Source organism: Endozoicomonas sp. PH6C (assembly GCF_059322965.1).
This window is the reverse complement of sequence record NZ_CP185342.1, coordinates 1,910,344-2,025,686: the sequence shown is the minus strand read 5'-3', so window position 1 is coordinate 2,025,686 and position 115,343 is coordinate 1,910,344. Positions and strand designations below refer to the sequence as shown.

The 115,343-nt window shown below is 47.6% G+C and carries 95 protein-coding genes and 1 pseudogene (2 of these 96 only partly in view); 42 read left to right on the top strand and 54 right to left on the bottom strand.

What is annotated here, in order from left to right:
* The 4 genes from pheT to ACOMG9_RS08230 form a co-directional block, all read right to left on the bottom strand.
* Positions 1-474, bottom strand: the start of a protein-coding gene (gene pheT / locus ACOMG9_RS08245) for a phenylalanine--tRNA ligase subunit beta (RefSeq protein ID WP_448216570.1). The gene continues 1,905 nt to the left of window position 1, outside the view; only the first 474 of its 2,379 coding nucleotides appear in the window; the start codon lies at positions 472-474; the stop codon falls past the left edge of the window.
* A gap of 44 nt (positions 475-518) precedes the next feature.
* Positions 519-1,547, bottom strand: a complete 1,029-nt coding sequence (pheS, locus tag ACOMG9_RS08240; RefSeq protein WP_448216569.1) for a phenylalanine--tRNA ligase subunit alpha — start codon at positions 1,545-1,547, stop codon at positions 519-521.
* A gap of 227 nt (positions 1,548-1,774) precedes the next feature.
* Positions 1,775-4,279, bottom strand: a complete 2,505-nt coding sequence (locus tag ACOMG9_RS08235; RefSeq protein WP_448216568.1) for a DnaA ATPase domain-containing protein — start codon at positions 4,277-4,279, stop codon at positions 1,775-1,777.
* Positions 4,280-4,654: 375 nt separating this feature from the next.
* A complete protein-coding gene (locus tag ACOMG9_RS08230; RefSeq protein ID WP_448216567.1) occupies positions 4,655-5,233 on the bottom strand; it encodes a hypothetical protein in 579 nt (192 codons plus the stop codon).
* A gap of 240 nt (positions 5,234-5,473) precedes the next feature.
* Between ACOMG9_RS08230 and thiS the strand changes: the two genes are divergently transcribed.
* From thiS to smrA, 6 genes are all read left to right on the top strand, one after another.
* On the top strand, positions 5,474-5,674 hold the full coding sequence (gene thiS / locus ACOMG9_RS08225; RefSeq protein WP_448216566.1) for a sulfur carrier protein ThiS: 201 nt from the start codon (positions 5,474-5,476) through the stop codon (positions 5,672-5,674).
* A 57-nt stretch (positions 5,675-5,731) separates the two neighbouring features.
* Positions 5,732-6,499, top strand: a complete 768-nt coding sequence (locus ACOMG9_RS08220; RefSeq protein ID WP_448218628.1) for a thiazole synthase — start codon at positions 5,732-5,734, stop codon at positions 6,497-6,499.
* Positions 6,499-7,614: a 2-iminoacetate synthase ThiH gene (gene thiH, locus ACOMG9_RS08215; protein ID WP_448216565.1), complete on the top strand. Its 1,116-nt coding sequence runs from the start codon at positions 6,499-6,501 to the stop codon at positions 7,612-7,614. The genes ACOMG9_RS08220 and thiH overlap by 1 nt, the downstream gene beginning before the upstream one ends.
* Before the next feature lie 148 nt (positions 7,615-7,762).
* A complete protein-coding gene (locus ACOMG9_RS08210; protein WP_494530067.1) occupies positions 7,763-8,221 on the top strand; it encodes a type III secretion system chaperone in 459 nt (152 codons plus the stop codon).
* Between the two features lie 92 nt (positions 8,222-8,313).
* Positions 8,314-9,186 carry a hypothetical protein gene (locus ACOMG9_RS08205; protein ID WP_494530066.1) on the top strand — a complete coding sequence of 291 codons (873 nt, stop codon included), beginning with the start codon at positions 8,314-8,316 and terminating at the stop codon, positions 9,184-9,186.
* A gap of 149 nt (positions 9,187-9,335) precedes the next feature.
* A complete protein-coding gene (gene smrA / locus ACOMG9_RS08200; protein WP_448216562.1) occupies positions 9,336-9,914 on the top strand; it encodes a DNA endonuclease SmrA in 579 nt (192 codons plus the stop codon).
* A 69-nt stretch (positions 9,915-9,983) separates the two neighbouring features.
* Here smrA and rplT read toward each other — a convergent pair whose 3' ends face one another.
* The 4 genes from rplT to thrS form a co-directional block, all read right to left on the bottom strand.
* On the bottom strand, positions 9,984-10,340 hold the full coding sequence (gene rplT, locus ACOMG9_RS08195; protein ID WP_257254376.1) for a 50S ribosomal protein L20: 357 nt from the start codon (positions 10,338-10,340) through the stop codon (positions 9,984-9,986).
* A gap of 36 nt (positions 10,341-10,376) precedes the next feature.
* Positions 10,377-10,568, bottom strand: coding sequence for a 50S ribosomal protein L35 (gene rpmI / locus ACOMG9_RS08190; protein WP_034837404.1), 192 nt, complete (start codon positions 10,566-10,568; stop codon positions 10,377-10,379).
* Between the two features lie 200 nt (positions 10,569-10,768).
* On the bottom strand, positions 10,769-11,359 hold the full coding sequence (gene infC, locus ACOMG9_RS08185) for a translation initiation factor IF-3 (protein WP_448216561.1): 591 nt from the start codon (positions 11,357-11,359) through the stop codon (positions 10,769-10,771).
* Between the two features lie 35 nt (positions 11,360-11,394).
* Positions 11,395-13,317, bottom strand: coding sequence for a threonine--tRNA ligase (gene thrS, locus ACOMG9_RS08180; protein WP_422133191.1), 1,923 nt, complete (start codon positions 13,315-13,317; stop codon positions 11,395-11,397).
* A 570-nt stretch (positions 13,318-13,887) separates the two neighbouring features.
* Between thrS and ACOMG9_RS08175 the strand changes: the two genes are divergently transcribed.
* The 3 genes from ACOMG9_RS08175 to mnmH all read left to right on the top strand — a co-directional run bounded on the left by ACOMG9_RS08175 (position 13,888) and on the right by mnmH (position 17,915).
* Entirely contained in the window at positions 13,888-15,123 is a 1,236-nt protein-coding gene (locus ACOMG9_RS08175) for a hypothetical protein (RefSeq protein ID WP_448216560.1), read from the top strand.
* 470 nt (positions 15,124-15,593) lie between these two features.
* Entirely contained in the window at positions 15,594-16,514 is a 921-nt protein-coding gene (locus ACOMG9_RS08170) for a hypothetical protein (protein WP_448216559.1), read from the top strand.
* Between the two features lie 291 nt (positions 16,515-16,805).
* Entirely contained in the window at positions 16,806-17,915 is a 1,110-nt protein-coding gene (mnmH, locus tag ACOMG9_RS08165) for a tRNA 2-selenouridine(34) synthase MnmH (protein ID WP_494530065.1), read from the top strand.
* On the opposite strand, the gene ACOMG9_RS08160 is transcribed toward mnmH, so the two are convergent.
* Positions 17,891-18,874, bottom strand: a complete 984-nt coding sequence (locus ACOMG9_RS08160) for a DMT family transporter (RefSeq protein WP_422409123.1) — start codon at positions 18,872-18,874, stop codon at positions 17,891-17,893. The two genes, mnmH and ACOMG9_RS08160, sit on opposite strands and share 25 nt — an antisense overlap.
* Positions 18,875-19,051: 177 nt before the next feature.
* On the opposite strand from ACOMG9_RS08160, the gene ACOMG9_RS08155 reads away from it, so the two are divergent.
* From ACOMG9_RS08155 to ACOMG9_RS08140, 4 genes are all read left to right on the top strand, one after another.
* The gene (locus ACOMG9_RS08155) at positions 19,052-20,206 is read left to right on the top strand and encodes a MalY/PatB family protein (RefSeq protein WP_448216556.1); all 1,155 of its coding nucleotides are present in this window, start codon (positions 19,052-19,054) and stop codon (positions 20,204-20,206) included.
* A gap of 258 nt (positions 20,207-20,464) precedes the next feature.
* Positions 20,465-22,606 (top strand): 5-histidylcysteine sulfoxide synthase, encoded by a 2,142-nt coding sequence (ovoA, locus tag ACOMG9_RS08150; RefSeq protein WP_494530064.1) that lies wholly within the window; start codon positions 20,465-20,467, stop codon positions 22,604-22,606.
* A gap of 170 nt (positions 22,607-22,776) precedes the next feature.
* Positions 22,777-23,490 (top strand): tRNA (N6-threonylcarbamoyladenosine(37)-N6)-methyltransferase TrmO, encoded by a 714-nt coding sequence (tsaA, locus tag ACOMG9_RS08145; RefSeq protein WP_448216554.1) that lies wholly within the window; start codon positions 22,777-22,779, stop codon positions 23,488-23,490.
* 22 nt (positions 23,491-23,512) lie between these two features.
* A complete protein-coding gene (locus ACOMG9_RS08140) occupies positions 23,513-23,752 on the top strand; it encodes a YheU family protein (protein ID WP_448216553.1) in 240 nt (79 codons plus the stop codon).
* A gap of 59 nt (positions 23,753-23,811) precedes the next feature.
* Here ACOMG9_RS08140 and ACOMG9_RS08135 read toward each other — a convergent pair whose 3' ends face one another.
* The 7 genes from ACOMG9_RS08135 to ACOMG9_RS08105 form a co-directional block, all read right to left on the bottom strand.
* Positions 23,812-25,296, bottom strand: coding sequence for a hypothetical protein (locus ACOMG9_RS08135; protein WP_494530063.1), 1,485 nt, complete (start codon positions 25,294-25,296; stop codon positions 23,812-23,814).
* Between the two features lie 476 nt (positions 25,297-25,772).
* On the bottom strand, positions 25,773-27,164 hold the full coding sequence (locus ACOMG9_RS08130) for a hypothetical protein (protein ID WP_494530062.1): 1,392 nt from the start codon (positions 27,162-27,164) through the stop codon (positions 25,773-25,775).
* A 781-nt stretch (positions 27,165-27,945) separates the two neighbouring features.
* Positions 27,946-29,031 carry an IS630 family transposase gene (locus tag ACOMG9_RS08125; protein WP_448218589.1) on the bottom strand — a complete coding sequence of 362 codons (1,086 nt, stop codon included), beginning with the start codon at positions 29,029-29,031 and terminating at the stop codon, positions 27,946-27,948.
* An 82-nt stretch (positions 29,032-29,113) separates the two neighbouring features.
* Positions 29,114-30,769, bottom strand: coding sequence for a hypothetical protein (locus tag ACOMG9_RS08120; RefSeq protein ID WP_448216550.1), 1,656 nt, complete (start codon positions 30,767-30,769; stop codon positions 29,114-29,116).
* Positions 30,770-31,097: 328 nt separating this feature from the next.
* Positions 31,098-32,882: a hypothetical protein gene (locus tag ACOMG9_RS08115; protein WP_494530061.1), complete on the bottom strand. Its 1,785-nt coding sequence runs from the start codon at positions 32,880-32,882 to the stop codon at positions 31,098-31,100.
* A gap of 543 nt (positions 32,883-33,425) precedes the next feature.
* Entirely contained in the window at positions 33,426-35,138 is a 1,713-nt protein-coding gene (locus ACOMG9_RS08110; RefSeq protein WP_494530060.1) for a hypothetical protein, read from the bottom strand.
* A gap of 164 nt (positions 35,139-35,302) precedes the next feature.
* Positions 35,303-35,548, bottom strand: coding sequence for a hypothetical protein (locus ACOMG9_RS08105; protein ID WP_448216547.1), 246 nt, complete (start codon positions 35,546-35,548; stop codon positions 35,303-35,305).
* Between the two features lie 374 nt (positions 35,549-35,922).
* Between ACOMG9_RS08105 and ACOMG9_RS08100 the strand changes: the two genes are divergently transcribed.
* Both ACOMG9_RS08100 and ACOMG9_RS08095 read left to right on the top strand, forming a co-directional pair.
* Positions 35,923-37,389, top strand: a complete 1,467-nt coding sequence (locus tag ACOMG9_RS08100) for a hypothetical protein (RefSeq protein ID WP_448216546.1) — start codon at positions 35,923-35,925, stop codon at positions 37,387-37,389.
* 458 nt (positions 37,390-37,847) lie between these two features.
* Positions 37,848-38,435: a flavin reductase family protein gene (locus tag ACOMG9_RS08095; protein WP_448216545.1), complete on the top strand. Its 588-nt coding sequence runs from the start codon at positions 37,848-37,850 to the stop codon at positions 38,433-38,435.
* Between the two features lie 120 nt (positions 38,436-38,555).
* On the opposite strand, the gene ACOMG9_RS08090 is transcribed toward ACOMG9_RS08095, so the two are convergent.
* The 5 genes from ACOMG9_RS08090 to smc all read right to left on the bottom strand — a co-directional run bounded on the left by ACOMG9_RS08090 (position 38,556) and on the right by smc (position 46,466).
* Entirely contained in the window at positions 38,556-39,140 is a 585-nt protein-coding gene (locus ACOMG9_RS08090) for a transglycosylase SLT domain-containing protein (RefSeq protein WP_422137584.1), read from the bottom strand.
* 3 nt (positions 39,141-39,143) lie between these two features.
* Positions 39,144-41,186: an NAD-dependent DNA ligase LigA gene (gene ligA / locus ACOMG9_RS08085; protein ID WP_448216544.1), complete on the bottom strand. Its 2,043-nt coding sequence runs from the start codon at positions 41,184-41,186 to the stop codon at positions 39,144-39,146.
* A 195-nt stretch (positions 41,187-41,381) separates the two neighbouring features.
* Positions 41,382-42,464 (bottom strand): cell division protein ZipA, encoded by a 1,083-nt coding sequence (gene zipA, locus ACOMG9_RS08080; RefSeq protein WP_448216543.1) that lies wholly within the window; start codon positions 42,462-42,464, stop codon positions 41,382-41,384.
* Between the two features lie 217 nt (positions 42,465-42,681).
* Complete coding sequence (locus ACOMG9_RS08075) at positions 42,682-42,864, bottom strand: hypothetical protein (RefSeq protein ID WP_448216542.1); 183 nt, start codon at positions 42,862-42,864, stop codon at positions 42,682-42,684.
* Between the two features lie 92 nt (positions 42,865-42,956).
* Positions 42,957-46,466: a chromosome segregation protein SMC gene (gene smc / locus ACOMG9_RS08070; protein WP_448216541.1), complete on the bottom strand. Its 3,510-nt coding sequence runs from the start codon at positions 46,464-46,466 to the stop codon at positions 42,957-42,959.
* Between the two features lie 260 nt (positions 46,467-46,726).
* On the opposite strand from smc, the gene ACOMG9_RS08065 reads away from it, so the two are divergent.
* The gene (locus tag ACOMG9_RS08065; protein ID WP_448216540.1) at positions 46,727-47,710 is read left to right on the top strand and encodes a transposase; all 984 of its coding nucleotides are present in this window, start codon (positions 46,727-46,729) and stop codon (positions 47,708-47,710) included.
* A gap of 287 nt (positions 47,711-47,997) precedes the next feature.
* Here the strand turns inward: ACOMG9_RS08065 and ACOMG9_RS08060 are convergent, their stop codons facing one another.
* From ACOMG9_RS08060 to ACOMG9_RS08045, 4 genes are all read right to left on the bottom strand, one after another.
* Positions 47,998-49,317 (bottom strand): hypothetical protein, encoded by a 1,320-nt coding sequence (locus ACOMG9_RS08060; protein ID WP_494530059.1) that lies wholly within the window; start codon positions 49,315-49,317, stop codon positions 47,998-48,000.
* A gap of 533 nt (positions 49,318-49,850) precedes the next feature.
* The gene (locus ACOMG9_RS08055; RefSeq protein ID WP_494530058.1) at positions 49,851-51,443 is read right to left on the bottom strand and encodes a hypothetical protein; all 1,593 of its coding nucleotides are present in this window, start codon (positions 51,441-51,443) and stop codon (positions 49,851-49,853) included.
* A gap of 320 nt (positions 51,444-51,763) precedes the next feature.
* Positions 51,764-53,953, bottom strand: a complete 2,190-nt coding sequence (locus tag ACOMG9_RS08050) for an RING finger protein (RefSeq protein ID WP_494530057.1) — start codon at positions 53,951-53,953, stop codon at positions 51,764-51,766.
* A 378-nt stretch (positions 53,954-54,331) separates the two neighbouring features.
* The gene (locus ACOMG9_RS08045; protein WP_494530056.1) at positions 54,332-55,669 is read right to left on the bottom strand and encodes a hypothetical protein; all 1,338 of its coding nucleotides are present in this window, start codon (positions 55,667-55,669) and stop codon (positions 54,332-54,334) included.
* Positions 55,670-56,235: 566 nt separating this feature from the next.
* Here ACOMG9_RS08045 and ACOMG9_RS08040 point away from each other — a divergent pair.
* Both ACOMG9_RS08040 and ACOMG9_RS08035 read left to right on the top strand, forming a co-directional pair.
* Positions 56,236-57,219 (top strand): transposase, encoded by a 984-nt coding sequence (locus ACOMG9_RS08040; protein WP_494530055.1) that lies wholly within the window; start codon positions 56,236-56,238, stop codon positions 57,217-57,219.
* A gap of 322 nt (positions 57,220-57,541) precedes the next feature.
* On the top strand, positions 57,542-57,829 hold the full coding sequence (locus tag ACOMG9_RS08035; protein WP_448216534.1) for a hypothetical protein: 288 nt from the start codon (positions 57,542-57,544) through the stop codon (positions 57,827-57,829).
* A gap of 117 nt (positions 57,830-57,946) precedes the next feature.
* Here the strand turns inward: ACOMG9_RS08035 and ccmI are convergent, their stop codons facing one another.
* The 12 genes from ccmI to ACOMG9_RS07975 form a co-directional block, all read right to left on the bottom strand.
* Positions 57,947-59,116, bottom strand: coding sequence for a c-type cytochrome biogenesis protein CcmI (gene ccmI / locus ACOMG9_RS08030; protein ID WP_494530054.1), 1,170 nt, complete (start codon positions 59,114-59,116; stop codon positions 57,947-57,949).
* On the bottom strand, positions 59,113-59,643 hold the full coding sequence (locus ACOMG9_RS08025) for a cytochrome c-type biogenesis protein (protein ID WP_494530053.1): 531 nt from the start codon (positions 59,641-59,643) through the stop codon (positions 59,113-59,115). Before ACOMG9_RS08025 ends, ccmI begins: the two co-directional genes overlap by 4 nt.
* The gene (locus ACOMG9_RS08020) at positions 59,640-60,182 is read right to left on the bottom strand and encodes a DsbE family thiol:disulfide interchange protein (RefSeq protein WP_494530052.1); all 543 of its coding nucleotides are present in this window, start codon (positions 60,180-60,182) and stop codon (positions 59,640-59,642) included. Before ACOMG9_RS08020 ends, ACOMG9_RS08025 begins: the two co-directional genes overlap by 4 nt.
* Positions 60,179-62,197, bottom strand: a complete 2,019-nt coding sequence (locus ACOMG9_RS08015) for a heme lyase CcmF/NrfE family subunit (protein WP_494530051.1) — start codon at positions 62,195-62,197, stop codon at positions 60,179-60,181. The genes ACOMG9_RS08020 and ACOMG9_RS08015 overlap by 4 nt, the downstream gene beginning before the upstream one ends.
* Positions 62,197-62,730 carry a cytochrome c maturation protein CcmE gene (gene ccmE, locus ACOMG9_RS08010; protein ID WP_494530050.1) on the bottom strand — a complete coding sequence of 178 codons (534 nt, stop codon included), beginning with the start codon at positions 62,728-62,730 and terminating at the stop codon, positions 62,197-62,199. Before ccmE ends, ACOMG9_RS08015 begins: the two co-directional genes overlap by 1 nt.
* On the bottom strand, positions 62,727-63,032 hold the full coding sequence (gene ccmD, locus ACOMG9_RS08005) for a heme exporter protein CcmD (RefSeq protein ID WP_448216530.1): 306 nt from the start codon (positions 63,030-63,032) through the stop codon (positions 62,727-62,729). The genes ccmE and ccmD overlap by 4 nt, the downstream gene beginning before the upstream one ends.
* A gap of 5 nt (positions 63,033-63,037) precedes the next feature.
* Positions 63,038-63,787, bottom strand: coding sequence for a heme ABC transporter permease (locus ACOMG9_RS08000; protein WP_448216529.1), 750 nt, complete (start codon positions 63,785-63,787; stop codon positions 63,038-63,040).
* Positions 63,788-63,818: 31 nt separating this feature from the next.
* Positions 63,819-64,526, bottom strand: coding sequence for a heme exporter protein CcmB (gene ccmB, locus ACOMG9_RS07995; protein WP_448216528.1), 708 nt, complete (start codon positions 64,524-64,526; stop codon positions 63,819-63,821).
* A complete protein-coding gene (gene ccmA, locus ACOMG9_RS07990; RefSeq protein ID WP_494530049.1) occupies positions 64,523-65,191 on the bottom strand; it encodes a cytochrome c biogenesis heme-transporting ATPase CcmA in 669 nt (222 codons plus the stop codon). Before ccmA ends, ccmB begins: the two co-directional genes overlap by 4 nt.
* 582 nt (positions 65,192-65,773) lie before the next feature.
* Positions 65,774-66,175, bottom strand: a complete 402-nt coding sequence (locus ACOMG9_RS07985; RefSeq protein WP_448216526.1) for a hypothetical protein — start codon at positions 66,173-66,175, stop codon at positions 65,774-65,776.
* Positions 66,176-66,256: 81 nt separating this feature from the next.
* Entirely contained in the window at positions 66,257-67,306 is a 1,050-nt protein-coding gene (locus tag ACOMG9_RS07980) for a type IV pili methyl-accepting chemotaxis transducer N-terminal domain-containing protein (RefSeq protein ID WP_448216525.1), read from the bottom strand.
* A gap of 181 nt (positions 67,307-67,487) precedes the next feature.
* The gene (locus ACOMG9_RS07975) at positions 67,488-67,892 is read right to left on the bottom strand and encodes a hypothetical protein (protein ID WP_448216524.1); all 405 of its coding nucleotides are present in this window, start codon (positions 67,890-67,892) and stop codon (positions 67,488-67,490) included.
* A gap of 828 nt (positions 67,893-68,720) precedes the next feature.
* Between ACOMG9_RS07975 and ACOMG9_RS07970 the strand changes: the two genes are divergently transcribed.
* A complete protein-coding gene (locus tag ACOMG9_RS07970; protein ID WP_494530048.1) occupies positions 68,721-70,718 on the top strand; it encodes a hypothetical protein in 1,998 nt (665 codons plus the stop codon).
* Positions 70,719-70,803: 85 nt separating this feature from the next.
* On the opposite strand, the gene ACOMG9_RS07965 is transcribed toward ACOMG9_RS07970, so the two are convergent.
* The 3 genes from ACOMG9_RS07965 to ACOMG9_RS07955 form a co-directional block, all read right to left on the bottom strand.
* Positions 70,804-71,316 carry a rhodanese-like domain-containing protein gene (locus ACOMG9_RS07965; RefSeq protein ID WP_448216522.1) on the bottom strand — a complete coding sequence of 171 codons (513 nt, stop codon included), beginning with the start codon at positions 71,314-71,316 and terminating at the stop codon, positions 70,804-70,806.
* A 273-nt stretch (positions 71,317-71,589) separates the two neighbouring features.
* Positions 71,590-72,336 (bottom strand): RNA polymerase sigma factor FliA, encoded by a 747-nt coding sequence (locus ACOMG9_RS07960; RefSeq protein WP_448216521.1) that lies wholly within the window; start codon positions 72,334-72,336, stop codon positions 71,590-71,592.
* 2 nt (positions 72,337-72,338) lie between these two features.
* Positions 72,339-73,148 carry a MinD/ParA family ATP-binding protein gene (locus ACOMG9_RS07955; protein ID WP_422137563.1) on the bottom strand — a complete coding sequence of 270 codons (810 nt, stop codon included), beginning with the start codon at positions 73,146-73,148 and terminating at the stop codon, positions 72,339-72,341.
* Between the two features lie 448 nt (positions 73,149-73,596).
* Here ACOMG9_RS07955 and ACOMG9_RS07950 point away from each other — a divergent pair, with 448 nt between their 5' ends.
* A complete protein-coding gene (locus tag ACOMG9_RS07950; protein ID WP_494530047.1) occupies positions 73,597-73,863 on the top strand; it encodes a hypothetical protein in 267 nt (88 codons plus the stop codon).
* Here ACOMG9_RS07950 and ACOMG9_RS07945 read toward each other — a convergent pair whose 3' ends face one another.
* Positions 73,864-75,321, bottom strand: coding sequence for a sigma-54 dependent transcriptional regulator (locus ACOMG9_RS07945; protein ID WP_494530046.1), 1,458 nt, complete (start codon positions 75,319-75,321; stop codon positions 73,864-73,866). It abuts the gene before it with no gap.
* A 365-nt stretch (positions 75,322-75,686) separates the two neighbouring features.
* On the opposite strand from ACOMG9_RS07945, the gene ACOMG9_RS07940 reads away from it, so the two are divergent.
* Together ACOMG9_RS07940 and ACOMG9_RS07935 are read left to right on the top strand one after the other, a co-directional pair.
* On the top strand, positions 75,687-76,436 hold the full coding sequence (locus ACOMG9_RS07940; RefSeq protein ID WP_494530045.1) for an AlbA family DNA-binding domain-containing protein: 750 nt from the start codon (positions 75,687-75,689) through the stop codon (positions 76,434-76,436).
* Positions 76,437-76,605: 169 nt separating this feature from the next.
* A complete protein-coding gene (locus ACOMG9_RS07935; protein WP_494530044.1) occupies positions 76,606-77,025 on the top strand; it encodes a hypothetical protein in 420 nt (139 codons plus the stop codon).
* Between the two features lie 115 nt (positions 77,026-77,140).
* Here ACOMG9_RS07935 and ACOMG9_RS07930 read toward each other — a convergent pair whose 3' ends face one another.
* Positions 77,141-78,346: an OprO/OprP family phosphate-selective porin gene (locus ACOMG9_RS07930; protein ID WP_494530043.1), complete on the bottom strand. Its 1,206-nt coding sequence runs from the start codon at positions 78,344-78,346 to the stop codon at positions 77,141-77,143.
* A gap of 480 nt (positions 78,347-78,826) precedes the next feature.
* Here ACOMG9_RS07930 and ACOMG9_RS07925 point away from each other — a divergent pair, with 480 nt between their 5' ends.
* Positions 78,827-79,936: a cupredoxin domain-containing protein gene (locus tag ACOMG9_RS07925; RefSeq protein ID WP_448216516.1), complete on the top strand. Its 1,110-nt coding sequence runs from the start codon at positions 78,827-78,829 to the stop codon at positions 79,934-79,936.
* A 37-nt stretch (positions 79,937-79,973) separates the two neighbouring features.
* Here ACOMG9_RS07925 and ACOMG9_RS07920 read toward each other — a convergent pair whose 3' ends face one another.
* Both ACOMG9_RS07920 and hrpA read right to left on the bottom strand, forming a co-directional pair.
* A complete protein-coding gene (locus tag ACOMG9_RS07920; RefSeq protein ID WP_448216515.1) occupies positions 79,974-80,282 on the bottom strand; it encodes a hypothetical protein in 309 nt (102 codons plus the stop codon).
* A 60-nt stretch (positions 80,283-80,342) separates the two neighbouring features.
* The gene (gene hrpA, locus ACOMG9_RS07915; RefSeq protein WP_494530042.1) at positions 80,343-84,362 is read right to left on the bottom strand and encodes an ATP-dependent RNA helicase HrpA; all 4,020 of its coding nucleotides are present in this window, start codon (positions 84,360-84,362) and stop codon (positions 80,343-80,345) included.
* A gap of 344 nt (positions 84,363-84,706) precedes the next feature.
* Here hrpA and ACOMG9_RS07910 point away from each other — a divergent pair, with 344 nt between their 5' ends.
* Positions 84,707-85,678, top strand: a complete 972-nt coding sequence (locus ACOMG9_RS07910) for an alpha/beta hydrolase (RefSeq protein WP_448216513.1) — start codon at positions 84,707-84,709, stop codon at positions 85,676-85,678.
* Positions 85,679-85,772: 94 nt separating this feature from the next.
* Positions 85,773-86,255: a MaoC family dehydratase gene (locus ACOMG9_RS07905; protein WP_422137555.1), complete on the top strand. Its 483-nt coding sequence runs from the start codon at positions 85,773-85,775 to the stop codon at positions 86,253-86,255.
* A gap of 36 nt (positions 86,256-86,291) precedes the next feature.
* On the opposite strand, the gene ACOMG9_RS07900 is transcribed toward ACOMG9_RS07905, so the two are convergent.
* Complete coding sequence (locus tag ACOMG9_RS07900) at positions 86,292-86,543, bottom strand: YkgJ family cysteine cluster protein (protein WP_422133131.1); 252 nt, start codon at positions 86,541-86,543, stop codon at positions 86,292-86,294.
* Positions 86,544-86,846: 303 nt separating this feature from the next.
* On the opposite strand from ACOMG9_RS07900, the gene ACOMG9_RS07895 reads away from it, so the two are divergent.
* Entirely contained in the window at positions 86,847-88,616 is a 1,770-nt protein-coding gene (locus tag ACOMG9_RS07895) for a YncE family protein (protein WP_494530041.1), read from the top strand.
* Positions 88,617-88,687: 71 nt separating this feature from the next.
* Here the strand turns inward: ACOMG9_RS07895 and ACOMG9_RS07890 are convergent, their stop codons facing one another.
* The 3 genes from ACOMG9_RS07890 to ACOMG9_RS07880 are packed head-to-tail and all read right to left on the bottom strand — an operon-like array spanning position 88,688 to position 91,214.
* Complete coding sequence (locus ACOMG9_RS07890) at positions 88,688-89,431, bottom strand: amino acid ABC transporter ATP-binding protein (RefSeq protein ID WP_448216510.1); 744 nt, start codon at positions 89,429-89,431, stop codon at positions 88,688-88,690.
* Complete coding sequence (locus ACOMG9_RS07885) at positions 89,415-90,365, bottom strand: amino acid ABC transporter permease (protein ID WP_494530040.1); 951 nt, start codon at positions 90,363-90,365, stop codon at positions 89,415-89,417. The genes ACOMG9_RS07890 and ACOMG9_RS07885 overlap by 17 nt, the downstream gene beginning before the upstream one ends.
* Positions 90,366-90,404: 39 nt before the next feature.
* Positions 90,405-91,214: a transporter substrate-binding domain-containing protein gene (locus ACOMG9_RS07880; RefSeq protein ID WP_422133128.1), complete on the bottom strand. Its 810-nt coding sequence runs from the start codon at positions 91,212-91,214 to the stop codon at positions 90,405-90,407.
* Positions 91,215-91,575: 361 nt separating this feature from the next.
* Between ACOMG9_RS07880 and ACOMG9_RS07875 the strand changes: the two genes are divergently transcribed.
* Together ACOMG9_RS07875 and ACOMG9_RS07870 are read left to right on the top strand one after the other, a co-directional pair.
* A complete protein-coding gene (locus ACOMG9_RS07875) occupies positions 91,576-91,929 on the top strand; it encodes a phage holin family protein (protein ID WP_422133126.1) in 354 nt (117 codons plus the stop codon).
* Between the two features lie 92 nt (positions 91,930-92,021).
* Positions 92,022-92,420 (top strand): hypothetical protein, encoded by a 399-nt coding sequence (locus tag ACOMG9_RS07870; RefSeq protein WP_422133125.1) that lies wholly within the window; start codon positions 92,022-92,024, stop codon positions 92,418-92,420.
* Between the two features lie 17 nt (positions 92,421-92,437).
* On the opposite strand, the gene ACOMG9_RS07865 is transcribed toward ACOMG9_RS07870, so the two are convergent.
* On the bottom strand, positions 92,438-92,830 hold the full coding sequence (locus tag ACOMG9_RS07865; protein WP_448216509.1) for a hypothetical protein: 393 nt from the start codon (positions 92,828-92,830) through the stop codon (positions 92,438-92,440).
* A gap of 1,247 nt (positions 92,831-94,077) precedes the next feature.
* Between ACOMG9_RS07865 and ACOMG9_RS07860 the strand changes: the two genes are divergently transcribed.
* The 5 genes from ACOMG9_RS07860 (at position 94,078) to ACOMG9_RS07840 (ending at position 102,395) form a co-directional block, all read left to right on the top strand.
* Positions 94,078-95,730: a hypothetical protein gene (locus ACOMG9_RS07860; protein ID WP_494530039.1), complete on the top strand. Its 1,653-nt coding sequence runs from the start codon at positions 94,078-94,080 to the stop codon at positions 95,728-95,730.
* A gap of 298 nt (positions 95,731-96,028) precedes the next feature.
* A complete protein-coding gene (locus ACOMG9_RS07855) occupies positions 96,029-98,296 on the top strand; it encodes a hypothetical protein (protein ID WP_448216507.1) in 2,268 nt (755 codons plus the stop codon).
* Positions 98,297-98,626: 330 nt separating this feature from the next.
* A complete protein-coding gene (locus tag ACOMG9_RS07850) occupies positions 98,627-99,880 on the top strand; it encodes a valine--pyruvate transaminase (RefSeq protein ID WP_494530038.1) in 1,254 nt (417 codons plus the stop codon).
* 364 nt (positions 99,881-100,244) lie between these two features.
* Positions 100,245-100,970 carry a hypothetical protein gene (locus ACOMG9_RS07845; protein WP_448216506.1) on the top strand — a complete coding sequence of 242 codons (726 nt, stop codon included), beginning with the start codon at positions 100,245-100,247 and terminating at the stop codon, positions 100,968-100,970.
* A gap of 438 nt (positions 100,971-101,408) precedes the next feature.
* Positions 101,409-102,395, top strand: coding sequence for a transposase (locus ACOMG9_RS07840; RefSeq protein ID WP_448216505.1), 987 nt, complete (start codon positions 101,409-101,411; stop codon positions 102,393-102,395).
* 353 nt (positions 102,396-102,748) lie between these two features.
* Here the strand turns inward: ACOMG9_RS07840 and ACOMG9_RS07835 are convergent, their stop codons facing one another.
* Both ACOMG9_RS07835 and ACOMG9_RS07830 read right to left on the bottom strand, forming a co-directional pair.
* A complete protein-coding gene (locus ACOMG9_RS07835) occupies positions 102,749-103,255 on the bottom strand; it encodes a hypothetical protein (RefSeq protein WP_494530037.1) in 507 nt (168 codons plus the stop codon).
* The gene (locus ACOMG9_RS07830; protein ID WP_494530036.1) at positions 103,248-106,229 is read right to left on the bottom strand and encodes an RING finger domain-containing protein; all 2,982 of its coding nucleotides are present in this window, start codon (positions 106,227-106,229) and stop codon (positions 103,248-103,250) included. The genes ACOMG9_RS07835 and ACOMG9_RS07830 overlap by 8 nt, the downstream gene beginning before the upstream one ends.
* Before the next feature lie 189 nt (positions 106,230-106,418).
* On the opposite strand from ACOMG9_RS07830, the gene ACOMG9_RS07825 reads away from it, so the two are divergent.
* The 7 genes and pseudogenes from ACOMG9_RS07825 (at position 106,419) to istB (ending at position 112,203) form a co-directional block, all read left to right on the top strand.
* The gene (locus ACOMG9_RS07825; protein ID WP_448216502.1) at positions 106,419-106,640 is read left to right on the top strand and encodes a hypothetical protein; all 222 of its coding nucleotides are present in this window, start codon (positions 106,419-106,421) and stop codon (positions 106,638-106,640) included.
* Between the two features lie 21 nt (positions 106,641-106,661).
* On the top strand, positions 106,662-107,027 hold the full coding sequence (locus tag ACOMG9_RS07820) for a hypothetical protein (protein ID WP_448216501.1): 366 nt from the start codon (positions 106,662-106,664) through the stop codon (positions 107,025-107,027).
* A 249-nt stretch (positions 107,028-107,276) separates the two neighbouring features.
* Complete coding sequence (locus ACOMG9_RS07815) at positions 107,277-108,494, top strand: site-specific integrase (protein WP_494530035.1); 1,218 nt, start codon at positions 107,277-107,279, stop codon at positions 108,492-108,494.
* Between the two features lie 292 nt (positions 108,495-108,786).
* Positions 108,787-109,041 (top strand): type II toxin-antitoxin system HicA family toxin, encoded by a 255-nt coding sequence (locus tag ACOMG9_RS07810; protein WP_448216499.1) that lies wholly within the window; start codon positions 108,787-108,789, stop codon positions 109,039-109,041.
* Complete coding sequence (locus ACOMG9_RS07805) at positions 109,038-109,370, top strand: type II toxin-antitoxin system HicB family antitoxin (protein WP_448216498.1); 333 nt, start codon at positions 109,038-109,040, stop codon at positions 109,368-109,370. The genes ACOMG9_RS07810 and ACOMG9_RS07805 overlap by 4 nt, the downstream gene beginning before the upstream one ends.
* 510 nt (positions 109,371-109,880) lie before the next feature.
* Positions 109,881-111,434, top strand: a pseudogene (gene istA / locus ACOMG9_RS07800) (IS21 family transposase).
* A 10-nt stretch (positions 111,435-111,444) separates the two neighbouring features.
* Positions 111,445-112,203 carry an IS21-like element helper ATPase IstB gene (istB, locus tag ACOMG9_RS07795; protein ID WP_494530387.1) on the top strand — a complete coding sequence of 253 codons (759 nt, stop codon included), beginning with the start codon at positions 111,445-111,447 and terminating at the stop codon, positions 112,201-112,203.
* Positions 112,204-112,206: 3 nt separating this feature from the next.
* On the opposite strand, the gene ltrA is transcribed toward istB, so the two are convergent.
* From ltrA to ACOMG9_RS07780, 3 genes are all read right to left on the bottom strand, one after another.
* Positions 112,207-113,082: a group II intron reverse transcriptase/maturase gene (gene ltrA / locus ACOMG9_RS07790; protein WP_494530034.1), complete on the bottom strand. Its 876-nt coding sequence runs from the start codon at positions 113,080-113,082 to the stop codon at positions 112,207-112,209.
* 675 nt (positions 113,083-113,757) lie between these two features.
* Positions 113,758-114,036, bottom strand: a complete 279-nt coding sequence (locus ACOMG9_RS07785; protein ID WP_448216496.1) for a type II toxin-antitoxin system RelE/ParE family toxin — start codon at positions 114,034-114,036, stop codon at positions 113,758-113,760.
* Complete coding sequence (locus tag ACOMG9_RS07780) at positions 114,036-114,320, bottom strand: type II toxin-antitoxin system RelB/DinJ family antitoxin (RefSeq protein ID WP_448216495.1); 285 nt, start codon at positions 114,318-114,320, stop codon at positions 114,036-114,038. Before ACOMG9_RS07780 ends, ACOMG9_RS07785 begins: the two co-directional genes overlap by 1 nt.
* 205 nt (positions 114,321-114,525) lie before the next feature.
* On the opposite strand from ACOMG9_RS07780, the gene ACOMG9_RS07775 reads away from it, so the two are divergent.
* Positions 114,526-114,828, top strand: a complete 303-nt coding sequence (locus ACOMG9_RS07775; protein ID WP_494530033.1) for a hypothetical protein — start codon at positions 114,526-114,528, stop codon at positions 114,826-114,828.
* A 120-nt stretch (positions 114,829-114,948) separates the two neighbouring features.
* A protein-coding gene (locus ACOMG9_RS07770; RefSeq protein ID WP_494530032.1) for a hypothetical protein crosses the window boundary here: on the top strand, positions 114,949-115,343 show its 5' portion. The gene runs 160 nt beyond the window's last position; the window shows 395 of its 555 coding nt (coding positions 1-395); the start codon lies at positions 114,949-114,951; its stop codon lies beyond the right edge, outside the window.

Sequence of the window (115,343 nt, the reverse complement as noted above, 5' to 3'; positions counted from 1 at the left end):
ATCAATAATCCTGTCATCAAGGTTCAGGTACTCTCGGATATCCTGACCCACAGTAGCATCCGCTGGCAGCTCCATCAGGCCGTCTGAAGATTCAGCCATACCCAACTCTTCTTCCGCACAAAGCATGCCAAAAGATTCAACACCACGCAGTTTGGCTTTCTTGATTTTGAAATTGCCCGGCAGAACGGAACCGACTGTTGCAAAAGGTACACGAATACCCACACGGGCATTAGGCGCACCACAAACCACCTGGAACTCTTCTGAACCAGTACTGACACGGGTGACACGCAATTTGTCAGCATCCGGGTGTTGTTCACAGGCAACAATTTCACCCACAACCACACCGGAAAACTCGCCTGCTACCGGGTCAACGTCGTCCACTTCCAGGCCAGCCATGGTGATCTTATCTACCAGCTCCTGAGTGTCCGCTTCCAGGGCAACCCACTGACGTAACCATTGTTCACTGAATTTCATAGACTTTTCTCAACTCCGTTATTCGATCTGATCGCCGCAAACCGTTAATTGAACTGGCTCAGGAAGCGCAGGTCATTATCGAAAAACTGACGTAAATCGTTTACGCCGTAACGGAGCATGGCAAAACGCTCAACCCCCAGACCGAAGGCAAAGCCTGTGTACTTGCTGGTATCAATACCGGAGTATTCAAACACTTTCGGGTGGACCATACCGCAGCCCAGAACCTCCAGCCACTTGATGGAACCGTCTTCATTGCGTCCCCACTCGATGTCCACTTCTGCAGAAGGCTCAGTGAACGGAAAGTAGGACGGACGGAAGCGGACTTTCAAGTCGTCACGCTCAAAGAACACCCTCAGAAAGTCACTGAGAACACTCCTCAGGTCAGCAAAACTGACTTTCTCTGCCACATAAAGACCTTCGACCTGATGAAACATCGGGCTGTGAGTCTGGTCGGAATCGCAACGGTAAACCTTGCCCGGGCAAACAATGGCAATAGGAGGTTTCTCACCGGCCTTGCTCAGGGCCTCCATGACACGAACCTGAACCGGAGAGGTGTGGGTTCTCAGAACGGTGTTGTCATTGAAGTAAAAAGTATCGTGCATGGCACGGGCCGGGTGATGACCGGGAATATTCAACGCTTCGAAGTTGTGGTAATCGTCTTCGATTTCCGGCCCCTGGGCCACTTCAAAGCCGATGTTGCCGAAGTAATCGGTGATACGCTCCATGGTGCGGGTAACAGGGTGCACCGTCCCCAGGTTCTGGCTACGGCCGGACAGGGTGACATCAATGGTTTCACTGGCCAGGCGAGCTTCCAGAGCCACTTTTTCCAGACCTTCACGTTTCACATCCAGGGCGGCCTGAACCTGCTGCTTGGCTTCGTTAATAAAGCCGCCCGCTTTCGGACGTTCTTCCGGAGACAGTTTGCCCAGTCCTTTCAACAGCTGGGTCAGCTCGCCTTTTTTGCCAAGAAACCGTACCCGAACCTGGTCCAGATCAGCGGCATTGGCAGCTGACTCAACTTCAGCCAGGGCAGAGACGACTATAGGTGAAACAAGTGTTTCCAGATTCTCCATGGGATTCCTGATAACCGATGCGTAGAGAAAATAAACCGCCAATTCTAGCGGTTGAGGAAGGGTTTGAATAGATTTACTTGCAGGACAGATTTCACCAGTACAGGAAAGCCCTGACATTCATAACAGTACTGCGATAAATCGGCCTGAAAATTCCTGCTCCCTCGTCAAATAGCTCGCTATTCTCCTCGGAATCAGAAATTTTTATCCTCAATTTATCGCGATCCTAGCTAAGGACGCTTAAGTCTGTCAGGCTGCTCCTGCGGTCCGGATTCCGAAAAGTCCGGGAACATATACTTTAGCCGCTCTCCGATACGAACCTCCCCATTTAGAAGTTGAAGAAATTTTAAATAATCCATTACAGCTTCCAAGAATAATGTGCGGTTATTGGTTTTCACTACCAGCTTCAAGCCTTCGTCGTGTACTTTCTGAACAACATTTAAGAACTGCTTTATCCAAGTACTACTAACAGTAAAATTACACTCCATAAAAACAGCCTGATGCTCCGTTTTGGATAAATGGCTGAAATGGAAATCCTGGCTTAGAAATTCTGTTCCAGGTAATACGGGAGGGCCCACCTGGCGGATCCGATCAGCTGGAATACTGAGTACTCTGGCCATTTCCTCTATTGGTACGGCGTGCTCAGTGATCACTCCTGCCGCATTGCGGCCATGATACTGACCCAGTTGCGCTATTGCATCAGCAGCCTGTACATCAGGGCTGTGCCACCATTGGGAACGGCAACTGTCTCCCTGCAAATCACTAAGGTAAAGAAAATTATGGGCATACCTGGTTAAGGGCTCGATATCGCCAAGGAATTCAGCTTTGACAGGAATATGATGATTTGAACTGACCATGATAGCTTTCTGAGCAGTCATCACATGTTTCATTGTTTTTGCCAGAAGTTGTTTGCTAAAGTGACCGCCGTTAGCATCATCGATTACCACCAAATCTTTACCGGCAAGCATTTCCTCGATCTTGCTATCCCATTCATTACCCTGGAAGCACTGATACAGTTCGCCTGCCTTATCTGCGTCCAGATACAGGGTGTTGACACCATAGTCGGCTGCTTTTTTGGTGACAGCTACACAAAGATGTGTTTTTCCTAGTCCCGGTGATCCGGTCAGGAACAGTCCCATGGGCTTTTTATACGAGGCTCCACCCTGATTATTAATCACAGCGCGCGTGAACTTCAGGGCCGTCTCATGCATCAGTTCCTGCTGTGTTGAGCGGGGTTCGAATTGATCTATATCAGCATCAAGATTTTCAGTATGGAAACGTGACACCTGGTGCACCGGCTTTGGTTCCATAGCCCGAGTGACAGACAAAAGCGGTTGACGGTGCCAGACTTGATCACACTCGGACAAAAAATTTTCCCAGGTCACAGTATTAAATCGAGCCACGATAGTGATACCACCAATAGGGTGATCGAAGGGCAGGATATCGTCGGTCCACTCTTTATAGCTTGGTTTCCCTTCTTTAATGGCGAGGATTGTCTCAGGACCCTGTGGTCTATTGTAGCCATCAATCAGTATTTTTTTGACCTGCTCGTAGGTTTTCGGTTCATCAAATTCACCCGGACCAAACCCCAGATAGAGATTCTGTCCGCTGTTGTTTTGCCCGGTGCATACCAGATTAAAACCGACAGCATCACCAGTTGCGTGCTTCAAATCGTAGCCTTCTACGCCCTGAATATAGAGGATATCACCCTTTTTTATTTTCAGCTCTGACTGCTCATTACTCCCTGAACCTTTGTAAAACTCGAGATACTCAAACAGACTATAGAGAGGGTTGCTGTACTTGATCCGATTGACATATTCACCCTTTGAGAAGCATCCAATAACTTGGGACATGTGACCGAAAAGGGTGACTGGAATCCTGAACTTTGAGATCGGTGCGCCAAAGATGCGGTCGAATTCGTCGGTGCCAATGATGGTTTCAATGGCCCGATACTGACAGGCCGAAAGGGTCGTTGCACAGTCTGCAATGGTAGGGCCATGAAAAAAAGCATTCAGACGCTCACTTGGTTTATAGCCATTATCCATTGCTACAAAGTTATACTTGTTCGTTATGTCAAAATATTCCGGCAGTGAGTGCTTCCCGAGGTATGAACTTTTTGACAGACCGGGAAGTTCGTGAGTCCGATAATCCTCAGGATAAAAAATACCCAGACGTTTTTTTTCTACTTGGGTCCGATATTTCTTGATACAAAAATCATCCTGAAATGGTTCTTCTCCTGCTTCAGAACCTTCCACTCGACGCTGAAAGCTTGTCTCAACTGAGTCCCGATCAGCGTAGGATGTGTTACTGAGCTGGAGCCAGTCAATTGTATTCTCGGCGAACTGCTCAGCCACGGACTTAGTGCTGCGACTTTTCGGAAAGGGTTTGTAAGTGGGGATTATCTGACGTATAGAGTTGAGATGATCGTTCAAAGTAGCAGTATCGTCGTCCGAGACATTATTTGAAACTGATTTCTTCTCATCACCTGATAGCAAAGATGATACGCGCCTGGACAAAACAGGTTTATGTATCGGTTTCTCTTCTCGCTCGATATCGATTGCGGTTAAAGCTTGCGAATCTGAAGAATCAAATCGCACAGGTGATACACACCTTGAAGGGTTAACCGAAAATTTTCTCGTGGAACTTTCGTCAGAATCCAATTTAGTATATTTAACATCCTCTGCTCTGGGCTGAAAATATGTGCCGGGTTGAAAGCCTTCAGGTTTAATATCCATATTTCTTATCCTCCATTCACTTATGTTTGCTGTTAATACCTTCTTGAAGTCAGCTCATTTAGTCAGCCTGTTCAGTCCTGCCTGACAGTATTTCAGGTCATCTCAAGAGAACGTGCGAATTATATGGTACTGAAACTATCGTCTTAATAGTTTTGACAACCAGGAAATGATTTAGTTCATTGCCAAATGGAGGTGCCCGTTTCAGGAACTTGCAACATAATCTACTAAATATCGCATCAGGTCAGACCTAACCTTTTGATCAAGCTCGCCTTTTTTGCCAAGGAGCCTTGCCCGACCTGGTCCAGATCAGCGGCATTGGCAGCTGACTCAACTTCAGCCAGGGCAGTGACGTTGCTGTGATTTAAAACCTTCCATCTACCTGTGTTTTGAATAAAGGACATCGCAATGAAATATATTCTTTTTTCCCGGGAACTGCGAGCTTGGCTGAACCAATATAAAAAACAAGCCACTTCCTAGCTCATAGCCATTCAATTCTCTGTTTAATGCACTAACAAAGCGAGAAAGCTTACGCTGGCTTATAGATAAATAGTCTTTTTCCTCGACTCCCAAGCCTGCTCCACAGTCTATCTGCTCATGATAAGTGCTAAAAACTTTTATTGTTGATGACCAGGCGTCCGAAGTAATCAGTTGATTCCCAGAAAGTTTTTTATCGAAGATATACTGCACCGAAAAAACAACATCCTCCGGTGTTGCAACATAACCATTTGAAAACAATTCATTTCGAATTAACGCAGAAACACGTTCTGGAGTAGAACATCTTTTATTCAAAGCCTGTGGCAGGTTATGCTCAATGTAAGCCTTAAATGAATCCGATAACGGCAAGCTGTTTGTCTTAACAGTTATTAGTGAATCAGGGTAACATACCGATGAATCCGCATAACATACCGATGCAGCCAGAAAAGCTAAAGCGGTTACTATTTTTCTGAAAACCATATACAACCTCAAGTCATTGCATATATGTAAACTGTTTAACCTGTTTTTCAGTTTTAAGTTCAATATTCTCGTCTCTGACCCTATCCACTAGCCCATAAGCCCTGCCATGGCAAGTCTCGCTACGCCGCTCAAAAAGGCTGACCGAGATCACAAGAACGGCTCCTGACTGCCCACCATTTATCCGGAGAAGAATTTGCTTTAAACTTCCCCCCCTGTTTTCAAAACCTCCCAGAATGATCTATGCAATTTTTTGTTAATGACCAGCCCCTGAGCTTTGAAGCCCCTCTGACGCTCGAGCAGCTGCTGGAACAGATCAATCAGGCTGAAAAGGGCGTGGCACTTGCGGTCAATCAAGAGGTCGTCAGTCGCTCCCAATGGCCCCGCAGAAAAGTAGAAGAAGGTGACCGTATCACCCTGATCAAGGCTACCGCAGGTGGCTGATAGCGCGCAGAAATCGCACTTCGAATGACCGACAATTTATCGAACTACAGGGCTGGTATGCTGACCATTGCTGATAAAACCTTCCATTCTCGCCTGTTTACCGGTACCGGGAAATTCAATAACAGCCAGACCATGGCTGAAGCCATCAGGGCTTCACAGAGCGAACTGGTGACCATGGCACTTAAGCGAGTGGACCTGAGTAATGATCAGGATGATATTCTCTCACCCCTGATTGAAGCAGGTGTTAACCTGCTGCCCAATACTTCCGGTGCCCGCAACGCCAAAGAAGCCGTCTATGCAGCCCAGCTGGCCAGAGAAGCCCTGCAGACCAACTGGCTAAAACTGGAAATTCACCCGGACCCTAAATATTTACTGCCTGACCCCATCGAAACACTAAAAGCCTGCGAAGAACTTGTCGAACTGGGATTTGTTGTTCTACCTTATGTTCACGCTGACCCGGTCTTGTGCAAGAGACTGGAAGAAGCGGGTGCCGCTGCGGTTATGCCTCTCGGGGCACCCATTGGCAGCAACCTGGGCCTGAAAACCGAGGCGTTTCTGAACATCATTATCGAGCAGAGCCAGGTCCCTGTGGTTGTAGATGCCGGTATTGGCAGCCCTTCCGACGCCGCTAAAGCGATGGAAATCGGAGCTGACGCCGTGCTGGTGAATACAGCCATTGCTGTTTCAAATGACCCGGTAGCCATGGGTATTGCTTTCAGGGAAGCCGTGACAGCTGGCAGACGAGCTTACGAGGCTGGCCTCGGAATACGTTCGCACCAGGCTCAGGCAAGCAGCCCACTGACTGCATTTCTGGAAGACTTTTAATGTCATTTGTAGACACGTTTAACCAGTTAAACTGGGATGAAATCAGGATGAGCATCCTCAGCAAAACCGCTGCGGATGTCGAACATGCCCTGTCCACCGGCAGACTGGCCCATGATCAGTTTCTGTCGCTCATCTCCCCAGCGGCTGAACCTTACCTGGAACAGATGGCACAGAAAAGCATGGCACTCACCCGCCAGCGTTTTGGCAATACAGTTCAGATGTACATTCCCTTGTACCTGTCCAACAAGTGCACCAACATCTGTACCTACTGTGGTTTCAGCCTTGACAACAAAATTCGACGCAAAACCCTGAGCACGGAAGAGCTGGACCGGGAACTGAAAGCCATCAAAGCCATGGGGTTTGATCATATCCTGCTGGTGACTGGCGAAGCCCAGGGCACGGTGGGCACCGAATATTTCAAAACCGTACTGGACAAAGTCAGATTGCACTTTTCCCACATTACGCTGGAAGTACAACCTCTGGAACAGAGCGAATACGAAGAGTTGATGGCGCTGGGACTGGACGCCGTGCTGGTTTACCAGGAGACTTACAATCGCCCGGCCTACGGCAAATACCACCTGCGAGGCAGCAAGATGGATTTCGACTATCGTCTGGAAACCGCTGACAGACTCGGCAGAGCAGGCATCGACAAAATTGGTGTGGGCGCCCTGATTGGTCTGGAAGACTGGCGTACAGACTCTGCCATGGTCGCCGCACACCTCGACTACCTGGAAAAGACCTACTGGAAAACCCGATACTCCATCTCTTTTCCCAGACTGCGCCCCTGCGAAGGTGAATTCCAGCCCGTTTCCGTCATTTCAGACAGACAACTGGTACAGCTGATCTGTGCTTACCGCCTGTTTAAACCGGAAGCGGAACTGTCACTGTCCACTCGAGAGTCGGAATCGTTCAGAGACAATGTATTGCCTCTGGGTATTACCGCCATGAGCGCTTTCTCAAGCACTCAACCTGGCGGTTATGCCAATGGTGCCGAAGAATCTCTGGAACAGTTCGCCATCGACGACAACCGTCGTCCTGAAGTGGTTGCAGCTGCGATTAAATCAAAAGGTCTGGAACCGGTCTGGAAGGATTGGGACCGCAGTTATAGCCACTAACCCAAGTCATCTCATGATCTGATTGTCGGGCCTGGTCATTAAGACAGGCTCTGACAGCCTGATGATACATAGCTCTTCCGCCAAACCCTTCAATTTCATTTATCCAAGCCGAACCAAACACTAATGATTTGCTATGGAGAGCCCGGCTATGATTGAGCCTTACGAACAATTTAAAGAGTTTTTAAAGGACTTTGGTGAACATATTGGTCATGACCTGACCACAGAAGACAACACCTGCGCCCTGGTAGACGAGCACAATGAGATCGCAGTGATCATAGAGTTACCTGAAAACAGTGATCTGTTACTGCTGCACCGCATGCTGGCACCCATGCCAACAGATCCTGAGCTACAGGCCGCCAGAGCAATGCAGCTGTTGTCTCTCAACGGAGCCCCAGACAAGCACAAAGGTGCCTGGTTTTATACGGACCAGGATGGAATAGGTTTGCACCTTATGACCAGTCACCCTGTCGGCAGTCTGACCCATGAGACTTTCAATAACCTGGTGCTTGGCTTCATAGAGCTCGCCAGCACATTAACCCGGGAACTGACAGAAGAAGAGCAGGAGCTTGCCTACAACTCATCACCTGCTGGAGGGATAGCACAATGAGAGGAGTCTTCTTTGGAGCAGGTTTATCTGCAAGTAGATACGCAGAAGCAAACAGTAGAAGTGAAGATACTCAAAAGCCCAAGCTCAAACCAATGACAAACTCACCTCCGGGTTATATTGGAAATTTTGCATCATTGACCAACCCCTGGCAGCATCACGTAGGAACTCTGACTCCGGATAAAGGTACTCCCAGAAATAACTGGCGAATGGGTGAAGCTATGGCCGTTGAGGCAAGGATTGCCGCTTACCCTTACGAAAAGTCAATAGACGACTGGGAATTAAAAGACAAAAAGATCCTGAATGAACTTAAGTCCTGGGATACTGATCGCCCTCTCGCCCTGAATGCTGGCAAAGCAGCCGGATTATCCACCAAAGGATCCGAAGGCTGTGTGTTCGACAAGAAAACCGGGCTCACTGCCTATATTCTTCGTAACCCCAAAACCAGTCCACCCGAAGTTCGCATTGTTTTTGGCAGCTGGGATGCCCTGAAAAAACCGGATGAGCTTTCTCATACTGGAAGGTTCAAAAAAGCGTTTACTCTCGTGCGCTGGGTACGAAATCTGAGAAACGCAAGGCGAAAAAGTGTGCCTGAAAGTTTCAGGCAAGCCAGTGAACTCACCAGGCAGGTTCAGAGCCTGATGAAGAAAAACAGTGCCTTTAAAGGCTGGACTCTGAAATTATCGGGCTACGAAAAAGGCGGAGCACAGGCGGCTTATGCAGCGGTCTCACAGGATAAGGTTTTACAAGCCAGATGCTTTTCCAGTGAGCTCCTGAGCAAGCATATCATTAACTCTCTGGACGAGGAAAAACAGCAAGACGCCAGTGAAGCCATCATCCATTACCAGCCTGTGGAAGATGAGTTTGCATTGAATCTGGAAAAGCATGACCGTTTTTTTCAGGATAAAGTCATCGGAAAACCCGTTGCTATGTACGCCAGAGACTATGAAAAGACGGGCTTTTCGTGAATTCAGGTTTCCCACATAAGACGTTCGAAACGGTTATGGTTCTCCAGATACACAAAAACGAGTAATATCAAAAGCCATTAAGGTGTGCCCCAATGTCAAATTTCCTGACCGGGGAGCACCTCTGACCGTTCCAGCAAAAGTACAAAGCTATGAGTTACGATGACCAGGATCTGTTCCTTCAGGAAATGGAGGGAGTGGCTCCCCTGAAAAGCCGCACCAAAGCGAACCTCAAGAAACATCAGACAGCGACTCCCGGTCAGGCCCTGAGAAGGAAGGCAGCCCAGGCTGAGCTGAATGACCCTAATTTTTTATCTCTGGATAACCCGAAAAGAGTCCAGCCTTACGATCACCTGGAATATAAACGCTCCGGTGTTCAGGAAGGTGTTTTCAAGAAAATGAGACTGGGCAAATACGACATTGAAGCCAGACTCGACCTGCATAATCACACAGCGGCTGAGGCTCGAAAAGCGGTTTTTGACTTCATCAACGACTGTCAGCAACACGAGCTTCGCTCACTCATTATCAATCATGGCCGGGGCCTGAACACTAATCCCCCGGCCATCATTAAAAGCTACGTCAACACCTGGCTGCGGGAAATGGATCAGGTACTCTGCTTTCATACCGCATTAAAGTTTCATGGCGGTTCTGCGGCGCTGTATGTGGTGCTAAGAAAGAGTGAAAGAAAAAAACTGGAAAACCGGGAGCGTCACTCCAAACGCACCGCCTGATTCTGACCCAACAAATAAAACGGGGTTATGGAAAACCATAACCCCGTTAAAGGCTGATATGAATCAGGCTCAAGCCAGAGAAGCTTTAGCCTTTTCAACCAGCTGACCGAAAACAGCCTTGTCGTGCACAGCCAGATCAGCCAGAACCTTACGGTCGATTTCGATCGCAGACTTTTTCAGACCCGCGATGAAACGACTGTAAGACAGACCGTTGGTGCGCGCACCGGCATTGATACGGGCAATCCACAAAGCACGGAACTGACGTTTACGCTGACGACGATCGCGGTAAGCATACTGACCAGCTTTGGTTACAGCCTGTTTGGCTACGCGAAATACACGTGAACGTGCTCCGTAGTAACCTTTGGCGGCCTTGAGAACTTTCTTGTGACGCTTGCGCGCGATTACACCACGTTTTACACGTGCCATGAGCTATATCTCCGAAAAAAATGATCTATAAAGCGATTAGTCGCGCAGCATACGCTTAACGAGGCCCTGGTCAGCAGGTGTTACCATGGAGGTACCACGCAGCTGACGCTTACGCTTGGTGGTCATTTTGGTCAGGATGTGACTCTTGAAGGCACCCTTACGCTTGTAACCGCTGGCCGTTTTTTTGAAACGCTTGGCGGCACCACTGTTGGTTTTCATTTTTGGCATGAAAAAGCACTCCGCATTCGCGACCACCTACCCCTTCTCATCTTGGAAAGCGGCGCCCGTTTCAGGGCCAGGAGGTGTCGGGATATTAAAAATAAAAGCGACTGTCGTTTAATCCGGGAGAAAATTTTCTGTGTAGAAAAGCCTCATCCAGGACATGAAAAACCGGCCACTGAGGCAGTGACCGGTTTTTCATACTCAAATCACTTCTTCTTTTTCGGGGCAATAACCATGATCAGTTGACGACCTTCCATCTTTGGACGCTGTTCAACGGTACCAATCTCTTCCAGATCTTTTTCAACCCGGTTCATCAGTTCCATGCCCAGCTGCTGGTGAGCCATCTCACGACCACGATAACGAAGAGAAACCTTCGCCTTGTTGCCCTCTGTCAGGAAACGTACCAGGTTGCGCAGTTTTACCTGGTAATCCCCTTCCTCTGTGCCCGGGCGAAACTTGACTTCTTTCACCTGGGTCTGAACCTGTTTCTTCTTGGCTGCGGCTTTCTGCTTCTTTTGCTCGTACTGATGCTTGCCGTAGTCAAGGATCTTACAGACTGGCGGTTCGCTGGTTGCATTAATTTCAACCAGATCCAGCCCTGCTTCCTGGGCCATGGACAAAGCGTCACGGGTATCGACCACCCCTACCTGAGAGCCATCGGCTCCTATTAGACGGACTTCTTTGGCACGGATATTCTCATTAATCGGCGCCTTCTGCGGGCGACGATCGCGGAAGCTGTTACGTCTGATGGGTGTATCTCCTGTAAAGGCAGCCTGTGCGAAAGGGCTCGTCGACATTTAACATCAAGATCGACAAGCCCGTTACAGATTAATTACGCAGTACGGCCACGCTTGCTGATATCCGCTGCAAGGCGCTCCTTGAATGCCTCTACAGGCATGGTACCCAGGTCTTCACCTGTGCGGGTACGCACAGCAACGGTTCTGTTTTCCATTTCCTTATCGCCAATAACCAGCAAATAAGGCACCTTATTTAAGGTATGCTCGCGGATTTTAAAGCCGATCTTCTCGTTTCTCAAGTCCGCTTTTACCCTAACTCCCTTTTCCATCAACATTTTTTCCAGTTCTACCGCATAAGAAGCCTGTCTGTCAGTAATGTTGAGGATGGCAACCTGCTTGGGAGCCAGCCATGGCGGCATGGCCCCTTCATAGTGTTCAATGAGTATGCCGATGAACCGCTCAAACGACCCCAGAATCGCCCTGTGGAGCATGACCGGTGTTTTGCGTTCACCGCTTTCATCGACATATTCAGCACCCAGACGGCCCGGCATCGAGAAATCCACCTGAATCGTACCACACTGCCACACCCGGCCAATGCAGTCTTTCAGGGAAAATTCGATTTTTGGTCCGTAGAAAGCACCTTCACCCGGTAGTTCTTCCCATGGCAGCGCCTGTGCATCCAGAGCATCGGCCAGGGCTTTTTCGGCTTTATCCCAGATTTCATCAGAACCTACGCGCTTTTCAGGACGCGTAGACAGTTTGTAAAGCATGTTTTCACGACTGAAGCCAAAATCCTCATACACCTCATGGAGGAAATCAATAAAAGCAGCCACTTCCGACTGAATCTGATCTTCTGTTGCGAAAATATGGGCATCGTCCTGAACAAAGCCACGGACACGCATGATTCCATGAAGCGCACCAGATGGCTCGTTACGATGACAGGAACCAAATTCCGCCAGTCGCAGCGGCAGATCACGGTAGCTTTTCAGCCCCTGATTGAAGACCTGGACGTGACACGGGCAGTTCATGGGCTTAACAGCAATATCACGCTCTTCCGAATTGGTGGTGAACATGTCGTCCTGAAACTTGTCCCAGTGACCGGATTTTTCCCAGAGGGAGCGATCCACCAGCTGAGGCGTTCTGATCTCTTTGTAGCCATGCATAATCTGCTTTTTACGCATGTACTGTTCCAGTTCCTGATAGATGGCCCAGCCATTGGGGTGCCAAAACACCATGCCCGGTGCTTCTTCCTGCATATGGAACAGGTCCAGCTTCTTACCCAATTTACGGTGATCACGCTTCTCCGCTTCTTCCAGACGCTGCAGGTAAGCTTTCAGGGCTTTCTTGTCTTCCCAGGCCGTTCCATAGATACGGGTCAGCATTTCGTTGCTGGAATCACCACGCCAGTAAGCACCGGCCACACGCATCAGTTTGAAGGCTTTCAGCTTACCTGTTGAGGGAACATGTGGGCCACGGCAAAGATCCATCCACTCACCCTGACGGTAAACAGAAATCACTTCATTTTTCGGCAGGTCATTAATGATCTCGACCTTGTACTCTTCACCCATGGCTTTGAAAGCACTAATGGCTTCGTCACGAGTCATCACCACTCGCTCAATCCCCAGATCCTGCTTTGCCAGCTCAGCCATGCGCTTTTCAATCTTCTCCAGGTCTTCGAGGTTAAATGCCCGCTCATAGGAGAAGTCATAATAGAAGCCATTATCAATCACGGGACCAATAGTGACCTGGGCACCGGGGTACAGATCCTGAGTGGCCATTGCAAGCAGGTGAGCCGTTGAGTGACGGATCACCTCAACACCTTCTTCGTCACGGGAAGTGATAATAGCCAGCTCAGAGTCATCGGTGATTTTGGCACTGGCATCTACCAGCTCACCATTAATACGACCCGCCAGAGTCGCCTTGGCCAGGCCCGGACCAATATCCTGGGCCACTTCCATGACAGAAACGGCGTCAGCAAATTCGCGCTTGCTGCCGTCGGGAAGCGTAATTACAGGCATGAGGAGATATTCCTTAATTTTTTGCCGCCAGGGCTTTTGCCGCTATTGGCATTGTGTTCATCTTCAGTGGCAACCTGTACCGAAGGCTGCTTGCTCAACGTTCTTGCCAGCCCATACCAGAGGCTGAGAACTTTTGTACCAGTGGCAACCCATACCAGGGGATGCTTGGATTTTCTCACCGATCGAAAGGAGAAAATCTTCGGACAGTCATTAGTATTTAGCAAAGAAAAGCCGAAAGATTATTATTTTGAGTTTTTCACAGCCTGTGTCAAGTCAGGAAAAAGATAACCTCAACAGGGCTCTTGAGTTTTTAAAGGCAAGAATGGAGAAGTATCCTCCCAACGTGGGAGCTCTTTAACCGGAAAGAGTGAGAAGCTCAGTACTTTTGCGACAGCCTTCCGGGAGGGATAGCTCAGCATGCTCAGCCAGAAAGTAAAAATTCCGGAAGCTTCAAGTAAATCCGAACAAGTTGCATTTCATCTTACATTGTCTATACCTACCCGAGCCACGACAAGCCGGTCGAGCCGAATTCAGTTTATATCAATCAGCCTGTTGATGGAGAACCATCCAATGCAGTTATTAAAACCTGATCGTCTGCTTTTAATATCGACGCTGATTGTTTATATCCTGAGTCATTCGGCTTTGGCTAAAACTGACATAAATACGACGGCGTCAGTCAATCTTGAAAGTTCCACCTTTTCTTCAAATTTCAGTGAGCCTGCAATCGTTTCAGAATTTAATGTCAGCTCATCGAGTACGGTTTCCCTGGGTATCAGGCTGCCCCTGACATCATCAGACGATATCCTTTTCAGGAAAAACCAAGGTGGACTGACGGGCTTTATCTGCTCACTAATCAACCTGCCAAGTAACTCAACTTTCGTTTATGGCAACAGCTCTCACTTGAACAATATTAAAAATCATCTGGGATGTGACGTCCCCCTTCCAGAAGAGACCATAAAAAATAAACCCGATTACGACCGCTGGGTGAGCAGTATTTCCATCTGGGTTCGCGAGGGCGTGGAGATGTTTATACTGCTTAGTGCCTCTATAAAAGTTAGCCCCGGAGCCAGAAAGCAGATTTTGTACACAGCGTATCTGACCAGCTTCATCACTACGGGTAGCCTTTACGGCATCGGCGCTGCAAACGCGGAATCCGGTAAGGAAATTCCCGAGAAATGGATTCAACTTATTAACGGGTTAACAAAATTAAAAGCCAGTCTCTGCATTGGTGGCTGGGCTATTGGGATGGTTGGAGGCATTGCAGGTAAAAAAGAACTCGTCTTATCGGCGTTACTGATAAATGTTATCTCGAACACGTTTCGCGAAACCGGTAATGCCGCTCTCACTACTGTACCGCTGATCCTTAATAAAAATTACGAGGCCGGCCTATTGGGTTTAATCCCTATGGGGATCATTGCTTCAAAACTCATAGAATTCAACCCGAAAACCAACAGTGTCTTTTTGCAGAAGCTCTCATGGTTTGTAATAGCCAGTCTCGGGGCCGGACTGTTCTCGGGAGCCTGGCATGATTTTGAAAAAATTGCCGGTGAATCCGCTACTGTCTGGGATTTGGGCAAACAAACAACGGTGGGCGATGGCTATGAGATACTCAGCGATAAAAAACTGCCAATGTCGATTATTGCTCCCTTTGGATACAGACCCGATCCTACGGTTATCACCTTAACGTCCGGCCTGGGCTATTTTACAGTGGTAACTCTTGCAAGCCTCTATCTTATTATCCACAGAGTGCAACCCACAGGTATTGGTCTGTTAACGCCTGATAGCGCAGAGGCATCGGGGTTGTAATCCCATACAAGCTCTCTCTTGGGCTGCTGGGTCATCCTGTAAATGCAAACGAGTTGCGTTTCATCCCAAATTTACTATACCTACTCGAGCCAATACGAATGTGTTCAAACCAGCTTATCTGAATTCAATTTATATCAGTCAGCCCGCTCATGGAGACACATCCAATGCAACGGTCAAAAACCTGTCTTGTGCTCTTAATATCGACGATGATTGCTTATGTTTCTGTTCATTCAGCTCTGGCTAGTCCTGCTCTGAATACTTCAGAATTAGTTAAATCTGACTACTCCACAGTGGCTTCAGCAGTTAACGGAAGCACACCTGCTTCAAAATTCAATATCATAGTACCGGATAGGGTTTCCATGAGCACCAGACTGCCGCAGACAGCATCAGACGATATCAGCTGCGGGGAGAACAGAGGAAAGCTGAAAGCCTTTGTCTGCTCAGAAATCAACAACCCGAATAACTCAACTGTGTTTTATAGCAACAGCTCTGACTTTAACGCCATTAAAGATAAACTGGGATGTGAAAGCTCTACTGCAACTGTCGCCAAAAAAAGCAAACAAGGTACCGAGCCGCTTCTTACCAGCGTTGCTATCTGGATTATGGAAGGCGTGGAGATGTTCGTACTCCTTGAGGGCTCTATCAGAGTTAAACCAGAAGCCAAATATAAGATTTTGGGGACAGCGCTTGGCACCAGTCTCATTACCATGGGCGGTGTATTCACTTCGGGTGTCTTACTCTCGCAGTCAGGGATGGAAATCCCCGAGAAATGGGTTGAACTTATTACTGGCTTAACATCATTAAAAGCCAGCATCTGCGCTGGTGGCTGGGCTCTCGGGCTCGCTGGAGGTGTCACAGGTAAAAAAGAACTTCTCTTGTCAGGGTTGCTGATCAATGTTGTCTCATATACTTTTCGCGAAGCCGGAGAAGGCGCTCTGGCCACCTTACCGCTGATCCTTGATAAAAAATACGAAGCCATTTCCTTGTCTTTTATTCCTATGGGAGTCATTGCTACAAAACTAATACCATTCAACCCGGAAACCGATAGCGCCTGTTTGAGAGCATTTTCATGGATTGTAATCGCCAGTCTGGGAGCTGGACTGTTCTCGAATGCCTGGCATGAATTTGAAAAAATTGCGGGTCAATCGAGCACTCTCTGGGACTTGGGAAAAAATTTAATCGTTGGCAATGGTTATGAAATACTCAGTCGTGAAAAACTGCCTATGTCAGTTGTTGCTGCCTTTGGATACAGACCTGACCCTACGATTATTACAGTAACCACCGGTCTGGGCTTTTTTACGTTCGTATCTTTAGCAAGCCTCTACCACCTTCTCCACAAAGCCAAACCCAGAGGCAACAGACAGCTTGAAATAGAAATCATGCAGTTTTAATGCTCATCAAATGTTAAAAACCTGTTATCAGAAAGCCATTTGGGCAATCGCTATGGCGATGTAAACCTTGTGCAGAATGTTGCACTCAGATATACACAGCAGCCAAACTCTGATTCCTATACACAGCCTGTATTGTGCTGCCTGGTTTTGTTCCGGTAAGTTTGGCTGTACTCTGCCCTTCTATATCCGATAGAAACAATCCACACTTGCTTAAACAGACAGGTTCCAGCGAAACTATAGGGCTTTTGGACAAGAACCCAGCCCGCTCCCGTTGAGCTGTTACGGAACCTTATGACCCAGCAACGCCCGGATACTCACGACTACCTCGCCCTGTTCCTGAATGATGTGCCACTGATGGATGTTCGGGCACCTGTTGAATTCAACAAAGGTTCATTCCCACTGGCGACCAGCCTGCCAATCCTGGATGATTACCAGCGTGAAGTGATTGGTACTGAGTACAGGCAGCGGGGGCAAGATGCTGCCGTCGCCCTGGGTTATCAGCTAGCCACTGACGATGTGCGTGATGAAAGAGTGACCCACTGGCAGCAATTTGTACAAAAGCATCCAGAAGGCTACCTATTCTGTTTTCGTGGCGGTCAGCGCTCTCATATTACCCAATCCTGGCTGGCCGAGTCCGGATCCCCTTACCCTCTGATCAAAGGGGGCTACAAGGCACTGAGAAGGTTCCTGATCGATGAACTGGAAAAGTCTGTTGAAGACATTCCCTTTATGATTCTCAGTGGCAAAACCGGTACCGGCAAAACTCGTCTGATTTATGACATTGAAGACAGCATTGATCTGGAGGATTTGGCCAACCATCGGGGGTCGAGCTTCGGTCGTCGTTATGGTGGCCAGCCCACTCAGATTGACTTTGAAAATCGTCTTTCTATCGCCATGCTCAAGCACCGCCACTTTAAACCAGGGCGCGCTCTGCTTCTGGAAGACGAAAGCAAGCTGATCGGGCGCTGTAGCCTGTCCCGGGTGTTCAGCAACAAGATGCAAAAGTCCTCCATTATTCTGCTGGAAGCTTCTATAGAAGAGCGTGTAGAGATAGGTCTTCAGGAGTATGTCAGCAATAACCTGGCCGAATACCAGACCGTTTACGGTAAAGAAGAGGGCTTTGCCCGCTTCAGCGAGGGGCTGACTGACAGCCTTTGCCGGATTCGCAGAAGATTGGGTGGAGCCCGTTATCAGGAGCTGGGAGAGCTTCTCTCTTCAGCCCTTCAGCAACATGAAGTTCATGGTGTCATTGATGGTTATCGGCCACTGATTGAGCAATTATTGGTTGGCTACTATGACCCCATGTACGAGTATCAGCTGGAGCAGAAACAGGAAAGAATTCTCTTCAGAGGTAACCGGGACGAGATCAGAAACAACTATCCTGAGCTGGTATTAAATTGAGAAACAGTTCGGTTCCGGTAAAAAAGAGCCATACTCGAAACCAGGATGGCAATGACTGCCCACTCCTGATTGTTGGGTATGCGCCCTTCCAGCATGAAGACAAAAAGCACTCCAAATAAAACCTCAAGGGTTGTGCAGGGATAAAATCCTGAATCACTGTTGTGCGACACTGCTTTGCGTCTGCATATCCGGGCCAAACCGGTGGCTAATATCCCTGCTACCAACCCCCCTCCTCCGAAGTAAGCCCAGTCAATATTGACAACACCTCCCGAAAACAGGGTGAATTCAGGGTGGTCCAGCCAGGTCAGTGGATAAATCATGGGCAATGCCAATACAGAGCCCAGTCCGGTTAACAGATAACGATCGGAAGGATCAATATCGGGGCGCTCAGTAGCCATTAATAACTGTATGCGGGTACCTGTGAGCCAGCAGATACTCGCCAGCAGTAAACAGAACAATCCGTAGACCATACTCTGCTCATGTGAGTCCGGATTAACCTGATCAAACTTCTGGGAAATCAACAGAAAAAAGGCTCCAATCAACAGCAGTAGAGGCATAGTGAGCTGGCTGGCAGCCTTTCTTTCCAAAAAGCATTTCTGAAAAATCATGGGTAAGGCGGCTATCAGAATACAGGCAAAAACGCCGCCGAGGCTCCGGATACTGATGACAAGAAACAGGTAATAAAGAAGATTCGTCAGCAGGGCCACCCAAATCCATGGCACGATACCATCTTGCCGGACTCTTTTAATAATCTCGCGACGAAAAAGGACAATGATAGATACCCATAGACCAAATACTGCAAAGCGTCCTGCTACCAGCTCAATAGCAGAATATTCCGACATCAATCCAGGAAGAATGATCAGACTCCCCAACAAGGCTCCTGACAACAGCGAATAGACAACGCCTCTGGCAATCAACTCGGGACTTCTCCACAGAGAAACTTCAGGTTCTCTGAGCATTGTCTACAAAACCGTGATTTTCCAGCCTCCTGGCAGGATTTACCACCCTGAGCTGACCAGCGAGACAGCAAAACGGATAAAATCGGCAAAGCCATCCTGATAAATCAGATTTCAAAAAAGACTGACTGCAGGTAGTATCAGTGAAACACATTCAATCCAACCCCGGGGGAAGTATCCGTGTCCACAGATTTCGATACTTTTATCGACCGAAGTCATACCTCAAGCCTTAAGTGGGATCGCTACAAAGATAGAGATATCTTGCCTTTCTGGGTGGCGGATATGGACTTCAAATCCGCCCCTGAAATCATTGAAGCTGTGCAACAACGTGTTGACCACGGTGTTTTTGGCTATACCCTGGCCGATGAGGGTCTGGAAGATCGAATTGTCGAGCGAATGCAAAACCTCTACGGCTGGCAGATTGAAAAAGACTGGATTGTCTGGCTGCCGGGACTGGTGACCGCACTCAATATTGCGGTGAGAAGCGTCGCTGGTCCCGGAGAGACCGTTGCAGTGCCTCTGCCGGTTTACTACCCCTTTCTGATGGCACCCAGGTTGGGAGGACGCCAGATGATCGGACTGGACTGGGTGATCAGGGACAATCAGTGGCAGCTGGATTTGGAAGCCTTTGAACACAGGATCACCGACGACACCCGGCTGTTGATGCTATGTAATCCTCAGAACCCCAATGGCCGGGTACTTACCCGGGAAGAACTGGAGACTATCGAGGCGCTCTGCAAAAAGTACAGCATTGTCGTCTGTTCTGACGAAGTGCATTGCGACCTGATTCTTGATCGTAATGCCGAACACATCCCCTATGCCAGTCTGAGTGAATTCACCCGGGACACATCTATCACCCTGATGTCGCCTTCCAAGACATTTAATCTGGCCGGCTTTGGCTGTGCCTTTGCCGTAATACCAGATGGCACATTGCGCATGGAATTTCAAAGAGTGCGCAAGGGTATCGTCCCTGATCCGGATAACATGCTGATAGGCTTGACGGCTGCCAGAGCCGCCTACGAACATGGCGAACCCTGGCGCCAGAGTCTGCTCGACTATCTTCGGGGTAACCACGATTTACTGATGTCCGAAATCAATGACATTAAGGGCTTAAGTATGCTGCCACTGCAGTCTACCTACCTGGCCTGGATTAATGTCAGCGAACTGGGCCTGGATGATCCACACCGCTTCTTTGAAGATGCCGGTGTGGGATTCTCCCCCGGTGCCCAGTTTGGAGACCGTGACTACCTGAGACTGAACTTTGGCTGCAGTCGATCTACTCTGGAGGAAGGCATTCGCAGGATCAGGGCCGCAATAGCTGAGTTCAAACCCTGAATGGATTATATAGGTCTGTCATTGAATAACTGACAGACCTTTCAACTCTTTCCAGAGCAATCCATTGATAACCTGTCATCCAACAACACTTTGAAAACGTATGATCTGTGGCAGCGCGAAAGGCATTAGTTAACTGGCTGAAATTGACATATCGATCAACCTTGATACTACTGCCTTTAAGCTCTAGACCATATAGGATATTTTAATAGTCTCTGGTCAAACCGTAACGCATTGTTAAATTGCTTTGGAGGTTAGCTCGTGCCAAATGTGACGTCTACTGAAAACACCTCGCCACTCCAGATCCCCACAAGAACGCTGATACTCGATTCAGGCACTCCGGAAGCAAAGCGCCAGGAACTGATTCAGTATTTCTGCGAAACCTACGATATCTACGATCGTCTTTTTGAAACACTCACCGGTGATGAGGCCTATTATCGTAAGGCTATTTCCCAGAGACACCCCCTGATTTTCTACTACGGCCATACCGCAGCATTTTTTATCAACAAACTGATTGCTGCCCGCCTGATTAATCAACGAGTAGATACCGATATTGAGGCAATGGTAGCCATCGGCGTTGATGAAATGTCCTGGGATGATCTGGACGAAAACAACTACGACTGGCCAACGGTTCCAGCCATGAAGGAATACCGTCAAAAAGTCAGGGCACTCATCGTTGAATTTATAGAAACCATGCCTTTGGAAATACCCATCACCTGGGAAAGTCCAGCCTGGCTGATCATGATGGGCATTGAGCATGAGCGCATCCACCTGGAGACCTCATCGGTTCTCATTCGTCAGTTACCCCTGGCTTACGTCACGCCTCACCCGGACTGGCAACCCTGCAAAACTTCCGGGGCAGCGCCGGAAAATCAGTTGATTGAACATGCCGGTGGCCACCAGATTCTCGGCAAGCCATATGATCATGCTCTTTATGGCTGGGACAACGAATACGGTCACTATGAAGAAACTATCCCTGCCTTCAAGGCCAGCCAGTACCTGGTCAGCAACCAGGAGTTTCTTGAGTTTGTCCGGGATGGGGGCTACAACGCCGAAAAATATTGGACCGACGAGGGCTGGGCGTGGGCTACCTTTGCCGAAGCCATTCACCCTGAGTTTTGGGTTCCCGGTGATGAAAATTACCGATACCGGACCATGCTGGAAGAGATAGACATGCCCTGGAACTGGCCCGTGGATGTCAACTGCCATGAGGCTCAGGCTTTCTGCCGATGGAAGTCAGAAATGACAGGGCTGCAGATACAACTGCCGTCCGAAGCTGAATGGTATTGTTTGCGAGACAGCATTGATACAGACCAACCTTATTGGAAACAGGCTCCTGGCAACATCAACCTCGAATACTGGGCCTCTTCCTGTCCGGTTAACCAGTTCAGGACGGGGGACTTTTATGATGTCATTGGCAATGTCTGGCAATGGACAACGACTCCCATTGATGCCTTTGAAGGCTTCAAGGTTCATCCCTACTACGATGACTTTTCAACCCCCACATTTGACGGCCGGCATAACCTGATCAAAGGTGGCTGCTGGATCTCGACAGGTAACTATGCGATCCGGGATTCCCGATATGCTTTCAGGCGACATTTTTTCCAGCATGCCGGTTTTCGCTATGTTGAATCCACTGCTGAGCTTAATGCCAACCTGAACCCCTACGAAACCGATGCGCTGGTGGCTCAGTATCTGGAATTTCATTATGGTGAAAGCTACTTTGGTGTTGAAAATTTCCCCCGGGCCTGTGCCGAAGTCTGCCATGAGCTGTTGACAGACCTCAACTGCACCCGGGCACTGGATCTGGGCTGCTCGGTAGGGAGAAGCAGTTTTGAGCTGGCCCGCTGGTTCAAACATGTTGATGGAATCGACTTCTCAGCTCGTTTTATCTCTGCGGCCTCCAGGCTTCAGCAGAATGGAAAAATTCGATACTTTGTGCCCTTTGAGGGAGAACTGGGTGAATACCGTGAAGCCAAACTGACTGACTTTGCCGATAACATTGATGTCAGTCGTGTTCTGTTTACCCAGGGAGACGCCTGTAATCTCAAAACCAAATACAATAACTATGACCTTGTCTTTGCCGGGAATCTGATTGATCGACTCAACGATCCCCATAAATTCCTTTCTTCTGTTCATGAGCGAATCCGTCCGGAGGGACTGCTGGTGCTGACTTCGCCCTATACCTGGCTGGAAGAATACACGTCAAAGGATAAATGGCTGGGAGGAATACGTGAGAATGGTGAGGCCCTGACAACCTATGACGGGCTGAAAAGAGTTCTGGGCCAACATTTTGAGGAGATTAAACCACCCAGAGATATTCCTTTTGTCATCCGGGAAACCGCCAGAAAACACCAGCATACCCTTGCCCAGGCAACCTTCTGGAGAAAAAAGACTTCCTGAAAACAACAGGAGTCTGATAGTCTCTGTCAGGCTCCTGATCTTTCTAGAGAAATCCTGATCAGGCCCAGCACAGTTGCTTTGAAACAATGACCCGTCATGAGGCTAAGACCTGTTAAGAGCCTCATTTTTCCATTATATTGCCCGGTCAAAACAGCGATTACGGGTTAAATGTGAGCAAAAGCAGTTTCCAGTTTCAACAAATTGGAGTGATTCACTCCTGCTACCGGCAAAAATTTGGAATCCCCCGCCAACCGGGCATTGTCACAGCGGCAGAGTCAGAGCTGGAACTGTTACCACCCTTCAACCAGGAGAACCTGGTACGTGGTCTGGAAGGTTTCTCTCACCTCTGGGTTCATTTTGTTTTTCACGAAACCATGAATCAAGGCTGGCGCCCTACCATTCGCCCTCCCCGACTTGGTGGTAAACAGCGCATGGGCGTTTTTGCCACTCGTTCGACCCATCGTCCTAACCCCATTGGCCTGTCTGTGGTAAAACTGAAAAGCATCCAATCGGGGAACGGCAAGTTGATACTGAGACTGGCAGAAGCTGATCTGCTGGATGGCACACCGGTTATTGATATCAAACCCTACCTGCCCTACGCCGATGCTCTGCCAGAAGCTAAAGGTGGCTTTGCACCTTTACCCGCCATCATGGCAGCAGTGGAATTCAGCGAAGAGGCCATGATTAAATGCCTGGCTTATGAACGCCGGACCGGACGCTCTCTGGTGGAACTGATTCAACAGGTATTGGGGCAGGATCCACGCCCGGCCTACCTCAGAGATACCACCGGGCGAAGGCATGGCTTCGCACTCTGGGACATTAATGTGGTCTGGGAGTCCAGGGGAGACCACTTTCTGGTCACCGATCTGGAATTATATCCATAAGGCCATATTCAGGAGCTGAAGAATGATTATTCCTTATCAGGAACTAAACACAGAAACACTGCACAACCTGATTGCTGAATTTGTCAGCCGGGAAGGGACCGACAACGGTTTTGAGCAGGATCAGGAAAGTCGTATTCAGCAGGTACTTGGGTTATTGAAATCAGGCGAAGTCTCTATTGTTTTTGATTCCCAAACCGAGAGCGTCAATATCATACCTGTCAAAGAAGCTCAAAACTATGAGTCTATTATCGACCAGACTTAAACGAACTGGTCTTATAAATTGGCTGTCCTACTGCAAAGCAATGAGTATGAAACGAAAAACTACTTTGGCTCAATGACCAGTACTACAGTGAGGTCTTTCATTCTCAATGCACGGATAAAACTCTTTATCTCCACGGCTACGATTCCCGGAATACCCAGTCCCAAGATAGCCGCTAAGGCCTGGCTGCTATACCTGATCCAGTTTTGCTTGATTCGGTATGAAAAATAGAACCAGGTATTTGTAATGACCTGGTCCACAGCAAGCAGGGAAGACACTACGACTACTTTCAATCTCTGATTTTCGTCTGATCCTGCATTGTCATTTTCATTAACTATGAAGCCTGCTTCACCCGAATCGGAACCGGCTATAAATGAAGCGTTGGCTAACTGAGCTGTACAGGGCAATGCTATTAATGAACTGGATGAAGCTGGCGCTGACATAGTGCAATTACAAGCAACATCTAAACCTGCCTCAGACCATGCACTTACAGGAGCAAAGCCGACTTGATAACGCTCCTCCAATGCGGACATACCCTTGTGTTTATCGGCATCATCAACCTCTATCAGACCCCACGCCTGTTCTCTGTCTTTTAATCCAAATGCTCCCTGAATTATTTCAATATCAGAACAGTTACTACTGCACCGGATACCCCCCATATAATGATCAGGATCCGATGACTGAACCAAGTCGATCGATAGATCATTGCCAAACTGATCAACGACGCTGTTACAGGTAGAATCGACAAAGCTCAGAACGTTTTCTCCGGGCCATACGTTTATAGCAAACAAGACAGCACTGCCTTGTGACGAATCAGGTGTTGGCGTATCAGTGGGTACGGATAGAACGGTTTTAGTGTTTTTCATAGTCAACTGCACTCGCCCTGTTTTATCAGAACATTCAACATTCAATGCAGCGTTTTGAATATGTGCTGGTCCTTTTACGCCTTGCAGGAGATTAAATTCAGAGTGCATAAATCGAAAGATGAAGTTTTCTTCTGATCCTTGTCCACCAGCAAAGCTTGTACACCCCAATTTTACGGGTTTAATCTGCGCCTTGTTATCTACCGGACCCAGTACCACTTTGACGTTGTCTGCTACAAAAATACCCGCACCCATCAGATTTAGAATACCTGACGCTGCATAATTCTGTCTGGTCGGGGTTGAAGAGGGGTACGCAGATGGCGCAGTTGCTTGCGTACTGTCTGCGACTGAAGGGTTTCTGGAATCAATTTCAACATTAGCCAGATAATAGACAGAATCACTATGAGTCGCCGACATCACGTAGTGGTCCTGTAAGCCTCCCTGAGTAACAAACTCAGGCAGAATATCTGCTCCATTTCCCACAAAAGCCGAGTTATCCGGCAAGTGAAAAGTTGATCCCCCTTCGTGGCTGATTCTGGCATCCTCTGTCAATGGCAATTCATAGACGACTGGCTGTTTCTTTTCATGTAATTGCTCTGCATCAAAGATAAAGAGGGTTGGATGGAGCGTTTCAAAAACCTCATGACTCAATCTTTCTGATGTAGCGGATATTTTTCGTATCATAACCGTTTCAGGAATTAGAGAAAGACGATTGTTCTTTTCCCTGATAAGTGCCTTGAAAGCGGCTAAATGATGACTGCACACGTTTCTGTCGACACGACTGGTCAACTCAGAACAACTCGAAACCTCTGTATATGTGGAGCTGACCGTTGAACTAACGGCAGGAAAAGCACAACTGGGGAAGGCATAAATTGATAACAGTAAAGCAACTACTATATCTAACCTGAAAATTATCATAACAGCAATCTGTCGATTTTTTAAAAGTCAAGATAGAAGCGTCCTTAACGTAACAATCCTTCCTAAGACCGTTATTCATCCTAGACCAGATATTTAATAAATAAAGGCAAAGTCTTCTCTAGCAAAAAGAATATCCATTGTCGTATTTTTTTAACCGAATGAGGAATTACAGCAACGCAGGAGCAGTTGCCACGAACGCCTGAAAAACAGGTCAGAAAATGTGATTTCGTACGGTGGGGTACTTAGAGTGAATCAAAATCATCATGTAACAGAGAGTGTTTTATCGGCGATACACTGTACCCTCTCAATCCACTGACACATTTCGGAACCAACTGGAGTGCCGGGAGACCCAAACCCAATGTAGCCGCCAACACCTGACTGGTGTGCCTTATCCAGGCTTGCCTGATACGGTCTGAAAGCCGGAACCAGATTTGAGCAATGAACTGGCTCCCGCCGAACAGGCAAGATATACCTATGATCTCTAATCCGGTTAATTTTGATCTGCTGATTTTATTCCCGACCAGAGCATCTGCATCAGCCGTTGTGTAAGGTATCTGAGTTGCAAAGGGAGAAGCAGTGCATGCAACATTAAAACCTGCCTTAGACCATACACCCACTGGAGCAAAACCCGCTCGATAACTCTTCTCATATTGAGCCCAACAGCTCTCTTTTTCGGCATGTTCAACCGGTATCCAACCCCATGCCTGATCACTGTCTTTTAATCCAAACGCTCCCTGAACCATTTTGATATCAGAACAGTCACTGCCAAAGACGCCGCCCATATAGTGATCGGGATCCGATGGATTAGCAGGGTCAATGGATAGATCGTTACCAAACTGATCAACGACACTGTTACAGGTAGAATTAAAAAAGCTCAGAATATTTTCCTTAGGCAACAAGCTAATGGAGAACAACACACTACTGCCCTGGGGCATCCCGCGTCCTGCAGCATCAGTTTCAGTGGATACAGACAAGACCGTTGTAGTGTTTTTCATAGTCAACCGCACTTGCCCTGTTTCCTTATAACATTCAAGATTCAATGCAGCGTTATGAACATTATTTAACCCTTGCTGAAGTTCAATGTCAGAGTCTGTAAATCGATAAATGAAATACTCTTCTGCTCCTCTCCCATCAGCATAATCAGTACACCCCAGGTCTACTGTATTAACCCTCATCCCATTATCCGCATGATCAAGTACCACCTTGATATTGTCTGCAACAAAAATACCTGCCCCCCTCAAATCCAGAATACCCGGAGGCGCATGATACTGCGTGGTCGGGGTTGAACCGGGGGATACTGTGGCAGCTGTTGCTAATGAACCACCCTGCTCTTGAGAATTTCTGGAATTGATTTTGATATTCGCCAGATAATAGACGGAATCATTACAGGTTGCCGACATCACGTGATGATTCTGCATGCCTCCCGCAATCACAAATTCAGGCAGAATATCCTCTCTGCTCCCCACAAAAGCCGAATTAACAGGCAATTGAAAACTCCTGGTCATCCTGGGATTGCCACTGTCAGGCTCTGTCAGTGGCAATTCATAGACGGCGTGTTCACCCTTTCCTGATACTCGCTCTGCATCAAAGATGAACAAGGTTGGTTGGGTGACCCTAAAAACCTCATGACTCAATCTTTCTGTTGTAGCGGATATTTTTCTTATCCTGACCGTCTCAGAAATTGGAGTAGCGGCTGGAAAAGAGCTTGTGGGAGTTTGCAAGGAAATATTTGAGGAAGCACTTGCCGATATATTTTGGGAGGTAACCGGAGACGCGCTTGAAGAAGGTGTTGCCGAAGGTGACTGATTATTCTTCTCCCTGATAAGAGCCTTGAGAGCGGGTAAATGTTGACTGCACACCTTTCTGTCGAAACTACTGGTTAATTTTGAACAACTTAAAAACTTTGTATATTCGGAACCGACCGTTGGCCCAACAGTAGTGATAGCATGACAAGAGAAGCCACAAATTGCTGACAATAGCGCAACAGCTAACCCGATTCCGGAAATATTCATAACTGCACTCTGTCTGATTTTTAAACGTTAAAACAGAAGTATCCTTTCCTTAACCATACTTTTTAGGGGCGTTATTTATCCTAGCAGCCTGTCGGACTTAAGCGTCCGTAGCGAGGATTGCAAGAAATTGAGGATAAAAATCTCTGTTTCTGAGGAGAATAGCGAGCTATTTGACGAAGAAACAGGGATTTTTAGACCAATTTATTGCAACCGCACGACTGCATGGATGCAGGAGCTAGAGCAACGCAGGAGCAGCTGCCGCGTAGGACAGTCTTAAGTCCGACAGGCTGCTAGACCGGATATTTCATAAATACAGGAAAAGTCCTGTCCCATAGTAAATAACCCGGACCACCGAATTGTGGAGGGTTCAGAAAAACCTTCCGGAGGCGGATCATATGGGCTCCTAGTGTAGTGCGTCGTTCTTTTTGCAACTTAACCGGCGATTAGCCCGAACGACTTTTTCTAAGATATCATTTGCCTTAGCAGTCCAGATAAACGGCTTTGGATTTTGATTATGCTTTTCAATATATTCATCAATCGCACTGACTAGCTGTGGCACACTGACAAACACACCACGGCGTAAACGCTGACTCGTGAGATCCCGAAAAAATCTCTCAACCATGTTTAACCATGATGCTGACGTTGGCGTAAAGTGCATATGAAAACGAGGATGTTTTTCCAGCCATTCTCGCACCTTCGGGTGTTTGTGAGTCGCATAGTTGTCGCAAATCAGGTGCAGCTCTTTGTCTTTTGCCGTTTCCCTATTTATCTGTTTAAGAAACTTCAACCATTCCACATGGGTATGACGCTGCTGGCACTGACCGATGACAGCACCATCAAGTACATTCAGTGCTGCAAAGAGAGTGGTTGTACCATGTCGTTTATAATCATGAGTCATTGTTGCGGCACGCCCTTTCTTCAACGGTAAGCCAGGCTGTGTTCGATCGAGTGCCTGAACCTGACTTTTTTCATCACAGCACAGCACCAACGCATGTTCAGGAGGAGACAGATAGAGTCCGACAATATCTTCAAGCTTCTCCACAAATTTCGGGTCTCGGGACACCTTGAATGTCTTTTCCAGGTGAGGCTTGAGGCCATATGCATGCCATATCCGGCGAACACTTCTCTCACTGATACCGCTAACAGCAGCCATAGTTCGGGTGCTCCAGTGAGTGGCATTTTCCGGAAGGGTGTTTGTGGTCAGACTCACAATCTCAGCAGCATCAATCTTCTTTTTACGGCCACTGCGAGCTCGATCCTGTTCAATCCCGGAGAAGCCTTCCTGAGCATATCGGTCACGCCAGCGGCTGACCTGATGACGACCGATCTTCAGTATTTGCGCAATCTCAAGATTGCTTTTTCCTTCTGCAGAGAGAAGAACAATCTGGGCACGGCGGGCCAAGCGAAGAGGGCAAGTATTTGATGAAGTAATCTTTCTGAGTCGTATTTCTTCAGAAGCATCAAGTATTATCTCTGTGGCAACTCGCATAGTAAAAACAGGCAGTGGTTGGAATAACATCCATAGTAGACCGTTAGGAGTCTTTATGTACTGTTAATTAGGTCGCACTACACTAGCGTGGTTCAAATATATCTTGATATCCCAATGGCTCCTTATCCCCCAATACGGCGTGCCCTGACCTTCCTCTCAATCCACTGATACATCCCGGTAGCCACTGAAATGCCGGAAAACCCAAACCAAACGTAATAGCTAATGCCTGACTGGTATGCCTTATCCAGGCTTGCCTGATCCGTTTTGAAAGATGGAACCAGGACTGAGTAACGATCTGGTCGGCAAGAAACACGCCAGCTCCAACGCATACTTTCTCCCCCGTGGTTAATTTTTCTAATGCCTTTAATCCTTCGGCATCAGTCTTATTCATAACCAGAGCGCCTGTAACAACAACATCAGGAGTCAGTGCGGGTGAAACCTGAGTCGTAAAGGAAGAAGTTGTGAATGAACTGACTGAAGTGTTTGAAATGGATGAAGTAGATGTTGGCATACTGCAATGACAGGCAACATCAGAACCTGCCGAAGACCATTCGCTCACTGAAGCAAATCCAGCCTGATATCTTTTCTTACCCCAGCAGCTACGCTTACCGACGTTCTCAACAGCCGGTACAAAACCCCATGCTTGCTCTCTGCCTTTTAATCCAAATGCTCCATTTATCATTTTGAAATCAAAACAGAAATTATTATTAAAGACGCGCCCCATATAGTGATCAGGATCCGATGGATTATCCCGATCAATGGATAAATCATTGCCAAACTGATCAACGACGCTGTTACAGGTAGAATCGACGAAGTTCAGAACGTTTTTCCTGAAATATAAGGCTATATAGAACAACTCACTACTGCTTTTTGGTGAATCGGTTGCTGTCCTGCCAGTGGGTACAGATATGAATGTTGTGGTGTCTTTCAAGGTCAGCGCCACTTGCCCTGTTTTCTGAAGACATCTGACACTCAATGCAGCGTTTTGACGGCGTGTTGGTCCTTGCTCACCTTGTGACAGATAAAACTCAGAGCGCATAAATCGGTAGATGAAATTTTCCTCGGTTCCAAACCCGTCAGCATAATTGGGACAGCCCAGCTCTACCAGCCCGATCTTCATATCACTATCCGCTGGGTCCATTACCACTTTAATGTTGTCAGCAACAAAAATACCCGCACCTCTGAGATCCATAATACCGAATGGAGTGTGATTCTGTGTGGTCGGGGTTGTAAACGGCTGCCCTGTTGCTAAACCCCTCCCCATATCTAAAGGATTTCTGGAATCAATTTCGATATTCGCCAGATAGTAGACAGAATTACTACGGGTTGCCGAGATCATGAAATGATGATGTTTGCCTCTCCCAATCACAAATTCCGGCAGAATATCTGCATTGTTTCCCACGAAAGCCGAGTTATCCGGTAATTGAAAAGTATTAAATGTTCTACGACCGCGACTGATGGTCTTAAGTGGTAATTCATAAACGGCTGGTTGCTCCTCTCCTGACGATTGCTCTGCATCAAATATAAACAGGGTTGGAACGTCCGTTTTAAAAATCTCTTGACCCAATGGTTCTGCTGTAGCGAATATTTTTCTTATCTCGACCGTTTCAGCAATGGGCGCAGACACTGAGGGGGTACCTGGGTGTATCCCTGGAGAAGTGCCCGGCGTAAATGTTGTCGGAGGTACCTGATTGTTCTTTTGCCTGATGAGATCCTTAAAAGCATCTAAATGGTGCATGCAAAAGCTCCTATCGGTATCACTGGCTAATTCAGAACAACTTGAAAATTTTGTACATGTGGAACTTTCCGTTGAGCAAGCTGTGGGTGAAGCATGACAGGAGAAGGTATGGATTGCTAACAATAGGACAGCCCCTTGCCCGGATCTGGAAATATTCATAACTGCACCCTGTCTAATTTTTAAACATTAAAAATATAAGCACCCTTTCTTTAATAATCCATCCGAAGGCTACTATTTATCCTGCACTGCATATTTTATAAATAAAGGTAATGCCCTCCCTAAGATGGAATGAGTCCCATTCCTTTGGAAGTGGTGTTTTTTCGACAAACTACATCTCTAGAGCGGGATCTTTCAATAGACCAATCTCTATATCTGCTTTTTTCAATCCACTTCTACATTTCGGTAGCAACTGGATGGCGGGAATACCCAAACCTAATGTAGCAGCTAATACCTGACTGGTATGCCTTATCCAGGCTTGCTTGATACGGTTTGAAAGATAGAACCAGCTATGAGTAATGGCCTGATCCAAAGTAACTGCGGCAATACCAATGCCTGCTTTCTCCAGTTCGGTCAATCCTTTAGTGCCATTACTGTCAATAGACAGAGCACCTTTACCCGGAATCAGTGTGTGTGAAGTGTATGCTACCTGCGTTGTATAAAGATAGGTTGGGAATGAACTGAATGAAACCGATGTTGGCATGGTGCAATTGCAGGCAACATCAAAGCCTGCCTTCGACCATGCACTCACAGGAGCAAATCCCAGTTGATAACGCTTATCCAATGCAGTCGAACAGCTGTGCGTATCGGAGTGATCAACAACTATCAAGCCCCATGCTTCCTCTCTATCTTTTATTCCAAAAGCTCCTTGCATTATTTTGATATCAGAACAGTAATTGACGCCCCGGACACCACCCATATAATGATCTGGATGAAATTTGTTTGTTAAGTCGACCGATAAATCATTGCCATGCTGATCAACGACGCTGTTACAGGTAGATTTATCCAGGCGCAGTACATCTTCTCTGGGCGCTAAATTCATAGAGAACACGACACCATTGCTATGTGTCGGACGAGGTAACAGGGGTTTAGTGGGTACAAATATGACTGTTGTAGTGTCTTTCATGGTCAACTTCACATACCCTGTTTTCTCATTGCAATCGACATTCAATGCAGCATTTTGAAAATGTGTTACATCTTTCAGGCTTTTCTGGAGATCAAATTCGGTCTCCGTAAATCGATAGATAAAACTCTCTTCTGTTCCTTTCCTGTCAGCAGAATTTGTACACCCCAGTTTTACCAGATCAATATCATCCTGATTATCCGCCGGATCAAGTACTACCTTGATGTTATCCGCAAAAAAAATACCTGCGCCCTTCAGGTTCAGAACGCCTGCGGGTATGTGAGCCTTTGAAGTGGGAGTTGTAACCGCCGGGTATCCTGTAGGAGCTGTCGTTGATCTAACAGCCTTTTTCCGAGGATTCCTGGAATCAATTTCAATATTCGCCAAATAATAGACAGAACCATTATTGGGTGCCGACATCACGTAATGACTCAGCATACCTCCCTCAATAACAAATTCAGGCCGAATAGCCGTCCCGTTCCCAACAAAAGCCGAGTTATCCGGTAACTGAAAACTGTTGACACTTCCGGAACTGCTACTGACGCCACCTGTCAATGGTAATTCATAAATGGCCGGTTGCCCCTTGCCGGGGACTTGCTCTGCATCAAAGATAAACAAGGTTGGATCATCAGTTCTAAAAATCTCACGACCCAGTCTTTTTGTCGTAGCGGATATTTTTCTTATCTTGACCGTTTCAGATATCAAGTAAGTACCTGGAGCAGTGCTCAGGGAGCTATTTAGAGAAATAGTTGAGTAAGTAACCGGGAAAGACGTTGTCGGAGATAACTGACTGTTTTTTTCCCTTATGAGTTTCTCAAAAGCAGATAAGTGATGGCTGCACACGTCTCTATCAACACCGGTCAACTCAGAACAGCTTGAAAACTTTTTGAACAAGGTACTTTCCGTTGGCCCATCCGTGGCGAAAGCATGACAGGGAAAAGCATACATTGCCGAGAGTAGAGCAACCGCCAGGCCGGGTCTGGAAATATTCATAACTGTACTCTGTCTGATTTTTTAAAAGCCAAAACTGCAGCATCTTTACTGTGATAATTCTCTTTAAGTTCGTCGTAAATCCTAGCAGCCTGTCGGACTTAAGACTGTCCTACTGCGGTTGCAATAAATTGGTCTAAAAATCTCTGTTTCTTGCAATCCTCGCTACGGACGCTCAAGTCCGACAGGCTGCTAGACCGGATATTTCACAAATAAAGGGTGACACTCCCCCCTTGTCGAGGGTGTCACAAAACTCTGATTCCCATGCTTTCGGACCTTGTGGGTCCCAGCTAGGGAACCCATACCTATCTCACGGTGTAGAGTCTGCTTTTCAGTGGAGGTATGCATTCCCACGCATAAGCCTCCATCAGCAGTCACCGGGTGCCCCTTGGATCTACAAACACGCAAGCGGAAGGCTCTGCACCTGCGCGGCCCGGCCTGCGCGGCCCGGCCTTCACACCTTATATCACCGCCCTAAAAGGGCGATGGTTTACGGCGATTTACGCTAATCCAGATTACTGACTTAAGGGGGCTTCTTGCAACAAACTATGGTTGCTTTTCTTCTGTCAATAGAGTGTGCACTGCACTCCTGCCTGTCAACCGACTGATGCATTTTGGCATCAACTGGATTACCGGCAGCCCCACCCCCAATGTAGCGGCTAACGCCTGACTGGTATGCCGTATCCAGTCTTGCCTGATCCGGTGTGAAAGATAGAACCAGCCCTGAGTAATGACCTGGTCCACAAAAACAGCAGCAACTCCTATGCCTGCTATTTGCCCCGGGGTTAATCCTGCTGCACTGGCATCATTCTTTTCCAGAGCTTCGGCACCAACAATAGCGAAGGGCACCCGGGTTATAGAAGTAGATGTTGGCATTGTGCAATTAGCTGCAACTTCAACACCTGCTTCAGACCATTCGCTCAATGAAGCAAACCTTGGTTGATAAGTCTTTTTCACTGCAGGATCACAGCCATAATCACTGTTGTAATCAGTTAATATCCAACCCCATGCCAGTTCTCTGTCTTTTAATCCAAAGGCTCCATGAATCACATTAATCTCAGTACAGATACTGTTCCAGATGTCACCCATATACAGATCGGGACGCGATGGATCAGCTAAGTTAATGGATAGATCATTGTCAAACTGATCAACGACTCTGTTACAGGAAGAATCGACAAAGCGCATAATGTTGTCTCTTGGCCATAAGTCAATAGAGAACAAATCACCACTGCCTGGTGCATTAGGGGAAATTGGATCTCCAGGGGGTACAAATATAACGGTTTTAGTGTTTTTCATGGTCAACCTCACTTGCCCTGTTTGTTGATAACAGGAAACACTTATTGCAGCGTGTAAACCATATTTTGTTTTTTTTAAGCCTTGCAGCAGATCAAATTCAGAGTCCATAAATCGATAGACGAAAGTCTCTTCTGTTCCTCTCCCGTCAGCAAAATTTGTACATCCCAGCTTTACTGGTTGGAGAGTCTTACGATAATCTGCCGGATCCAGTACCACCTTGATGTTGTCTGCAACAAAAATACCCGCACCTTTCAGTTCAAGAACGCCAAAAGGTTTATGACTCTCTTTACCGGTGGAATCTGAGGCAGCCGTCGCTGAAGAACCGCCGCTGTCCAGAGGATTTCTGGAATCAATTTCGATATTCGCCAGATAGTAGACAGCATCATTATTGGGTGCCGACATCACATAATGATTTTGTATGCCTCCCTCGATTACGAACTCTGGTCGAATATCTTTACTGTTCCCCACAAAAGCTGAGTTATCAGGCAACTGAAAACTCTTTACTCCTCTGATATCGTCGCCACTAACGGGCACAGTCAATGGCAATTCATAAACGGCGGGGTGTTCCTGTCCGGGTGATTGCGCATCAAAGATAAACAATGTTGGAATGCTGGTTTCAAAAACCTCTTTATCCAGCCTTGTTGTAGCCGATATTTTTTTTATATTGACCGTTTCGGGAATTGGAGAAGCACTAGGTGAAGCCGTTGAGTATGATGTTGTTGGAGATATCTGATCGTTTTTTTCCCTGATCAGAGCCTCAAAAGCCGACAAATGATAGTCACACACCTTCTTATCCACATCGCTGGCTAAATCAGAGCAACTTGAAACCTTCGTATCTGTGGGACTGCCTGTTGGCGCATCTGTGGAACTGCCTGCTGGCGCATCTGTGGCGTAGACATGACAGGGTAAGGCATAAATTATTGACAATAAAGTGATGACCAAACTGTATCTGGAAATATTCATAACTGTACTCTGTCTGATATTTTAAAGTCACAACAGATGAATCCTTACCACGATAATCCTATTTAATGTCTTCATAAATAAAGGCAATGTCTTCAACAGTAGGAAATGAGCCTCATGCTTTTGGAATGTTTATATCAGGAAGCCGGTAACACTGCTTTAAAAATTCATATTACCGACTTGCAAAGAGCTTTGTGCCAAACCACGATCGAGCTTAATGTGTCAACAGAGTATAGAATCTCTTTCCACTCAATCCACTGCCACATTTTGGGTAGCGACTGGACTGCTGACTGCCGGGTACCTGGCTTCTGACCTGAGGTTAATCCTGCTGTGCCAATATTATTCGTGGCTTTGGAAGTCGGCAAATCAGAATGACAGGCAACATCAAAGCCTGCCGAAGACCATGTACTCACTGAAGCAAATCCCGGTTGATAACGCTTAGCAAACACATTCGAACATTTGTGGGAAGCGGCTGGATCAACGTCTATCAAGCCCCATGCCTCATCTCTGCCTTTTAATCCAAATGCTCCCCGGAATGCCAAACGTGAACACCCTGCACAAGATGGTTGTTCAGGACGAACAAGATTAGGTTTTTGTGCTGTGGGTGGGGCTTAATATTTACCCTGAGATCTGTGATTAAAATCAGTGTGTAAACGTTGCCAATGGTGAAGGTTTTTTTATTAAAATCTGAAAAGTCTTTACAGCACTGAATGGAACAATTTTTTTGATGGATAAGTATAAATACAGAGTCTAGACTTCATGTCGATTGCTTCAAGGGGTCCTGAGCATGATCACGCTGAAACACTATTTATTAGCCCGATTAGTCGTCCCTTTACTCCTGTTGATGGCTTTGTTTGCAGAAGCCCGGACGACTCAATCTCCAAACGTCAACTCTTCTCCAGCCACAACCTCTTCTTCTACAGCACCCTATTCTCCTCTGCCGACAGTATTGTGTGACTCTCTTACGGGACTAACGACGGGGGTTATTCAGCGGCTGAACCAGTACAGCAAACTTTTTAGTGGACGACAGTGTATTGTTCTCACTGCTGATCCGACAGGGGAGACAGAGGATCTGAGTGAGACGATCAAACGGATTCCTGAAGACACTGTTATACTGCTCTCTTCCGAGACTCTGTCTACTGCGTCATCTACTTCTACATCCTCTCTCCCTCCGGTGGATAAAACCCAGGTTGAGTATCTTATTGATAAAGCAATAGTTTTGAAGAACGGTCAGAACATCATTGGTGCAGCAGACGATGGTTTTGAAATAGTTATCAGAGTTGATGCAGGTTTTAGAGATCTATCTATGGTCTTTATTGATGACATGCACGATTTCGATAAAACCAGAGACAGTCACATAAGGCATGTTACTTTCCAGCCCGTTGGACCTGATAACAATGTGGGGGCTTTTTCTATTATTTATGCTGGTTGTTATAACCGGAAACTGATTGTAGAAAATAACCTGTTCCATGTCTCTGTCAGACGGGCCGGACTTTACTTCTCTTGCGCAGGCCCCCTTGATGCATCGGTGAACCAGAGTTCGGGCCTGCGGTTTGCCGATAACACTATGATAGGCAAATCCATACTCTACGGTGGGAGGGATATTGTTCCCAAAGGGATAGATATTTATTATGCCGGTACGCAGCAGTTACAGAAGATCGCTGTTATTGGAAATAGATTCAAGGGCGAGATGGCACACGCGGGTGACTTTTACCTACCGGCAGGGAGCAGTATGGATATTTTCAGAAACATTGTTGATATCAACAACAATACGCTAGGCAAGAAACCTCTTCCAACAGGATTAGCTCGTTTTAGAGATGGTTTCCTTCTCAGAGGTAGTTATGATACTAAAGTCAACTTGCTACCTCCTCTTTTTAATCTGGCAGGCAATCGGATACGCTCAAAAAATACAGCTATAGGTATCGAAGGACACATTAAACTGGCACTGGCCTGTAACCATCTCAAGGCGGTCAATCCGTGGCGACAATATCCACCTTCATGGTGGTGGCGACCACAACAATACGGCTTGAAAGCCGTTGATCCACTACCATTGGCAGGAGAGTGTGAAGTCACTGAGGATTCAGCCGGTGCCATGGTAACGCCCACTTCAGCGAAAGTCTGCCAGGTTTTCAATACCTGGAGGTCTATCAATGGTTCCATGATCAATCCTTTGAGTGGACTGGACAGCCTTGATGGTCAGCTATTCAGTCTTGATGGTCAGTCATTTTTGATTTATGAGTCTGCCCCTCGGTGACTGTTGTTTCCTACAACACGAACTCTGAGGCCGACGAGGCCGGCACGGTGTCCACTTAAACACCTTCAACCATTTGCCCCTGGCAGACGGTCGTTAAACTTCTGGAAAACGGTATTCCGCTTTCCAAACTCACAGTAGGTCACGCCATGGAATACCTATACGAATGAGATAAAGCATACGATCAGGCTTGTTATTTATACGGGCTTGTTTGAGAATTGGCTGAAGCTTCAACCAGTGCTTGTCACGGAGCATGAGGCGGGGCATAAAAGATTCGTATCAGGGCTTGTGGGAACTGCAATGATACGGGTCTGTGAACCTTTCTCAAGCCTGCGAACAAAACCTCAAAAGCCCCTGGGCCACCAAAGCCCGAATTCGATTGAAAAGTATAAGAAACAGCTTGCAAAAACAGAGAGCTGATTTTTCCAGGGAAGCGTGTTATGCACCTTAACGTAGAAGAAATGTCTGATACACAAGCCTATCACTTATTGACCCAAACTGTGATTCCCCGGCCTGTGGCCTGGGTGCTCACTGCTAATGAAGAGGGCGATTTTAATCTGGCACCGTTTTCATTTTTTACCGCAATCAGCAGTAACCCACCGCTGATTATGTTTTCTGTCGGAAGTAAGCCCTCTGGCGAAATAAAAGACACACGTCGCAATATTTTGCGTAGCAGATCGTTTGTTGTTCATATTGCACCTTCCTCATTAGCAGAAGAAATGACTGAGACAGCTCGAACGCTGGACTATGGCCAATCTGAATTAGAGCGTATTCATCTGACAACCAACAATGATTGGCAACAATCACTGCCTCGCTTATCTGAATGTGATATCGCTTTGTACTGCCAACTCTATGAGTATCAGGAAATCGGCAAGAACAAACAGGGACTTGTATTCGGCGAAATCAAACAAGCGTATCTGTCGGATAAAGTCGCATCTAAAGGCGAACGGCTGGTCATTGATGCAACTCAGGTAGATCCCATTTCTCGACTGGGTGGTAATGATTACGCTGCGCTGGGTAAGATCATTACCATTCAGCGACCCGTTTAACTGGCGCTATTTTTCGGGATGAAAGTCATTCAGAGGCCTTTGATGATCTCTTGAAGAAAGCGAAAATGACGATAACGTCCCGAACTGCGATCAGTCGCTGAATCCTTGGAGGCTTCTTGCTCAAAGACGGCAACGTCGAAGCTGGGCACCGTAGTTTGAGGCTCGGCTGTGCACTTTTTTAGAGGTATTCAACAGCCAGGTTTTTTTCTTGTGACTACCCCGTTTGTAGCCGCCCCAACCCTCATGGTAATTCAGGTACAGCAGATCGGTATGCCACAGAGAGACACCATTGATAGTACGCGTTTTATGGGTATACCAGCCAATAAAATCAATGGCATCCTCAAAGTCATCCCGCGCCTTGAACCAGCCACCATTCTCTTTCAGATACATCTCCCAGGTGCCGTCCAGGGCCTGGGCATAGCCGTAGGCCGATGAACTTCTGGGCAGTGGTATGAACAGGAAACGGGGTCTGGGGGGCCTTACATCATGACGATAAGCGGACTCCTGATACATAATAGCCATCATGACCTGGATGGGAGTCCCCCATTTTTCATTGGCTTTTTTAGCATGGCGATACCAGCTACGCTTTTCTTTAAAAATACTACAGAGGTTATGAGGGTTGGCAGGTGGTGTTGTACTGGTGGCACAGCCGGTCAGAAAAAGAAATCCGGCTATGGTTACGATCAGTGCCAACCTTCGTTTCACTTATCAAACTCCCCATTCCTTCAGCAAATGAGCAAACTCATCTTCTGTGACGACACGAACGCCGAGATTTTGAGCTTTAGTCAGCTTGGATCCTGCCTTTTCTCCGGCCAGTAACGCCGTGGTTTTTGCTGAAACAGAGCCGGTGACTTTGGCTCCCAGCTTCTGTAATACAGCCTTGCCTTCATCACGGGTCATAGTGAGCAGGGTACCTGTCAGCACCCAAACCTCACCTGCCAGTGGTTGAACCACGTCGGCTTCCGGTTCGGCTTCTTCTTCCCAGTGCACCCCAACCTTCAGCAGTTCATCAATCACTTCAAGATTATGTTCCTGCTTAAAAAACTTTTCAATATGAGCGGCAACGACCGGGCCAACGTCATCCACTTCCTGTAACTGCTCAAGGGTCGCTGACCTGATCGCCTCAAGATCACGATAATGAGCCACCAGACTCCGGGCAGTCGCTTCACCTACCTCACGAATGCCGAGGCTGTAGATAAATCTGGCCAGTGTCGTTTTCTGACTAACCTTCAGAGCATTGATCAGGTTAGTGGCTGATTTCTTACCCATGCGCTCCAGGGATGCAACAGGCTCTACTTCGAGCTTGTGGAGATCAGCGACAGTATTCACAAGACCTTTGTCGACAAACTGCTCCACCAGCTTATCACCCAGGCCATCGATATCCATGGCTTTTCTGGAAGCAAAGTGCTTGATAGCTTCCTTACGCTGGGCGGAACAATAAAGACCGCCGGTGCATCGGGCTGCTGCTTCGTCTTCATCTCTTTCAACGTCTGAATGACAAACCGGGCAGTGTTCAGGCAACTCAATATCTCTGGCATCATCCGGTCTTCGGTCGGGAATGACCCGAACCACCTTCGGAATCACATCCCCGGCACGGTGAATCACAACGGTATCACCGATTTTCAGCCCCAGACGTGCTACCTCGGCCATATTATGAAGGGTTGCATTGCTGACGGTGACCCCACCCACAAACACCGGCTCGAGTCTGGCAACCGGGGTAATGGCACCGGTTCTTCCCACCTGGAACTCGACGTCTTTCAAAATGGTCATTTCTTCCTGGGCGGGAAACTTGCGAGCAATGGCCCAGCGGGGAGCACGGGCGACAAACCCCAGTTGTTCCTGCTGGGCCAGACTGTTGACCTTGTAAACGATACCATCAATTTCGTAGGGCAAGGCTTCGCGCTTGTCTTCTATTCTGGAGAAATATTCAGCGCAGGCAGCAGCCCCTTTCACTACGCGCAGTTCAGGGTTTACCCGCAGGCCCCAGGTTCTAAAACACTCAAGAATATCGGCATGTCTGTCTGGTAACTCACCCCCTTCAACAATGCCGGCACCATAACAATAAATCTCCAGGGGTCTTTTCGCCGTTATTTTTGAGTCAAGCTGCCTCAGACTGCCCGCTGCTGCATTACGTGGATTGACAAACACTTTTTCATCCCTGGCTTTAGCTCTCTGATTGAGTCTTTCAAAACCTTCCCTGGGCATAAAGATTTCACCACGGACTTCCAGACGATCAGGCCAACCATCGCCCAGCAACTTCAGAGGAATAGAAACGATGGTGCGCACATTCAGAGTGATATCTTCACCGGTCCTGCCATCCCCCCGGGTAGCACCTCGCACCAGTGAACCCCTCTCGTACAGAAGGCTGACCGCAATGCCGTCCAGCTTGGGTTCGCAGGCATATTCCACCACTGAACCAGTGCCCAGACGCTCCCGTACCCTGCGGTCAAAGTCATTGAGATCATCCTGGTTAAAAGCGTTATCCAGTGACAACATGGGCAGTTCATGACGAATCTGTCCAAACGCCGACAGAGGTGCGGCACCCACACGCTGGGTGGGTGATTCAGGTGTGACCAGCTCCGGAAAGTCCGCTTCGATGGACTTCAGCTGTTGCATCAGGCGATCATAACTGGCGTCGGCAATGACGGGATCGTCGATTACATAATAACGATAGTTATGATCATCAATCTGTTCTCGCAGCTTCTGAGCTTGTTGTTCGGCTTCCTTGAGAGAGAGCTTAGTCTGGGTCATGATTCTGTTACTTAAGCGGCCTGAAGTGATTGTAAACAGCCTTGAGCTATTAAACTGACAATTCCCGGGAGGTACGAAGCCGTCTCTGGTTTCCTCGCCGACGTCGAAGGAGCCTGATCGCGAGGAAACGAGATGTTGGAGTTTTGCGACCCTCAGTCCGGGAGAGGATTTGGATTGATGAAGGCTAGAAAGAAATCAGTCAACCATCTTCTGGGTTAACTGTTTTCTTTCGAAATCACGAATGCGTTGACGATAGTGCTCCAGCGTCTGTTGAGTCAGTACACTGAAGTGCTCGTCTTTTAGCTCTCCACCCAGATCCAGTGCTAACTGACGAACCGTTTCTTCCATCAGCATAAACGATTTGAGTGGCTCACGGGGCCCCGGCAATCCCATAAAGATACTGACTGCCGGTGTATCAGTCGATTCCAGTTTGCCGATGTCAAAAGTGCCCGGCTCTACCCCGTTTGCCATGCTGAACAGAATCTGCCCGGTTCCATCTTTGTTGGCATAACGATGAAAGATCGACATATCACCATAGCGCATGCCCGAAGCCAGCAGGCTTTGGAGCAACCTTGCTCCGTTAAACTTTTCGCCACCTTTAGCCAGCAGATTGATGACCAGAATTTCACTGGCAGCAGGACGATCCGCCAGTTTTTCCTGATTGACAGGACGGTGATTTTTTTCCGCTCTTGCAGGTTTGGTCGTTGTAACAGGTGGGACAGCCACCTGGGGTTCTTCAACAAACCCGGGCGTCAAAGTAACGCTTTCCTGCACAGGTGTGCGCTCTTCAACTCCGGGGGCTGGTTTTTCAATCTCTGGAGTGGGCTCTTCAACTCCAGCTCCGGGCCTGGCAGAAAGCACTTCCGAGACATCATCCACCTGGGTCAGGACGGGTAAGGGTTCCGACGCTTTCTGAACCTCTGACGCTTCGACAGGCTGCGCCTGCAACGATGTCACTGGCCTGGCAGGCGCTACTATTTCTGATTCAAGACTGGATATTTCCGGCTCGATTCGCTCCCTTACAGGCAAATGGGATGATTCTTCCGAACGTACCCAGCCCTTGACTGTTTCCAGCTTCTGGGGGCTTCCCTCAGACTTTCTGGCTCCACCATTGGGCAATTCACTACCAAATTCGTCTTCGTTACCTTTTACATCTTCAAGACCGAAAGACAGTTCTGACGCTCTTTTTCTAGCCAGACGCATACGGCGGTATCCATCAGCCAGAACGCCAATAATGACGACGATTCCGATTACTACCAACCAATCTCGTAAACTCATGTCCATGCCGCCTGCTTACCCAATGGATTGTTGCTGCCTGAAAATCAACAACCCGAAAACGCAAAAAAATCTGAAAATTGTAAATCAGTAAAATGTGCTACTATGTTACAGCAAAAAATCTTGTAATCAGACCGTTGTCTATGACTATTGTCCAAGACTGCTGCTGAAACACGTCCTTAATCATTACTTTCACATCGCTGTTCGGAAAGTGCCAGAATCAGGACAAACGAATCGCTCTGACCTGAAACCCTATTCTGGCGAGTATTTGTTGTCCCTTCAAGCGCAGACCACGGATATCATTAACAATCTTCTTCAGGCACCTGGCCAAATGGGCAGGCACCTGAATAGTGATAACTTTTTCCAGCCGCCAGTGCAACTCTGTAAACAGTTCACCATTCACAAGAGGGTTGCACAGCAACAAATTTCTGAATCTTAACAACGAATAACAAACCAATATATTAGAATACAGCCTGTAAAGACTGTTCCCGAGACTCAGAGTTCTGCCATGGCTGCGGCCTCTTCCACATCCACAGATACGGGCCTGGAGACACCGGGTTCCTGCATCGTTACACCCACGAGTTGATTCGCTGCCTGCATGGCGATCTTGTTGTGAGTGATATAGATGAACTGAACCTTGTCACTCATTTCCGAAACCATTTTGGCGTAACGGCCCACATTGGCATCATCCAATGGCGCATCCACCTCATCAAGCATACAGAAGGGTGAGGGGTTCAACTGGAAGATGGCAAAAACCAGGGCAATCGCCGTCAGCGCTTTTTCACCACCAGACAGCAAATGAATGGTACTGTTCTTCTTACCCGGTGGTTGCGCCATAATCGCCACCCCGGTATCCAGCAAATCTTCACCGGTCAACTGCAGATATGCCCGGCCACCGCCAAAGACTCTGGGGAACAGCTCCTGCAAGCCGGAATTGACCTTATCAAAGGTCACTTTAAAACGCTGGCGGGTCTCCCGGTCGATTTTGCGGATAGCATTTTCCAATGTTTCCAGTGCGGACTCCAGATCCTGGTTCTGTGCATCCAGATAGGTTTTGCGTTCCGACTGGGTTTCGTATTCTTCGATCGCTGCCAGGTTGATCGCTCCCAGCCTTTCAATCCGCGCCTGCAGTCTTTCCAGCTCCTGCTCCCAGGTTTTCTCGGTGGCTTCTTCCGGCATGTTGGCCAGAACGGTATCCAGATCAAACTGGTCTTCCCGCAATTGATCCGACAAGGTCGTACGCCGGACCTGCATGCCTTGCCAGTCCATTCTTAATTTCTCAAGTCTTGAACGGGCCGTCTGGGCTTTTTGCTCAGCTGACTGTCGGCTCCTTTCCATTTGTTGCAGTCGTTGTTCAACGTCTTCCAGTTCGCTGCGAGCCTTCTGCATGGCTTCCTCTTCTTCCAGCCTTCTGGCCAGAAGAATCTCCAGCTGTTCCTGCAACTCTCCTTCAGGAGAATGGGACTCCGACAGTGACGCCTGAAGCAACTCCCGGCGCTCCCGCAGCTTTGTGGATTGCTGGCTGAGTCGCTCGATAGCCGCCCGCAGGGATTCCGCCTGACTGTTGATGGTTTGCTGCCTCAAGGCCAGCTGATGCAGACGATCCTTATCCTGACGGGAAGTCTGCCGCAACTGTTCCAGCTTCTCCCGGCCCTTCTCTCTTTTTTCCAGCAAATCCTCTTTCAGACCACTGTCCATTTCCATTCGATCCAGAGCGTCCTGAAGTCGCAAACGAGACTCTCCGATACTTTCCTGTTCAGCCTGACTGAGCTCCTGACATTCAGCAATCTCGTGCTGAAGTCGGGTACGTCTTTCTGAAAACTGCTCGAGCCTGACTTTTCGGGCACCGAGATCCGCTCTGACCTCACCCTGGGTTCGGTTAAGCTCAGTGATCTGGTGTTGAGTCTGCTGTCGGCGGGTTTCCAGCTGCTCGGCCAGAGTTCTGGCATCAGCCAGACGTTCTTCTACCTGCAGGCTAAACGCTTCCAAAGATTCCATTCGGCTGCCAAGCTCTTCAAGCTCCTGCTGACGGGCCAGAACACCGGAGTGATTGTCTGTTTCACGACAAACTCTAAGCCAGTTTCTGGACAGCCAGATACCCTCTCTCGTGACGATGGATTCGTGAGCCTGCAGGGAAGCTCGAGCAGATAGAGCCGCTTCCAGTGAATCAGTGACATAAATGCCTGCCAATAACCCTTTGGCCTCACTGCCTGACTGTACTTTGCTGGCCAGGCTATCCAGTCCCCCTTTGCCACTCTCAGTGACCTGATGGGCAGAAGCATCCAGCAAAACCGCTGTGCCCTGTTCCAGAGAATTCAAAAACCCTGCAACAGGGTCCAGATCATCCACACAGAGTGCCTGCAGGCTTTCTCCAAGAACGGTTTCAACGGCCAGTTCCCAGCCTGACTCCACCTGCAGTTTTTCGGCCAGCCTGGGTGCCGATGCCAGTCCATGCTGCTGCAACCAGACCATGACCCCGGTGTCCTGCCCCATAGCCGCCTGCTGCAGAGCTTCCAGAGAAGCATGACGCCCTCTGATCATACTCAGCTCATTGCGATGGCTGTCACGATCTTCCTGTAACTGATCAAATTGAAGGCGGTTTTCCTCTATGTCTGAGGTAACCTCTTCCAGTTTCAGTTCGTGATTTTCGCGAGTCAGCTCCAACTCGGTCAGCTTTTCGGAGAGCAATTCCATCTCTTCAATGTCTTCACCACCGCCAAGACTGCTGCTCTCTTCACGCAGACGCTGTTCACGCTCCTGCAAACGCTCCAGTACGGTTTCAGCATGTTGAATCCTGGACTGTTCTACTTCAGCCGCCTTCTGAGGCTCATGGGAGCGTTGATTAAACTGATCCCATTCCTGTTGCACACGAAGCACTTCCGCTTCCACCTGGGCAAGAGAGTCACCAGACTGGTATTCCTGCTCCTGAAGCATCTCCAGCTCAGGCTCAATCTGCAATTTTTCTGCTTCCAGAATTTCCAGCTGAGACTGATCTTCAGCCATCTGTTCACGGGCTTCCTGCCAGCTTTGTTCAAGCTGTTGCAGGTCGTGGCTCAGTTCTTTGGCGCGCTCTTCTTTGTGGCGAAGCGTCTGCTCAATCCGGGTGATTTCATTGCCCGTGCCATAATACCTGGCCTGGGTTTCATGGAAATGATCACTCAGCTCCATTTGCTGGGCGCGGTCTTTTTCCATCCCGGTGTCGGAAGAGCGCTGTTCACTGACGGCAGCTTCCAGCTGGACTTCCAGCTCGGAAATCACATGTTCCTGATTCCTGACCTTTTCATCGATGCCTTGCCAGCGCAGGGCCTGAAGCTGGGCTTTTTTCAGTCGTTCATCGGCCTTGTATTCTTTGTACTTTTCTGCCGCTTCGGCCTGTCTCTGCAAATGCCCGAGACGACGCCCCAGCTCCTCACGCAGGTCAGTCAGTCTTTCAAGGTTTTCATTGGTTCGGCGAATGCGGTTTTCTGTCTCACGGCGGCGCTCCTTGTACTTGGAGATACCGGCAGCTTCCTCAATAAAGACTCTGAGCTCTTCCGGCTTGGACTCAATCAGCGTGGAAACGATACCCTGACTGATGATGGAGTAACTGCGCGGACCCAGGCCGGTTCCCAGAAAGATATCCATAACATCTTTCCGGCGACACTTGTTGCCATTGAGGAAGTAAAAGTTCTTGGCTTCCGAGGTGAGCATCCTGCGAACTGAAATCTCGCTGTAGGCAGCAAATTCGCCAGTGACCCGACCTTCGTTGTTATCAAAGATCAACTCTACCGTCGCCTTTGCTGAAGGCTTGCGACTATTGGAGCCCTTGAAGATAACGTCGGTCATGGATTCACCACGAAGGTGCTTGGCAGAAGATTCCCCCATAACCCAGCGCACGGCGTCAATAATATTGGACTTGCCGCAGCCGTTGGGACCAACGACACCGCACATATTGGAGGGAAAATGAACCGTTGTGGGATCCACGAAGGATTTGAAACCGGCCAGTTTGATCGATTTAAGACGCATCTTTTCCTTAGTTCGTAGCTATCAGGACCACAGCTGCCTGGTTATCAGTAGGTAACAATTCTCTACGAGTGTACACAGATTATGCCCATCAGGAAAAGTCGTTGTAACCGAAAGCTTTGATCATCAGCCTTCAGGCAAGTTCAGCAAGAAATAAAGAAAAAAAGACACCCATAGAAAAAAAGACACCCATAAATTTGCTTTACCATACACATAGTCTACTTTTCACCTACAACTGATCTTTTGCCCAGACAGGTGAGTTCATGGCCCAAGCTCGCAATACCCTGATTGATCCCAGCTCAACTCCTTACTACCACTGCATGGCAAGATGTGTTCGTCAGGCTTACCTCTGTGGAGAGAACCATCTGACTGGCAAGAATTACGAGCATCGCCGCCAATGGGTGGTGGATAAACTTCGGGAACTGGTTTCAGTCTTTGCTATCGAAGTCTGCGCTTACGCTGTCATGTCAAATCATTATCACGTGGTTTTGCACATCAATCAGTCATCTGCCAGAGGCTGGTCACGGAATGAAGTGCTTCATCGTTGGACGACCTTGTTTGCAGGTCCACTTCTTGTGCAAAGGCATTTGGCTACTGACAAACTGGGCAGCGCTGAGCTGACCCGTGTCGGTGAATATGTTGAAGAATACCGGCGTCGTTTAACGGATATCAGCTGGTTTATGCGCTGCCTGAATGAACATCTTGCTCGTGAGGCCAATAAAGAAGACCAGTGTAAAGGACGCTTCTGGGAAGGACGCTTTAAAAGCCAGGCATTGCTGGACGAAGCAGCGTTACTGACCTGCATGACCTACGTTGACTTGAATCCGATTCGGGCTGGAAAGCTAGAAACACCGGAAGAGTCAGAGTACACGTCGATTCAGGAACGGGTGGAGCAGGTTACACATTCTGAGACTAAAAATCAGCCGCTGACCCTGAAACCTTTTTGTTTGCAGGGTCAGAATACGGACGTTGCCCTTCCCTACCTTCTTCACGACTATCTGGAACTGGTTGACTGGAGTGGCCGCATTGTCAGGACAGATAAGAAAGGTTCCATCCCGTCGTGTACCCCTCCTATTCTTCAAAGGTTGGACATTGATCCGGATGAGTGGCTGAAAACCATGCAATGGAATAATCGTTTTTATCGGGCAGTTGGCCGTCTGGAGGCGATGAAGGCTTACGCACTTGAAGCCGGACAGAAGTGGCTTCAAGGCTTAAACGTCTGTAGCCGTTTGTACCTGACAGGTTAGCGTAGAAGTCAGTTAAGAAATTAAACACTTTCTCTTTATCCCTCCTCGACTTTAAGTTGGAATAAGTTTGTGTTGTCTGAATCATGGCCTGAGCAGCCTCTGTTCGTGGGATGCTTCTGTATGGCTCGCTGATAGACTATTCGAAGATAGGTTTTTAGATCCTTTTTTAGGAATACAGTTTTTAGATGTCTTAATTATTTAATGGGTGTCTTATTTTTTTTTTTTTTATTTATGGGTGTTTATGGGTGTCATGTACCTCTGACGAGGCTTTAATGGGTGTCTTTTTTTTATTTTTCATGTGCCTGTGTGCCTCGCTGGGCGTCGTCAGTCGGACTTGTCTCGGAACACTCAATAATGCCCAGAATACTTCTTAAACAAGATGTGCCATGACAATCACCATAATTCTGGCTCTTTATCAGCATGTTACTCATTTCCTGCCTGACGTAGTCCGTCACACTTGCCCTTGCATCCCGGATAATCCGTAGCAAACCATTCGCATCAGTCCAACGCCTGGTTTTCAGGCTCTCTAACAGCATGTTGCTCAGTACCTGCTGGTCGTCGTCCAGCAGACTTGTCTCAGTGTCCTGAATAATGCCCAGAAAACGACCTACACTATCCCAATCCCAACGCTTCCGGGCCTCTATCAGCATGTTACCCAATACCTGCTGGAGGCCGTTCGTGAGACTTACCCTGGCATCCCGAATAATGCGTACTAAACGATCTACTTCATCCCAATCCCTATTAATCAGGGCCTCTGTCAGCTCATAACTTAGTTCTTCGGGGGCTTCTTGCATCCCCCTTGCCCCAGTGCCCTGATCACTGAGTTGTTGTGTTCCCTGAGGCAGCAGGGTATCAACCGGCCTTTCCTGATTTGTTATTGTCTCTGCTCTTTGAGTAGTCGCGTCGGAGACACTGGCAGAAGCCATTTGTGAGGAATGAGTATCCGTCGGCTCGTTACAGGAATCGGGTAAGTCCACCTGTGCTTCTTCGAGTTCCCGCCGGGCGTCGTCAGTCGGACTTGTCTCGGAACACTCAATAATGCCCAGAATACTTTTTAAACGAGATGCTCCATGACAATCACCATAATTCTGGCTCTTTATAAGCATGTTACTCATTTCCTGCCTGACGTAGTCCGTCACACTTGCCCTGGCATCACGGATAATGCGTAGCAAACCATTCGCATCAGTCCAACGCCTGGTTTTCAGGCTCTCTAACAGCATGTTGCTCAGTACCTGCTGGTCGTCGTCCAGCAGACTTGTCTCAGTGTCCTGAATAATGCCCAGTAAACAACTTACACTACCCCAATCCCAACGTTTCCGGGCCCCTATCAGCATGTTACCCAGTACCTGCCGGGGTTCGTTCGTGAGACTTACCTTGGCATCCCGAATAATGCTTACTAAACGATCTACTTCATCCCAATCCCCATTAATCAGGGCCTCTGTCAGCTCATAACTCAGTTCTTCGGGGGCTTCTTGCATCCCCCTTGCCCCAGTGCCCTGATCACCGGGTTCAGGACCCAATATTTCTGTTAACTCAGGCAAGTTTTTTCTACATAGCGGGCAGGTTGACCTTGCCTCAAGTGGAGTATGTTGAAACAACTTCTGCATACAATCTCTGTGAATTTTATTGTTACAACATGGAATGAGTGTCACAGCTCTGCCAAACACGCGCTGACATATACAGCACCTGCCGTTCGCTTCAGCAGGCTGTCTGTTTTGAGAATGATTAACTGAGTTACCTGGCTTTAAGTTATCCATTATTAATACTTCCCTGCAAAATTGTTTAAACCTGGTATTTGACCACCAGTCTTCAGGAAAGTTCCATTTCGGTCTGCCCGTGGAAGAGCATCAAACTCCCTCTCATTTAAGATCTGGAGAACAACCACGATGAGGAAACTACCGCTCGTATCCACAACAATAATGCTTGCAGCCTGTTAGCAGGCTGTGTCACTGAGCGATGGTTCGGGACTGCATATCAACAATGACTGCTGGACCGCCAGATCTTGTTCTTCTTTACTATTTGCTCAGGCGCGTGAAAAGAGAATAAAACCTTTTTGATTTTCTGAGCGACACCTTTCAGTGATCCGCTTGCTGACCTTGGCTTCTCGCGGAATTGACCCCGAATATGCATGAGCGGTCCCTCACGATGCCTTGCGTCTTCGCACGGACATCCGGGATGCAAGGGCTGGCACCAAAGGCGGTGAAACAGGGTCCACACTGATGCCAAAGATTTTACTCATGACGTGATCACCCATCCCGTCGGTAGTGAGTATCTTAAGCAAAGGGCTCAGTATTGTGGGGGTAATAGCCTGGGCAAACCCTGTTTTAAGCTCCTGCCACTGCTGCTGCATTGGTGATATTTCGCTTTGCCCTGACAGTGCTGAAAATTCCCTGCAGGCAGCTTTTTCAGCATCGTTTTCATCGGCGTATATACCGAGACACTTAAAGCCTTTATCGCCAACATCACCACCTTGATGTTCGATAAATGTCAGCAATTGATCAAGCAAATGGCGCAAGCCCTGTTTATCATGACACGACAGGTTTTTGGCCGATTTCTCGCCGATTTTGAAGATGATTCTGGAAAAAAGCATGCCAATTTTAGGGGATAAAAGGCTTTGTATCGCAGGCAAATTTAATGCTTTGGCTAACCCTGGATTATGATCCGATAACTGATCCACCAAGCGCTGAAAATCATTATACTTCTGTCGCAACCCATCAAGATCGGTTTTAATCTGCGAAGCCTCATAAATTAAATCATCCTGAGACAGCATTGCCGATTTTGGAACCGTTGTTGTAAACAGAAAAGATTGACTATCGTGATTGAGGAAACGATCACGGTACTTCTTTTGCGGATGCTCTGCATAAATTTCTTTCAGTTTCTTGTATGGCCACCGTTCGGTATAGCTTGGGCACTCGATGTAATTTTTGCGACCAGCCTGGCAGACAAGGTAGTGCCCCTGTTCACTGTACCCACCATCGACTTTGGGATCTAGCGGGTAACTGACACGGAGAAATGTTTTCTTATCCGTTTTGGCCAGATAACAATTGTCATCATCGTGTTCACCATCGCTTTTGCCCAATAGGGTCTGAAGAACAGCCAGCATTGATTTCATTGATGCCAGATAACTCCCTGAGGAGTCCATATAATCGGTAAACTCCTTCAAGGTTTTACGGTATTCACAGCCATTACAGCGGACAAAACCATCTTTAAGATAAAACCCCTTTAGTGCCAGACGGCTTATTAATTCCTTTACGTCAGCGCCTTGGATGTAAGGTAACAAGGGGTGAAAACTTCGTAATCTTTCAGCGTAATCTGGCACCTCATCAGCCAGAACAAATATTTTATCTTGCCCATGTTCGCCAACTATCCTGGAAGCCTTTATCACTCGCTTATCGGTGTAGTCGTTGACCAGAAATATTTTCACATCCCGGTGCCTGATGGCAGTCATACGAAACTTGCAATCATACCCTGACTCTGGCTGAAACTTCAGAAAAACTGACTCACCCCTGGCCACCGTTATTTCAAAATGATTTATTTGATCAGCTTTATCGCTGACAATTCCTGCCCAAACCAGATAACTCTCTTGGCTGGCCCGAGCATGCATTTCATCCAGATCAATACTGAACTCAGTGTCACCCTTATCATTCTTGACATCCAATTTTTTGATAGAATTTTGGGATACTGATGGTAAAGGTCGAACCGGAATAAAGATCCTTGACTGTGCAGGAAACATAATTAAAACTCCTTTAAAAAATACTCACTCCTTATTAGGGCTTAAGCACCAAATAAGTACTATGAAACTTAATAATCCCTCAAGCTTTTCGTTGTCCCGACCAGCAGCTAACCGTTTAAGTTTTATACCGTCAACAGCGAATGACAGTCACATTTCTGCCAAACTTTTCTCTTAACTGAATAATCGTTAAGCTTCGTAACACCTTAAATTCCAGTAGATCACGAACTTTGTACGCCGTCCTTGCTCCGCTGCTCTTGATAATCTTCTGGAAAATATCTGCTTTATCCCAAGACTCATTATCCAAGGCCTCTATCAGCTTGTCACTCAGTGCCTGCTGAGCTCCGAGCATCAGCCTTGCCATCGTCCATCGGCCCTGCTCCGATGCTCTCCAGAATGCATCGAATTCTATCTGCGTTATCCCAGGAATCGTTATACATAGCCTGTACCCGCATGTCACTCAGTGCCCGCTGGTCGTCGTCTGTCAGCCTTGCCCCGGTGATCTGGATAATGCCTTGAAAACTGTCTGCCTTATCCCACAACCTCTTTAGCACAGCCCCAACCAGCTTGTCACTGAGTACCCGCTGGTCGTCGTCCGTCAGCCTTGCCACGGTGTCATCGTCCATCAACCTTGCCCCGGTGCTCTGCATAATGCCTTGAAAACTATTTGCGTCATCCCACGACCCATTTTGCACAGCCTCTATCAGCTTGTTACTCAGTGCCCGCTGGGCGTCGTCCGCCAGCCTTGCCATGGTGCCATCGTCCATCAACCTTGCCCCGGCGCCCTGGATAATGCGTTGCAAACTAAATGCTCTCTCCCATAACCCATTGTTCACAGCCTCTATCAACATGTTAATCAGTACCCGCTGGTCGTCGTCCGTCAGCCTTGTCATGGTGCCCTGTATAATGCTTTGCAAATTATATGCGTTTTCCCACGATCCATTATTCACAGCCTCTATCAGCTTGTGACTCAGTGCCTTCATGTCGTCGTTCGGCAGTATTGTCCAGGTGCCTTTAAAAATCTGCTGTAAACGATCTGCGATATCCCAAGACTCATTATTCAACGCCTCCATCAGTTTGTTAGCCAGTGCCTGCTGGTCGTCATCCGACAGCCTCGCCCCGGTGCCCTGGAAAATGCGTTGAATTCTATCTGTGTTATCCCACAACCCTTTATTCACAGCCTCTATCAGCTTGTGACTCAGTATCCGTTCATCGGCGTCCGTCAGACTTGCCCCGATGCTTTTAATAACCTGCTGTAAAAGATCTGCGTTATCCCACGACCCATTATTCAAAGCCTCTATCAGCATGTTACTCAGTGCCCGCTCGGCTTCGTGCGTCGGCCTTACCCAGAGAATTTTGCCCGTCGGCCGTGCCCCGGTGTCCTGGATAATGCGTTGCAAGCTATATACTTCATCCCACAACCCATTATTCACAGCCTCCATCAGCTTATTACCCAGAGCCCGCTCGTGTTCGAACTGCGGTATGGCCCTGGTGCCCTTAATAATCTGCCGTAAAATATCCGCTTTATCCCAGGACTTATCATCCACGGCCTCAATGAGCTTGTTACACAGTGCATCCCTAAAATTGTTCGGCATCCTTACCATGGTGTCCTGGATAATGCATTGCAAACTGTATGCTTTATCCCACAACCCATTATTCACAGCCTCTATCAGCCTGTTACATAGTGCCTTCTGGACATCGATGCTCAGCTTTGCACCGGAGCCCTGGATAATGCACCGCAAACTATCTGCTTCATCCCACAACTCATTATTCACAGCCTCTATCAGCCTGTTACCCAGTGCCTTCTGGACGTCGTACCTCGGCGTTGCCCCGGTGCTCTTAAAAATCTGCTGTAAAAGATCTGCCTTCTCCCAAAACCCAGTATCCACGGCCTCTATGAGCATGTTACCCAGTGCCAGTTTAGCGTCATGCTCCACCCAGATGTAATTGGGCTTCAGCTTTATTCCAGTGTCCTGAATAGCGCGTTGAATGTTATATGCCTTATCCCATAACCCATTATTCAGAGCCTCTGTCAGATTGCTAATCAGTGCCCAATAATCGTCTTCCGTCAGGCTTGCACTGGTGCCCTGAACACTGTCTTGTTGAAGTTCCGTAGGAGGCAGGGTATCCATCTGTCTTTCATGACTTGTTGTTGTCTCTGCTTTTTGGGTAGCGGAAAAATTACCAGAGGCCGATTGTGAGGAACAGGCAATCAGAGGCTCGTTAAGCGAACCTGGTATGTTCCGTTGCGCCCCGACGCTAACTGAGAAAGGTTCTGATTGCGCTGAATCAAGCTGCCCGGCGTTGCACAATGGGCATCTTAGCCTTACCTCCAGTGGAGTAGCTTGAAGCGCCTGTAGCAAATAGGCTGTATCAATTTTTTTCGAACAACAAGCGGTGACGGTCACATCTCTGCCAAACACTATTTTGCATATAGGGCAGCTATTACCTGCTTCAGCAGGTTGGCTATTTTGAGAATGATCAAATGGGTTAGTGGAGTTTGGATTTATCATGATTAATTCCTACATGAAAGTTTTTTCAGTTAAAGTGCGAAGAAGTCATCTGCGGGATCTGCAAACTATTAAATACCAGCTTGATAGTGAATTCTCCTGGCAGACCTTAGCGCCACTTAATTTGATCCTATGTTTTTGACAGCAGTTAATTAATTTAGTTCCGTAACCAAGGTATTAAAGCTAATACGGGATTGATGCCAGCCGCCCTAACGAGACTGTCGCAAAAATAGCAAGCAAAGCGGATACTGCTTTAAAAAGTGGCTCATATGCTCAGTCAATCCCTGTAAACTGCATTTTCTCGACACTTTTTGCCTTTTATCAGCTTTGCTTACTACTTATGCAACCCCCTCGATTTGGCGAAAGCTTACGGCAATTTTGCTAATAGTCGAACATTGCTCTACGAGTCCCATAAAACATGATACGTATAGCCCGCTCGACTGATGGAGGGATATTCATCCCGATGCCGCGCATAATGCCTTCCATTCGCGATGTGTTTCCTCTCAAATGACTATTTGTTATGGTTTGAACCAGCTTAAGTTCCACTAGATCACGAACTTTGTACGTCGTCCTTGCTCCGCTGCTCTTAATAATCTTCTGGAAACTATCTGCTTTATCCAAAGACTCATTTTCCAGGGCCTCAATCAACTTGTCACTCAGTGCCTGCTGAGCTTCGTACGTCAGCCTTGTCACCTTGCCATCGTCCATCAGCCTTGCTCCGATGCCCTCGAAAATGCATTGAATTTTATGAGCCTTATCCCAGGACTCATTATTCACAGCCTCTATCAGCATGTTACTCAGTGTCCGCTGGTCGTCGTCTGTCGGCCTTGCCCCGGTGCTCTGGATAATGCCTTGAAAACTATTTGCGTCATCCCACAACCCATTTTGCACAGCCTCTATCAGCATATTACTCAGTGCCCGCTGGTCGTCGTCCGTCAGCCTTGCCATGGTGCCATTGTCCATCAACCTTGCCCCGGTGCCCTGAATAATGCGTTGAAGACTAAATGCTCTTTCCCATAAGCCATTATTCACAGCCTCTATCAACATGTTAATCAGTGCACGCTGGTCGTCGTCTGTCAGCCTTGTCATGGTGCCCTGGATAATGCCTAGCAAATTATATGCGTTTTCCCACGATCCATTATTCACAGCCTCTATCAGCTTGTGGCTCAGTGCCTTCATGTCGTCGTTCGGCAGTATTGCCCAGGTGCCTTTAAAAATCTGCTGTAAACGATCTGCGATATCCCAAGACTCATTATTCACAGCCTCCATCAGCTTGTTAGCCAGTGCCTGCTGGTCGTCGTACGTCAGCCATGCCCCGGTGCTCTTGATAACCTGCTGTAAAAGATCTGCGTTATCCCACAAGCCATTATGCACAGCCTCTATCAGCTTGTGACTCAGTGCCAGCTTGGCGTCTTGCGTCAGCCTTACCGAGGGCATTCTGTCCGTCTGCCTTGCCCCGGTCTCCCGGATAATGCGTTGCAAACGATATACTTCATCCCACAACCCATTATTCAAAGCCTTTACCAGATCGTTTCTCAGTGCCCAGGTTTCGTCCGTCTGCCTTCGACTGTTGCCCTGAATACACTTTTGTCTCATCCCCTGAGTAGGCAGAGCATAAATCTGTCCTCCGTTAGGCAGAGTATAAATCTGTCCTCCGTGAAGTGTCGGCATCTCTGCTATTTGAGCAGCGGAAAAACCTCCTGAGGCCGATTGTGACAAACAGGCACCCTGAGGCTCGTTAAGGGAACCTAGTATGTTTCGCTGCGCCCCTGCGCTGACTAATGAAGGTTCTGATTGCGCTGAATCAGGCTGCCTGGCTTTGCATAATGGGCATTTAAGCCTTGCCTCCAGTGGAGTAGCTTGAAACGCCTGTCGCAAACAGCCAGTGTCAATTTTTTTTGAACAACAAGCAGTGACAGTCACATTTCTGCCAAACACTTTTTTGCATATAGGGCAATTATTACCTGCTTCAGCAGGTTGGCTATTTTGATAACGATCAACTGGATGAGTTGAGTTTGGATTTATCATGATTAATTCCTCCATGAAAGTTTTTTCAGTTAAAGTGCGGACAAGTCATCTGCGGGATCTGCAAACCATTAAATGCCAGCTTGATAGTGAATTCTCTGGACAGACCTTGGCGCCACAGAATTTGATCGTATGTTTTGACAGAAGTTAATTAATTTGGTTCCGAGAAAAAAAAAAAAAAGACACCCATAAATTTGCTTTACCATCCACCTGGTCTACTTTTCACCTACGATTGATTTTTTTCCCAAACAGGTGAGTTCATGGCCCAAGCTCGCAATACTCTGATTGACCCCGGCTCAACGCCTTATTACCACTGTATGGCAAGATGTGTTCGTCAGGCTTACCTCTGCGGAGAGAACCACCTGACTAGCAAGAACTACGAGCATCGCCGCCAGTGGGTGGTGGATAAACTCCGGGAACTGGTTTCAGTCTTTGCTATCGAAGTCTGCGCTTACGCTGTCATGTCGAATCATTATCATGTGGTTTTGCACATCAATCAGTCATCTGCCAGAGGCTGGTCACGGAATGAAGTGCTTCATCGTTGGACGACCTTGTTCGCAGGCCCGCTTCTGGTGCAAAGGCATCTGGCCGCTGACAAACTGGGCAGTGCTGAGTTGGCCCGTATCGATGAATATGCTGAGGAATACCGACGTCGTTTAATGGATATCAGCTGGTTTATGCGCTGCCTGAATGAACATCTTGCTCGTGAGGCTAATAAAGAAGACCAGTGTAAAGGACGCTTCTGGGAAGGACGCTTTAAAAGCCAGGCATTGCTGGACGAAGCAGCGTTACTGACCTGCATGACCTACGTTGACTTGAATCCGATTCGGGCTGGAAAGGTAGAAACACCGGAAGAATCAGACTACACGTCGATTCAGGAACGAGTGGAGCAGATTGAACATTCTGAAACCAAAAGGCAGCCGCTGACCCTGAAACCTTTCTGTTTACAAGGACAGGATACGGACGTTGCCCTTCCCTACCTTCTTCACGACTATCTGGAACTGGTTGACTGGAGTGGCCGCGTTGTCAGGACAGATAAGAAAGGTTCCATCCCGTCGTGTACCCCTCCTATTCTTGAAAGATTGGACATTGATCCGGATGAGTGGCTGAAAACCATGCAATGGAATAATCGTTTTTATCGGGCAGTTGGCCGTCTGGAAGCGATGAAGGCCTTTGCACTTGAAGTTGGACAGAAGTGGCTTCGAGGGTTAAACGCCTGCAGTCGTTTGTACCTGACAGGTTAGCGTAGAAGTCAGTTAAGGAATTAAACACTTTCTCTTTATCCTTCCTCGACTTTAAGTCGGAATAGGTTTGTACTGTCTGAATCATGGCTTGAGCAGCCTCTGTTCGTCGAATCCTGTTGTGTGGCTCGGTGATAAGCTATTCGAAGATAGGTTTTCAGATCCTTTTTTGGGGATACAGTTTTTAAATGTTTTATTCAATGGGTGTTTTATTTTTTATGGTTTTTTTTGGGTGTCTTATTTTTTTTTTGAACGTGCCCCTTTGATAACAACGTCTATAATTGCCTATCACTCTTAATAAATACAAGACAGGAAAACACTCACTATGACAAAACTACTGCTCTTACCGACAACAACAATCATACTGTGCAGCCTTTTAGCAGGCTGTGTCACCGAACCAATGGTTCAGGATGACAGCTTCTATAACGACCAGCGCCCCGCTCCGGTATTGACTGAGGAAGAATCTGGCATCAGCCGCCAGAACCGCATCAATCACAACCAATACAGGATGAAACATGACCGACGGATGGACTATCAGTCCTCTCCCGGACCACAGACCATGCCCTCCTGGAAAATGACCTTTCCTAACATTGAGCCGGTCATCAGAGACTGAATCACATTGAACAGGCACGAAGAGGTAGAAATGGAACGAGGTGAACAGAAAGAAAAATAACGCTGCCCGGTCAGTCAACGAGGCAGCAAATTTAAAGAATTTAGAAGGGCAGCAAGATCAGCTGGCAGGTGCAATCCGCAGCTGGATGACGCCGTTATCCTTGATTTTCACATCACGCACCTCAGCCTGATAATCAGCCTGAGCCACATCGCCTGAAAGTGTAATACGAGCCACCACATCCAGACTTTCTGAATCCGACAGGCTGCCTGAGCCCATCATCATGGCGGCGTTATCGTCCAGTATCACCTCTTTGGGAAGGTCACTGACCTGCAGAGGAACAGCAGCAATAGGGGGCTTTTTGGCACCGCTCTCACGGGCAAAAACAATGACTCTGGCTTTGCCAGGAAGGTCACTGAGTTCAGGCGCCAACTCGACATTGATCCGCAATTCTGCAACCGTTTCACCCATCAGCTTGCGTGCTTTGGTAATACCGGCAGACAAGGACTGTCGGGCAGCCATATCATTTTCAAAAGAGAGGGCTTTGGTCCAGGCCTGAACTGCCTGCTGGAAGTCTTCCTGCTCAAAAGCATCAATACCCTTGAGCCCTAATGCCGTGGTGTTGCTTTCATCCTTGCTCAGTGCATCCTGATAGAGGCCACGCACCTCACCATTGATCTGGTTGCGGTTCGCCAGGAACAGCACCTGAGCCAGTTGGGCCGCCGCCTGAGGACTGCCTTCGGTGACGGTGTACAGCTTCTTATAAGCGTCAATCGCCTTATTAACCTCACCCCTGGCCATGTAACCACTTGCCAGCATATACCAGACCTGGGCATTGTCAGGTCGCTTGTCACTCCAGGCTTCCAGGGTAGAGATCATCTCTTCATGGGGCACATCCCGGTTCATCATCTCAACGACAGACAGTTCTGTCTGTGAACCGAGGTAAAGGTAAACGGGCACAGCCATGGCTGGAATCAGGAAGGCCAGAAACAGAGCCAGGCCTTTGTTACTACTGCCGGTGTAACTGAGCTTCTCTTTCTTATCAGCCACATCCTCCAGCAGCTTCTTTTCCAGCTCAGTGCGAATCTGTTCAGCATCTTCCGGTGTCAGCAAACCCTGATCCAGCTGCTTTTTCAGTTCGGCTTCCTGCTCCTTGAAATAAGCAATATTGGAAGCCTTGTCAGAAACACCCTGATCCGCACTGCGTCGACTGCGGAGCCACAGTGGCACAACTACGAGAGCCATACCCATGAGAGTTAAAATGGAAGCGATTATCCAGAACTGCGTCATTTATCTTTACCACCCAGTATCTTTTCCAGCACGGCTTTGTCCTGCTCGTCCAGCGTTTCATCTTCGATCCCGGGACGATGCTGTTTCAGGATTCTGAACAGTATGAAAATGCCCAGCAACAGCAGAATCAGAGGACCAAACCAGAGGGCGATGGTGCGGGCATCCATTCGGGGCTTGTAGAGTACAAAGTCACCGTACCGATCCAGCATAAACTGGATAACGGTGTCATCATCAGCCTTCTCTTCAACAATCATACGGTGAACTTCACGACGCAGATCCTGAGCAATAGGCGCATTGGAATCAGCAATAGACTGATTCTGACATTGAGGGCAGCGCAGTTCTTCGTTCAGACGGAAAAACTGCTCCTGCTGCCGGGGAGAATCAAACTGGTAGTTATCAATGACCCCGGCGAAGGCGCCCGGGCTGACCAGCACCGCGACAAACAGCGCCACTATGAGTCTGAAAGATAGAGTGACACTTGCAGATTTCAGCAGCGATGAGTGCCTGAACAAATAGTCGTGAGTCATTGCACTAACTCCTTCTGCAGGGCGTCGTAACGAGGCTTGAGATCTTCCTTCCAGACCCGGTTATCAATAATCCCGATGTGCTTGTGGCGAATCACACCCTTTTTGTCGATCAGAAAGGTTTCCGGTGCACCGTAAACACCCAGGTCCAGACCCAGCCTGCCATCCTTATCAACAATGTTAAAAAGGTAAGGATCTTCGAGGCGATCCAGCCACTTCAGAGCATCCTGACGCTCATCCTTGTAGTTGACGCCAACAATATTGATGCCTTCCCGGGCAAGCTTTACCAGGTAAGGGTGCTCAACCTTACAGGCCGGACACCATGAACCCCAGACATTCAGCAGCAGAACCTTGCCTTTCAACGCTGCTTCAGTAACGCTCTCTTCAGGCTGCTTCAGCTTTTTGAGGCTGAATTCCGGAACAGGTTTATTCAGCAGCATAGAAGGCAGTTCACTTTTATCTTCCATGAACAAACCGATATAAAGCAGCACACAGAACGTCAGAAAGAAACCTAATGGTAGAAACAGTTTCCAACGCTTCACGCCTGACCTCCTGTCGTGATGGCCACATCCTTACCTGAATCCCGGGAGGGCTTTTTGTTACCCAGTAAAGCCTCTTTCCTGTTCCTGAGACGGACACGATATCGCTTGTCAGAAATCGCCAACAAACCACCCAGAGCCATAAAGATCGAACCCAGCCAGATGAAACGAACATAAGGCTTAACGTGGAGACGGACTGCCCAACTATCGCCACCCAGTGGCTCGCCCAGGGCGACATAGAGATCACGGGTTAAGCCCGGATCAATATCCGCATCAGTCATCGGCATGTTCTGCACGGTATAAATACGCTTTTCCGGTTCGAGGACAGCTATTTTCTTCTCATCTTCAAAGACACTTATAGTGCCGTAGTCCGCTACATAGTTAGGCCCCTGACGCTGACTCACACCATCAAACCGGAAGACGTATTCGCCGACCTGGGCAGAGTCACCCGGACTCATTCGCAGATCTTTTTGAACACTGTAACCAGACGTCAGTGCCACACCAATAAAGGTAACCGCCAGACCCAAGTGTGCCAGCTGCATGCCATAGTAGGCTGGCTTGAGCTTTGTCAGTCCTCTCAGCAGACCGGTATTACGGGTTTTATTACGTACATCCTTGCCAATGGTGAGTACCATCCAGAGGACAAGCCCAATCGCCAGCGCTTCACTCACCCGGAAGCGATCTCCGTACAGGAAGCTGAATGCGACGCCGCCGATCACAGAGACAATAAGAATCCAGCGCACCTGCTGTTTCAGCCAGCTGACGGAGCCTTTTTTCCAGTTCAGCAGAATACCGATACCCAGACAGGCAGCCAGCAGCATGGCGAGAGGAACAAACAGCAGATTAAAGTAGGGAGGGCCTACAGAAATCATGCCCAGATCCAAGGCATCCAGCAGCAGTGGGAACATAGTACCCAGCAGTACCGTGGCGCAGCTGGTCACCAGAATAATGTTATTCAGCAACAGCAGGGTTTCACGGGAAAGCAGGGAGAAACTGATTTTACTTCTCACTTCCGGTGCCCTGAATGCAAACAGGGTCAGGGAAGCACCCACCACCACCAGCAGATAGCCCAGAATAAAGAGACCACGCTCAGGATCGTTGGCAAAGGCGTGAACCGAGGTCAGCACACCGGAACGAACCAGGAAAGTACCGAACAGACTCAGGGAAAATGTGGTGATCGCCAGCAGCAGTGTCCAGCTCTTGAACAGCCCGCGTTTTTCAGTCACTGCCAAAGAGTGAATCAGTGCCGTACCCGTCAGCCATGGCATCAGGGAAGCATTTTCCACAGGGTCCCAGAACCACCAGCCACCCCAGCCCAGCTCGTAATAGGCCCACCAGCTACCGAGGGAAATACCTGCTGTCAGGAAACACCATGCCACAGTTGTCCAGGGGCGAGCCCAGCGTGCCCAGGCGCTGTCCAGCTGGCCACCGAGCAATGCCGCAATAGCAAAGGCAAAAGCGACCGCAAAACCAACATAGCCCATATACAACATGGGCGGATGCACAATCATACCCAGATCCTGCAGCAGCGGGTTCAGATCAGAACCGTCGGCAGGAGGAAATGGCAGAATACGGGCGAACGGGTTTGAGGTCAGCAGGATAAACAGCATAAAGCCAACGCTGATCATACCCATGACCGATAACACTCTTGCAGACAGTTCCGGAGGCAGTTTATTACTGCGCAGAGCAACCGCCTGTCCCCAACCGGTCAGGGTCAGAACCCAGAGCAACAGAGAACCTTCATGGCCACCCCAGACGGCAGTGACCTTGTAGTAAACAGGCAACAGGGAGTTCGAGTTGCTGGCTACGTACTGAACCGAAAAGTCATCCGAAAGAAAAGCAACTACCAGACACATGAACGACAACAGGACAAAAACAAACTGACCTGTTGCCAGCGTTTTACCGGTAGCCATCCAGTTCAGTCGGCCATTGTAGCTACCTGCCAGTGGGATAATACTTTGCAGCAGAGCCAGACAGGTTGCCAGTATCAGGGCAAACAGCCCCAGTTCAGGATTCATTACTTGCTCTCCGATGCCTGAGAGTGAAGGCTCTCAAGGTGCTGTTGACTCTCCTGTGGGTATGACGGGGCGCCATCAGGCTTATCTGACGGATTGCCTGACTTCGAACCATGAGCTTTGTCGATGGCCTTCTGTACTTCCGGAGGCATATAGTTTTCATCATGCTTGGCTAACAGCTCCTCGGCTACAAAACGACGGTTTTCATCCAGTTTGCCGGTTCCGACAATGCCCTGACCTTCTTTGAAAAGGTCTGGCAGGATTCCGGTATATTCCACTTCCACTTCGCCATCGCCATCACTGATTCGGAATCTGGCTTTCAGGCTGTTCGGATCACGTATGACCGAACCCGGAACGACGATACCGCCACCACGGATCCTCTGACCGACGGGCGCTTCGCCTCTGGCCATCTGGGCTGGAGAAAAGTAATGGTTGATGTTTTCCTTCAGGGCAAACAGAGCAAGAGCCACAGCAATACCGACGCCGGCCACCAATAAAAGCACTAATAATAAGCGTTGTTTGCGAACTGGATTCATTCCACTTCTCCCTCCCGGACACCTTGATCTTCAATGTTGACTCTGTCTTCCCGCTGACGGGTTATTGTCATTTTTTGCTTTCTGTCAGCTGTCAAGCTTTGGCGCCTGTTCGCTGTTAAGCTCCGGTCTCTGGACCGGCTGCTGCGCACCTGACGCAGAACCTGGGAAAGGATCCGCTTTCTGGCCCGCAACGGAGAAATTATGTTGTAGGCAATGATCAGTACACCAATGCCGTAGGCCGCCCAAACAAAAACACCGTGACCATCCATGTGTATCAAACTGGCCAGACTTTCAAAATACATAGTTTTCAGTTCTCCAGTTTGGCCAATACGGTCTTGTGAACCCATTTGGTTCGGCGCTCACGGTCCAGTATTTCAGTTCGCAAACGGAGAATAAGGACGACGATAAAAAACAGATAAAAAGCCGCAATACTGATCAGCAGAGGCCAAAGCATCTCAGGTGCCATGGACGGCTTTTCAGTCAACTTGAGCGTGGCGCCCTGATGAAGGGTATTCCACCACTGGACTGAAAATTTGATGACCGGGATATTGATCACCCCAACCAGAGTCAGAATGGCACAGGCTTTTGCCGCAGTATTGGTGTTCCTCATAGCACCACGAAGAGCGATGACACCCATGTAGAGGAACAGCAGAATCAACATAGAGGTCAGCCTGGCGTCCCAAACCCACCAGGTACCCCAGGTCGGCTTGCCCCAGATAGCACCGGTTACCAGAGCCATCAGGCAGAATGAAGCCCCGATGGGTGCACAGCACTTCAGTACCATGTCAGCCAGCTTCATTTTCCATACCAGAGTGACAACCCCTGCACAGGCCATCATCACGTAGATAGCAGAAGCCAGAAAGGCGGTAGGAACGTGGATAAATATGATCCGGTAACTATTGCCTTGCAGATAGTCCGGTGGCGCAAACATCAGACCCCAGATCAAGCCGGTGGCCATCAACAGGGCTGCCAGAATGGCCAACCAGGGCAACCACTTGCCACTGATCTCGTAAAACCATTTGGGTGATCCCAGTTTGTGAAAAAAAGTCCAGTTCATTATTTACTCTACCGTGACTGGTTCCTGTTGCTCAGTCTGCAACTATTCTCAGTGATGCGGCTATCGCCAGTGGCGCCAGACACAATCCAAACATCAGCAATGCTGCCATCCACAACAAATGCCCTGAATAGGACATACCCTCAACTGCCGTCTGAACAGCCCCTGTCCCGAATATCAAAACAGGAATATATAAAGGTAGAGACAGCAATGTCAGTAGTATTCCTCCCCTCTGAACACGCACTGTCAGCGCTGCACCAATACCTCCGGCGAGACTCATTAGGGGTGTACCCACCAGCAGACTCAGTATTAATGCAGGAAAAGCCTGAGCTGGTAAATGCAGCATCAAGGCCAGTAAGGGGGCCATAACTATCAGTGCTACGCCGGTGGTCAGCCAGTGCGCAGAAATTTTAGCCAACACCAGTAAAGGCAACGGGTGTGGCGATAACAATAGCTGATCCAGTGAGCCGTCTTCCTGGTCACTTCTGAACAGGGAATCCAGGGAGAGAAGAACCGCCAGCAGAGCGCCTATCCAGACAATGCCTCCGGCTAACTGAGACAAAAGTTCTTTTTCAGGGGCGATACCCAGAGGAAAAAGACTGGCGACCATCAGATAAAATGCCACCGGATTCAGAGTCTGTCCCGGTGTCCGAAAGGCCAGGACCAGGTCTCTTTTAACCAATCCCAGAAATGCCCGACCGCCCTGTAATGAGCTGCTGCCCTGCAATGAAGTGTCACTCATAACCAGGCCCCCAACTCTTCATGACCGGCCTCTTCATCGGAACTTGCATAGGCCTCAAGACGAAGCTTTCTGACCCGGTCAGACAGCTTTGACAGGCTCTGGTGGCTGGTCATCACCACAGCGCCGTTTTTTTCAATATGCCGGGCCAGCAATTGCTCAAGCCAGGCCACACCATCAACATCAATAGCCGTAAAGGGCTCATCGAGAATCCAGAGCGGCACGTTTGAAAGTGAGAGGTCTGCCAGAGCCACCCGTCTGTGCTGCCCTGCAGAAAGTTGTCCGCAGGGAACTTCTTCATAGCCAGCAAGGTTCACTTGCTCCAGCGCAGAAAAAATCCAAGGCTCCGGGTAACGTTCGTTACGAAGGTTTGAGCGCCAGAGAATATTTTCTATTGGAGTGAGTTCGGTTTTAACGGCAGGTTTGTGACCAAAGTAAAAGGTTGACAGCCGAAAGTCTGCATAAACGCTGGAAAGCTTCTGCCCCTGCCAGATCACCTCGCCACGATAATCACCACAGAGGCCTGCCAGCACTCTCAAAAGCGTGGTTTTACCCGCTCCGTTACAGCCTTCTATCTGTAGCAGCTCACCGGGAAACAGTTGAATGGAGAGGTTTGAAAAAAGAACACGATCGTCTCGTTCACACCCCAGCTTAGCCACTTCGAGCAAGTCGTTTTCCCTACAGTCTGTCAGTCAATTGAGTGATTCAGAGACCTGAAGCCTCTACCCCCTTATACGGCTGAAATTTCATAGCAGTTTACGATTGCTGGTAGCTGTTCAAAAAACACTCTAACAGCCATAAACTCGGGCAGGATTATATCGAAAAAGACGTTCGTTCCGAAGTAATTAACTATCTAGATTGGGTAAATTCGCTGACATTGACCTGACTCGATTCAGCTCTATGCCGTCAGTCGCAAGGGCCATCAAACGGTCGAAGAACTTCTCTCGTACCACCAGCCAGTGCACTTTTCGCTCGGTATGCAACTGTAATGAGGTCACCAGATCGTTGAGACGATCAACAAAACCGGGAACCTTATCCGCAAACGTTGGTATTTCCTCATCGCTGCCACCAATTAGTCTGTTTTCAGTGCCCGCAGAGTGTAGTCTTACCCGGCTTTTCGATTTATGCAGCCCTGAACAATGGACTCATGAAACCAGTCAATTCACCTACTGTTTCGAAGGCAATATCGCAGCGACGGGGAAAAGTTTGGGGTGTCGAGAAGAGGCCTAGCAGATGTCCTGTCAGGATAATCATTTTTTTAAACATTCTTCGTAGACTCTTTTAAGCTCGCCATGGTTGACGTCATGAAAGAGTTCATTTTTGGTTGAATACTGTTTATAAACTAACCAGTCAGTTTTATAGGTATTCACACCACCGAAATAATCTGTATCTGAAGTTTTGTTCGCTCCAGCTATGGTGATACAACACCGATAATGCACACCTGCAGGACAACCCTGATCACCCCATGTATACAGAAGAGTACATTGAGCCCCGAGGGCACCGTATGGATCACTGGCGGAGGTAAAGTACCAGAATGTACCTGAAGGAGTATATAGATCGTCGCACTCACCTTCGTTCAATTGTGAGCCCGCATAGCTGAGCTCAATAAAACCAAGGCAGACCAATAGAAGCAGTTTATATTTCCTCATCATTCCCACCCTTTCATCTATCCTGATGTACGTCAGTATAGTTTTATTAGATTTTGCGATAAGAAAATCAAAAGTTACTTTCTTTCAAAAACAGCCCGTAGCAGAGATCGTCTTGAAAAAAAGTGAAAACTGGACATCCGATGAGGGTTCTCGAATACAGTCTTCACACTGACCCGTGTTGCAGACATCATTAAAAGCCTCGCTTTGCGGAAAAATCCGCTGTAATTTCATGCTCCCTGCATTGCCAGTCAAACAGACGCAGGCACTTTTAAGTCCGAGCAGCCGCTTCCAGCGTTCCAGCAACAACGCCAGTTGATCTTCGTCGTAGGGGTTCATGCCCAACGTCCGGGACGTTTCATACATCCGGGACGTTTCATACAATAGTTGCAAAGCCGTGTTTGAATGTTCCAGTGATCGAGTCTTCCCTGATACCTGGGCCTCGAGATCACTGTAAAGAAGCGAGAGGCTGTCGGCCATGGCAGAGAAGGTCTCTGTCAGCTGCCCCATTTCATTGGCATTCTTATAGTTGAGACGCAGGTGGTTAAACTTACCAAGACGGACCTTCTTTGCCGCATAACTGAGCTGTTCAACCGGCTTGATCAGGTTCAATTGGATGTAACGTATCGTCAAAGCCCCAATGGCCAGAATGGAACAAAGTGAAAAAATCGCCAGTATCATCAGCCAGTGCAGTTTTCGCTCGGTATGCAACTGTGACGAGGTCACCAGATCGTTCAGACGATCAACAAAACCGGGAACCTTATCCGCAAACTCTCGCCATCCGACTTTATCTCGCAATAAAGGTCGCATCTCACTGTGCCATTCACTGACCAGAGCCTGATAACGACGGCCAATAATATCGGTTCTGTCAGCCAAATGCCTCAAAGTAGGACTGTCAAGGCTGCTGTCATAGATCTTGATTAACTGGCTCAATCCGTTGTGGCTGGTCTCCTCAGAGTTGACCCGGTCTACCAGACGCCATGCCTGCATTCTCAATGATCCGGCAAGGTTGATAGCGGCGGCATCACTCTCTGTGGTCGCTGCAAACCACAACGAACCACTGACACTGAGCAACCCCAAAAAACAGATGGTAATAATAGCGGCCAGCGCCTTGAACCGAATGGGCTTCAACAACATTAAATAAAGACTCGACACTCAGAGCTGTCAGACAGCTCTGAGAAAAGATTTAGACCCGGGAAGAGAGCCATGACACAAAGTCGTCACGACTTTCTCAGAACCAGTGCCGCAGACGCCACTGCCGCAGGAGTGGGGAAAAGTTTCGGGAATTGATTATCAGATAACCTCTCACAGCCATTAGTTACTCAAGATTCAAGCATTTTTCAAAGGCTTCGCTAATCTCACCACCGACGCCCCGAAAGACATCGCCTAATGTTGAGTAAACTTTATACAGCAGCCAGTCTTTGCTAAGTATGCTGACACCAGCGAAATAATTTGTATCCTGAGCTTTACTCAGTCCACCAACACCCATGCAACAGTGATAACGCTTGCCAGTAGGACAATAGCCATTGACATCGAAAAGATTACATTGATTCCCGGTGGCAGCCGTTGGATCACTGTCGGGTGCAAAATACCAAGCGTACCAATCTTTCTTATGAGGCGTGTGTAGATAGTGACAATCAAGTTCGGTCAGTTGTCGACCGGCATAACTGGTACTCATAAAACCAAGGTAAACAACAAGCAGTATTAGTTGATATTTCTTCATGGTTACCACCATTTTATCTATCTCAGTTCAAGCGCACTATAGTCTTACCCGCCAAAAAAACCGGAACCAGGTGGGACAAAGCACCCTGCCTCCGCCGCAGAGGGGGCATCAAGTTTATATTTCCTCATCATTCCCACCCTTTCATCTATCTTGATGTGCGTTAGTATAGCTTTATTAGATTTTGCGATAAGAAAATCAAAAGTTACTTTCTTTCAAAAACAGCCCATAGCAGAGATCGCCTTGAAACAACGCTGCTGAGAGTGAAAGACAGTATGTTCGACAAGAACTGTAGATTGAGCCAGCAGGCTGATGCCTTGAATACTCATGAAGGAGAGTAATCTGGCTCTGAAAAGAAAATGAATGGAACTTTTTTATAGTTGAACGATCAAACAAGCAATAAATTTAACGCTATTATCAGACTCGGAGACACATGCAATTAACCTCAGGAATTTTGCAAGCTATGTTAGCTCACACTCCATCCGATGAAAGAGCAATCTGGAAATCCAGCTCTGACAATATTCATTGACCAATGGAGGTGTAACCATGCACATCAGTAACACAATTAATACCAGCCCACTCAGTTCCCCTGCAGACTGGCAAACTGCAACTTTCCCAGTCGGGCAACAGTCTATTCTCTCTGACCGGTCGGCCATCTGCCTTTGTTATCGCCAGCAATAATCGTCTCTGTTTTTATGAACTGGCGTTCAGGATCATGCATTAAAAAATGAATGAAACAAGGGAACTTTACTGAAATCTGCCAATCTAAAATCCAATCCAAACAAGATTTACTTGCTCTGATCTGACATACACATATTAAGGAGAATTTCGATGTCACTTCCTGTTTCCAGTCACAGCACCTTAATCCATGGACGATCTGGCTCTGTACCAAAACAATCCACAAAACCGGGTAAGAAAAAACAATGGGGTCGTCGGGAAGTAAGAAAAAACACCCTTCCCCAAGAAACCACAAAGAAACAAACGGCTGCGATCCGTGGTAAAAGCTTTTCTGACATGTCGATAACAGAGCGCTTCGTTTTTGCTCTTGGTCTTTTTTCAGGCTTGCAGTCAGTGCATGCACTAAGCAATGGAAGAAGTAACGTTTGTAGCATGGCTTCCCCGGCAAAAGCTGAACTCAACACTTGCCCAAAAGCTGGCCTTCCAGACTGGGTCACAAAGTTAGAGAAAACAAACCGAAAAGATGATGCTCAGGCAGTGTGCCTGGCAGATAAGTGCTCAGCCCCCACAGAAATAATTCACAAAAAAAGAACAGCGCCTAAAAGAGAAGTTCAGTCTCAGTCCTGTCACCAACCAAGCCTGATGGAGCAGATCGGTCCTGAGAATAGAATGACCGGGGTTTATAAAAAATCAGATGAGACCGGCATAGTGCTTGGTATTCAGAACCCTGAATCGGTTCCTGTAATGAAAAAATATAAAGACCTTGTCCGTTTGGAGTCCAAGACATTACAGTTAAAAAAGATTCTGGAACAGACTAACAACTACATCCATATACACAACAATGATTTCGGAATGCTTGTTTTTGATGAGAAGCAACTCACTGTTCTTAAGAAATATGAGTACTTCCCTCTAAGCCCCTGTATGAAAAATCTGCTCGATGAACTCGATAGCTACGATACGGCATTAAAACAAATTTTCATGTATCAGAAAGAATCCGGAGATTACAAAGCCTATGCTAGAGAACTGGACCACTTAATAAAAGGACGCAATACTGTATTTGTGAGCTTGTTACAATCATTAAAAAGCAAACTTGATGATTTAGAAAGACAGACATCAACTGCATTAAAAGTTAATAGTGATCACAAAAAAGAGGATATCCTGCAGCACAGAAAATACATTAATTCCCAGATTAGAAAATCTGCAGCCATTCTTAGCCCTGTAGAAATAAAAAAAATGTTCCAACAATGCATAAAGGATCGTCAAGCATGCCTCAACGAGCACAAGCGGACTGAAGCCAGGGAGCTTGCTGAAAGAGTAAGAGCCAGGAGAGAAGCAAACAACAACAGCTTTACTATGAAGCTCTTTAATTTAGCGTCTGTAGCTTCCTATACATTTTACCTTCTGTGCATGTTAGGTTCTACAGTTGCATTGGTGCCTTTACCTAAAAAAATAACCCGTTACTTCGCCTACAGAAAGAAAATAGACACTAGTCGTTTGTTAGAAAAAATAATCAGAACCGAGAAAAAGAAGATGCCAGTGGACATCAAAAAATCTATGGATAAGTGCGACAACGCTCAAGACTTAGCGTTTTCAACCAAAACCAACGTCAATTACCCCGACGACTGGAAGCAGCCGTATTTACCCTTCTATCATGACTTAACACAGATCAAGAAAAAAAAACGCCCTAAAAAAAGTCGAAGTATTGGGGCAATAGCCAGGAAACTCAAGGATATCATTATGCCGAAGGACCAGTTGCCTGCGAGGCCCTGGAAAGAGGATATACCGATAGACCACCAATACATCAGACCTATTTACAAAAGAGGATTTACGCCGTCAAGTAAAGATACGGGTAAAAAAAACATTGTTGCCTATGCCTATTTTGACCCTTCATCAGATGCAATCAAAAGCACAATATCCGATAATGCCCTTAAAAAAATGCAAAGCATTCACGAAACAGGCCGGTATGCAGCCCATGAAGAAGGCGCTACAGGCTACAAATGCTTTAAATATAAGAGCGAGCCATTATGGGAGTTTAAAGTGGCTGGAGATGAACGGGTTTACGGCTTAACGATTCAGGCAAATGAAGAAGGGAGACATGCGGGTGTCGCTCCACTGGTTATATTCGACACAATATTGAATAAAAAATTATAGGCATCAACTGGCTCTTGTATACCATGGGTTTCTGCAAGTTATAAAAAAAACGCCACATGACGCCTTTTTTATAACTTGAAATAACTTATTTCATCAAAATGGACGAGAATGTCTGCGAATCACTCATATCATCTATCTTTTGCTTTCCTGGCTTCCAACTGATGACTTCTTCTGTTTCCAGTTCTGAATAAAGTGTTACCGGATAATCAAGTGCCAACCAGGAAAAGTAGCCGTCCCTGAAAAAGAACACTCTCTGGTAACCCCAGAGTGCGGCAAGGTAACTCGCTATGGCTCCCCTCATGTGGTAGGTACTGTTTCCGTAGATGACAATAGGCGTCTTTTTATCCAAAGTGCCGGGCTTAAACAGCTGTCTGAAGCCCGCCCTTAAATCCAGACTTTGAGACCGGTCAATATGCCCCCACTCCCACTGTTGATAAGGTCTCACATCTATAAATAAAGCCCCCAATTCATGAAGGCGCTTGGCCTGATGAGTGTTAATGGTAACAACGTTCTTGATATTCACTGGCGCTTCTTGTGCAGACAGGAAGCAGGAGGTAAGGGCCAGAAAGCACCCTGCAAGGTAAGAATTCCATTTCATATTAATACAGGTCCGTTATAAGACTACTTAATAAAAACTACTTAATAAAAAAGTATATGGAGTAAGGACCTGCGTACTTGGAATAATAGGAAGCTAAAAGCTTGCTGCTCACTGCCAGAGAGCATATAGAGTCAAAAAATACCGTCTACTCTACGAATCATTCATTCCAGCCACAGGGTTTGGAGAAGCACTGACCTTGGATAGAAACAAAAAATGCTTGCTTTAGAGCTTGGGGACCCCATACCCACGAGTCCCCAAAGGTACACTGGTGGTTTAACCTAACCAGTGATGGAGCTTGGCTCTTAATCTGACGGCTGCCTGAGAGTGAATCTGGCTGACCCTGGACTCACTGACGCCCAGAACCTTACCAATTTCCTTGAGATTCATCTCCTCATCGTAATACAGCATCAAGACCAGCTTTTCCCGCTCGGGTAACTTCTCTAAAGCTTCTACCAGGGCATACTTGAACTTCTCTTCCTGAATATCGGCTGATGGGCCTCTATCTCCAGAGCGAGCCTGCATTCTGGACTCTTCGCTGTCGAACAGTTCTTCAAAACTGAACAGTCGGCAACCACGAAGGTCACTGAGAATGGTGTAGAACTCATCCAGATTGACTTCCAGCTCCTTGGCCACTTCGAAGTCTCTGGCATCTCTTCCAAGGCGGGCTTCAACCTTCTGAATCGCCTCAGTCACTCTGCGACTGTTTCTGTAAACGGATCTTGGCCCCCAGTCACCTTTTCGGATTTCATCCAGCATGGCACCACGGATACGAATGCCCGCAAATGTTTCGAAACTGGCACCTTTACTGGCATCGTACTTTGAGGCCGCTTCCAGCAGACCGATCATGCCTGATTGAACCAGGTCATCGATCTGAACGCTGGCCGGCATCCTCGCGGCCAGATGATTCGCAATTCTTTTTACCAGAGCCTTATGAGTTTCAACCATTTCGGTCTGAATCAGTTTCTGACTCTTTTCCTGATTGGCTTGAGTTGCCTGCACTCCCTGTGCTGTAGCATCCATGCTTATACCCTCTCTTTTATTCTTGTTGGCAAGAAGAATTCGATACGACCTCTTGGCGGTGTTACTGGTATCGCCATCATCTGATGTGCAATACGCAAAATGGCTTTCGAAGCCCGGCAATCCGGATTTACCTGCAGAAGTGCCTGCTGACGGGTGAGTGATTCTGCGACAGCCTTGTCGAATGGAATCGCCCCCAGATAACGGAGAATAATTTCTACTTCATCATTCAGATAGGATTGCAACCTTTCAAACTGGTTCGATCCATACCGACGGTTATTAACGGCGTTGACAATCACTCCAAAACGACGAACACCGTATATTCGGTAAAGCATACGTATCATTCTCACGGCATCCAGCAGTGATACAACTTCCTGATTGATAACGATAAGAATTTCTCCCGCAGCCTGAATAAGAGCTACATTGTCCGGAGCCAATCCAGGTGCGGTATCAATAACAAGGGTATCAAGAGTAGGAGCCAGAGACTCCAGGCTTTCTATCATTCGGACAGCATGACCAGTTTCTACGGTCTCCCTCCAGATAGGCTCCCCTTTTGGCGACAGCACCTTCAGACCCGAGGGCCCATCCTGAATAAAAGTGGAAAAAGAGTCGTTGGCATCGAAGTGAGTCATATCCAGCTTCTTCTCAAGCCCAAGACTTATTCCAACATCGGGGACAGCCAGGTTTCCATCCATTAAAACCACACGTCTTCCGTTGTTTGTGAGAGCCAGTGCGAGATTGACTGCAACTAATGTTTTACCTACTCCACCCTTACACCCCGCAACTGCAATAATCTGTTTTGTTGATGAGTTCATGGCTTTCAGCTTCTTTTCAGTGATTACTGCATAAAATCTGGAATCAAAAACGTTTTTTCTTTTTTTACTGCCTGTACTTTATTAATAACAAGAGCCGTGCCAATTTTTTAAAACGCCTGTTTTTCAGTCATGGTCACATAGCTGACGTGACATCATTTTGACCAGCCCCAGCCTAAAGATCATAACCTGCTGTTTTTATTGAGATTTATTTTTACCGGTCGAATTTCCGTCATGTTACTTTTTTGACAGAGTCAAAATCGATCTCAAAAGAAGACATCAAACGTCGTTTCATTGAAAAATAAAAAGAAAGTTATTTGACAGTGTCATTTTATAGTGACGAATTACTGTCGCATAATATTTTCCAGAGGGATAAAAAGTGTTACTTAATTGACAAAATAAATTCCGAAACTGAGAGATTTAAAAAACGACAAAATAAAGTTAATTTCCAATGATGGATAAAAACACTTTATCCAGAGATAAAAAACGTCAAAAATTTTATCTTCCTACTTGTTTGATAATTGATAAAACCGACTTACTTTTAGATAAAAAAGACAGCTACCAGGTAAAATTTTTCGGGATTCTAAAAATACAAAAACGGCCTCGTCTACTTTTTTTCAAAAGCAGACGAGGCCGTCATAAAATCGAACCTGGTAAGTTAAGACAAAAAAAATGGCTATCAGCTCACGCTGATAGCCATTTTTTTGAACCGATCTGATTAACGCATGGTCTCTTCATAACGATGAAGGCCATACTTTCTCATTTTCTCAACCAGTGTCGTCCGGCGAATCTGAAGTTTGTCAGCCGCTCTGGCCACAACGCTGTTGCAGTCACTCAGAGCTTGCTGGATCAGGCTTTTTTCCAGCCGTGTCAAAAATTCCTTCAGATTCAGGCCGCCCACAGGAAGAATCGCCAAATCATCGACTTTTCCGGTTCCTGCAGGTTGAATACTATCCGGGAACAGCTCGGCAACACCGTCATCATCAGTAATAGCTTCCATATGACGAAAATTCTGTGGCAGATCCTGAACACCTACGACACCGTAGGGATACATAATCGCCAGTCTTTCCAGCAAATTGGACATTTCCCTGACATTACCCGGCCAGTCATGACGGCATAGCGACATAATCGCAGCAGAACTCAGACGAATGGAGCCGCGACTCTGTTTTTCCATTGCACTGACCAGCTCGTTGAGAATCAGCGGAATATCTTCCGGACGATCCCTGAGAGCAGGCATTTCAATGGGGAATACATTCAGCCGGTAGTACAAGTCTTCCCTGAACTCACCGGACTCAATCATTTCAGAAAGGTTTTTATGAGTAGCCGCTATGATTCTGACATCCACAGGAATCTGTTCGGAACCCCCCACTCTTTCAATGGTGCGCTCCTGCAAAACCCTAAGCAACTTAACCTGCATGTGCAGCGGCATATCACCAATTTCATCAAGAAACAGAGTGCCACCCTGCGCCAGCTCAAACCGCCCTTTTCTTGAGCTGACCGCACCGGTAAAAGAACCCTTCTCATGGCCAAAAAGCTCACTTTCCAGCAATTCATTAGGAATAGCGCCACAGTTTACCGGCACAAAAGGCATATCCCGACGGTGGGAGTGATCGTGCAGATTCCTGGCCACCAGCTCCTTGCCTGTTCCTGACTCACCGGTCACCATAACATTGACGTCACGGTCAGCCACCTGTGCCATGGAAGCGCGAACTTTGCGAACTTTGTCACTTTTACCCACCAGCCCACGGAACAGCTCTACTTGCTGATTCATACCAGTCTGGTGAAGTTGACGCCATTGTTCGCGATACACCTGACCATAATGCAGGCAAGAGAGCAACTGTGAACGATTGCAAGGCCAGTCGATACGGGCAATGACCTGCCTGCGGAGTGAAGATTGGAGGTTTTCCGGAAGGGGTTCGGCTATGCGAATGACGGGAACCCCGCCACTCCAGTTCTGTATACGGGCGATCATGCCCTGCATTGAGCTTTCTGCCTGGAGAAAATCGCCAAGAAAAAGCGCACAGAATCCTTCTTTGTTGGACTCGCTGATAGCATCTTCCCAGTAGGCGGAACTGACGGCCCTGGTACGATACCCCATAAATTCGATAACGGTACTTAGATCATGTCGGCGCTGTTGAGAGTCCTCTATGATCAATACCTGATCTGCTGCATCCATTGTAACGACTTTCCTTGTCATCAACGCAATGTAACAAACAGCTCTGAATAATATGAATTGCAATAAGCAAACTCTTATTCATTCATTTAAGGTCTAAAATTCTATTTCGTCAAATTTCTCGGCCACTTTAATTCATTTTTTGACTTTTTTATAAAAAATGACGTGAAATAGCCCTGCTCATCAATCGTTTGCTGGAATAAACGGAGCGTTCTCTCCGTAAAACAGATAGTCTCATTCTCCACTGATCGAGTTGGTATTAATGAGCTTTCAGAAGAAAATAATGAAATCATGGTTTACCTGTTACAAGAAGCTGCATAAACGGTAACATAACCACTGTCGGGTATGGGCAGCCATCAGGAATTTGAATGCTGATTATCGAAACACTTGAAGATATTGCCGCCATGCGGGAAAGTGTGGACGTGGAGTGTAAACTGGCACAGGGGCGGGATGGCAAAGGTGCTATCCCGAAAGACATGTGGGAAACCTACAGTGCTTTTGCCAATACCCAGGGCGGCGATATTTTTCTGGGCCTTAAAGAAAAATCGGGTCACCGATTTGTTCTGGAAGGTATTGCCGACACCCCGAAAGTTCTGAAAGAGTTTTGGGATACCCTGAACAATCCACAAAAAATCAGCACTTGTATTATTCGAGATCGTTGGGTCAAGGTTCTGGAGATTGAGGGGAAATCTCTCATCCACATTCATGTCCCTCCCGCCAATCGTAAGCAAAAGCCTGTCTACATCAAGGGTAACCCCATGATCGGCACCTATCGCCGCTTTAACAGTGGTGATATGCAGGTGAGTGAAGAGATGGTTCGCCGGATGATGGCTGAGCAGGTTGAGGAGAGCCGGGATGCCGAAATCCTGGGGGAAGTAGTTTTTGATAAATTAGGCAAGCAAGAGCAGCTTATCCTGATTACTGCTCATATTGAAAAGACAGTGGATCATGCCAGAATGATGTCTATTCTGGATATTCACCCTCGAGACCTCTCGGCCCTGCTTGCCTCTCTTGTTGACAAAAAGCTTCTATATCAAGATGGTAGTGGTCGTGGAACAATTTATTTCACCGCTCAGGCTATGGCAGAAGATACGATGCTAGCAGCCTGTCGGACTTAAGCGTCCGTAGCGAGGATTGCAAGAAATTGAGGATAAAAATCTCTGTTTCTGAGGAGAATAGCGAGCTATTTGACGAAGAAACAGAGATTTTTAGACCAATTTATTGCAACCGCAGTAGGACAGTCTTAAGTCCGACAGGCTGCTAGAACGGATTTTCGAAGGTATGGAGATGGAAAGATCCTGGTCTGAAGGCGAAAGGTCCGGAGCTTGGCCCGAAAGGTCCGGACCTTATCCCGAAAGGTCCGGACCTTTAGAGAACCAGCTTTCGACTCTGGCAGAACCTGTCGCTACAAAAAAGCGAGCCCCCAGCGAAGAGGTGCGCCAAGCCATCCTTAACTTGTGTGCGCTGCGAACATTACAACTGGAAGAACTGGAAAAACTGCTGAATCGAAGTGGCGAATCTCTGCGCAAAAAATACCTGCAACCATTGATCAAAGAGCACAAACTCAGGCTGATGTACCCCACCAGGCTCAACCACCCTCAACAGGCGTATATTACCGTTGGGTCAGTGATCGATAAGGAGTACAATGATCACAGAAGATCAACTGGAACAGCTCTGTCCGGGCTGGTTCCAGAATCTCAATTATGACCATGTATGCGGATAAGATATCCCCCCGGAGAACCGGCTGCAGAACATTTTGGCTTAGCCAAAAAGGCCCCGCAAAAGCAGGGCCAGGCTCAGACACTAAGGAACTGAATGGGGATCAGAACACGTATTGCAGGCGGGATACGATAGCGCTTCCCTTATCATTTTCTATGTTTTCGTTGGTTTTGCCTTGAACATAGTTCAGGCTGGCGCGGATATTCTTGGTCGCAAAGTAGTTCACGCCCAGAGTAGTGGTTTTCAGTTCAAGATCATCACTCACGCTATCCTGGTCGATAGTGGCCTGAGTGTAACGTGCGAACACTTCCCACTGACCACCGGTTGGCTTACCAAAAGCACCTTCTTTATAGGTACGCTTGCCACCGTCCAACATGTAAGAAATCTGCCCGTAGTAGCCCGAGACTTTTGCGTCGCTGTTAGCGTCTTTAGACTTCAAGTCTCTGACCGCATACTCACCCTGAAGCTGGAGTGATTGGAACTGACCCGCCAATTCCAAAACATATTCAGAATCTTTATCAACGTTTGTGACCGTTACGCCCAGATCATCTTCACCTTTTTTAACGCCCAGGGAGGACTTTAAGTCAACATCAGAACCACCATCCGGATTCTTGTTGTAATAGTTCAGACCCAGATGAAGCAGCATGTCATCATTCATGATGGGAGCATAGGTAGCACGCACGATGTAGCTGGCAGTCCGTTCTACTTCCGGCTTGTCTTCTTCCGCCTGTCCATCATGGTGAATGCCAAACACTGCGGTATAGTTATCACCACCGGTCGCTACCTGAATACCGTAGTCATTACCTTCATCGCCCTGCAGAAAGTCGTAGATCATTGGACGCTCAATCGCCATGATCCAGGAAGAGCTTACGGTATTTTCCAGTCCGTAATCACGACCCCAGCGACCCAGAGTCACTTCTACCGGTTTGAAGCCAACATAAGTGATCTTGGCATCATCCAGTTCGATTGAGTCGTCGCTTTTGGTTTTCAGCTTGAGCTTGTATTTCCAGTCGGTGTAAGCCTTACCACTGAAACCAATCTCGGCACGGCGAATATAGCCTTTACGGGCTTCAGCGTCATTACCAGTGTCTGCGACATAGAGATCATCAAGGCTTGCGTAGTCCCACTGCAGCTTGCCGCTTACCTTAAAGGAAAAGGCGCCGTCATCTGTTTTCAGCTGAAGACCACCGTTCTTGGTGCTGACGATAATATCTTCGCCTTCCGTCTTAACAACACCAGCGTGGGCAGAAGACAGGGTCAGACCTGCAGCAACAGCGGCTACTGCCAGAGAAACAGGTTTAAGTTTCATTCAAAACTCCATTTATATCGTGCTTTTGTATTTATTACTTGGCTCTAAAGAGCGATGTGTTGGCATTTTTTATTATTCGCAGCCTGATAAGCCCTACCACCTCCCCAGATTCCGGAGCACGGCTGCAAGACGCTCATGGCTGTTTTTTTGTTAACTGCGGGTGAGTATATTGGGCTGGAAATATTTCTTGGATGTGACGAGAAAAAGAAGGTTTTGTGACACTTTTTACTCATTGCTCAGAATTTTAAAATCCGGATCATACTTTCGCATGAATTCTTGCAGGGCACTTATTTCAAGATCACCTGGATAATGATTGTCAGCTCAAGGCAATCCAAATACAGCTACCAAACAAAAATAGAGCGCAATAGATGACTTTGATCGTATAAGCTTCTTTTGTCAGTATTCATTTGTTTACCATGGCGCACAAACCAATGTAATGCTATACAGTCCGGTATATTCAAAAAAGGCCAGGTTCCTGTTATGATCCGTCTGTCTTTTCCCGTGTCATGGAGAAAATGCATTTTAGTGACCTTATTCGGACTCGCCATAGTACCCCACTTGGTTAAAGCTCAATCAGAGACTTTCAGGCCTTCAATAATTTGGAGTGTTGATGGATTTTCAAAAAATGTGAATAAAACCTTATCCATAAGGCTTGGATCAATTCAGTATTTTGTTTGTGATAATCGTTTCACTTATGCAACGCCCAGGTGGAGCAGTAAAAATCGTGATGATATGTATGTCAACCTGTGGAAAGTCGATAAAGCTGACTATGAGCAATGTAAAGTGAATAAAACCAAGTCTACAAGCAAACTTTTGATCCAATGCAATGACCCTAGTGGGCTAAGAGCGTACACAGCAGAATTTAAAGAACTCGTTTCCTACAAAGACAAGCCAGTCTATAAAGAGGATCATTTCTACTATTTTATATCCACAGCAAATGGTACCAAATCTTCACTCGATAGCCTTGAAGGTGGCTATTGCCGATCTCATAATATGCGCCTTGCAGTATATATCTGTGACCCCTATAGCCCCGAATGCAGTTATAAAAAACCTGAAACAACAGCTTCTCCTGAACCAACAACTTACTTTAAGACAAGCAATTATACTGAAACAGCGAATTACACTGAGACAGGGAATTATTCTGAAGTAACAACTTATACAACAACTGTTCCAACGACGCATAGCCATTCAATTAAACAACCTTTTGAACTCGTTTGGAATGTTCGCTATAACGAGAGTCAGAATCTCTATATTTACAAGGAATCAGATTTTCCAATCGTTGCATTTTGCGAAGCCAACAGTGTCATTACCCGATTGGGTGACGAAGGTGAAGTCGTCAATAGCTGGCCATGTCAGAGTGGAGTTCATCATTTAGTTATTTTAAAACCAAAATATAATAACGGTGATGTTTATGTCTTTGAAGCATTTCCTGAGCAAGGAAGCGTGCAGGTATTGAAATCAACCCTGACCGTGAATATAGCAAGTGAGGGTAACCTTGAGTATCTTGTAAGTGACGCCATACCCTCTACTGGCAAGCCAGCATTCGCTTTTCTGATTTCACTTTATCTTTTGACTGCAAGCGCATGGTGAAAACTATGCCCTTGCAGAATATTGACTGCAGAAGGTATTAATAGTCCTGCTCTGCGACGCTTTGATCATGATCAGAATCATCACTGTATTCGTCATCATCGTATTGGTCATCGTCGTACTTGTCTTCATCGAACCTTTCTTCATCAGCCTCATCCTCACCTTCTGAGTCAAAGTACGGGTCCGGATACTGAGTCGTTTCATTGTGATACAGATCTTCTGCGTCATAGCCGTGCTGCCCGGAGTCAGTATCATTCTGTTCTTCAAAAAGATCCATCTCATTGGCAACGGTAAAACCAAGCCCCAAAGCAGCCAGGATGAGAATAGCCCCCTTCAAAAGCTCTTTCATGGGTGTGGCCTCCCTGCCAAACTGTGTTTAACGACTTTCTCTGAAGGTTAACGACTTTTTTCAGACTTCCTGAACCTCCAGCCAGAGTTTCCTGAGGCGTTTGTCGGATACCGGGAAACGGGTTCCCAGTTTCTGGGCAAATAACGAGACACGGTATTCCTCAAGCATCCAGCGATAAAGCATGAGGTTTTCATCCACTATTTTATGTTTCTCATGAATGGCTCTACGTTTTTCCCAGGCTTTAAAAAGGGTCGCCAACTCCTCTGACCAGGCCCGGTCTTTATTGACCTGGGCAGGCAATTTCTCCAGCCTTACCTCAATGCCTTCGAGGAACCTTGGATAGTGCCTGAGCCACTCAATGCCTGCTTCACAGAGAAAACCGGGATAGATCAGCTGCCCCAGATGCTGTTTGATATCGGAAAGTGAAAATGCCCGATCAAAGGATATTTTGCCCTTCAGCTGCTTGCTGATGTTGTGAGTCTTCTGGAAAATCCCAAACAACAGGCCATCGACCTCTTCGGCAAAAGGCACCAGATGACCTTTTCGATCTTCAATCAGAGCATTGAAAGCCGCTTCATCCCTCGGCCCATTATTCCCGGATAACAGGGCAGGATCACGAACAAACACCTCCGAAATCAAAAACGCCTGAAGATCTTCCTCCAGTGCTCTGGCCTGCATGATGCCTGTGGTCAGCAGTTTCACCTGTTTCAGATGGTTCATTTTCGTCAGGGCAAACTTCAGCTGACTGGACAGCCTGAACTGAAGCAGACGAGTCACCCCCATACGGTGAGTCGCTTCAGCCATAGCTTTGTCTTCAAACAGTTTAACGGCCACAGAGCTGTTCTGATCCACCAGAGCGGGATAGGTTTTAAGCACCAGACCACCCACTTTGCGGGTTATCTCTTCCGGCAGATCACCACAGCTCCAATCTTTCAGACCTTCCTGCTGCAATGAACTGTCCGTGAGTCTGCGCATACTGTCTTCAGACTCCCGACCAAACTTTTCTTTGAGCTTGATCAGATCACGGCCCTGTCCCAGCACCTTCCCGCTTTCATCCATCAGCCGGAAGTTCATCTGCAAATGATCGGGCAGATCATCAGTGTCCCAGTGCTCATCCAAAATACGCATACCGGACATACGATGCAGATGATGACCCAGAATATCGGTCAGTGGCTCATCGCAGATAGACATAGACTCCATAGCGCCCCGAACATAATCCGGTACCGGGACAAAGTTTTTGCGCACCGCCTTGGGCAAGGCTCGTACCAGGGCCACACACTTGTCGTAAAGCATACCGGGCACCAGCCATTCCAGCCGGTGTTTAGGCAATAGTCTCAGGGCCTGTACCGGTAATGTCAGCGTCACCCCATCATCCAGAGCACCTGGCTCAAAATGATACGACAGCGGCAATTCCAACCCTTCCCAGCGGAAAAGGTCAGGGTACTTGTTCTCGGTCACCTCATCAGCATCATGCCTCATCAGATACTCTTTGGTGAGGTACAACAGCTGAGCATCCTGTTTCTCAGCCTCTTTTCGCCACTTTTCAAAACCCGCTCCGTTGTGGAGATTGGCTGGCAGCTTCTCATCGTAGAATTGATAAAGAGTTTCCGGGTCGACCAGAATATCTCTGCGTCGAGACTTGGCTTCCAGTTCATCCACTTCCTGAATCAACGACAGGTTGTGAGACTGAAACTTGCCCTGTGAATGATAATGACCCTCTACCAGAGCTTCCCGGATAAAAATCTCACGGGATACCACGGGATCAATGGCGCCATAACCGACCCGACGACGACCGACAATAATCAGGCCGTATAAAGTCACCTGCTCAAAAGCCACCACCTGGGCTCTTTTCTTCTCCCAGTGGGGCTCAAAATAATTTCTTTTGATCAGATGACCCGCCAGCGGCTCAATCCACTGGGGCTCCACTTTGGCATTAGTGCGGGCGAACAGCCTGGAGGTCTCCACCAGCTCCGCCGCCATCAGCCACTTGGGCTTGCGCTTAAACAACGTTGAAGATGGGAAGACATAAAAACGACGGTTACGTGCTCCCATATAATCCGCGTCGTCATCTTTGCTGCCCAGATGAGACAGCAAACCCGCCAGCAAGGATTTATGAATATCCGCGTAACTGGCCTCGTCTTCATTGGTTTTCAGACCGACTTCCTTGCAGGCCAGCGCTAATTGTCGATGCAGGTCCCGCCACTCTCGCATTCTCATAAACGACAGGAACTGTTGTTTGCAATATTTACGCAACTGGTTCTGGGACAGCGTCTGACGCTGTTCTTCGTAGGTATTCCAGAGCTGAACCAGGCTCATGAAGTCGGAGTCGTCGTGATAATGTTCACGGTGTCGCTGATCGGCGGCCTGCTTTTTCTCTGCCGGACGCTCTCTTGGGTCCTGAATCGCCAGAGCACTGGCGATGACGAGTAATTCGCCAAGAGCACGGTTTTTATCCGCTTCCACCAGCATCCGAGCCATTCGGGGATCTACCGGCAATCTGGAGATCTGCTGGCCGATTCGAGTCATACGACGTTTGTCACTGACGGCACCTAGCTCCTGCAACAGTTTGAAACCGTCGTTAATCGCCCTGGCATCAGGTGCATCAACAAAAGGAAAGGCAGCAATATCACCCAGACCCAACCGCAGCATCTGTAAAATAACCGCCGCCAGATTGGTTCTGACAATTTCGGCATCGGTAAATTCAGGACGCCCCAGAAAGTCCTCTTCAGAATAAAGTCGGTAGCAAACACCTTCTGCTACACGACCACATCGCCCTTTTCGCTGATTGGCAGAAGCCTGGGATATCGGCTCAACAGGTAGTCGTTGAACTTTTGAACGGACACTGTAACGACTGATTCTTGCCATGCCCGGGTCAATAACATAGCGAATACCCGGCACGGTCAGGGAGGTTTCCGCTACGTTGGTCGACAGGATCACTCTTCGGCCACCACCATGAGGCTGAAAGATACGGTTCTGTTCTGCTGCAGACAGGCGGGCATAAAGGGGAAGAATCTCGGTATGAGCCAGCCGCGCATCCTTGAGGAATTTATTGGTTTCCCGGATTTCCCGTTCACCGCTGAGAAAGACCAGCACATCCCCCAGACGTCCGCCTTTGCCGGAACGTTCCAGCTGCTCAATCTCCCGCAGACAGGATAATATACCCTGTTGAACTCTCAGGTCGGCATCCCGACCTTCCAGCTCCAGGTCTTCCACTGGGCGATAATTGACTTCCACGGGATAGGTTCGGCCAGAAACCTCAATAACAGGTGCATTATCGAAATGTTTGGAGAAACGCTCAACATCAATGGTGGCCGAAGTAATAATCAACTTCAGGTCAGGTCGTTTGGGTAACAGGATTTTCAGATAACCCAGCAGGAAATCAATATTCAGACTGCGCTCATGGGCTTCATCAATGATGAGAGTATCGTAGCAGTTCAGAAAACGATCATTCTGAATCTCTGCCAGCAGAATACCGTCAGTCATCAGTTTAATCAGGGTATTCTCATTGCCATGATCGGTGAATCGAACCTGATAACCTACCTGCTCTCCCACAGGCACTTTCAGCTCCTGCGCTATCCGGCTGGCGACTGATCGCGCGGCCAGCCTTCTCGGCTGGGTGTGACCTATCTGGCCAACAATACCCCGGCCAGCTTCAAGACAGATTTTCGGAATCTGGGTGGTTTTACCGGAACCTGTTTCGCCGGCAATAACAACCACCTGATGTTTTTCAATCGCCTTACGGATCTCGTCACGACGGGCTACGACGGGCAGCGCCTCATCGTATTCAATGTCAGGCACAGCCTGTCGCCTTTCCTGAACTCTGGAAGTGGATCGATTGATTCTTTCCTGCAGCTTATCCATCGCTGCCTGGTCGCCGGTTTTCAGTCTCTGAATCTGCCTGCGAACAGGAAAACGATCCCTGACCATGCACTGGTCCAGAGCGTCGTATAATGCTTTCTTGTTCAGCTGGCCGCCCTTTGCAGGGTCGCGCTCTGGGGAATGTTCGCTGGGCGATGACCTTTCTTGACGCTGGGTGGGTTCAGGGCTCTGGATAGGCTCAGGGCTGTTTCGGCCGGACACTCATATCTCCCGGAAAATGCAATTCAATCAAAACGCCCAATTATACTCGGTCCGGGCTCTGATATCCGATTTTCTTTCATACGCTTGCAGGGAATGAAGCGGCTTCTGAGAGTCATTCGCCAGAAGCGACGGGGTGTCGAAGATGATCATTTTTTCTGTTTTCCCGGTAGTGAGCCGGTAGAAAAAATCATTAAACCATTTACTAATTGTTTCATTTTTGCCATAAAGTGTCCTCTGACTTTATAAGTCTTGAGCCGCCCTGTCTCGCCTGTCTTATAGAGGTACTAACCTGTAGTCATGGCTAAAGAGCAAAAATTCAACAATAACGAGAGCAGCTCCACGGCATGAAAATCTACACACTGAAAAGCGACGACCACAGCATTCCTCTCTATTGCTGGAATAACCTGCCTGAATGTGTGGACCGCAAAGGCATTGTTCACATCAGCCATGGCATGGCGGAATATGGACAGCGTTACCGCTCTTTTGCCTCAGAACTGAATCAGGCAGGCTACCTTGTCTTCGCCCATGATCATAGAGGGCATGGCGCTTGTATTGAGCAAGAGGGTGCAGGCTATTTCGCCGGGCAACGAGGCTGGCATAAAGTAGTGGATGATCTGGCAACCGTTGTTGAGTTTATCCAGAAAAAGTTTCCCAGCGCCCCGCTGGTTCTCATGGGTCACAGTATGGGGAGCTATATCTTGCAGAGCTACCTGATCCATCATACTCCCAGGCTGGCTGGAGCTATTCTCTCCGGCTCAAATTATGCCCCCAGACTGTTACTGGAAGTCGGCCTGCTGGTCGCCAAACTGGAATGCCTGAGACAGGGCAAGAAAGGCATAAGCCCCCTGATCAAACAACTAACCTTCTCCAGTTATAACCGCCGATTCAAGCCAAACCGTACTGAGTTTGACTGGCTCAGCAGAGACCCACAAGCGGTGGATGATTATATCTCCGATGAGCTCTGTGGTTTCTCCTGCAGCAATCAATTGTGGCACGACCTTTTCCAGGGTTTACTTCATATCGGGGCCACCCACCATCTTAAACAAATCGAATCGAAGCTGCCTTTTCTGGTCATGGGCGGTGAAAAAGATCCAGTCAGCGCTCCTTTGGGGCAACAGAAACTTACCAAAGCATTACGGAAAGCCGGTTTAAGAAATGTCACACTGAGCCTGTATCCTGAAGGCCGTCACGAAATGTTGAACGAAACGAATTCTCAGCAAGTAATAAAACGCTTGTTACAATGGATCAATCAAACAGTCATGAGTCAGGAATATTGCTCAGTGAATAATTCCGCCCCGGAGCTCACAGAGTCCTGATCGTAAAAAGCTTTTCGGGGCATTAATGGATTTGTCAGCCGGTAGTGTTTACTGCCGCCCTTTCTTGTTATGTTGCCTTTAAGGGCCAATGATAATGCGTAAACTGGAAAACACCCCGTTTGATGAGCTAAAAATCGGGGATAAAGACACTCTGACCCGGACACTGACCGAGCAGGATCTGCTGCTGTTCGCCAAGGTTTCCGGCGATACCAATCCTGTGCATCTGGACAAGGATTATGCCGCCAAGACTCAGTTTGAGGGTCGTATTGCACACGGAATGTGGACGTCATCCCTGATCTCCTGTGCCCTCGCCACCCAACTGCCCGGTCCCGGCGGCATTTACCTGTCACAGGAAGTGAAATTCATGCGTCCTGTCAAAATCGGTGACACGATAACCGTTGAATTGGAAGTGATTGAGATTAATGAACGTCGCAAACGCGCCACTATCTCCACGAACGTAGTGAACCAGAACGGCAAAACGGTGGTCAAAGGCAAAGCGGAGGTCATGCCCGCTGTCGACAAAGTGGTGGTGGATGAATATCCATTACCCGATGTGGAGCTGATCAACAGAGCCTGATTATCCTGGAGCCGGGCTACAGTATCCGGCTTTTCTTTAACGGGTCAGTGTCTCCAGCACGATCAAATTACTTAAAGCGACAGAATTTTCCTGCCCGCATACAGCGCGGTCAGCCTTGAAACCGGAACAGACTTCCGGACGACCTGACTGACCAAAAATTTTGCAAAGATTATTGTCATCAAGCTGAATACAGCGAACCCCGGCAGGCTTTCCCTCAGGCATACCTGGTATGGCAGAAGAAATCGAAGGTGCTATACAACAGGCACCACAACCCAGACGACATTCCATTTACTCCCCCTGCAATCTGAAAAACAATTAAAAACCCCAAAGCAATGATCAAAACTGAAAGGCGGCGGGATTCTAATACTTCGATGGCTTGATAGAAACAGGGAAATGCCGGGCAGCCCTGGCTGAACGCTTCGACTGTCTGTCTACGACTCTGGAAATGCCTTCCAAGGACAACGTGGACCCGCCGGATGAGTACCAGGGCTGGAGCCCCCGGGGTTTTATGAATTTACTGGAAACTGCCCCGAAGCAGGCTACTTTGAATGAGCACCTCAGAAACTAAACCTTTTTAGAGAAGTGTGCTCTATGAATTTCAAAAATTGTAACTTCTTCAAACCAGACTCAGTGACGCGACGACCGTTGTTTTTTCTCACCCTGGCGATTCTGCCATTGTTGATGAATGCAACACCGGCCAGGTCTCAGTCTGCTGATTGTTCTCTCACTGTTAAACCTGACGACGGAGCGTCGGCAGGATACGGCCGGTGTCCTGTCGATAAACGCTGCAAACCTTCTGATGATGAAAAGGACTGTATACCGGAGTTCGGACCCAAACTGAAAAATGGCCATTTCGGCCCATCAATTCGTCAATGGGGTAGTTCCAGAATCGGAGGCCTGAACAAGCCTGTAGCAGTGGCAGAGAACCCCAATGCAAGAGGTCAGTTCTTTGTGCTGAACAGCGGCGATGACAGCATAAGTATTTTTTACTGTCCCGGTGTAAAGTCCGCTTCTTCATACAAACCGGAACATCGTCGTGACCTGGCTTCCTGTCATTTTATGCACCGACCCACTGATATCGCCTTTGGTGGCTCACCCACCCTGGGTGATGTCCCCGAATTTGAAGGGCAGGAGGTTCATAATATAAGCCAGACCGGAACCTTTGCTACCACCGGTGGTAGCTGTAACGATTATACGGCATCTGCCTTTATGGGATACGATTTCACTCAGCGAATCTGTTCGGACTTTATGGGACCGACTCTTTGGGAAAACAACCTTAAAACCTTTGCTATTAAAAACAATGATTTTTTCCCCGATGATCTCGCCACAAAACCTTTTGGCTCCCATATCGACATGCTTCATCAGGAACCCTACGCAATGGGTATCACCTGGGAAGGCAGGCAAGCAGGTTACTGGTCGTGGGACGCAGGCCCCGACTCTAAATATGGAAGTATTGTGTACAGCAATATTACCCGCTCCCATGGCTATGGTGGACATGAACATACCCATGCCTTTCTGTATCGGTACGCCAATACAACCATGAACTTAAAGCCCGGAAGCAATATTGTCCCCGGACATATGGCCAGATACGACAAGTATTTGTTTGTAGCCAATCCAGAAAAAGGCGTAATTAACGTTCTTGATACTGAAAGCGGAACCGAAGAGGGGGATGTAAAGCCCGAAAATGAATGGCGTGACAAATATGCCGCCTATACCAGAATAGAGGGTGCCAGCTTCACCGAACTCAGTGTCACCGGACTTGAACTAAAAAGCCCCAGCGGTCTGGTTATTTCTAACAAGAGGCTGTTTGTCAGTGATTCTGAGACCGGAAAGATCCACGCCATAAGTCTCGACACTACAGGAAACCATACCTACATAGGCTGCATTCAAACGCCCGCAGGCCAGATTGCAGGTCTTGAGGTTGATCAAAAAACCGGACGCATCTGGTTTGTTGACGCTACCTGGCACACACTGAATGTTGTTGAACCCCTGTGTCCGAGTCGCGATGACTGTGTATCTGATTCACCCTGGGGTCAGCAATGTGCTCCCGACACCGATGAAAATGGCAAGACTGTCTGGCAAGCGCATCTGGAAGAATCGAACAATTATGATAATTTTCAAGGGTGTGCCAGGTATTACTTTCTTGCCTGTCCGGGAGGCGATTCACACAAGAACCCTAAGCTTCCCGTTTGCAAGGCACAGGGTGGCACATGGCGGGATGCAAAAGTCAGCTGGATTGACGGAAAGAGTACCTGCAAATGCATACCCCCTGAATTAAGACTGTCCTCCGAATCCAATCGGGTCGCTGCTGCATGGCTGCCACTGGGCATTTTGCCAGTACTGGCCCTGTATTACCGCTAAAGGGAGTCATGCTGCACTGGAAGGCATGGCCCTGATCCTCAAAGCCATATCTTCCAGAACCCGGTGATGACTCAGATGACCTGACTCAGAAAAGCCTGCAGGCGTTCACTGTCAGGACTCCCAAAAAAGCGATCAGGAACACTGTCTTCCAACAGCTCACCGGACTCCATAAACAGAACCCGGTCGGCCACTTCACGGGCAAAGCCCATTTCGTGAGTGACCACAACCATGGTCATACCTGAGCGAGCCAGTTGTTTCATCACCTCCAGAACCTCACCGACCATTTCCGGGTCCAGTGCTGAAGTCGGCTCATCAAACAACATGATCTTCGGCTGCATGGCCAGTGCCCGGGCTATGGCTACACGCTGCTGCTGACCACCCGATAATTGAGGTGGAAAACTCCTGGCTTTGTCAGACAAACCGACTTTGGCCAACAATGCTAAGGCCCTGTCTTCAGCGTCGCTTCTGGAGATACCACGCACTTTCATCGGTGCAAGACAGATGTTGTCCAGCACACTCAGGTGAGGAAACAGGTTGAAGGACTGGAACACCATGCCCACTTCTTCCCTCAACTTATTGACATCACCGGGCGTGGTCAGGGAGATTCCGTCCACGACGATTTCACCGGCATTGATGGTTTCCAGCTGATTCAGGGTACGCAGAAAAGTCGATTTGCCCGAGCCACTGGGCCCAACCACAACCACCACCTCTCCTTCCCTGATGGTCTGACTGACATTTTTCAGGGCATGAACCCCATTGGGGTAGACCTTGTGAATGCTCGTCACGGAAATGATAGCGTCAGTTTCTTGCAGCATACTTCACCTCCATTCTTCTGACGACAAACGACAGGATACCGGTCAGTACCAGGTAAAGTGCCGCAACCGTGAACCAGACTTCAAAGGGACTGAAGGTGCTGCTCACCGTTTCCCGACCGGCTTTGGTCAGATCGGTCAGGGAAATCACCGAAACCAGTGAAGAGTCCTTGATCAGGTTAATAAACTGACCGGCCAAGGGTGGCAGAACACGTTTAAAAGCCTGGGGCAGAATGATATAGCGCAGGGTTGCACCACGACTCATTCCAAGACTGCGCCCAGCCTCCATCTGACCTTTGTGAATCGACTCAATACCGGCTCGAATAATCTCTGCAATGTAGGCGCCGGTGAAGATCGACAGTGCTGCAACACCGGCTGTAAAGCGATCCAGATGAAGAACCGTACCAATAAAGAAATAAACAATGAAAATCTGCACCAGCAACGGGGTGCCACGAATCACCTCGATATAGAGTATCGAGAGATTTCTCAACGCCGGATTGGGAGAAATTCTCGCCAACCCTGAAATCACTCCCAGGAGAATGGCAAAGACAATAGAGACCAGCGACAGCTTTATGGTCATCACCAAACCATTGGCTATGGGTCCGGCCTTCCATTCATAATTGACAGCCAGCAAATCCCCTTCAAAGACCAGATCACCGTCATAAACCTGAACGTCGGCAAAGCCTTTAATGACCGTCTGCTCTGAGTCATCAAAGTCATTCACCAGAACAAGTTGTCCACTGTCGTTGGTTTTAACAGTGCCGTCGTATTCAGCCCTGAGTGGATTTTCTGCCTTGAAGAAAACGTACTGAGGAATGCGCTCCCAGCGCCAGATATACTCAATCGATTGGCTTGACTTATAGATACCCACGCCCATCAGCAGCAATAACGCACCGAAAACCAGGTTCCACAGAACCTGGTTCGGTTGTTTTTCCATTTGCAGCGGACGGCCGGTCAAGGGTTTACTGCTCAGCACTTAGTTCAGAGTCTTCTGCCATTCGGAGCTTTGGAACCACTTGGCATAAATCTTATCGTAGGTGCCATCGGCCTTGATCTGGCTCATAAAGTTATTCAGCCAGTTTTCAAAATCAGGATCACCTTTACGAATACCCCAGGCCAGAGGCTCATGAGTGAAGGCGGTGTCCAGGTGAGTCAGCTTGCCTTCATTCTGGCTGGAGTAAATCGCATTGAAAGGAAAGTCATAAACGAAAGCATCTGCCTTGCCGTTAGCAACTTCCAGAGCACCATCGGCTTCTGTTTCAAACAGGCGAATATTGGCTTTACTCAGGTAACGTTTGGTCGCCTGTTCACCGGTAGTACCCAATTTGGTGGCAACAGTGTACTTCTTGTTATTCAGATCCTTGTAGCTCTTGATTTCACCTTCCAGCCCCTTGCGCAGCAGGATACTTTGACCGACGACAATGTAAGGCTGGGCAAAGTTGATCTGCAGGTTACGCTGAGGAGTCAGGGTCATGCCGGACATAATAATATCAAACTTGCCGGTCAGCAGGGCAGGAATGATTCCATCCCAGGCAGTGTTGACCAGTTCCAGCTCAACACCCATGGCTTTGGCCATCTGACGGGCAATGTCTACATCAAAGCCGACAATATCACCGCGCTTATTGGTCATTTCAAAAGGCATGTAGCCCGCTTCCATGCCAACACGGAGGGTTTTGCGCTCAATGATTTCATTCAGGGTAGACTCTTGCCAAAGCTCTGTGTCAGAAGCAAAAAGGCTGGTGCTAAAGGCCAGCATAAACGTCAGAAATACCATTATTTTTTGCATTATGTTTCACTCCAGGGTCCCGGTTTGGCCGGAACTCAGTCACTACCAGTTTTTTATAATGTGAAATATGCTGTCAGAGACAGCACAGTATCTCGCTTATTTGTCGTTTTGTTTGGCCTTCAACAGAAGGTCAAATGCGCACAAGACCAGGGTATTCTACATAGACATGTCGATTTGAACAGTACTTTAGTACTATTCAATACTGAACCAAAGAATTTCGCTAAAGAGGGTGTCGCAAAACTCTGGTTCACATCTCCAGCGTGGGAACGATAAATTCAGGACTAACACCTGTTTTTCTGTCTTTGACTTCAGGATGGTGTAAAGTGCACAAGCCATTGATGCCATCTGGAGAACGTTTGCCATGCTGAGCCTGATTTTATACTTCCTGATCAATGGTCTGGCTGTTTTTATCACCGCCAGAATCCTTAAAGGCGTAGAGATTGAAAACTACGGAAGTGCGATATTAGTATCTATCCTGCTGGCAGTGGTGAATACCTTTGTCAAACCGATTCTGTTTTTCCTGACCCTGCCCATCACCATCCTGACTCTGGGTTTATTTATCCTGATACTCAATGCCTTGATGTTGATGATCGTTAATTACTTTATGGACAGTTTTCATGTGAAAAATTTTGGCTGGGCACTGATCATGAGTATTGTACTTTCTATCATCAATTCAGCGCTGTTCCTAGTGATACCCGGCGTAATGATTCCTTAGCATCATGCCGACTGTTCAAATTGGAGAGGATGTCAAGTTTTAAACCTTACAGTCGAGACATATTTGCAGAGACTCTGACGAAAGGAACACTGATGAAAAGGATCACTCTGGTACTGGCCAGCCTCTGCGTCCTGCTTATTTCGCCAATGACCCAGGCCAGCGCCCAGGAAGCGGCCCTGAACTTTTATTTTCAAAAAGATCCGGGCACCAGGGGGTACGCTGTCACGCTGCCACTGATGCTGAGTCCTACTTCCAGAGATCAGCCCATGGAAATCAATGAATTCCCAGCTTTCAAAGTGTCTGTTCAGCAGGGTATACGGGGGCTGGACATCCTCTTCTTCGACAAACTTTCCGGCAAGTTACTGGCCAAGATGCGCTACCCAATGTTGAATCGTCTGAAGAATACTTTTCAGACACAGGGATTTACCGGGCTTCAATATATCCATCACCCCAATGGAGCTGTGCTCCAGTTTATTGGAATGGTGAAATAGACAACAGTGACTGAATATTACTCTGAACTATCCCCATCCTCAAACTCGTAATCAGTATTTAAGCCTCCCCGATTCTGATCTGACCCGGAGAGACGCTCAACTCTTGAACAGGTATTATCAATATGCTCCTGGACGACCACACTATCACAACCCTGCAGTGCCCGAGAGCATATCGGACAACTGATCTGACAATGGAAAAAGGCCCAGTGATTAACCACTGCCATTTCTGACATCAGTGGCAGATCAACCGTATAATCCGCATTGTCGAGCTGTTGAAGATGACCTCCCATCAGTAGCACACGAAGCAGGGACTCAGCCCCCTCATCACCCTGGCATGAACCACACCGGTATGACTCGATATGGCGGGGCAGATGAGCCTGCAAGGCTTGTTGGTTGTTGAAAGTTACCACACAAAAACAACAGCTGTATTGCAAATGGCTATTCATGTGAAAAGCGGAAGGCTGGTGAATGTGTCCGAACCGATTGAGAGTACAGCCTGATACCGGACATTGCACCTGCCCCTGGTGTGAGGACTCAAAATGAGCAGTATTGTCTGTTTCTGCTGTTAAAACACTCTCACATCGGGGAAAAATACAGGCGCTAAAACAGTGTTGCAGCAAAGCATTTATGAGCTGTTGCCGGGGAAGATTTAATTCCAGGTTCTCGCTACAATGCCGACACATTTCATGGACTCTTCCTCTGGAACACTGTTGCAAATGCTCCGAAAAAAAATGAGCCCTGCCCCCCTGATTAAGTACCATAGTTCTATGCCCAGGAGGGCAAAGATTACAGTGAACCCTGGGCCTTCTGCTCTTGCCACAGCATGGACACCTGGCAGGTGAGGCTCCAAAGAACCGATAGCAGTCTTCACAAAGACATTTGCCACAACAGGAGTATTTCCAGCGAATCGCCTTTTTCTGGCAATACCAGCACAGATGAGAAATCTTTTTATCTCCAGGTCCCGAGCTTCGTCCATCGCTATTATCCTCCTTGTGATCCTCCGCCCCGGCCGCAACAAGCCTATCTGGCTCAGACGACGCCTCTTTCATACCTGTGCCTTTTCTGTTACCCCCCCCGCTATTATCATCAGTTGAGCTCTTATCACTGCACCGGCTCACATCGGCGCCGAACTGCAGAATTCCGTTCAAGGCACCATAAAAAGAGTTCAGATTACTAGCCGCCTCAAAAACCCTATCCTGAGAGCTGCCGCCTATCGCCTGGATCGTTTTTGGCATAAGGCCGTTATAAACAGGAATATGGGCGCTAAACAAGGGAGTCAGAAAAATCAGCAACAAGGCTTCATGACAAAAAGCCACTCCCGGCTGTCCTTCCCCTGAAGCTTGAGCAGGGCCCCACCAGACCAGAAAAACCAGCGGCAGAAATATCAATATCTTCAAGACTCTTCGTGCCATCAAAAAGGTGAATGGTTTTAATAGGACAGTCAGTTTCAGCCTGCCAATAAAACCTTTTGCAAAATAATGATTTTTATCAGCCTTATTTCTGCCTGCTACCTATACTCCTCTGTTGAATAAAAAGTGCTGTCCAGTAAAAACGATATTACCTGGTTGAGATTAAACCAGTAGTCCTGACAGGGTATGAATGATTGTCTATAGAAAATGCTTTTACTCTACGAGCAATGTTGTCTAACGAGGAAACGATGAAGCTTTTACTGTCTCTTGGCATTCTCGCTCTTATAACGGTCCTGTCTGCTGAATCTTGTCCGGCTTTGCCGACAATACCAACAAGTCAAACCACTGCCGCAACAAGTGAACTTAGGCTTTACGAGCTCTGCTCAGGAAATATCGAGAATCAGGAACTGCTCAGCACTGTGGCCATGAAAAGGGCAACGGTAAAGGCTCTGGAACAGGTCCTGGCCAGGTCTACACAGCCCATCGACCGTTGTGTTATCGAGACCCCGACCAAGGGAAACTATCTTGATGAAAGCATCAATGGATTCAATACCAACAAATCAAGAGAAGACACCGCCAATACCGCTTTCCTGCTGGTAGGTGTCGGCATAAAATCAGAACCTGTCAGAGCAGCAGAGGACTGCGCTCCGACGAAACCGGTCATTGCCGGAAAACAGAGGGGGCAGCCTTCGGTTTTACCCAGGGACTGGCTTGAACAGTTTCAGCTCAGAAAAACCATTTATTTAAAAGCGGGACAGATGCTGATCGGGGTGCCACTGGACAGCAGCAACGGTGCATTTGCAGAGGGTTATTTTGCAGGTCTGAAGAGAAAAATTGACCCGGCAAATAACTGCTCCAAACACTTATACAACCTCAGAAGTCTTTTTTACAAAGGGGAGATGATTCATTTTAGTGGTACAAACATCCTGATTACTGGTTTAACCACGTTACCATCATTCACTGGTACTTATCATGCTGACCTCCAAACAAAAACGCTTTGCGATCGGGATTGGCTTAATACCCATAGAGCCGCTCCTGGCCACGAAATGCACACTGAAATACTGAAAGGAGAACTGGACCTGAAATCGCCGGAAGTTCCGGATAATGGCTATATGGTCAATATTTTCGGGAATGAGCTCTTTCAAATCCTTCAGCCCGTCGTTAGCATTTCTCTGGCGGAGGAATCCGGAGACGTAGATTCAAGGTTATTTGACAAAACAACCCTGATTGGTTTTTCGAACAATCAGGTCTATTCCTGCTACCCGGGCCAAGTTGAAACGGCCGTGAATATTAACATTGCCTATCAGGATGCCTCACCAGAGTCCGGGGTCATTCAGGCTCTGGAATTTAATGACAATCACATCCTGGGAAATGCAGCGCAAGCCATAAACCTTGTGCTTCCGGAACAGGTTAAAGCCAGCATTATCAACAATCTTTTTGTGACGACAAAAGTCAGTGACAGGGATACAAAAGGTATCAGCATCAATGGCCCGGACCAGAGCAGCAAGAACTGGCAAGCCTCATTAACCCTTAATGTAACCGGAAAACTTATAAAAGGTTATCAGGCTGCGTTGTCTCTGGCAGGTCATCAAAAGCGGGGGTTGTATCCTGATCCATCATCCAGCAGTAAACCAACCCCCGCTTTACTCAGCGCCGTGACTGAAATACAGGCAGCATTCGGCGATACAACTGAGAGCGCTTATTTTCAGTTCTCTGCTTATACAGAAAGTAACAACCCGGAAGACTCCAACGCCTGGCCACTCACAGCGATATTCATCGGCGGAGTCTCGATTGCGACCCTGGGTATTATTGGCGGATACCTTAAGTACAAAATGAGAAACTATTTCTTGGCGAGATTTGGTGCTGAAATGACACTATCAGGGCCAAAATCCGAGTTCTGAGCAATGCAAACAGGTCACCGGAATACCCTGCCTCCAGTCAAATCATGAGGCAGGATACAGGCGAGGTTTCGCTGTAAATCACTCACCCCTGAAGAAAACGTTTTTGCGCCAGTATTTCGATTAATTCTCAAAAAAACCTACCAATGGATAACACCGTCTATACTCCCTTAGCAAATAAAAACATTATCTAACAAAAACAACAGTACCTGCTTGATATTGAGCAGCCATTTTTCGGCATGAATGATTGTCTGTACTAACCGTTTTTGTTTTACGACACTTATTGTGTAATGAGGACGCCATGAAATACTTACTGTCTCTCTGCATTATTATTTTTATAACGGCCTTATTTGCTGAATCTTCCCCAGCTTTCCCCACCACTGCAACAACCGCAAGCCCCACTTACAGTGCCAGCCAACCTCAAACCACTGTCGCAACAGGCAGACTGGAACTTTCCGAGTTGTGCAAAGGAAAACCCTTAGGCGAGGACCTGCTCACCTCAGAAGCCATGCTACAGGCAACTGTAAAAGCACTCAGGCAAGTTTCTGCCAGGACCAGACAATCCATTGACCGATGTGTTATCAATACCCCGACCAGTAGCAGCTATCTCGACGAAGACATTGATGATTTCAATAGTGGCAAACCATGGGAAGAGACCACCAACACCGCGTTTATTCTGGTGGGTGTCGGCATGAAGTCAGAAGCGGTTTCCGCTGGTGAAGGCTGCGCTTCGAAACGGCCGGTCATTGCCGATAAAGACGACGATCTGCCTTCAGCCCTGCCCGGTAACTGGCTTGAACACTTTCAGGTCAGAAAAACCATCAATTTAAAAGCAGGGCAAATGCTCATCGGGGTGCCACTGGACCGCAGTGACGGTTCATTGGCAGACGGCTATTTTACTGCCCTGAAGAGAAAAGTTGAGTCCGGACATGGACATACTTGCGGAGAAGGCTGGTTGGATGAGAAATACAAAAAAAACGAGAACAAACCTCCCATATTTGAGCTGATTCACTTTAACGGTGCAGGCATCCTGATCACAGGTTTGACCACATCACCTGCACTAGACAACTTTAAGGTAGATGTTGGCAAATTTTGCAAATATGATTCGGAGTTTGTCACTATTCCCAGCCACGAAGTGCACGCTGAGATGCTGAAAGGGGAGTTGAACCTGAAGTCCGTGGAAGTCCCGGACAATGGCTACATGGCCAATATTTTCAGGAATGAGTTCTTTCAGATCCTGAAACCGGCTATCAGCCTTTCTCTCGCCGATGAATCGGAAAACGTCTATTCAGCGCTTTTCAGGAACAGAACCCTGATTGGCTTTTCGAACAATAAGGTCTATTCCTGCTACGACAAGGGAAATCCCGTTGAAACGGCTGTGGATATTGACCTTACCTACCGGGATGCCACACCCAAACCAGAATTTATCCGGGCTCTGGAATTCAAAGATAATTACATCCTCGGAAATGCGCCAAAGGCTATGAACCTGGCTCTTCCCGAACACGTTAAAGTCAGCATTAGCAACAGTGAGTTTGTGACAACAGAAGATGACGTGAATACAAGAGGCATCAGCATTGATGGTCCGAACCAGAGCAGTGTAGAATGGCAATTCCCGTTGACTGTGGATATGACGGGCAATCTTATCCAGGGTTATCAGGCAGCACTGTCTTTGACCGGTTATCAAAAGCTGGTGTTGAAATCAAACCGGCTTCTTGGCAAGCGATTGTCCATAGAACGTCGGGGCGATCTGACACTGCCTGTCACACTCTCAGGCGACAGAAACAACCTGTATGATACCATATTAGAGGATGATCCCTGCTACCAGCTTGAACATACTAACATCATCGGTGGTTTAGTATTTTCTAACGGGAGGGCTTCCTGCCCGAGAGGGTTTGCCATTCCAACAACAGGACTCACCCCCTCTGAGCTGTCAGACTTCGACAAGCGCAGGAATCACTTTCCTGGCACACCCTCTTCAGACAGCCGTCGCTTTTCAGAAAAGCCTACAGAAACAAGCTATGAGAGCAGTTTCAGAGAGTCTGCAACGCATTCTGTCACAACACCCGATCTGAGCTCCCGGGCAGAGAAACCAGTGACCTCTGGCTTATCCCTCAGAAGTAAATCTGATTTAGAGTCGATAACGGCAAGTTCACACAAAAATTTCAATGGCACATCACCGCCGGCTTCGCCAACCCCTTCTGGCAAACGCAGTAACAGTAGCAAGGATAAAATTTTCAAACACATAAATACTGAGGGTAACAGCACCAGAGAGCATCCAGATTCATCACCAGCCAGCAGCCTGCCCACCCATTCACAAAGCCTCGTGACACAAATACAGCCAACCAACAACAATTCAACTCCGGCAGGTCTTGAGTTTTCGGACGACAGGAAAAGACTCGACTCGTCAGGTATGCATGACTGGCAAACCGCTCTGATAACCACTGGCGTAGTTGCCCTTGTTGGTGCGGGCATTGTTATCAGCTACGTCAGGTACAAAAGCAAACGTTCTCTCCAAAGGGAGCCTCTTATCAAAATGAATGCTATTGCAGAAGATCCTCTACCCGAGTAACTTGCAAACAGTTCGCCGGAACCCCACCCCACGTCAAACGATGAGCAGGGCGGGGGGGGGGGGGGCATAAAATATCTTATGCACAAAAGCACAATCTCAGTTAAACTGCCGGGATATTTCCTGGTATAAGAGCGCTGCGATTCAAACGACTCGAGTGTCCGCAAGCACCGGGACTAGCGCACAAGTAGCGGGCAAAGCGAAGCACTTTTGCGACAGTCTTGCACCCTGACGGCAATCTTCACTCAATACAGCCTTCAGCAGGATAACCCTTTCCGGGCTTTACTGCGAATGAGCAAAAGCCTTTCGATTTTATGTTGACCTGAGACAAGCATGAAGCTTTCCACATTTGGCACGAAATTTACCAGTCATTCGGGCATTCTCCAACTTATGGATGACCTGGGAAATGCACTGGTCGGCGGCCAGGATATGATCATGATGGGTGGAGGCAATCCGGCCCATATTCCTGAAGTGGAAGAGGCTTTTCGTCAGCGACTTCGGAAAATTCTGGATAGTCAATCTGAGTTCACCCGTCTGATCGGGACCTATGACCCCCCCCAGGGAGAAAAAGAATTTATTCATGAGACGGCTCGCTTTCTGAACCGTCAGTTTGGCTGGCAGCTGGGACCGGAAAACATTGCTCTGAGCAACGGCAGTCAGGCGGCATTTTTCATGCTCTTCAATATGTTTGCTGGTGATTATGATGATGGCAGTCATCGTTGTATTCAGTTACCACTGGCGCCTGAATATATTGGCTACGGTGATGCAGGTCTGAGTGAAAATTTCTTCATCGCTAACAAGCCTGAAATCAGGATCATTGATAAATACATGTTCAAATACCATGTTGATTTCAGCAGCCTGAAAGTCGATGAACGGACCGGTGCACTCTGCGCTTCCCGCCCGACCAACCCAACCGGCAATGTCCTGACCGACTCGGAAGTCAGTCGGCTGGACGAAATAGCCAGAGCCCATAACATTCCTCTGATCATTGACGGCGCCTACGGCACCCCGTTCCCGAATCTGATCTTCAGTAATGCCAACCCGGAATGGAATGAGAACACCATTCTCTGCCTTAGCCTTTCCAAGCTTGGGCTGCCCGCTGCCAGAACCGGCATCGTCATTGCCAACGAACAGGTTATCAAAGCATTGTCTGGTATTAACGCCATCATGAATCTGGCTCCCAACAGCTTTGGTAGCCTGATTGTGCTGGATATGATCCGTGATGACAGCATCATAGATCTTAGTAAAAATGTGATTCGTCCTTACTATGAAGACAAGGTCAGATTTGCCGTTTCTCTATTACATAAGTATCTCAATGGCGTGAACTGGAAAATACACAAACCGGAAGGTGCCATGTTCCTGTGGCTCTGGTTTGAAGGACTGCCCATCAGCAGTCAGGAACTTTACGAGCGACTGAAAAAACGTAACGTTCTGGTCGTCTCCGGCCACTATTTCTTCCCGGGCATGGATGATGACTGGCAACACAAGCATGAATGTCTGAGGATGACTTACTCACGCGATAATGAAACGGTAGAGCGTGGTATCCATGTTATTGCCGAAGAAGTCCGCAAAGCTTATCAAGATTGACTCTGCTCGCCCTGTCAAGGCTGTCGCAAAACACGGACTCCCATAAGCTGTCTTTGTTATCAAAGTCCGGTTCCCGGCCCTTATGCGCTCTCACGCGGAGCGAAGGGACGAGTTGTTAGAGTTTTGGACAGCCTTTATCGGGCGATGGTCAGTTAATATTGGAGAAGACTCAGGCTTGCATTCCAACCATTCAAATCTACATTAACAGCTAGTATATGGCTTCAATGAGTTTGACTGAAAACAAAACCATTCAGCCGGAAGCCTGTCGGAAAGATGTAAATTCATAATTCGGTTTTATGTTCCAGTTTGCATAAGACCTCTTCTGCGGCTTCGCATCTGCAATATAAAACGCAGGTACTGTGTTATGTACAGACAATTCCTGTCCTGTTTCTCTCGAGCCTTGACCCTGTCACTGATCATGTCGTTATTATTAGTGACTGACGGCAGGGCCGAATCGCCAACACCTGTGGAAGCTAACCACCTGTGGCCATTGGAACAGATCATCATTCAGATTCGAAAGAAGTACGGTGAGGTCATCATTCAGAGTGTACGTATGACTGAAGAAGACAAACGTAAGGTCAGGGTCATAGACTTCACTGACAGTATGAACAGAAACCAGCGTGCAGTGGTTGATGCCCGATCAGGCAGGATCATTGAAGTTGCTCAATTACAGTCGCCCATGCCGCTGGAAAAAATCATAGCCAAAGTCAAAAGTAAACATTCTGTTGTAGCCATACTGAAAACAAGGACCGACATGCAAAATGGCCAGCTGGTTCAAATCGTTGACTTTATAGACAAGAAACACAAGCGCTGGTCTACGACGCTTGATGCCTATACTGGCATGATCATTGACGAATACAACTACACAATGAAACCTCAGGGTAAACTGCTGTCCCTGAATCAGGTCATAACAAAGGCCAGGGATACTCACAAGAGCATGGTGATCCTGAAAACCCGTCTGGCTCGCTGGAAAAAACAGCCAGTCCGGGAAATTTATTATCTGGACGAAAGCCGCTATAAGAAAAGATTGGTCGTAAATGCCTCTACCGGAGATATCATTGAAGACCGCCTCTACCCATCGCCGCTGTAATCGTCTCTATTGAAAGCCTGGTGTTACCGGCTTCTGACTTATTGTAATCACAATAATTTCTGCTACTGATCCCGATCAACCCAAACAAAGTGGCTGTTGTTCAGGATGGACTCTCCCTGCCAGCGGTATGCAGCCAGAAAAAATAATAGAAAAATAATAGGACACCCTGAAAATAAAAATAATGAAAAATAATAGGAAAGGAAAAATAATAGGGCACCCTTATATTTGACGAAAAAATAATAGGACACCCTTATATTTGACAAAAAAATAAAATAATAGGACACCCTTATATTTGACAAAAAGGAAAAATAATAGGACACCCTTATATTTGAAAAAAAATAATAGGAGAAAAAAATAATAGGACACCCTTGTATTTGACAAAAAAATCAGTTCGTCTATCTTTTCCGTTGCTGAGTTTTAGTTCCGGCAGGAGAGGTTATGACCCGTGCACGAAGTTCTTTGATCGACCCAGGTTCCACGCCTTATTATCACTGCATAGCTCAATGCGTACGCAGAGCGTATTTGTGTGGAGAGGATTATTTAACAGGCAAAAACTACGAGCACCGTCGGCAGTGGATTGTAGATAAACTCAGAGAACTGGTTTCAATCTTTTCTATAGAAGTCTGCGCCTATGCTGTCATGTCGAATCACTATCATGTGGTTTTGCATATTAATCAAAAACCTGCCAGAGAGTGGACAAGAGACGAAATTTTGAGTCGATGGACAAGGCTTTTCACAGGGCCGCTTCTGGTTCAGAGGTATCTTGCTGCTAACCAGCTGAGTCATTCGGAACTGGCTCGCGTGGACGAATTTGTTGAAGAGTATCGAAATCGTTTAACGAACATCAGCTGGTTCATGCGTTGCCTGAACGAATATCTTGCCCGTGAGGCTAACCAGGAAGATGGCTGTAAAGGTCGCTTCTGGGAAGGGCGGTTTAAAAGTCAGGCGTTGTTGGATGAGGCAGCGTTGTTGACCTGCATGGCCTATGTTGACCTGAATCCGCTCCGTGCTGAAATGGCGGAAACTCCAGAAGGATCAGACTACACGTCGATACAGGAACGAATAGAAAATTTGGAAGGTTCTGATACCCGAAAGCAGCCAATCACCCTCATGCCTTTTCGATCACGGGGGCAAAATCCGGATAAGGCATTACCTTATATTCTTCACGATTATCTTGAGCTGCTTGACTGGAGTGGCCGTGCAGTCCGATCTGATAAGAAAGGTTCAATCCCTTCAGATATCCCGCCCATTCTGACCCGATTGGAAATTGATTCAAATGAATGGCTCAAAACCATGAGATGGAATAATCGCTTCTATCGGGCATTGGGCAGGCTGGAAGCCATGAAAACTTTTGCTCGGGAAATGGGGCAGCAATGGGTAAAGGGATTGTTTACCTGTAGTCGTTTATTTCGTTGCATAAGTTGATTGCCTAATTTTCCCGTTGTTATTTGCTTCTCCTGTCATCTGGGGAGCTCTGCTATTTCTGACTTCCCCCCCCTTCTGAGTGATTCGCTTGTTGTTTGTTATGATAAACGATTAATATCCTCTTTTGAGTGGCTGTCAGGGCTTAATGGGCTTCTGGGCTCTCGGTTTTTGAACCGTATTTATTAGTTTATATTTTATATGGATTTATATTGGATTTATATGGATGTCCTTTTCTTTTCTTATATGGATGTCCTTTTCTTTTCTTCCTTTTCTTTTCTATATGGATGTCCTTTTCTTTTCTTTTTTCTATATGGATGTCCTTTTCTTTTCTTTCTTTTTTCTTTTCTTTTTTTTTACTTTTCTTTGAGGAGAGTGTCCCAAAAATCTACATTGGGCAGCTGTTCACTATCCAGGAAGTTCAGCCAGTCAAGGGGTATAGCCGCTTCACTGGCAGAGCCATCGGCATTAACACGGGTGATTTGCAAATGTGCCGGGGATGTCTGTTGCTCAAACGAAACAGAATCCTTACCTATGGACATCAGCCAGTTGATGACGGGTTGCAGAATAGTCAGGTCAATTTCGAATAATCCCGATGGCCTGCCGCCTCCACCTCCCCAGGGATGAGGAGGCGAATAAAAGAAGCCTCCGTTGCCGACATCGGGAAAATCGGCGTTGCCAGCGTGCTTGCCTCTCGTCAATGTCAGGGTGCTATTGCGTGTTCTCCCATCATTGATTTCAATCCGAACCCTGTGACCATCGGGATGATGACGATCAATAAGGGTTGAGGAATAGCATAAGGGCACAACCATCATAGCCAGCATTGAAAGAACAAAAATACCAACCATGCCCTTCTCAATCATTCTTCCATAGTTCAGTAATCTTCACAATGCTGGCGGGACCATCAGATACTGGCAACAAACTTTGGGTCAGCACAAAGCGGCTATCGGCACTGAAGCCGGCTGAGGGGATTGCAAAGGGGTGGCGGATAGTGAATTGGATAGCGCCCTTCAGGTAATTGATTTTCGCGGTACCATCAACACCAAAGGTCATCACAAAGCGGCCATCGGCACTAAAGATGGCTGAAGCAACCCAACCCGTATGACGGATAGTGCGCCCTTCTTCCCATGATCCATCATTCTTGTGGCTATGGATTTTTGCCGTTCCATCATAACTGCTGGTTACTGCATGTTGGCTATCGGGACTGAAGGTGGCTGAGCTGACCCAATGATTGTGGTGGATAGTGATTTCTTCTTCCCATAATACATCGGTCTTTTCGCCGTAGATTTTTGCCTCTTTGTCGTAACTGGCGGTCACCACATGGCGGCTATCGGGACTGAAGGTGGCTGTGTTGATGCCATCACTATGGGAAATGATGGCTTTTTCCAGCCATGATCCATCGGCCCACTTGCCAATGATTTTAACAAGGTTATCCTTGCCGACAGTCAGCACATGTCGGCTATCGGGACTGAAGGCGGCTGATGCGATCGGGCCATCGGTGCTAATGTGACCCATTGTAAATTCTTCTTCCCATAACTTGTCGTCTTTCTGGCCAATGATTTTTGCCATGCCATCGTTACTGGCGGTCAACACATAGCGGTTATCGGGGCTAAAGATGGCTGAGTTGACAGAGCCCTCATGGTGAACGATAAGTTTTACTTGCCATGATCCATTGGCGGATTTGCCTGTGATTTTTACCAGGTTATCTTTGTCGGCAGTTACCACATGGCTACCATCAGCACTGAAGCTGGCTAAGTGGATCGGACCATCATGGTTGATGGTCACTTCTTCTTCCCATGATCCTCCCTCCTTTTGAACATGGATTTTTGCTGTCCCATCGTCACTGGCGGTCAACGCACGGCTGCTATCGGTGCTGAAGCTGGCTGAATTAATGGGCCCGTCGTGGCGGATAGTGATTTCTTCTTGCCATGATCCATCCTCCTTCTGAACATAGATTTTTGCTGTCCCATCGTCACTGCCGGTCAACACACGGCGACTATCGGCGCTGAAGCTGGCTAATTTGACCGGACCATCGTGGCGGACAGTGAGTTCTTCCTTCCATGATCCATCGGACTGATAAACATAGATTTTCGCAGTGCCATCGTCACTGGCGGTGACCACACGGTGGTTATTGGCGCTGAAGGTGGCTGAGTTGGCCTCACCTTTATGGTAAATCTTGGCTTTTGTCACGGGATGAAGGATGCGTCGCAAGAGTTTTACAAACTGTGAATCATCAGATGCCCGGCTGCTATGTCGGCAAAACTGGACAAAATGGTATAGGGTTTCATAACTTGTTTTTGCTTTATTCCATTCCTCAACGGCTCTTTCTGCAATAGCTAAAGAATGACAGCCGTCGTATTTTCTTAATAGTTCGTTAAATTCGGAAAGGTTTTTAGTTAAGGCATTTAATTCTGTCCGACATGAAGGACAATTTCTAATTGAACAATCGTGCTTCCTTTTTTTCAGCCACTGATTTAAACAACCTGCGTGATAAAGGTGATTGCAGGGCGTTTTTACTATAACCATATTTGATGATCGTACAAACTGCTCCTGACATACCGTGCACTCTGCATCAATAATGTCTGCAGGTTCTTCTTTATCCACACGCAGTGCATTATCGTCGAAAGAATTGACAGCGATGTAATAATTTTGTATGCGCAGTTCATTTGATAAGCACATTAATTCATGGAACGATGAGTGCTGGTTAAATTGTTTCAAGGTATCCAGAAAAGAGGTGGGGAGTGTTAATGATTGTGCATTATTTATAATCTCATTCCTTATGGCTAAATCTGATATTTCTTCTAATAGATTGCGAATACGCTCAACCGGGTTTGAATGAAGCAGGAACAATTGAATAAAGTACTCAGTAAAGCAACCTTTTTCAAAATCCCCTATCTGTGGTTGTTGGTGAGATTGATTGACCTTGTGGATTATGTCCAAAACAATCTCAGACAAAATCATCTGGCGTTTGTTGCCAGCGGCTTCTATCAGCTGCCCGATAAATCGGTTGCGTGTTGAGTGCTCATGGGAAGAACGCGGCAGTGCCAATATCGCCTCTAGAGGAGTAACGGTATTGCCCCTGATGTTTGTGCCTTTTGTTTCCAGAACCTGCAAACGCTGAGGCATGTCCAGCTTCTCTAACATTTCCCTGAATTTAAAAGCGGCGTTGGATTCGTCGCTTTCAATGATGGCTAAAAGCTGGTTGGCAAGTAGCTCAAGGTCCTGAGTCGAAGCATTATTTTTACTCTGCTCTCCATTGTCGTCTTTTCTGTTATTGCCATCGCCGCTGCTACCATTACCTTCTCCCGGTGATGTGTTCTCCCGATTTTCAGGTGCTTCTCTTTTTTCCTGTTGATGGTGTTGGTTAGTTGCGTCATTTGATCCCGCATTGGGTTTGTTGCCAGAGGGTTGACCATCCTCCGGGCAAGTCGTGGCGGCACCAGAATCCTTACCTATGGACATCAGCCAGTTGATGACGGGTTGCAGAATAGTCAGGTCAATTTCGAATAATCCCGATTGTCTTCCACCTCCCCAGGGAGGAGGAGGCAAATAAAAGAAGCCTCCGCTCCCGACACCGGGAAAGTCGGCGTTGCCAGCGGGCTGGCCTCCTGTCAATGTCAGTGTGTTATTACGTGTTCTCCAATCATTGATCTCAATCCGAACCTTGCGCCCATCGGGATGATGACGGTCAATAAGCGTTGAGGAATAGCATAACGGCACAACTAGCATAGCCAGCAGGGAAAGAACCAAAATACCCATCACGCCCTTCTTGTTTGCCAGAAAATAACAAGACAATCCGTGTTGAATGTCTGTTCTGGAAAAATAAAGGAACGACATAGGTGAATCTCATTATTGGTGGTGCATCAGAGAATAGCCCAGAATTTCCTGAACCTGGTGGGGTTACTCTTCCTTCCATAGCTCAATGATTTTTGCAATGTTTTCGGTACCTCTATCAAGTGACACTAAACCGGTGGTCACCACAAAGCGGCTATCGGGATTGAAAGTGGCTCTGTTGATCTCATCACTATGGGAAATGATGGCTTTATCCGCAATCAGGGCATCTGCACCGACGCTAACCGCCCTATGGAATTCACCGGCAATCTAAGTGAACAGCAATTGGAAGAAACCGGAGACTTGTTTCCACCGCAACTGCTTGGTGAACTGCCCAATCTGGAATACGTTGCACGATTGGGCGGCGGACGTTTATTGAAAGGCAGAATCCCGATTCTTTGCTCGCCAAAATCCTGAACATCCGATTGCATCTTTCTTATGACAACATCTCAAAAACAAGCCAGTCCATTCGCAATCTGGTGTTTCGGGCTTGGCCTGATATTACTCTGGCTTGCTTTTTCTGGCCAAAAGATAAACCAGTATCTGTACAAAGAGCAGCAACAATACGCCCAGAGGCTGGGGCGGGAGAAATATGAAGGCCAAAGGGGTGCCGGATCACGAAGAACAATACTCAGGACACAAGACTATGAAAGGCAGGAAAATCTACATCAGGAAGGCCCCAAAAGTGAAAGGAAGCAGCACCAAAAAGTGAACGACATCCTACCCTTAAACGCCCGTTTTGTTCTCATTTTTGTTCTCAAACAGCCCTTTTCACCCAATACACTAAGGGCTTATCGCCCATAACCCCTTGATTTTATTGGCGCTCCCTGGAGGATTCGAACCTCCGACCTGCCCCTTAGGAGAGTATGTTACCGCCTTACATCAGCTAATCTCTGACAACACCAAGCAACGAAATATTAACCACAGCCCTTTAATAGCAGTGGACTCTGTGAAAATTTCATTTCCTCATGCTGTGCTATATTTTTTGACGCTATCTCCCCCAATCCGACCTATTGACGACCCGGATATCGGGCAAAGAAATCGGCTCAGTCTATGGCTATCAAGAAGTTAACCGAAACAAGTGTTTCCAGAATGCCAGAAACAGTGCTCTACGACTCTGAGATAAAGGGGTTTTCTGTCAGGGTACGAAAGACAGGCAAATTTTTCAGCTTTGAGTACAAGTCCCCCGTTTCGTTCACTAACCGGCGAACCACCATTGGCAAGTACGGAACCATTACTGTTGAAAAGGCCAGAGAGGCTGCAAAAAGGCTCGCCGGTGTTGTCGCTCTTGGGACTGATCCTCTTGAGCAAAAGCAAGAGCAGAAAAACTCCATAAAGCAACAGTCACAAAGTTCTCTTAGACTCTTCCTCCATAAAGGCTTCCTTGAAGTCACTCCTGAGCCAACTGCGAAAAAAGTCATCGCTTCCATAGAAAGGCATTTTGCCAGCCTTCTTGATAAGCCTATGAATGAAATTACAGCTTGGGAAATTGATGTTTGGAAACAGGCCTATAAAGGCAAACCTGCAGGTGCAAACCGAATCATGACCAGCCTCAGAGGTGTACTTACAAAAGCAGTCCGGGCGGGTCTGCTTGATCAATCTCCCATGCCCATGGTTAAAAATGTCCGAGAAGACAAGAGCAAGAAGATTCGTTATCTATCTGACACCGAGCAAAAGCAGCTGATGCTTGCACTGGAAGAAAGACAAAACAGAATGCGTAAAGAGCGCGAATCTTATATTGCCTGGTGTCAGGAACGGAACAAAGAAGCTCCAAAGCCTCATGACAGCAATTTCACCGACCATATCAAGCCAATGATTATATTAGCCCTGAATACAGGCTTACGTTTAGGAGAGATATTTGACTTACGAGTCTCCGACCTGGACTTTCACGCACAGCTTCTTACAGTTAGAGGCAGCCACGCAAAATCTGGTCAAACCCGTCAAATCCCACTGAATCCTGAGATATCATTGGTGCTTCAGAACTGGCTCTCTCAGAACAAACACTGCGAACTTGTCTTTCCATCGCCGGTAACCGGTGGCAGATTTGACAATATCAAGAAAGCGTGGGATCAGGTAAGGAGAGATGCCAGTCTAACCCATTTCCGGTTTCATGATCTTCGCCACACTTTTGGAACGCGGCTTGCCCATGCGCGAGTTGATCTTGTCACCATCAAAGAACTCATGGGGCATGAATCCCTGGAAACAACAGCACGCTATCTGCATACCAGCAATGAAAGAAAGTTGGAAGCAGTGAGGCTTCTGGAAAGTTAGTTCGGACATACAGAAAATCAACTCAACAGTCAACTTGTTGTTTTTAAGGAAAATAAGGCAATCTGCAACCATACAGATTGCTTAACCGAAAAATATACAAATCACAAAGTACGATTCAGAAGATAAGAGCCTTCAAAAGGAAAAATACAGTAAAAATCACGTGGTAAGGGGTTATCCACTGGTACGTATGTCGAATCTACAGTATGTTGTGCGAAACTGATTCGCATAAACGACTGTTATACGCCTAAAATAAATTTTGCAATGATTGCACATTTAGCTATCATTTCTCATTATGAATAATGCAAGCAGAAAAACACTAAAGGCAATCTTTGCTGACCCGATAAATGGCAACATTGAGTGGCGCAAGGTCGAAGCGTTGTTTCTGTCATTGGGGGCTGAACGTACAACCAAAGGAGGTTCTTCAGTCAGCTTTGTACTTAATGATGTACGTGCTGACTTCCATAGACCACACCCAGATAAAGCATCGTTAAGGTATCGTATCAAGGATGCTCGACGCTTTCTGGAACAAGCGGGGATCACACCATGAATATGATGAAATACAGAGGTTACATAGCCAGAGTCGAGTACGACAGTGAGGATCGCATCTTTGTTGGTCATCTGGCAGGCATAAAGGATATTGTTGGTTTTCATGGTTCTTCCGTTGATGAACTAGAAACTGCATTCCATGAGGCAGTTAACGAATATATAGCTATTAGTGAGAAAACAGGTCGTCCAGTTCAAAGACCATACTCAGGCAACCTTATGTTACGGGTTACACCCGAAGTTCATGCCGCTGCTGCCACTGCTGCTGAAGCCAAAGGAAAAAGCCTTAATCAATGGGCTTCTGAAGTTCTCGGCAATGCCTCTCAAGTTTAATCACTGTGCCAATCGGCGCATAAATCGGGTAAGGGCTGGTCTTTCTCCAGCCCTCCCCAGTCGAGTCGCCCAAGGGAACCTCCCCCTCAGGCGCTCACAGAACCGTACTCGAACCTCTCAGCTCATACGGCTCTTCTCATCCAACCGCTGACACACAGCCAATACGCCAGTGCGCCATTAACAACGGAGCTCTTTTGGCCACCCTTCCCAAACATCGGGAAGCTCGCCACTTTCGCCCCCTCAATTTCTTGTATTTGCCCATTGCATATTCTGGCATCGCTTGAACACTGATTCTGCTAACTCTTGAACACCTATTCTGGCAGCACTTGAACACCCATTCTGTTAACTCTTGAACACTTTTTGGAGATTTCCAGAGTTGCTGTTCAACTGCCCAGAATCCGTGTTCAAGCCTCCAGAATCTGAAACCTCTTCTTTCGGTAGATTATCTCTTACGCATTGATTTCCTTGAACTTTAGCCGCTGACCTTTCTAAACAGAAAGGACAGCAGCCATGCCAGATAACAGGATTTCCATGCGAAAACTTCAAGAAATACTCCGGATGCGCTTTGAGTACCGCCTCAGCATCCGGCAAATAGCTCGCAGCACGCGGGTTAGTGTTGGCACTGTGTCCAACTACGTTCAGGCCTTTGAGCGGTCGCCACTGAGCTGACCTCTGTCCTCAGATTGCTCTGAGGCTACTCTGGTGCAAACATTGTTCCCTGAGGCCCCACTGTCGAGCCGCCAAGGTCTGGTCGACCCGGACTGGGGCGTTATTCACCAGTCACTCAAGCGCAAGGAGGTGACCAAGCAAACACTCTGGGAGGAGTACTGCCAGGAGAGCACTCTCAATGCCTACAGCTACTCGCAGTTTTGTCACCGCTACAACCAGTGGCTGGGCTGCCAGAAACGTTCCATGCGACAGCATCACAAGGCGGGTGAAAAATTGTTTGTAGACTACGCCGGTCTTACGATAACTGTCGTTAATCCAAAGACCGGTGAGATCGCCCATAACGCCCAGATTTTCGTAGCGGTGATGGGAGCCTCTAACTACACCTACGCAGAAGCCACCCTGTCCCAGAAGTCCGAAGACTGGCTGGGGTCTCATGTTCGGGCCTTTGAGTTCTTTGGAGGTATTCCAGCTGTCGTGGTACCAGACAACCTCAGGAGCGGTGTCAGTAAGGCTTGCCGTTATGAACCGGACCTGAACCCGGCTTACCAACACCTGGCCAACCACTACCAGGTGGCGGTCATTCCAGCTCGGCCCTACAAGCCCAAGGACAAGGCGAAAGCCGAAGTGGGTGTGCAGTTGGTTGAACGCTGGATACTGGCCAGACTTCGTCATGAGACCTTCTTTACCCTGGCAGAACTGAACAGTCGTATACGGGAGCTATTGACTGAACTCAACCTTAAGCCCTTTCAAAAACTGCCAGGTACACGACGAAGTACCTTTGAGCAACTGGATGAACCCGCTTTGCGACCTTTGCCCAAACAGGCCTTTGAGTACGCTGAGTTCAGCAAAGCCAGGGTGAACATTGACTATCACATTCACTGTAAAGGCCATTTCTACTCAGTGCCTCATCAGCTGGTCAAGAAAGAGGTGGAAGTTCAGGCAACAGAACATACGGTCACTGTCTTCTGCAAAGGTGAAGTTGTGGCCTGTCACCCCCGTAAGTTCACAACCGGTTTTACCACTCAATCAGCCCATATGCCTGAACGACATAGCAAGCACCAGGAGTGGACACCGGAACGACTGCTGGAGTGGGCAAAACAGCTGGGCCCCGATGTTCACTGGATAACTCAGTATCTGTTGAACAGTCGTGAGCATCCGGAGCAGGCTTATCGGTCTTGCCTGGGGTTATTGAACCTCAAACGGGATTACGGAGCTGACCGGTTAAACAATGCTTGCGCCCATGCCCGGAAAATCAAAGGTTACCGACTCAAGAATATCCGGGCGATCCTGCAATCAGGTAAAGACAAACAGGCTTTTCAACCTGAGGTGAAACAAACGACACTACCTCTTCATGACAGCCACGAAAATGTTCGTGGTGCAGCCAGCTATCAGTAACCGGAGACGTATCATGATGAATCAAACTCTGACCCGTCTGCGGTCACTGCGCCTGACAGGCATGGCCGATGCCCTGGCTCAGCAACTGGAGCAGCCCGGCACCTACGACAGCCTGAGCTTTGTGGAGCGGCTGGCCCTCCTGACAGAACAGGAAGAGACCGAGCGCAATAACAAACGTCTTGCCCGGTTACTGAGGGCGGCCAGGTTTAAGCTGACTGCGCGGGTAGACGACATTGACTACGAACATCCCCGGGGGTTGAAGAAAGTCCAAATAGCCACATTGTCCAGCGAGGATTGGTTAAACAGGCACAGGAACCTGCTGATTACCGGACCTTGTGGCAGTGGTAAAAGTTACCTGGCTTGTGCACTGGGACACCGGGCCTGCATACAGGGTTACAGTGTCCGCTATTACCGACTCTCGCGCTTACTGGAAGAGCTGAGCCTTGCCCATGGTGATGGCAGCTACAGCAGGCAACTCAAGCAACTGGCGAAGGTGGATTTGTTGATACTGGATGGCTGGGGGCTGGAACCTCTGACCCAGCAGCAACGCAACGATTTACTGGAAGTGATGGATGACCGTCACGAACAAAGTTCAACGTTGGTTACCAGCCAGCTACCGACCCGGCAATGGCATGGCAGCATCGGTGATGAGACTCTGGCAGACGCCATTCTGGATCGCCTGATGCACAACGCCCACAGGATTACGCTGAAAGGGGAATCCATGCGCAAGAAGCTGGGAAAACTGGAAACACTTGAACACTTGGACTAAAAATCAGACTGGGTGATGCGTAGGAGATCCAGGGTGTTCAAATGAACCAGAATAGGTGTTCAAGCTGACCAGAATATGCATGGATTTCACCACTTTGCTTTTGGTCGGGTTGATTGTCAGTTTCAGTCGACGCTCAAGGTACCGGGTGATGCTTTCCATCACCCTTTCCCCTGCCCGTTGGCTGTGAACCAATATCACGAAGTCATCGCAATATCTTGCGAAATAGTGACCCCGGTATTCCAGTTCCTTGTCCAGGTCATCAAGAAGTACATTCGACAGCAGCGGTGAAAGTGGACCACCTTGTGGCATACCCACCCGTGTCGGGTAGCATTGCCCATCAATCATGACGCCAGCACGGAGGCAGCGACCAATCAGTCTTAGCAGGCGCTTGTCGTTAATCTTATGAGCGATTCTCGACATGAGCACATCATGGCTGACGGTATCAAAGAATTGACTCAGATCAACGTCAACCGCCTGATGCAGCCCCTGTTTGATATAGCGTTTAACCTGTTGCACAGCATCATGTGCAGATCTTCCCGGTCTGTAACCAAAGCTGCTGTTTGAAAATCCGGGATCAAAGATGGGGGTTAACACCTGCACTATGGCCTGTTGTATAACCCTATCCTGAACGGTAGGAATTCCAAGCAACCTTTCTCCTCCATCGGGTTTCTCAATGATAGCCCGAAGCACCGGAGACGGCTTATATGTTCCATCCAGTAAGGCTTGGCGCACTGAGGACCAATGCTGTTTAGCAAAGTCAGGGTAAGCCTCAATGGTGACTCCATCAATGCCGGGAGCACCCTTGTTGCTTCTGACCTGTTTCCATGCCTTCAGTAAGTTGGCAGGCTCCAGTGCACAACTTAGTAGATCGTGGTTCAAAGCTGGTTAAAGATTCTGTCGCCAGACACAGTGTTTCGCCGGACGGCTGCACTGGGCTGAGGGAATCAGTCTCCTCTTTGTCATCGGTGTTCAGTCCTTCGCTGACGACTCCTGTCGAACAACTACTATGACGTCTGCTGACTTCTGTTCAATCACCACACAGGATTACTCCTTTGGGCGCTATTGGTTGTCATCGGGTTTGCTCGAACAGGGTGATGAATCTTGCTCGCCGAGCCTGTTGTAACCAGTGGCTGAGAACTGGGGATAACCAATCACATGTTGAACAGACCTCCCCGGATAAGAACATGAACTGTCAGTGCACAACCGCCGCATTTACCGTGTCTCTCAAACCAGAGGGCTTTGTGATCGTTGGCTACTCGCCCACGAGACTCGGCCTTGTATGCGATTTCTGACCGTCGGCTCGCACCTTTGCAGTCAGACTGCCTCCGCACAATCCCTCGCGGGATTGCACTTGCCTTAAGCTAGTGGTTATCATCGGTTGGCTTATTAGGCGCAAGATCCGATGCTGGTTTACCCACAGGGGACTTTCACCCCATAAGTTCATGCCAATGCCGGGCGTACCAAAAATTTCCAGTTCGTTCCGGGCTTCGCCCTCCACCCGACGCGCCTGGCGGCGCGCGGCTGAAATTGGCGTTAGCTGCCAATACCAAACAATCAGTCCGTTGGAAATTTCTGTTTTTGATGAAGCACACGCATAACGTGGATATTCGAATCATCCACATAGTAAGAAACAATCATTGATACTTCTGGAATAATTAATAATCTCCCACGAATTCCATCACGCTGGACACCCATATTTGGTTGTTCTAGCAAGTTCTCAACTTTAGCTTCGATGATTTCATCAGTCTTTTCAGCAGCAATAGGGTTAAATTCGTAAATGAATTCAAATATTTTTTCTCGATCATTTAAAGATTCAACTTCCCAATAAATCATTAATGACCACCTCGTTTACGAATTTTCGCCTTGCGTTTTGTCATTTCATCTTTGGCTGTTTCATGGTCAATAAAATCGGAGTTATTAGAATCTAGTTTCTCAAATGCCAAATTCACTTGTTTGGTAATCCAAGAATCTTGAGACAAAGCTTTTCGCTGTTGCTCAGCCAATTGCTCTGTAAATTCACGGCAGGCATCACTAATAGTGCGCCCTTGGCTCTTAGCCATCTGTTGTGCCAGACGCTTTGTTTCCTCATCAACCCGGAACTGAATTCTAGTTTCCATAGCAAATTCCTATTATTTATGTACTCACATACGTTAGCACAGAAAAAGGCAGCTAACAAATGGTTCCAGTTCGTTCCGGGGCTTCGCCCCTCCACCCGACGCCGCCGTCGGCGGCGCGGCTGAACCAGGCGTTAGGTGCTCAAGAGTAATCAGCTAGCTGCCGATAAAATAGGGATGTTTTAATTTTCTTACAAAGGAACTGATAATGGAAAATGAAATTAGACCTGGTTTTCATGGCTGGTTTGCCGCCGCACTAGCAGTCGTAGCATTTAGATTGCTTGGCGATGTATATTCAGCATTTACAATCGGGGGGCTTATAAACTGGTGTCTAGTTATAACTACTGGATCAGTTCTAGCTACGCCTTTCATCGATGGGTTTAAAAAGAATTTTTATATAATTGGTGGCAGTATTATGGCTGCAAGAGGATTCATAAATATTGGTATTTTGCTTTCAGTATTAGCTCAAAATGATATTCCTTTTCTGCCTCGAACATACCTAATGTATTAATTAGCTTTATTATTCCTGTTGCTGTTGGCATATATTTCTATACATCTAAACAGGTAAAGTTAACTACTAACAGTTAAATGACATGAATTGAATTTCACATATTACACAATGAAATGTGTTATGTTTGGTTTCGGATTTAAGGGAAAAACAAAAAAGGTTTTGCAAGAGCATTTTCAATATAGTCCGGGTTCTATACACTCCCCCGTTCTATCTGGGATAGTGTCTCAAGCGAAAATGTCTGGTGTTAATGAATATGATGCAGCAATAATGTTCATGGCAACTATGATGAATTCTTTATCCGGTCACGATCCTAGAACTGAAGATTTCGTCAATACCCATGTCGAAAACATCAAAAGGATTATGCACTTAGCAAATAGTCCAGCCCAAGATATTTATCAGATGATAGATTTAGTAAAATCGAATCACGGAATAGGAGAGCAGCAATCTGATGAAGCTGAAGATTTCGAGCATGATTCCTTTGAAGATTGGCTTGAAGTATTTAGGATCAAGTGCGC

Bases quoted from the DNA above. Each gene is read 5' to 3' on its own strand.
- ACOMG9_RS07900 (WP_422133131.1), bottom strand. From the start codon at position 86,543: ATGGAATGTCGTCTGGGTTGTGGTGCCTGTTGTATAGCACCTTCGATT.
- ACOMG9_RS08055 (WP_494530058.1), bottom strand. From the start codon at position 51,443: ATGTTTCCTGCACAGTCAAGGATCTTTATTCCGGTTCGACCTTTACCA.
- ACOMG9_RS07940 (WP_494530045.1), top strand. From the start codon at position 75,687: ATGCTGATTATCGAAACACTTGAAGATATTGCCGCCATGCGGGAAAGT.
- ACOMG9_RS07825 (WP_448216502.1), top strand. From the start codon at position 106,419: ATGGGAAATGATGGCTTTATCCGCAATCAGGGCATCTGCACCGACGCT.
- ccmD (WP_448216530.1), bottom strand. From the start codon at position 63,032: ATGTATTTTGAAAGTCTGGCCAGTTTGATACACATGGATGGTCACGGT.
- ACOMG9_RS07840 (WP_448216505.1), top strand. From the start codon at position 101,409: ATGACCCGTGCACGAAGTTCTTTGATCGACCCAGGTTCCACGCCTTAT.
- ACOMG9_RS08205 (WP_494530066.1), top strand. From the start codon at position 8,314: ATGACAAACTCACCTCCGGGTTATATTGGAAATTTTGCATCATTGACC.
- ACOMG9_RS08140 (WP_448216553.1), top strand. From the start codon at position 23,513: ATGATTATTCCTTATCAGGAACTAAACACAGAAACACTGCACAACCTG.
- ACOMG9_RS08040 (WP_494530055.1), top strand. From the start codon at position 56,236: ATGGCCCAAGCTCGCAATACTCTGATTGACCCCGGCTCAACGCCTTAT.
- ACOMG9_RS08220 (WP_448218628.1), top strand. From the start codon at position 5,732: ATGCTGACCATTGCTGATAAAACCTTCCATTCTCGCCTGTTTACCGGT.
- ACOMG9_RS08060 (WP_494530059.1), bottom strand. From the start codon at position 49,317: ATGCAGAAGTTGTTTCAACATACTCCACTTGAGGCAAGGTCAACCTGC.
- ACOMG9_RS08230 (WP_448216567.1), bottom strand. From the start codon at position 5,233: ATGGTTTTCAGAAAAATAGTAACCGCTTTAGCTTTTCTGGCTGCATCG.
- ACOMG9_RS07965 (WP_448216522.1), bottom strand. From the start codon at position 71,316: ATGAAATGGAATTCTTACCTTGCAGGGTGCTTTCTGGCCCTTACCTCC.
- ACOMG9_RS07905 (WP_422137555.1), top strand. From the start codon at position 85,773: ATGCGTAAACTGGAAAACACCCCGTTTGATGAGCTAAAAATCGGGGAT.
- ACOMG9_RS08050 (WP_494530057.1), bottom strand. From the start codon at position 53,953: ATGATAAATCCAAACTCCACTAACCCATTTGATCATTCTCAAAATAGC.
- ligA (WP_448216544.1), bottom strand. From the start codon at position 41,186: ATGACCCAGACTAAGCTCTCTCTCAAGGAAGCCGAACAACAAGCTCAG.
- ACOMG9_RS08210 (WP_494530067.1), top strand. From the start codon at position 7,763: ATGATTGAGCCTTACGAACAATTTAAAGAGTTTTTAAAGGACTTTGGT.
- pheS (WP_448216569.1), bottom strand. From the start codon at position 1,547: ATGGAGAATCTGGAAACACTTGTTTCACCTATAGTCGTCTCTGCCCTG.
- ACOMG9_RS07980 (WP_448216525.1), bottom strand. From the start codon at position 67,306: ATGTTGTTGAAGCCCATTCGGTTCAAGGCGCTGGCCGCTATTATTACC.
- ACOMG9_RS07775 (WP_494530033.1), top strand. From the start codon at position 114,526: ATGGAAAATGAAATTAGACCTGGTTTTCATGGCTGGTTTGCCGCCGCA.
- zipA (WP_448216543.1), bottom strand. From the start codon at position 42,464: ATGAGTTTACGAGATTGGTTGGTAGTAATCGGAATCGTCGTCATTATT.
- ACOMG9_RS07845 (WP_448216506.1), top strand. From the start codon at position 100,245: ATGTACAGACAATTCCTGTCCTGTTTCTCTCGAGCCTTGACCCTGTCA.
- ACOMG9_RS07785 (WP_448216496.1), bottom strand. From the start codon at position 114,036: ATGATTTATTGGGAAGTTGAATCTTTAAATGATCGAGAAAAAATATTT.
- ACOMG9_RS07850 (WP_494530038.1), top strand. From the start codon at position 98,627: ATGAAGCTTTCCACATTTGGCACGAAATTTACCAGTCATTCGGGCATT.
- ACOMG9_RS07830 (WP_494530036.1), bottom strand. From the start codon at position 106,229: ATGTCGTTCCTTTATTTTTCCAGAACAGACATTCAACACGGATTGTCT.
- ACOMG9_RS07975 (WP_448216524.1), bottom strand. From the start codon at position 67,892: ATGAAGAAATATCAACTAATACTGCTTGTTGTTTACCTTGGTTTTATG.
- ACOMG9_RS07895 (WP_494530041.1), top strand. From the start codon at position 86,847: ATGAATTTCAAAAATTGTAACTTCTTCAAACCAGACTCAGTGACGCGA.
- rpmI (WP_034837404.1), bottom strand. From the start codon at position 10,568: ATGCCAAAAATGAAAACCAACAGTGGTGCCGCCAAGCGTTTCAAAAAA.
- ACOMG9_RS07820 (WP_448216501.1), top strand. From the start codon at position 106,662: ATGACAACATCTCAAAAACAAGCCAGTCCATTCGCAATCTGGTGTTTC.
- ACOMG9_RS07890 (WP_448216510.1), bottom strand. From the start codon at position 89,431: ATGCTGCAAGAAACTGACGCTATCATTTCCGTGACGAGCATTCACAAG.
- ACOMG9_RS07960 (WP_448216521.1), bottom strand. From the start codon at position 72,336: ATGGATGCTACAGCACAGGGAGTGCAGGCAACTCAAGCCAATCAGGAA.
- ACOMG9_RS07805 (WP_448216498.1), top strand. From the start codon at position 109,038: ATGAATATGATGAAATACAGAGGTTACATAGCCAGAGTCGAGTACGAC.
- ACOMG9_RS07875 (WP_422133126.1), top strand. From the start codon at position 91,576: ATGCTGAGCCTGATTTTATACTTCCTGATCAATGGTCTGGCTGTTTTT.
- ACOMG9_RS07855 (WP_448216507.1), top strand. From the start codon at position 96,029: ATGAAATACTTACTGTCTCTCTGCATTATTATTTTTATAACGGCCTTA.
- ACOMG9_RS07935 (WP_494530044.1), top strand. From the start codon at position 76,606: ATGGAAAGATCCTGGTCTGAAGGCGAAAGGTCCGGAGCTTGGCCCGAA.
- ACOMG9_RS07780 (WP_448216495.1), bottom strand. From the start codon at position 114,320: ATGGAAACTAGAATTCAGTTCCGGGTTGATGAGGAAACAAAGCGTCTG.
- ACOMG9_RS08095 (WP_448216545.1), top strand. From the start codon at position 37,848: ATGTCTGATACACAAGCCTATCACTTATTGACCCAAACTGTGATTCCC.
- ACOMG9_RS08125 (WP_448218589.1), bottom strand. From the start codon at position 29,031: ATGCGAGTTGCCACAGAGATAATACTTGATGCTTCTGAAGAAATACGA.
- ACOMG9_RS07810 (WP_448216499.1), top strand. From the start codon at position 108,787: ATGAATAATGCAAGCAGAAAAACACTAAAGGCAATCTTTGCTGACCCG.
- rplT (WP_257254376.1), bottom strand. From the start codon at position 10,340: ATGGCACGTGTAAAACGTGGTGTAATCGCGCGCAAGCGTCACAAGAAA.
- thrS (WP_422133191.1), bottom strand. From the start codon at position 13,317: ATGCCTGTAATTACGCTTCCCGACGGCAGCAAGCGCGAATTTGCTGAC.
- ACOMG9_RS08000 (WP_448216529.1), bottom strand. From the start codon at position 63,787: ATGAACTGGACTTTTTTTCACAAACTGGGATCACCCAAATGGTTTTAC.
- ACOMG9_RS07955 (WP_422137563.1), bottom strand. From the start codon at position 73,148: ATGAACTCATCAACAAAACAGATTATTGCAGTTGCGGGGTGTAAGGGT.
- ACOMG9_RS08115 (WP_494530061.1), bottom strand. From the start codon at position 32,882: ATGAATATTTCCAGACCCGGCCTGGCGGTTGCTCTACTCTCGGCAATG.
- ACOMG9_RS08100 (WP_448216546.1), top strand. From the start codon at position 35,923: ATGATCACGCTGAAACACTATTTATTAGCCCGATTAGTCGTCCCTTTA.
- ACOMG9_RS07950 (WP_494530047.1), top strand. From the start codon at position 73,597: ATGATGGATAAAAACACTTTATCCAGAGATAAAAAACGTCAAAAATTT.
- ACOMG9_RS07815 (WP_494530035.1), top strand. From the start codon at position 107,277: ATGGCTATCAAGAAGTTAACCGAAACAAGTGTTTCCAGAATGCCAGAA.
- ACOMG9_RS07885 (WP_494530040.1), bottom strand. From the start codon at position 90,365: ATGGAAAAACAACCGAACCAGGTTCTGTGGAACCTGGTTTTCGGTGCG.
- smrA (WP_448216562.1), top strand. From the start codon at position 9,336: ATGAGTTACGATGACCAGGATCTGTTCCTTCAGGAAATGGAGGGAGTG.
- ACOMG9_RS08015 (WP_494530051.1), bottom strand. From the start codon at position 62,197: ATGAATCCTGAACTGGGGCTGTTTGCCCTGATACTGGCAACCTGTCTG.
- thiS (WP_448216566.1), top strand. From the start codon at position 5,474: ATGCAATTTTTTGTTAATGACCAGCCCCTGAGCTTTGAAGCCCCTCTG.
- ACOMG9_RS08235 (WP_448216568.1), bottom strand. From the start codon at position 4,279: ATGGATATTAAACCTGAAGGCTTTCAACCCGGCACATATTTTCAGCCC.
- ccmE (WP_494530050.1), bottom strand. From the start codon at position 62,730: ATGAATCCAGTTCGCAAACAACGCTTATTATTAGTGCTTTTATTGGTG.
- ACOMG9_RS07985 (WP_448216526.1), bottom strand. From the start codon at position 66,175: ATGATGAGGAAATATAAACTGCTTCTATTGGTCTGCCTTGGTTTTATT.
- mnmH (WP_494530065.1), top strand. From the start codon at position 16,806: ATGACCCAGCAACGCCCGGATACTCACGACTACCTCGCCCTGTTCCTG.
- ACOMG9_RS07930 (WP_494530043.1), bottom strand. From the start codon at position 78,346: ATGAAACTTAAACCTGTTTCTCTGGCAGTAGCCGCTGTTGCTGCAGGT.
- infC (WP_448216561.1), bottom strand. From the start codon at position 11,359: ATGTCGACGAGCCCTTTCGCACAGGCTGCCTTTACAGGAGATACACCC.
- ACOMG9_RS08065 (WP_448216540.1), top strand. From the start codon at position 46,727: ATGGCCCAAGCTCGCAATACCCTGATTGATCCCAGCTCAACTCCTTAC.
- ACOMG9_RS08110 (WP_494530060.1), bottom strand. From the start codon at position 35,138: ATGAATATTTCCAGATACAGTTTGGTCATCACTTTATTGTCAATAATT.
- thiH (WP_448216565.1), top strand. From the start codon at position 6,499: ATGTCATTTGTAGACACGTTTAACCAGTTAAACTGGGATGAAATCAGG.
- ACOMG9_RS07860 (WP_494530039.1), top strand. From the start codon at position 94,078: ATGAAGCTTTTACTGTCTCTTGGCATTCTCGCTCTTATAACGGTCCTG.
- ACOMG9_RS07925 (WP_448216516.1), top strand. From the start codon at position 78,827: ATGATCCGTCTGTCTTTTCCCGTGTCATGGAGAAAATGCATTTTAGTG.
- ACOMG9_RS07870 (WP_422133125.1), top strand. From the start codon at position 92,022: ATGAAAAGGATCACTCTGGTACTGGCCAGCCTCTGCGTCCTGCTTATT.
- ACOMG9_RS07945 (WP_494530046.1), bottom strand. From the start codon at position 75,321: ATGGATGCAGCAGATCAGGTATTGATCATAGAGGACTCTCAACAGCGC.
- ccmI (WP_494530054.1), bottom strand. From the start codon at position 59,116: ATGACGCAGTTCTGGATAATCGCTTCCATTTTAACTCTCATGGGTATG.
- ACOMG9_RS08025 (WP_494530053.1), bottom strand. From the start codon at position 59,643: ATGACTCACGACTATTTGTTCAGGCACTCATCGCTGCTGAAATCTGCA.
- ACOMG9_RS08175 (WP_448216560.1), top strand. From the start codon at position 13,888: ATGCAGTTATTAAAACCTGATCGTCTGCTTTTAATATCGACGCTGATT.
- ACOMG9_RS08160 (WP_422409123.1), bottom strand. From the start codon at position 18,874: ATGCTCAGAGAACCTGAAGTTTCTCTGTGGAGAAGTCCCGAGTTGATT.
- ACOMG9_RS07920 (WP_448216515.1), bottom strand. From the start codon at position 80,282: ATGAAAGAGCTTTTGAAGGGGGCTATTCTCATCCTGGCTGCTTTGGGG.
- ACOMG9_RS08035 (WP_448216534.1), top strand. From the start codon at position 57,542: ATGACAAAACTACTGCTCTTACCGACAACAACAATCATACTGTGCAGC.
- ACOMG9_RS08120 (WP_448216550.1), bottom strand. From the start codon at position 30,769: ATGCACCATTTAGATGCTTTTAAGGATCTCATCAGGCAAAAGAACAAT.
- ACOMG9_RS07880 (WP_422133128.1), bottom strand. From the start codon at position 91,214: ATGCAAAAAATAATGGTATTTCTGACGTTTATGCTGGCCTTTAGCACC.
- smc (WP_448216541.1), bottom strand. From the start codon at position 46,466: ATGCGTCTTAAATCGATCAAACTGGCCGGTTTCAAATCCTTCGTGGAT.
- ACOMG9_RS07970 (WP_494530048.1), top strand. From the start codon at position 68,721: ATGTCACTTCCTGTTTCCAGTCACAGCACCTTAATCCATGGACGATCT.
- ACOMG9_RS08135 (WP_494530063.1), bottom strand. From the start codon at position 25,296: ATGATACGAAAAATATCCGCTACATCAGAAAGATTGAGTCATGAGGTT.
- ACOMG9_RS07910 (WP_448216513.1), top strand. From the start codon at position 84,707: ATGAAAATCTACACACTGAAAAGCGACGACCACAGCATTCCTCTCTAT.
- ACOMG9_RS07835 (WP_494530037.1), bottom strand. From the start codon at position 103,255: ATGATTGAGAAGGGCATGGTTGGTATTTTTGTTCTTTCAATGCTGGCT.
- ccmB (WP_448216528.1), bottom strand. From the start codon at position 64,526: ATGAGTGACACTTCATTGCAGGGCAGCAGCTCATTACAGGGCGGTCGG.